General features: G+C 36.6%; 73 protein-coding genes, 1 tRNA gene and 2 pseudogenes (2 of these 76 only partly in view). 22 read left to right on the top strand and 54 right to left on the bottom strand.

All coding sequences use genetic code 11. From position 1 onward, the window contains the following. From HAV12_RS18090 to HAV12_RS18100, 3 genes are all read right to left on the bottom strand, one after another. Positions 1-1798, bottom strand: the 5' portion of a protein-coding gene (locus HAV12_RS18090; protein ID WP_171570889.1) for a thioredoxin family protein. The gene continues 296 nt to the left of window position 1, outside the view; 1798 of the gene's 2094 nt are visible here — the first part of the coding sequence; the start codon lies at positions 1796-1798; its stop codon lies beyond the left edge, outside the window. Next, entirely contained in the window at positions 1798-3108 is a 1311-nt protein-coding gene (gene tilS / locus HAV12_RS18095; protein ID WP_171570890.1) for a tRNA lysidine(34) synthetase TilS, read from the bottom strand. The genes HAV12_RS18090 and tilS overlap by 1 nt, the downstream gene beginning before the upstream one ends. Before the next feature lie 237 nt (positions 3109-3345). After that, positions 3346-4632: an anthranilate synthase component I family protein gene (locus HAV12_RS18100; RefSeq protein ID WP_171570891.1), complete on the bottom strand. Its 1287-nt coding sequence runs from the start codon at positions 4630-4632 to the stop codon at positions 3346-3348. Positions 4633-4834: 202 nt separating this feature from the next. Between HAV12_RS18100 and HAV12_RS18105 the strand changes: the two genes are divergently transcribed. Together HAV12_RS18105 and HAV12_RS18110 are read left to right on the top strand one after the other, a co-directional pair. Continuing rightward, positions 4835-5734, top strand: a complete 900-nt coding sequence (locus HAV12_RS18105; RefSeq protein WP_171570892.1) for a DUF4349 domain-containing protein — start codon at positions 4835-4837, stop codon at positions 5732-5734. A gap of 206 nt (positions 5735-5940) precedes the next feature. After that, entirely contained in the window at positions 5941-6318 is a 378-nt protein-coding gene (locus HAV12_RS18110) for a DoxX family membrane protein (protein ID WP_132036105.1), read from the top strand. Positions 6319-6356: 38 nt separating this feature from the next. Here HAV12_RS18110 and HAV12_RS18115 read toward each other — a convergent pair whose 3' ends face one another. From HAV12_RS18115 to HAV12_RS18125, 3 genes are all read right to left on the bottom strand, one after another. Then, entirely contained in the window at positions 6357-6920 is a 564-nt protein-coding gene (locus HAV12_RS18115) for a lipocalin family protein (RefSeq protein ID WP_171570893.1), read from the bottom strand. Positions 6921-7087: 167 nt separating this feature from the next. Then, on the bottom strand, positions 7088-8491 hold the full coding sequence (gene lpdA, locus HAV12_RS18120) for a dihydrolipoyl dehydrogenase (protein ID WP_132036109.1): 1404 nt from the start codon (positions 8489-8491) through the stop codon (positions 7088-7090). Positions 8492-8915: 424 nt separating this feature from the next. Continuing rightward, a complete protein-coding gene (locus tag HAV12_RS18125) occupies positions 8916-9371 on the bottom strand; it encodes an Lrp/AsnC family transcriptional regulator (protein ID WP_042566586.1) in 456 nt (151 codons plus the stop codon). Between the two features lie 403 nt (positions 9372-9774). Between HAV12_RS18125 and HAV12_RS18130 the strand changes: the two genes are divergently transcribed. Further along, entirely contained in the window at positions 9775-10977 is a 1203-nt protein-coding gene (locus HAV12_RS18130; protein ID WP_132036111.1) for an aminotransferase class I/II-fold pyridoxal phosphate-dependent enzyme, read from the top strand. Between the two features lie 286 nt (positions 10978-11263). On the opposite strand, the gene HAV12_RS18135 is transcribed toward HAV12_RS18130, so the two are convergent. Further along, positions 11264-12358, bottom strand: coding sequence for a DUF695 domain-containing protein (locus HAV12_RS18135; protein WP_171570894.1), 1095 nt, complete (start codon positions 12356-12358; stop codon positions 11264-11266). 93 nt (positions 12359-12451) lie between these two features. Between HAV12_RS18135 and HAV12_RS18140 the strand changes: the two genes are divergently transcribed. After that, complete coding sequence (locus tag HAV12_RS18140; RefSeq protein WP_205423332.1) at positions 12452-12706, top strand: hypothetical protein; 255 nt, start codon at positions 12452-12454, stop codon at positions 12704-12706. A gap of 48 nt (positions 12707-12754) precedes the next feature. On the opposite strand, the gene HAV12_RS18145 is transcribed toward HAV12_RS18140, so the two are convergent. The 13 genes and pseudogenes from HAV12_RS18145 to HAV12_RS18210 form a co-directional block, all read right to left on the bottom strand. Continuing rightward, on the bottom strand, positions 12755-14698 hold the full coding sequence (locus HAV12_RS18145; protein ID WP_171570895.1) for an amino acid permease: 1944 nt from the start codon (positions 14696-14698) through the stop codon (positions 12755-12757). Positions 14699-15263: 565 nt separating this feature from the next. Next, positions 15264-18170 carry an FAD-binding and (Fe-S)-binding domain-containing protein gene (locus HAV12_RS18150; RefSeq protein ID WP_171570896.1) on the bottom strand — a complete coding sequence of 969 codons (2907 nt, stop codon included), beginning with the start codon at positions 18168-18170 and terminating at the stop codon, positions 15264-15266. Between the two features lie 2059 nt (positions 18171-20229). Beyond that, complete coding sequence (locus tag HAV12_RS18155; protein WP_171570898.1) at positions 20230-20409, bottom strand: hypothetical protein; 180 nt, start codon at positions 20407-20409, stop codon at positions 20230-20232. A gap of 606 nt (positions 20410-21015) precedes the next feature. After that, positions 21016-21444 carry a hypothetical protein gene (locus tag HAV12_RS18160; RefSeq protein ID WP_171570900.1) on the bottom strand — a complete coding sequence of 143 codons (429 nt, stop codon included), beginning with the start codon at positions 21442-21444 and terminating at the stop codon, positions 21016-21018. Positions 21445-21532: 88 nt separating this feature from the next. Beyond that, positions 21533-22249 carry a hypothetical protein gene (locus HAV12_RS18165; protein WP_171570901.1) on the bottom strand — a complete coding sequence of 239 codons (717 nt, stop codon included), beginning with the start codon at positions 22247-22249 and terminating at the stop codon, positions 21533-21535. 159 nt (positions 22250-22408) lie between these two features. Continuing rightward, positions 22409-22852 (bottom strand): DUF4304 domain-containing protein, encoded by a 444-nt coding sequence (locus HAV12_RS18170; protein WP_171570902.1) that lies wholly within the window; start codon positions 22850-22852, stop codon positions 22409-22411. Positions 22853-22862: 10 nt separating this feature from the next. After that, positions 22863-29599 (bottom strand): annotated as a pseudogene (locus tag HAV12_RS18180) (RHS repeat-associated core domain-containing protein). After that, entirely contained in the window at positions 29562-30017 is a 456-nt protein-coding gene (locus tag HAV12_RS18185; RefSeq protein ID WP_171570904.1) for a T9SS type A sorting domain-containing protein, read from the bottom strand. The pseudogene HAV12_RS18180 and the gene HAV12_RS18185 overlap by 38 nt, the downstream one beginning before the upstream one ends. A gap of 606 nt (positions 30018-30623) precedes the next feature. Continuing rightward, a complete protein-coding gene (locus HAV12_RS18190; RefSeq protein WP_370528464.1) occupies positions 30624-30923 on the bottom strand; it encodes a hypothetical protein in 300 nt (99 codons plus the stop codon). Positions 30924-31549: 626 nt separating this feature from the next. Next, a complete protein-coding gene (locus HAV12_RS18195; protein ID WP_171570906.1) occupies positions 31550-32404 on the bottom strand; it encodes a reverse transcriptase family protein in 855 nt (284 codons plus the stop codon). Further along, the gene (locus HAV12_RS18200) at positions 32385-32675 is read right to left on the bottom strand and encodes a helix-turn-helix domain-containing protein (RefSeq protein ID WP_171570907.1); all 291 of its coding nucleotides are present in this window, start codon (positions 32673-32675) and stop codon (positions 32385-32387) included. The genes HAV12_RS18195 and HAV12_RS18200 overlap by 20 nt, the downstream gene beginning before the upstream one ends. 68 nt (positions 32676-32743) lie before the next feature. Beyond that, positions 32744-32962 carry a hypothetical protein gene (locus HAV12_RS18205; RefSeq protein WP_171570908.1) on the bottom strand — a complete coding sequence of 73 codons (219 nt, stop codon included), beginning with the start codon at positions 32960-32962 and terminating at the stop codon, positions 32744-32746. Between the two features lie 678 nt (positions 32963-33640). Next, positions 33641-34009, bottom strand: coding sequence for a hypothetical protein (locus tag HAV12_RS18210; RefSeq protein WP_171570909.1), 369 nt, complete (start codon positions 34007-34009; stop codon positions 33641-33643). Positions 34010-34268: 259 nt separating this feature from the next. Here HAV12_RS18210 and HAV12_RS18215 point away from each other — a divergent pair, with 259 nt between their 5' ends. The 17 genes from HAV12_RS18215 (at position 34269) to HAV12_RS18295 (ending at position 50645) form a co-directional block, all read left to right on the top strand. Next, the gene (locus HAV12_RS18215; protein ID WP_171570910.1) at positions 34269-35477 is read left to right on the top strand and encodes an anhydro-N-acetylmuramic acid kinase; all 1209 of its coding nucleotides are present in this window, start codon (positions 34269-34271) and stop codon (positions 35475-35477) included. Between the two features lie 380 nt (positions 35478-35857). Beyond that, a complete protein-coding gene (locus HAV12_RS18220) occupies positions 35858-37429 on the top strand; it encodes a glycoside hydrolase family 10 protein (protein ID WP_171570911.1) in 1572 nt (523 codons plus the stop codon). Continuing rightward, positions 37416-38738, top strand: coding sequence for an MFS transporter (locus HAV12_RS18225; RefSeq protein ID WP_171570912.1), 1323 nt, complete (start codon positions 37416-37418; stop codon positions 38736-38738). The genes HAV12_RS18220 and HAV12_RS18225 overlap by 14 nt, the downstream gene beginning before the upstream one ends. 22 nt (positions 38739-38760) lie before the next feature. Continuing rightward, on the top strand, positions 38761-39111 hold the full coding sequence (locus HAV12_RS18230) for a hypothetical protein (protein WP_171570913.1): 351 nt from the start codon (positions 38761-38763) through the stop codon (positions 39109-39111). Between the two features lie 23 nt (positions 39112-39134). Next, positions 39135-39587 carry a GNAT family N-acetyltransferase gene (locus HAV12_RS18235; RefSeq protein ID WP_171570914.1) on the top strand — a complete coding sequence of 151 codons (453 nt, stop codon included), beginning with the start codon at positions 39135-39137 and terminating at the stop codon, positions 39585-39587. Continuing rightward, positions 39587-41200 (top strand): glycoside hydrolase family 3 protein, encoded by a 1614-nt coding sequence (locus tag HAV12_RS18240; RefSeq protein ID WP_171570915.1) that lies wholly within the window; start codon positions 39587-39589, stop codon positions 41198-41200. Before HAV12_RS18235 ends, HAV12_RS18240 begins: the two co-directional genes overlap by 1 nt. Before the next feature lie 134 nt (positions 41201-41334). Then, positions 41335-41973 (top strand): peroxiredoxin, encoded by a 639-nt coding sequence (locus HAV12_RS18245; RefSeq protein WP_171570916.1) that lies wholly within the window; start codon positions 41335-41337, stop codon positions 41971-41973. 158 nt (positions 41974-42131) lie between these two features. Next, a complete protein-coding gene (locus tag HAV12_RS18250) occupies positions 42132-42440 on the top strand; it encodes a co-chaperone YbbN (RefSeq protein ID WP_072964537.1) in 309 nt (102 codons plus the stop codon). A gap of 83 nt (positions 42441-42523) precedes the next feature. Next, the gene (locus tag HAV12_RS18255) at positions 42524-42781 is read left to right on the top strand and encodes a hypothetical protein (protein ID WP_017495510.1); all 258 of its coding nucleotides are present in this window, start codon (positions 42524-42526) and stop codon (positions 42779-42781) included. Between the two features lie 578 nt (positions 42782-43359). Further along, complete coding sequence (gene tpx, locus HAV12_RS18260; RefSeq protein ID WP_132036157.1) at positions 43360-43857, top strand: thiol peroxidase; 498 nt, start codon at positions 43360-43362, stop codon at positions 43855-43857. An 8-nt stretch (positions 43858-43865) separates the two neighbouring features. Beyond that, entirely contained in the window at positions 43866-44240 is a 375-nt protein-coding gene (locus tag HAV12_RS18265; protein WP_171570917.1) for a diacylglycerol kinase family protein, read from the top strand. A gap of 18 nt (positions 44241-44258) precedes the next feature. Continuing rightward, positions 44259-46706, top strand: coding sequence for a DNA translocase FtsK (locus HAV12_RS18270; protein ID WP_171570918.1), 2448 nt, complete (start codon positions 44259-44261; stop codon positions 46704-46706). A 7-nt stretch (positions 46707-46713) separates the two neighbouring features. Further along, positions 46714-47406, top strand: coding sequence for an outer membrane lipoprotein carrier protein LolA (locus HAV12_RS18275; RefSeq protein WP_132036162.1), 693 nt, complete (start codon positions 46714-46716; stop codon positions 47404-47406). 7 nt (positions 47407-47413) lie between these two features. Beyond that, a complete protein-coding gene (locus tag HAV12_RS18280; RefSeq protein ID WP_171570919.1) occupies positions 47414-48871 on the top strand; it encodes an LptF/LptG family permease in 1458 nt (485 codons plus the stop codon). Positions 48872-48873: 2 nt separating this feature from the next. Continuing rightward, positions 48874-50007, top strand: coding sequence for a 3,4-dihydroxy-2-butanone-4-phosphate synthase (gene ribB, locus HAV12_RS18285; protein WP_171570920.1), 1134 nt, complete (start codon positions 48874-48876; stop codon positions 50005-50007). A 3-nt stretch (positions 50008-50010) separates the two neighbouring features. Further along, positions 50011-50400, top strand: a complete 390-nt coding sequence (locus tag HAV12_RS18290; protein ID WP_132036168.1) for an acyl-CoA thioesterase — start codon at positions 50011-50013, stop codon at positions 50398-50400. A 160-nt stretch (positions 50401-50560) separates the two neighbouring features. Next, positions 50561-50645: transfer RNA gene (locus HAV12_RS18295), tRNA-Ser, on the top strand. A 302-nt stretch (positions 50646-50947) separates the two neighbouring features. Here HAV12_RS18295 and HAV12_RS18300 read toward each other — a convergent pair. The 27 genes and pseudogenes from HAV12_RS18300 to HAV12_RS18430 form a co-directional block, all read right to left on the bottom strand. After that, entirely contained in the window at positions 50948-51619 is a 672-nt protein-coding gene (locus tag HAV12_RS18300; protein WP_171570921.1) for a hypothetical protein, read from the bottom strand. A gap of 104 nt (positions 51620-51723) precedes the next feature. Continuing rightward, positions 51724-52185, bottom strand: coding sequence for a hypothetical protein (locus tag HAV12_RS18305; RefSeq protein ID WP_171570922.1), 462 nt, complete (start codon positions 52183-52185; stop codon positions 51724-51726). Between the two features lie 831 nt (positions 52186-53016). Beyond that, complete coding sequence (locus HAV12_RS18310; RefSeq protein ID WP_171570923.1) at positions 53017-54588, bottom strand: glycoside hydrolase family 43 protein; 1572 nt, start codon at positions 54586-54588, stop codon at positions 53017-53019. A 30-nt stretch (positions 54589-54618) separates the two neighbouring features. Then, positions 54619-56823, bottom strand: a pseudogene (locus HAV12_RS18315) (beta-glucosidase). A 253-nt stretch (positions 56824-57076) separates the two neighbouring features. Beyond that, positions 57077-58984: a glycoside hydrolase family 97 protein gene (locus tag HAV12_RS18320; RefSeq protein WP_171571718.1), complete on the bottom strand. Its 1908-nt coding sequence runs from the start codon at positions 58982-58984 to the stop codon at positions 57077-57079. Between the two features lie 14 nt (positions 58985-58998). After that, a complete protein-coding gene (locus tag HAV12_RS18325; RefSeq protein WP_171570924.1) occupies positions 58999-61440 on the bottom strand; it encodes a sugar-binding domain-containing protein in 2442 nt (813 codons plus the stop codon). A gap of 108 nt (positions 61441-61548) precedes the next feature. Then, entirely contained in the window at positions 61549-63330 is a 1782-nt protein-coding gene (locus HAV12_RS18330; RefSeq protein WP_171570925.1) for an NPCBM/NEW2 domain-containing protein, read from the bottom strand. Between the two features lie 85 nt (positions 63331-63415). Then, entirely contained in the window at positions 63416-65266 is a 1851-nt protein-coding gene (locus tag HAV12_RS18335; protein WP_171570926.1) for a beta-L-arabinofuranosidase domain-containing protein, read from the bottom strand. 67 nt (positions 65267-65333) lie between these two features. After that, positions 65334-67085 (bottom strand): alpha-L-fucosidase, encoded by a 1752-nt coding sequence (locus HAV12_RS18340; RefSeq protein WP_240345186.1) that lies wholly within the window; start codon positions 67083-67085, stop codon positions 65334-65336. 171 nt (positions 67086-67256) lie between these two features. Beyond that, on the bottom strand, positions 67257-69674 hold the full coding sequence (locus HAV12_RS18345; RefSeq protein ID WP_171570927.1) for an alpha-L-arabinofuranosidase C-terminal domain-containing protein: 2418 nt from the start codon (positions 69672-69674) through the stop codon (positions 67257-67259). A gap of 112 nt (positions 69675-69786) precedes the next feature. Next, complete coding sequence (locus HAV12_RS18350; protein ID WP_197984815.1) at positions 69787-70080, bottom strand: L-rhamnose mutarotase; 294 nt, start codon at positions 70078-70080, stop codon at positions 69787-69789. A gap of 227 nt (positions 70081-70307) precedes the next feature. Then, complete coding sequence (locus HAV12_RS18355; protein WP_197984832.1) at positions 70308-71936, bottom strand: alpha-L-fucosidase; 1629 nt, start codon at positions 71934-71936, stop codon at positions 70308-70310. A 58-nt stretch (positions 71937-71994) separates the two neighbouring features. Continuing rightward, a complete protein-coding gene (locus tag HAV12_RS18360; RefSeq protein ID WP_171570929.1) occupies positions 71995-74418 on the bottom strand; it encodes a T9SS type A sorting domain-containing protein in 2424 nt (807 codons plus the stop codon). 112 nt (positions 74419-74530) lie between these two features. Beyond that, a complete protein-coding gene (locus HAV12_RS18365; RefSeq protein WP_240345187.1) occupies positions 74531-76114 on the bottom strand; it encodes a glycoside hydrolase family 43 protein in 1584 nt (527 codons plus the stop codon). Between the two features lie 161 nt (positions 76115-76275). Next, a complete protein-coding gene (locus HAV12_RS18370; protein WP_171570930.1) occupies positions 76276-77742 on the bottom strand; it encodes a cellulase family glycosylhydrolase in 1467 nt (488 codons plus the stop codon). A 118-nt stretch (positions 77743-77860) separates the two neighbouring features. Continuing rightward, positions 77861-79087: a glycan-binding surface protein gene (locus HAV12_RS18375; protein ID WP_171570931.1), complete on the bottom strand. Its 1227-nt coding sequence runs from the start codon at positions 79085-79087 to the stop codon at positions 77861-77863. 19 nt (positions 79088-79106) lie between these two features. After that, positions 79107-80687 (bottom strand): RagB/SusD family nutrient uptake outer membrane protein, encoded by a 1581-nt coding sequence (locus HAV12_RS18380; protein WP_171570932.1) that lies wholly within the window; start codon positions 80685-80687, stop codon positions 79107-79109. A gap of 26 nt (positions 80688-80713) precedes the next feature. Further along, complete coding sequence (locus HAV12_RS18385; protein ID WP_171570933.1) at positions 80714-83902, bottom strand: TonB-dependent receptor; 3189 nt, start codon at positions 83900-83902, stop codon at positions 80714-80716. Positions 83903-84667: 765 nt separating this feature from the next. Next, a complete protein-coding gene (locus tag HAV12_RS18390; RefSeq protein ID WP_171570935.1) occupies positions 84668-86044 on the bottom strand; it encodes a glycoside hydrolase family 43 protein in 1377 nt (458 codons plus the stop codon). 59 nt (positions 86045-86103) lie between these two features. Next, positions 86104-87690: a glycoside hydrolase 43 family protein gene (locus HAV12_RS18395; protein WP_171570936.1), complete on the bottom strand. Its 1587-nt coding sequence runs from the start codon at positions 87688-87690 to the stop codon at positions 86104-86106. Positions 87691-88018: 328 nt separating this feature from the next. Beyond that, on the bottom strand, positions 88019-92032 hold the full coding sequence (locus HAV12_RS18400; RefSeq protein WP_171570937.1) for a two-component regulator propeller domain-containing protein: 4014 nt from the start codon (positions 92030-92032) through the stop codon (positions 88019-88021). A gap of 1368 nt (positions 92033-93400) precedes the next feature. Then, the gene (locus HAV12_RS18405; RefSeq protein ID WP_171570938.1) at positions 93401-94774 is read right to left on the bottom strand and encodes a DUF4302 domain-containing protein; all 1374 of its coding nucleotides are present in this window, start codon (positions 94772-94774) and stop codon (positions 93401-93403) included. A 44-nt stretch (positions 94775-94818) separates the two neighbouring features. After that, the gene (locus HAV12_RS18410; RefSeq protein WP_171570939.1) at positions 94819-95676 is read right to left on the bottom strand and encodes a putative zinc-binding metallopeptidase; all 858 of its coding nucleotides are present in this window, start codon (positions 95674-95676) and stop codon (positions 94819-94821) included. A gap of 15 nt (positions 95677-95691) precedes the next feature. Beyond that, positions 95692-97167, bottom strand: coding sequence for a RagB/SusD family nutrient uptake outer membrane protein (locus tag HAV12_RS18415; protein ID WP_171570940.1), 1476 nt, complete (start codon positions 97165-97167; stop codon positions 95692-95694). Positions 97168-97179: 12 nt separating this feature from the next. Then, positions 97180-100848 (bottom strand): SusC/RagA family TonB-linked outer membrane protein, encoded by a 3669-nt coding sequence (locus HAV12_RS18420; protein ID WP_171570941.1) that lies wholly within the window; start codon positions 100846-100848, stop codon positions 97180-97182. A gap of 198 nt (positions 100849-101046) precedes the next feature. Further along, on the bottom strand, positions 101047-102165 hold the full coding sequence (locus HAV12_RS18425) for a FecR family protein (RefSeq protein WP_171570942.1): 1119 nt from the start codon (positions 102163-102165) through the stop codon (positions 101047-101049). Positions 102166-102240: 75 nt separating this feature from the next. Beyond that, positions 102241-102858 (bottom strand): RNA polymerase sigma factor, encoded by a 618-nt coding sequence (locus HAV12_RS18430; RefSeq protein WP_171570943.1) that lies wholly within the window; start codon positions 102856-102858, stop codon positions 102241-102243. A 1746-nt stretch (positions 102859-104604) separates the two neighbouring features. Between HAV12_RS18430 and HAV12_RS18435 the strand changes: the two genes are divergently transcribed. Beyond that, positions 104605-105690, top strand: coding sequence for an adenylate/guanylate cyclase domain-containing protein (locus HAV12_RS18435; protein WP_171571721.1), 1086 nt, complete (start codon positions 104605-104607; stop codon positions 105688-105690). A 192-nt stretch (positions 105691-105882) separates the two neighbouring features. Here the strand turns inward: HAV12_RS18435 and HAV12_RS18440 are convergent, their stop codons facing one another. The 7 genes from HAV12_RS18440 to HAV12_RS18470 all read right to left on the bottom strand — a co-directional run. After that, positions 105883-106053 (bottom strand): hypothetical protein, encoded by a 171-nt coding sequence (locus HAV12_RS18440; protein ID WP_205423333.1) that lies wholly within the window; start codon positions 106051-106053, stop codon positions 105883-105885. 7 nt (positions 106054-106060) lie between these two features. Next, positions 106061-107317 carry an alpha/beta fold hydrolase gene (locus tag HAV12_RS18445; RefSeq protein WP_171570944.1) on the bottom strand — a complete coding sequence of 419 codons (1257 nt, stop codon included), beginning with the start codon at positions 107315-107317 and terminating at the stop codon, positions 106061-106063. 115 nt (positions 107318-107432) lie between these two features. After that, entirely contained in the window at positions 107433-108011 is a 579-nt protein-coding gene (locus HAV12_RS18450; RefSeq protein ID WP_171570945.1) for a TetR/AcrR family transcriptional regulator, read from the bottom strand. Between the two features lie 193 nt (positions 108012-108204). Then, positions 108205-110148 (bottom strand): glycoside hydrolase family 97 protein, encoded by a 1944-nt coding sequence (locus HAV12_RS18455; RefSeq protein ID WP_171571722.1) that lies wholly within the window; start codon positions 110146-110148, stop codon positions 108205-108207. A 52-nt stretch (positions 110149-110200) separates the two neighbouring features. After that, positions 110201-112795 carry a xylan 1,4-beta-xylosidase gene (gene xyl3A / locus HAV12_RS18460; protein ID WP_171570946.1) on the bottom strand — a complete coding sequence of 865 codons (2595 nt, stop codon included), beginning with the start codon at positions 112793-112795 and terminating at the stop codon, positions 110201-110203. A gap of 62 nt (positions 112796-112857) precedes the next feature. Next, the gene (locus HAV12_RS18465) at positions 112858-114417 is read right to left on the bottom strand and encodes a glycoside hydrolase 43 family protein (protein WP_171570947.1); all 1560 of its coding nucleotides are present in this window, start codon (positions 114415-114417) and stop codon (positions 112858-112860) included. A 39-nt stretch (positions 114418-114456) separates the two neighbouring features. Beyond that, positions 114457-115343 carry the 3' portion of a glycoside hydrolase family 43 protein gene (locus tag HAV12_RS18470; RefSeq protein WP_171570948.1) on the bottom strand. It continues 244 nt past the right edge of the window, so only the last 887 of its 1131 coding nucleotides appear in the window; its start codon lies off the right edge, out of view — the gene reads right to left on this strand; its stop codon occupies positions 114457-114459.

Genomic DNA, 115343 nt, shown 5'->3' on the forward strand with positions numbered 1-115343 from the left:
CGTCCGACCAGACATTGTTTTCCATTTTACGACAGTTCACACATGCATAACCTGTAAAATCCAGCATAATGGGTTTGTTTACAGATTTTGCAAAAGCGAGTCCGTCTTCATAATCATGAAAAACCATTATGCCATGTGGTCCTAATTCTGCTCCTTTCGGTAGTCCTTCTTGTGAACCCGCATTTGAAACACCTGATCCTCCTACGCCAAACGGACTTTCACTGTATTGCGGAGGTGGCGGGAATGCACTGATCAATTTCAAAGGTGCTCCCCATAATCCTGGAATCAGATACACCGTAAAAACCAGCGTAAGCAATCCAAGATATAATCTTCCTACAGAAATATGCTGCAGCGGACTATCGTGTGGCAAGGTAATTTTGCCAAATAAATACAACGTCAGGGCGGCAAATATCGCGATCCAGATTGATATAAATACTTCTCTTTCCAGGAAATGCAATTGTAAAACCAAATCGGCATTGGATAAGAATTTGAAAGCCAGAGCCAGTTCTAAAAATCCTAAAACCACTTTTACCGTATTCAGCCAGCCACCGGATTTTGGCAATGAATTCAACCAGCCCGGAAACATGGCAAACAACATAAATGGCAATGCCAAGGCTAATGAAAATCCTAACATTCCGATTACCGGAGCAATTCCGCCATTGGAAGCTGCTTCAACTAATAAAGTTCCGACAATTGGGCCTGTACAGGAAAAAGAAACAATAGCCAGTGCTAAAGCCATAAACAATATTCCTACTAATCCGCCTCTGTCTGCCTGCTGATCTACTTTGTTCCCCCATGAATTTGGAAGCATGATTTCAAAAGCGCCCAAAAATGACGTAGCAAAGATGATGAGTATAACAAAAAATATCAGGTTAAACCAGACATCTGTAGACAACGCATTTAAGGCGTCAGCCCCGAATATTTTGGTTACAATTAAACCTAATATTACATAAATAGCAATAATGGAAAGGCCGTAAATAATAGCATTTCGGATTCCCTTTGCCCTGCTTTTACTTTGTTTGGTAAAGAAACTCACTGTCATCGGGATCATCGGAAACACGCAAGGCGTTAACAATGCCGCGAAACCGGACAAAAATGCAATGAAAAATATAGACCATAAACTCCTCTGTGGAGCCGGAGCGGGAATTTGTTCTTTGTCTAATGTCTGCGCAACTTCCGCTTTTGGTTTTTCTGCTGAGGGAGCAACAACTGTGTTCTCTATCGTATCTACAACTAAACCCGGTCTTTTTGTTTCATCCAGTTTCACTCCTGAAACGGTAGCAATAGCATCCATTTTAAATGATGACGGAACGGTAATGGAGAATTTTTTATTGGAATTGATACAAACTTCTTTACAAACCTGAAAGTCAAAATCTACATCAACTGTTTTTAAGTTTGGATTTATGATCGTAATTTCCTGTTCGATATGGGCTTTCCCTTCAAAGAAAGTTTCATTCACACCAAAAATATCATTAAAGGCCGTTTTGGTTTTTCCTTCTTTGGCTTTGCCTACTAAATTATAATTCCCTTTTTGGTTTTTAAACACAATTTCCAAAGGAAGCGGGCCTCCGTCCGGCGTAAATTGCGAGTACATATGCCACTCTTTTTCTATCGTTCCGTCAAAAATCAAAACAGCATTGCTTCCTGATTTCTTTTCGATTTTAGCAGTCCATTTTACGGGTTCAAGAATTTGGGCATTACCTTTTGCAAAAGCAAAAATGAAAAATAACAAAAATACAATGGTTTTATTCCAAACATTTTTTGATATAATCGCTTGACGGGATTGATTAAAGTTCATTATTGTAATTCTATTTTAAGTATTCTGTTTGTAGTTTTTTCTATTTTGAAACGTTCATCCTGACGAATTCCGACAACCCAGACAATCTGGTCATCAGAACACAAAATCCAGGTTTTTTCTTTGTCTAAAAGGGATAATTTTTCATCTTTAAAAAGTTTACTTACTTTTTTAGATTTGCCCTGCATGCCAAAAGGATGAAAAACATCTCCTTCATTCCATTTACGTAAAATCAAAGGAAACCGGATTTTTTCTGCGTCCACAAAGATAGCTTTATTTGAATCTATTGTAATGTCATCTACCTGACAAAGCTTCAATTTTAAGGGAAAATTAACGTCTGAATCATTTGCATTAATCTGATATTCTTCTTTTTTATCCGCTTCCAAAACCGGGCTTAAAATCAACACCTCTCTGTTTTTCAACAACCTGAATTCTTCGGCAAACACTTGTTTTCCGGACTGTCCGTCAACCAAATCATAAATATCATTCCACGCCAAAAATCCAAATTCATTCAGCCATTGGTACAAATACGATTTATAATTGGGCAATTTTTTAAGCTGATTCAAATTGAAATGAATATTCTCACCTTCTTCTTTCGCCACCTGCTGATAAATCATAATCGATGCATCTTCGACCATTTCCTGTGCTTCCTGCAAAAAAGACTGTGTTTTTTGAAACGCGTTCAAGAAATTAGGATTGATCTCTTTTAAAATCGGGACTAAATCATGGCGGATTTTATTGCGAAGATATTTATTGGAGGCATTACTGCTGTCTTCCCTCCATTCTATATTATTTTCCGAGGCATATTGGAGAATTTCATCTCTCGAAAAAGGCAAAAGCGGACGAATAATTTTATCATTCTGTTCCGGAATTCCCGTCAGGCCATCCAGCCCGGTGCCTCTGGTTAAATTGATAAGGAAAGTTTCCAGATTATCATCGGCATGATGTGCTGTTAAAACATAATCGAAATTATGGGTTTCTAAAAGCTCATAAAACCAGCTGTAGCGCAATTCACGGGCAGCAACCTGAGTCGAAAGTTTATAATCTTTCGCAAAAGCTTCCGTATCAAACTGAGTGATAAAAACGGGAATATTATTTTCATCGCAATACTGTTGAATAAAGTTCTGATCACCAAAACTTTCTACTCCGCGAAGTTGGAAATTGCAGTGCAAAACAGCAATTTCGTATGGCATTTGCTTTAATAAATGCAACAAAACCATACTGTCCAATCCTCCGCTAACAGCCAGAAATAGTTTTTTTTCTTCCAAAAACGGGAACCTTGAAGTGATATGATTTTTAAATTTTGAAAGCATTTTATAAATGTAAAATTAAATTCTAATACTTATGTTTTTTTTCTGCCACGAATTTCACGAATTATTTATTCTCGCAGATTGAGCCGATTGAGCCGATTTTTTTTTGCCACTCAACATAACTATCCGGATAAAAGATTTACACAGATTTTTAATCTTTTTAATCCTGTAATCTGTGGCACAAAAAAAAGAAAATTCGCGTAAATTCGTGAAATTAGTGGCTAACTTTTTTTTAAAAATCTACTGCAAAACTTCATGCATTGCCTTAGCTTTCAGCAAACATTCTTCGTATTCTTTTTCTGGAACAGATTGCGCTGTAATAGCACTTCCTACTGAAAACGAAACATATTGATTTTCCTGATTGTACAAAATACTGCGGATTACCACATTAAAATCAAAATCACCTTCCGGCGTAAAATAACCCACAGCACCACTGTACAAACCCCGCTTGGTTTCTTCCAGATTCTCAATGATTTTCATGACCGAAATTTTTGGTGCGCCGGTCATACTTCCCATCGGAAAAGTTGTTTTTAAAACATCAACAGGAGCATATTGCGGATCTATTTTTGAAGTTATGGTCGAAATCATCTGATGTACCTGCAAAAAAGAATAAATTTTGCAGAGTTCCTTCACTTCAACGGAACCTTTTTGAGCCGTATGCGATAAATCATTTCGTACCAGATCGGTAATCATGATATTCTCAGCGCGTTCTTTGGCATCGTTTTCCAGATTATGTTTTGATTTTGCATCTTCCGCAGGATCAGAAAAACGTTTTGAGGTTCCTTTTATGGGTTGGGAAATCAGATTGTCTCCTGATTTTTTTATGTAGCGTTCAGGTGACGCAGATAGCAAAAACTGTTTATTATTTTTAAAGAAAACCGAAAATGGTGCCTGCGAAATTGTATTCAGTTTTTGAAATTTCTCCAGTGGATTTATAATCGCATCTTCAGCGAAAAATTCCATACAAAAATTGGCTTCATACATATCACCTACATGAATGTGATCCAGCATTTTCGTCACTTTTTCTATATATGATTCTTTTGAAATTCTTTGTTGAATCAGGATTTTATTTAATGTTTCAAAAGCATCAGACTGACTTTCGATAATTTCTACAAAATCATCTTCTGCCTCATCATCACAAACAAACAAATATTGAATTTCGAGTTGGTTTCCTTTCAATAAAAATATTTTTTTAGGCTGAAAGAAAAACAAATCCGGAAAATTCAACCCGTCAAAATTAGCGGATTTTAAATGCTCTACATTGTTTTTCAGATCATAGGCCAAATAGCCCAAAAGCCAGTCTTTTGTATTGGATTGGTATTGTTTTAAATCGTCGAAAGCGTTATGAAAATCGGTTTTTAAAGAAGTAAAAGCATCGACAGCAAGCAGACAATCGAAACTTGAATATTCTTGCGGATAGGAATTACTATCCAGAAAGACAATCTCCCGAAATTGTTGTGCCCAAATTAAAAGCTGTTGTTTAAACTGCTCCGGATCCGCAATATGTTTATGGATTGTAACTCTCAAATGTAGTATGTTTTTTTGCTTCAAAATTACGATAAAAAAAATCCTTCGATAAAATAATCCTCAAAAATTATTGGCACGCTTTTTAGTACACGAGATTAATACCGGTATTAAACTTATTTCGCATTTGATAAAGAATTCTAAAACAAAAAAAGTATTTACAACGTGTAAATCACTTCCTTATTAATCAACCTTTTAACCTTTTATGAAAACAATTACAAAATTAAGCCTGGCAACATTGGTCGTGATCGCATTACTCTTTTCCTGTAAAAAATCGGATGGCTCTACCGGCGATCAAACTGCAGATTATACTACCGAGACAGCAGACAGTACAGTAGTTTCATCTTCTGCAGCAGTAGAGAAAAAAGACAGCAAACAAAAATTCATCCGAACTGCTGATCTGAAATTTAAAGTTCGAAATGTGGCAAAATCAACTTATGCCATTGAAAATGCTGTTCAGAAATTTGGAGGCTTTGTGACTTATACCAATCTGCAAAGTAACATTCAGGAACAAATTAAAACTAAAATCAGTCAGGACAGCACTTTGGAAACTACAAAATATACGGTAGAAAACAATGTTACCATTCGTGTACCCAATACTCAACTGGACACCGTGATCAAGACCATTGCCAGACAAATTGATTTTCTGGACTTCAGGGTAATCAAAGCCGATGATGTTTCGCTTAAACTGTTATCCAATCAGCTTTCCCAAAAAAGAAGTGCTGTTACCGAAAAAAGAGTAGAGAAAGTCATTGACACCAAAGGCAAAAAAATAAACGATATTATGGAAGCCGAAACTACTTTGGCGAGCCAAAAAGAAGCAAAAGATTCTGCTGTAATTGATCATTTATCGATGCAGGATCAGATTAACTTTAGTACCATCACGCTTCAGCTTTATCAGAATGAAACGATTAAACAAGAAATAACCGCAAGCGAAAAAGATAGTCGTGAATACAAGCCTAATTTAGGAATTCAGGTGATTGATTCTTTAAAGAGCGGCTGGTATATTCTTGAAGCTATTTTTGTTTTTCTGCTGAATCTATGGCCGTTTATCTTATTAGGTGTTGCAGGCTGGTTCTTATATCAAAAATATAGTAGAAAATAATCCAAAAGTGTTAATAAAGCAGTAATTTAATAAGAAAAAATTCATTATATTTGATATAGGCTTAGATTAATCCCAAAATAGGATTGTATTGATTGAAGAATTCTTAATAAACGACCTAAAAAATAATCTTTATTTTATTACAGGATTCAAATTGTGATGTTTATCAGCAAATAATTTATATTTTTTTAACCTAAAATCCTAGTATTATGAAAATTGCTACCATTATTGTCCGAGTTTTGATTGGTCTCTTATTACTTTTTGCTTCTATCAGTTACTTTTTCAACTTAATGCCTGCAGAGCCAATGACTAATGATAATTTCAAAGCTTTTAATGTTGGTTTAATTGCCTCCACTTATTTAATGCCTTTAGCTAAATCAATCGAATTAATATGTGGGTTAGCTTTTGTATCAGGCCGTTATGTAACATTAGCCAACATTTTGATCTTACCCATTACCATCAACATCCTGTTTATCAATTATTTCATGTCACCGGAACATTTACCTATTGCAGGATTACTGTTTTTAGCTAATATATTCCTGATTTACAGATATTGGCATAATTATAAAAGTGTTTTCACTGTATAAATCCTTTTCCATTACAAATAAAAAACCCGACTGATTTTTTAAATCGTCGGGTTTGTTTTTTTAGTGTCTTTGTCGTGTTTTACCCAAACCAGATCTGAAACGGTATAACCTATTTCGCGGGCTTTGATCAGGAAATCGGCTTTTACGCTTTCAGGAATCGTGGTTTCCCTGGAAAGAATCCACATGTATTTCAGGCTTTCTCCTGCAACAAGTGCATACTTGTAATTATCCTCAACTGCAATGACATTATAACCTGCATAAAAAGGACCAAAAAATGAGACCTTAAGCATACCAACATTGTCCTTTTTGACAAACTTGGCTTTCCCGATACTCTGTTCCCACTTGTCTTTTTTGACATCATAGCCCCTGTTATCCACTTTTATGGTTCCGTTATCATTCAGAGAATACTCTGCCGTAACATTGTTCAAACCTTTTTCATATTTAAAATCCAATCTCGCAATTTCATACCACTTGCCAAGATATTTTGCTTTGTCAAAATTAGTGACGGCCGCTGCTTTGTCCGGAATAGTAGAACCGCAGGAATAAAGTGCAAACGCAATTCCAGCTCCTAACAAAAGCGGAGCTATATATTTACTTTTCATGATGTTGTCTTTTATATTTTCACAAAGCTAACACCACAATCCACAAATCATTTTACAGAATTATTTTTGATTTTTATATATTATAAAGTTACGAATCAATACATTACAAAACAAAAAAAAACCGCCAGAATGTAAATTCCGGCGGCCAAATATATTTTACGTAAAAATTATACGTGTAATGCTCTGTTGTCTGTTGCGGCTAATGCTGCTTCTTTTACGGCTTCAGCAAAAGTTGGGTGTGCATGACTCATTCTTGAAATATCTTCGGCAGAAGCTTTAAACTCCATTGCAGTAACTGCTTCTGCGATTAAATCTGCTGTACGGGCTCCAATCATGTGAACACCTAAAACCTCATCTGTTTTAGCATCCGCAATAATTTTTACGAATCCGTCTAAATCTCCACTCGCTCTGGCACGGCCTAAGGCTTTAAACGGGAAGCTTCCAACTTTATATTCTGTTCCTGAAGCTTTAACCTGCTCTTCCGTTTGTCCAACGGCAGCAACTTCCGGCCAGGTGTAGACAACACCAGGGATTAAGTTATAATCAATATGTGGTTTTTGACCTGCTAAGATTTCAGCAACCATAGTTCCTTCTTCTTCTGCTTTGTGCGCCAGCATTGCTCCACGAACAACATCTCCGATTGCGTAAATGTTAGGAACATTCGTTTGTAAATGATCGTTTACTTCAACTTGCCCTCTGTCAGAAATTTTAACTCCGGCTTTGTCAGCGTTTAATCCGTCTGTATAAGGACGACGACCAACAGATACCAAAGAGTAATCTCCTTCAAGGGTAATTGTTTCTCCTTTTGCATTTTCAGCCTGAACAACAACAGCATCACCGTTTCTTTCTACTGATTTTACTTTGTGGGAAACATAGAACTTCATTCCTTGTTTTTTCAATACTTTAGTCAGTTCTTTAGACAAAGAAGCATCCATTCCCGGAATGATTCTGTCCATAAATTCTACTACGGAAACCTGTGCTCCCAAACGTAAATAGACTTGTCCTAATTCGATACCGATAACGCCTCCGCCAATAATAACTAAGTGTTTTGGAACTTCTTTTAAAGCCAAAGCTTCTGTAGAAGTAATAATTCTTTCTTTATCAATTGTAATGAATGGCAAAGAAGATGGTTTTGAACCTGTTGCAATAACAGTATATTTTGCTTCGATAGTTTCTGAAGTTCCGTCTGCTTTAGCTACTGCAATGTGAGTCGCGTCTACGAATGAACCTAAACCATTAAAAACCGTAATTTTATTTTTATCCATCAGGTAGTTGATTCCGCCCACGGTTTGATCTACAACTGCTTGTTTACGGGCAATCATTTTCTCTAAATTGATTTTTACCTCTCCGGAAACTTCAATTCCATGATCGGCAAAATGTGCAATTTCTGCATAATGGTGAGAAGAAGACAATAATGCTTTTGATGGAATACAGCCTACATTAAGGCAGGTTCCTCCTAAAGAGGTGTACTTTTCTACTATTGCTGTTTTGAAACCTAATTGTGCGCAACGAATTGCTGATACATATCCGCCCGGTCCTGAACCTATAATGACTACGTCAAATGAACTCATAGTTTGTCTGTTTTATTTTTAGCGATACAAAATTAAGGAATAAACTTTTGTTTAAAGTTTAAATCTCAATGTTTTTTGTGTGAAATTTAAGTTGTCGGTTTTACCGCAAAGAGCTTTAAGAAGTTTACGCAAGGTTCGGTAAGTTTTTCTTTTTTAATCTCGCAGATTTAGCAGATAAAGCAGATTTTTGTTATTTGTAAGGTATAGTTTTAGCGTCTCCTTTTAAATGTGACGATTCATGAAAAACCTTTGAAGCTTTGTCTCTCTGAACCTATGAACCTAAAAACTCAGTATCCCAGTTTTTTTCACGCAAAGTCGCAAAGACGCAAGTTTTAACCTGAAACTAAAAAACCTTTGAACCTTTGCAACTCTGAACCTTTGTAACTAAAAACTCAGAACCTCAGAACCTCAGCAACTCAGAACCTTAAAAAATAACCGTAGAATTCTTCACTTCACTAATCATAAACATACTTTGTGTACTGCCAATGTGTTGTAAACTTGTAAGTTTTGTTACGAGGAATTCGCGGTAGGCTTCCATGTCTTTTACCAATACTTTGAGGATGTAGTCGTAATCGCCGCTTACGTGGTGGCATTCTAAAACTTCGTTTAGTTTAATGACTTCGCTTTCAAATTTGGTCAGGAATTCTTTGGTGTGCTGAATGAGTTTTAGATGGCAGAAAACTACAAATCCTTTGTCGATTTTGGTTTTATCGACCAAAGCCACGTAGTTTTTGATAATTCCTTCGCGCTCCAATTTTTTAATTCGTTCGTAAACCGCCGTTACAGAGAGATTGAGTTTTAGGGACAATTCTTTGGTTGTCTTTTTACTGTCGGTTTGTAATAAAACGAGGAGTTTTTTATCGGTGGCGTCTAAAGTCATTTTATTGTTTTTTGGAGATGAAAGAAAATCTATTGATTTAGGTTTTACTAATCAAATTTAGATAAATAATCTTTATTTAAAACTATAAATAGTTTTAAAATCTAATTACGAATCACATCATTGATTATTTTTCTGATAAACTGTTATTTTGACCTGTATTTCTTGTGAAAACAAGAGCCCTAGCCCAGATTGAAGAGTAAAGCCCGGAATAAAAAAGGCAAAAGTTTCCTGTTCTAAAAAAGCGACCAGCGGAAGCTCTTTTTGGAACATTAGAAACTTGCATTTTTTATGAGGACTTGAAACGAAAAGCTGGAATAGGTCCTTATCCTTCGACTTCGCTCAGGATGACAATTACAAATTTCAATGGCAATTATAAAAACGATAAATAGAACTCAAAAAAACTATGAAAGACTTTAACCCAGCAGACAAGATTCAGGATTTACAATATTTTGGTGAATTTGGCGGTGTGAATCCGTCGATTTCAGATTCATCGACGTATACTTTTCTTTCTGCCAAGACTATGTTTGATACTTTTGAAGGCAATATGGAAGGCTGTTACCTGTATTCACGTCACTCCTCGCCCAGTAACTTATACCTGGACCAGGCTTTGGCCGCTATGGAAGGTACGGAGACAGCAAACGTTTCGGCTTCGGGAATGGGTGCCATTACGCCTACGTTATTACAGTTGTGCGGCGCGGGAGATCATATCGTTTCGAGCAGAACCATTTATGGCGGAACGTATGCTTTTCTGAAAAATTTTACGCCTCGTTTTGGCATTGAAACCAGTTTTGTGGACATTACAAAATTAGATGTTGTAGAAGCTGCCATTACTCCCAACACAAAAGTGCTGTATTGCGAAACCGTAAGCAACCCGTTATTGGAAGTGGCCGATATTGCCGGCCTGGCCAAAATTGCAAAAAAGCATAATCTGAAATTAGTGGTTGACAATACGTTTTCGCCTTTGTCCGTTTCTCCTGCAAAACTGGGTGCCGATATTGTAATTCATAGTTTAACGAAATATATTAACGGGAGCAGCGATACGGTGGGCGGTGTGACTTGTGCTTCTAAGGAGTTTATCAATTCTTTGAAAAATGTAAATAGTGGCGCGAGCATGCTTCTGGGACCGACTATGGACAGTTTACGTTCTGCGAGTGTCATGAAAAATCTTCGAACTCTTCATATCCGTGTGAAACAGCACAGTCATAATGCTCATTTTCTCGCCGATCAATTTGAAGCCGACGGTTTAAAAACAGTTTATCCGGGATTAAAAAGTCACCCGAGTCATGAATTGTATAAAACAATGATTAATCCGGAATATGGTTTTGGAGGGATGATGACAATTGATGTGGGCACTCTTGATAAAGCCAATGAATTAATGGAATTAATGCAGGCCAGAAATTTAGGTTACCTGGCCGTGAGTTTAGGTTTTTACAAAACGCTGTTTAGCGCACCGGGAACTTCGACTTCCAGCGAGATTCCACTGGAAGAACAGGCAGAGATGGGACTGACGGATGGTTTAATTCGTTTCTCTATTGGCTTAGACAATGATATTCAGCGTACTTACGAGATGATGAAAGCCTGTATGGTCGAGCTTGGGATTTTGTAAAATTGGAATAGTTTGTTTTTTGCCTCGAATTGCACGAATTTTCGCGAATTAAAATAGTTCATTACTCCAGGCGTAAAAAAGTTTTAGCCACAGATTGGAAGATTTAAAAATCGGCGCGAATCTTTTAATCAGTGGCAAAAAACATATAAACCGTTTTACCCTGTAAAAAACAGCGTGCCAAAAAAGTGGCAGAAAAAATAATTCGCGAAAATTCGTGCAATTCGTGGCAAAAAAACACCCAAAAAAAAAGCCGTTCTGGAAATAATCCAGAATGGCTTTTTTTTATTTAGTTTTGTTCGTAATGCCTGAACGATTGCCAATACTTGTCTTTATAAATGTCATAACTTATTTCAGGAGTCTGACTGTACTTTTTGATTATGGTATCTAAAACTTTTGGCGGTTTTCTAAACTCCTTACAGGCAAAAAAGATCTCTCTTTTACCATCTGCTGTTTCTCTTCCAATATTTAAATAACCCTCTAAATCTTTCAGCTCAGCGCTAATTTCATCTTCAATTTCATCTAACAGCTTATAAGTTTCGCGATCAGGCAAACCGCTTTCATCAACAATCTTAAATGGAATTGATATAATAAAAATCCAGGGATGGGAAGCTTTTTTATCCCATTCTAAGATTGTTGTGTTGATTAGTGCTAAAACAATTCCACCCTCATTTCTTTTTCCTTCAAAATTTGCATAACCATCATTTTCAGTATTGTGCCTGATTCCTTCATATTTTTCAACAAATTCTTTTTCCCTCCAGATTAAATAATCCTTTAATTTTTCTATCGGAATTAACTCTTCCGAAGTACCTTCGTTTCCGACTACTTTCATATTATCTATTAAAGTAACGGCATGCAATTCACCTAAATAATTATCCAGGAAAATATAAACTCCATTGGCTGCCGCAGCTTTTTTATCCTCTGTAAAATCATCATAAACAATCGTCAGATCAATTTCATCCGGATAATTTTTATGCAAATTGGGATAAAATTTTAAATTCTTTGAATTAAATTTAAAGCCCTCATAATTGATACTAACATCTTTAATATCTGATGCTGGCTTCAGAGCCGTAAATGTCCAGCCTTCAATTTTAGGGGCGGCATTAATAAACTCTTCAATCACATAAATATTTTTTATTGCTCCGTCCGGTGTCAGGATCAGTTCAGCAGTTTGATCGTCGAGCATTCCGGTCAGGTAATAAATGCCATCATGAATTTCGTCCAGTTTTGGAGATAGTAACTCAAAGAAATCCTTATGTATAGTATCGCCTTTCTGTACCACTTGAAAAAACTCTTTCTCGTGCTTTAAAAACCAATCCCAGAAATCGCCGTATGATTTTATAGCTTGCTCTTTCTTTCCAAATATATTTTTAAGAAAATTCATGTATTAAAATTAAGTTTAAAATTTACCGTCGGCAAATTAAGGGAAAAATTTGTTGCGGTAATATGCAAGAATATTTTTATATAAAATAATTTTATGTATAAAGGAAAAACCCCGTGCCAAAAAAAAGTTTTAGCCACTCCCGATAGCTATCGGGATAAAGAATTAAAGGGATTAAAAATCTGCTCGAATCTTTTAATCAGTAGCAAAAAACGTGTAAACCTGTTTAATCCCGCAAAACCTGTGGGTCAAAAAAAAGCTTTAGCCACAGATGGAAAGATTAAAAAGATTAAAAATCGGCGCGAATCTTTTAATCAGTGGCAAAAAAAAAACCAAAAAAAGCCGTTCTGATTGAGATTCAGAACGGCTTTTTACCTATAACTTTTTACTTCTATTTTTTTAGTTTCCAGTCTCTTCAATAAAATTCAATTTACTGTTTTTTCGGCTAAAGCCAAAGTAAATACAAAGCCCTATAAGCAACCAAACCGTAAAATAAATCCAGTTCCAGACACTTAATTCAGCCATCATATACAAGCAGCAGATCAAACCTAAAAGCGGAATTAATGATAATTTTTGTCTGAAAGCCCAAACGGTTAATCCAGCCAGAACAAATAAGAAAATCCACATTGGAATTTTGTGTTTGAATAAGCTAAATCCGCTTTCGTATTTTAAGGAGTCATCTATTGGCAAGCCTTTTACAACCTCAGCATATTTCGCATCATCCGACTGATATTGCCCTAACAAATGTTCTAAATCTGATGTTTCGGCAGTTTTATTCTGAACATCAATGCTTTTTAAATAATGGAATACTTTTTCAGAATCGTTTTTATCCAGTGAAGTAATAATGTCCGCTGAACTATTGATTTGAGTTTCGTTCGTAATAAAACTCATGGTGGCTTTTTTATTATATCCAAAAGCAAAAACCAATCCGATGATTAATAAAACCGGCATGATATATTGTGAATTGATATAAGGCGTCTTGAATTTTCCTCTTGGTATCTCCGGTTTATTTTGTAAAACCAAAACCCCCGCGCAAACCAAAACGAAGGCGAATAAAGTTCCGATACTGCATAAATCTGTTACCATAGTAAGATTTAAAAACAAAGCCGGAACCGCAACTACAAAACCGGTTACGATAGTCGCATAAGAAGGTGTTTTATATTTCGGATGCACTTTTGAAAAACGTTTTGGCAACAATCCGTCACGGCTCATACTCATCCAGATACGCGGCTGACCCATCTGGAAAACCAGTAAAACACTCGCCATAGCAATTACAGCACTTACGGCGATAATTCCGGACATCCATTTCAGGTCTAATTTTTCGAATACAAAGGCTAACGGATCACCCACATTTAACTGATTATAACTTACCATTCCGGTCAGCACCAAAGCAATGGCAATGTATAAAATCGTACAGATAATAATCGCCCACATCATTCCGCGTGGTAAATCACGCTGTGGATTTTTACATTCTTCTGCCGTTGTAGAAATAGCATCAAAACCTATATAAGCAAAAAATACGGCTGAAACTCCTTTTAGAACCCCACTTACACCATTTGGTGCAAACGGATCCCAATTGGCCGTGTCTACATAAAATACACCTACCGCAATTACCAAAAGTACAATACAAAGTTTTACCACAACCATGACGTTACTGGCGTTACGGGATTCTTTCATTCCGCGGTAGATCAATGCGGTAATTAAGATAATGATTAATAAAGCAGGAAGATCGGCCACAAAGTGAAACGAACCAAATAAGACCGGTGACGTCGTCCAGGCCGTGTAAGCCGATTGTAAAGCGGGTTCTAAATTTGCGAATGCTTTTCCGCTGTGCATTAAAGCTGTTGCGTTATCAAATCCGTTTGAAGCGGTTAGGTAATCCATCTGAACCCATTGCGGGAGCTGAATACCTCCGCTGGCGAGGAGTCCTGTAAAATAATCACTCCACGATATGGCGACGGTTATATTTCCGACCGAATATTCCATAATCAGCGCCCAGCCAATTACCCAGGCTATTATTTCTCCAAAAGCTACATACGAATAGGTATAGGCACTTCCTGAAACCGGCACCATCGATGCGAATTCTGCATAGGCAAATGCCGCAAAACTACAGGCAACTGCTGTAAAAAGAAACAAGAAGATTACTGCTGGTCCTCCGTCGGCACTGGCTTTACCGATTGTACTAAAAATTCCTGCACCAACGATTGCAGCAATACCAAAAGCAGTTAAATCACGTGCTGTTAAGTGTTTTCCTAAAGCATTATGACCGTCTGCCTCGTTTTTTGCAACTTGCTTCAGGATATCCTGTACGGTTTTTTTCCGAAATAAACTTGAAAATGCCATATATGGTTTTACGATTAAAAATTAATATAATTCTAACTTTATGCTTTTATTTTGCAAATAATGCAAATTTTATCCTGAAATCAAATATATAAAACGATTTTGTTTTAGCACGATTTTTTTCAACACAAATTGTTTTAATTTCCGGAACCTGTTTTTTATGGCACGCGGGTTTTACGGATTAAACAGGTTTACGCTGATTGTTTTTGCTGCAGATTAAAACTCCCGCAGATTTTGCAGATTCAGCAGATTAAAATCCGTGTTAACCCGCTTAATCTGCGTCATTCGTGGTTATTCTTTTACCTAACGATCTAACCGATAAAATAGACCAACGCGGGTATATCTTTAGACTTTGCCAAAAAAAATCTGCTAAATCTGCTAAATCTGCTAAATCTGCCAAATCTGCGGGAGTATTTTTACATTCACAGACTATAGAGAGTGCTAAAATTTTCTCCCGCAGATTTAGCAGATTTCGCGGATAAAAATCCGTGTTAATCCGTGTTAATCCGTGTTAATCCGTGTTAATCCGTGTTAATCAGTTTGATCAGTGTCATCCGTGGTTATTCTGCTACTTCAGACAGCTTTTCAGAATACTTACCGGATGTTGGGCTTCCCTGCTGGTTCCGTCAAAAATTTGGTGACGGCAGCTGGTTCCGGCCGCTGCAATCTTTACATTTTCAGCAGTGGCACGCACTTTAGGAAACAAAGTGTCCTCGCCCATTTGCATACTGACCTGATAATGCTCTTTTTCGTATCCGAAAGAACCTGCCATTCCACAACAGCCTGAATTATAAATCGTAACTACATTGTTCGTCGGTAAATTCAGCATCGCAAAAGTCGCTTCTACAGAACTCAGTGATTTCTGATGACAGTGTCCGTGAATTTTGATTTCTCTTTTTTCTTCCGAAAATGACTCCGCTGTAATCTTACCGTCAAGAATTTCTCTTTTAAAGAATTCCTCTATGGTCAAAGCACTCTGAGACAACTTCTCAGCCGCTTCCTTATCATCGGCCAGACGCAGGTATTCGTCCCTGAAAGTCAGAATTGCCGATGGTTCAATCCCAATTAATGGCGCTTTTGTGGAAATTAAATCCTTAAAAATACCAACGTTTGTATTGGCGATCTTTTTGGCTTCTTCCAGAAATCCTTTCGACAAATAGGTTCTGCCGCTTTCTTCGTGATCCACAACCAAAACTTCATACCCTAACTTTGTCAACAATTCGAAAGCGTCAATACCAATATTCACGTCGTAATAATTGGTAAATTCATCATTAAACAAATACACCTGCCCGTTCGGGAAATCATGGTTTTGCTTTTTCTGATTGTCGTACCATTTTCTAAAAGTCTTTTTCGCCAGCAACGGAACCTGTCTTTCCGGCGCAATACCCATGCTTTTCTTCACCAGCGACTGATTCGAAATGAAATTCGTGATCGACGGAAAAATACTTCCCATTTTATTCAGTTTGGCATTGTGCGCAAAAATTTTGTTTCGCGTCGAGAATCCGTTTGCTTTTTGGTATTGGTATAAAAATTCGGCTTTCAGAGTGGCAACGTCTACATTACTCGGACATTCGCTGGCACACGCTTTACAGCTTACGCACAATTCAAAAACTTCGTATAATTCTTTCTGGTCAAATTTGTTTTCTTTCTCCGAATACGTCAGGTATTCACGCAATGCGTTGGCTCTGGCACGCGTGGTTTCTTTTTCATTTTTTGTCGCACGATAACTCGGACACATCGCTCCTCCTGCCGACGGCAATTTTCGGCAATCCCCCGATCCGTTGCATTTTTCGGCCGCACGCAAAATCCCCAAACTGTCTGAGAAATCCTGAAACGTTTTAATATCCGGCTCTTCCCTTCCGGAAACTACACGATGGTTTTCGTCCATTTTTAAGGCGTTAACAATTTTGCCGATATTCAAAACCGAATTCGGGTCAAACGCTAATTTGATTCTTTTCAGCAGTTCATAATTGGTTTCCCCAATCATAAACGGAATAAATTCACCGCGAACGATTCCGTCACCGTGTTCACCGCTTAGCGAACCTCTGTATTTTTTGACCAAAATTGCCACATCGGTCGCAATGGTTCGAAACAATTTTAAGTCCGATGTTTTCTTCAGATTCAAAACCGGACGCAAGTGCAATTCTCCTGCACCGGCATGCGCATAATAAATCGCTTCCTGACCGTGGCTCAGCATCATTGCCGAAAACTCCGCAATGTATTCCGGCAGGTCGTTGACCTCAACCGCCGTATCTTCAATAGAATCGGCTGCTTTATTATCGCCTACAATACTTCCCAAAAGTCCTAATCCGGCTTTTCTGAGTTCGTTTACTTTATCTATATCGGCTCCGTAAATTTTTACAAGTGCGTAACCAAAATTATTTTTTTCTAAATCGGCCACCAGGGCATTGGCCTGATTTTCGGCATCTTCAGGATCATTCGATGCCACTTCAAACATCATAATCGCTTTGGGCTCACCCACCAAAAAGAACCTGTTTTTAATGTGTTCGCGATTCGTTTTGGTACAATCCAAAATCGTATCGTCGATCATTTCGCAGGTATACAAATGGTGTTTCATAGCGACCACAACCGATTCCAGCGATTCGTGAATGCTGTGGTAATGCGCCACTACCATAATATTATTTGCCGGTGGCAAATCATCCACCTTCAGCGTAACTTCGGTGGTAAAGGCCAGCGTCCCTTCGCTGCCGCAAAGCAGTTTCCCCAGGTTTATGGTAGGTTCCGTTCCGCCAAACAAATCCGATTTGAGCAAAATATCGACGGCATAACCGGTATTTCTGCGGTGAATTTCCGGTTTCGGAAACTCCTTTACAATTTCGTCCTGTGTTGCTTTTACAGACAATTCGTCGTAAACGCTTTTGTATATTTTATTTTCTAAAGTATCGCCTTTGGTTTTTTCAATAAACTGAGCCGAAGTCAGTTCCTTAAAAACAACTTCAGAACCATCGCTCAGAATCGCTTTAATCTCCACAATTTTATCGCGTGTCACTCCGTATCGGATCGAAGTCGTTCCCGAAGAATTATTCCCGACCATCCCGCCAATCATGCAGCGGTTGGAAGTCGAAGTATTAGGTCCGAAAAATACGCCATGCGGTTTCAGGAACAAATTCAGTTCGTCGCGAATCACACCGGGCTGCACCGTAACGGTTTTTTGAATGGGATCAAAATTCAGGATTTTGGTAAAGTTCTTAGAAACATCGACCACAATTCCGTCGCCAACCGTTTGTCCGGCCAGGGATGTTCCGGCTGTTCTGGGCGTTATCGAAACCTGGTGTCTTGCCGCAAAGCGAATCAGCTTTGTAATATCCTCATTGGTTTTAGGCAATGCAACCGCTTTGGGTTTGATCCGGTACACCGAAGCATCGGTCGAATAAAGTGTTTTATGAAGATCATCGTATAAAAGTGTTCCTTCAAACGATGCTGATAATTGTTCTAAATCCTTAAGTATTGACATTATTTATGACCTGAAAATGAATTACAAAAATAGTTTTTTTTTAGGTTCTTTTAATAGGTACAGAGAAGCAAAGGTTCAGAGGTTCAAAGGTTTTTTTACGATTGTCCCCTGAGCGAAGCCGAAGAGTTGGAATTTGGGATTTTTTTTAGTGGAATTTAACCGAATTGTCACCCTGCGATCCTGATCGCTATTGGGAGAAGGCTTATGGAACAAAAACCTCAACATACATAAAATGCTGAAATTACTTAGCCAATCCATACAAGTATAGAATTGCTATTAAGGAAACAAGGAGAGGTTTTGTTATTGATTATTACATTAGTGAGAAGCTATATAAGCACTCCGTGATAGATTTAACAAAATGCCCATAATAATAAAATCGACAATTATAATTGTACTGATAGTAACTTTTTGCGTTAGTGATATTGAATATTGATTTGCCCCAATTATAATCTCTTTTCCTGAAAAAAACATTCAAGAGTATTAAAGGTAGTATTATAAAAAGGGCATAATAATTATTCAAATAAAAAAACTGAAGTAAAACAATTTCAATATTAATCATCAAAATTGTTGACATGATTACTATTGGAAATATTTTCCAATAATTTGATTTCTCTTTATAAAAGAAAATATAAATTTTTGAAAAGAAAATAAAAATAAGCTCTATAAATTTAAACATCCATCATTATATTAATTTCAAACTCGGTTCTCCGAAGTATTGTCATATGAAGTCTCCTGACTTCGTATGACAATAAATATTCACAATAATATCTTTAAACTAAAAACATGATAGCTAATAATTTAACAAACAATAACCCCTTAAAATTCCCTATAAAAGTAATAGGTTAATACTGCCAAAGGAAAAGATCCAAAACCAAAAACATCAAGCAAAAAAGAATACTTTCCTAATGAATAAGTTTCATCTTTAATTATAATTTCACCATTACCCTTTTTAGTGAAGAAATAATAATTCAGAAAATATAATAAAATTGGTGCGACAAGAGCAATTTTTCTAACATCGTAATTAATATTAAGTCTTGTAATTAACATAATGATATTAGTAATTGTTATTAGATTACTCGTCTGAATAAAAGACAGCATAGTATATACCGGGATTTCAGGCACTGCATTCTTTTTAGAGCTTTTTATATAAAAAAAGTAATAAATATATTTGTAAATTCTCATGGCACATTTCAATAGCTATGTTCAATGTTGTTAGAATTCCTTATAAAAGAAATAAGATATAACAACAAATATAAATGACGAGTAGGTAAATAAATTGAGAAAATAAGAATATTTACCTAAACAGTAACTTCAATCCTTCATAATTATTGAACCCTTTCCTTTCTTCGTAAAATAATAGTAATTCACAGCATAAAATAGTGTAGGGCAAATAATTGCAACTAAACGTAAATCATAATTAATTTTTATTCTTGTGATAATTAATATAATATTTACAAGAGTTACTAAATTGCTCGTTTGCGTAAAAGACAGAAGACTATATGCATTAAATTCCGGCGCATTATTTTTTTTAGAACTTTGCGAAACTGAATGATAATAGATATACTTATAAATTTTCATAATATTAATCTTTAAAAATCTTACTTTCATACCAGTTGTTAAACCTGCTCTGCGCTTTATAAGTCGATGAATTTTTCAGAAAAAGAAACTATTATCTAATAATGTTAATTTTAAAATTCTACATAAAAATAATATGTCACAATAAGTAATAGTAAAGACATAATGATATATAAATATAATAGAAAGGAATATTTACCAATATTATAGGTACTATCTCTAATTATAATTTGTCCATTCCCTTTTTTAGAGAAATAGTAATAGTTAATAAAACAAAATATGATTGGTCCTATAATAGCAACTTTTCTAATATCATATATATTATTGATATTTAAAACAATGAGTATGATATTAATTATAGTTAGAAAATTATTTGTCTGTATAATTGATAGCATTAAATACACTGGAACTTCAGGATCGTTATTTTTCTTTTGACTTTTAAGAAAAAAATGATAGTAAATTAATTTATATATCTTCATAATATTTAATCTTTAAAAATTTGGCTCTCATACCAGCCGTTAGTTCTTGCTCTCTCCTGATAAACTGATGAATTTTTACCAAAAAAGAAACTGTTATATGCCTCAGTATTTGTTAGCCAAGGACCAAGATATTCCAGCCAATTGTCCAAAGCTAAGCCGACAATATTCCCTTTTTTAGTAGTCAATTTTACAGAGAGTTATACAATTTTAACGATACTTACTCCAATCTACTTCACCCATTAAATAGAATGCATAAATCAAATTACTGATTACAAGCAAAATTATCCCAAATACGATCCAGCCTCCAATTCTATTTTTTCTCTTAGAATAATTGGCAAATTCAACATTATATTTTTTCCAATTATCTTTATACTCTATTGTTAGATAATTAAAAGCTATTATTATCATTAATGGTATATTGCAATAGGCATTGAAATAGAAAGTCCTATAAATGTCTTTGTATAAATTGCATAGTAAGCACTAAGTGATATCAATATCCATATTTCTAAGGCAATCATAACAGCACCTGCTTTAAACAATGTAAGAAATTTTCCTCCTGATAATTCTGAAGTATACTCTATAGAACGGTAAATCCTGTAGAAAAAATAGTAATAACTTTTCTTTATAAATTTCATGATATTTTTAGTTTCATTGCACCCGGAAAGGCTTAGTAATTCCGATTTATAGCTTTGTTTTTCTCTATATAATCTTTCCTAATCTATTCCTAATCCCACCCAGACTGCCGGATATCGTTTTGGATATCCGGGCGATCGGGTGTGGTTTATACAATTTTAACGATATTGGTTCCAATCTACCTGACTCATTAAATAAAATGAAAAAATCAAATTAAATATTATGATTAAAATTATTCCAAATACAATCCAGCCTCCAATTCTATTTTTTCTCTTAGAATAATTGGCAAATTCGACATTATATTTTTTCCAATTATCTTTATAGTCTAATGTGAAATAATTAAACCCGACAATAATTAATAACGGTATATATATAATCGGCATTGAAAAGGTAATTTCCACAAACGTTTTTGTACAAATAGTATAATAATTACCAAATGAAAAAAATATCCATATTTCTAAAGCAATCATAACAACACCCGCCTTAAAAAATGTTAGGAACTTCCCTCCTGATAATTCTGAAGTAAATTCTATAGAACGGTAAATCCTGTAGAAAAAATAATAATAACTTTTCTTGATAAATTTCATAATATTTATAGTTTCATTGCACCCGGAAAGGCCTGATAATTTGGATTAATAGCTCTGTTATCTTGATATAAACTTTCCTGATCTATTGCTAATCCCCCCAGCCTTTCGGATAAAAAGCATCTATGCCAAAATAAAGTGTAGAAGGAATAGCACCAATAGTCCCTCCCCAGTTTCCCATAGCTCCCATAATTGTATTTAATACAGCTTTTGCCGGATGAACAGCATTGGGAGAATTTGGATTTTTCATATAAATCCTTATACCCACTAAGTCCATTGAAACACCTGCTCCAAACGAGGCATTACCTAATATACCTCCCCATGCCCCCACTTTCGATATCGGAATTGTAGCTTTCGTCATTGGAGCCTCTCTAAACAAACTAAGGTTTCTTCCTGTTAGCGGATAATTTCCAGAAAGCCCTCTTCTGATACCTTCAGCATACATTCGCTCTGAGTTTAGACTTCCTTTAACGATTCCTATCGCAGAAGCAGTCCCAAAAGCCCAATTCGCTCGACCGCCGGTCTCGTACCAATTACCTAAATTTAAGTTATTATCATTTACCAGTGCTCCTACACTACTAGTACTACCTACAAAAGAGTGAATATCATTCCCCGGCCCTACAGCACTAAATCCCAGTACCGGAGGTTTATTATAATTATCCAAATAATTATTGGTCAAGTTTGTCGCCACTGCTGAGGCTCCTGCTGATGCCCCTGCTGCGCCAATAGTAATAAAAGCCGAAGAATTCCATTTGGCAGGGTTTAATTCGCCTCCGCTGGCATAGGCACCTATTATATATCCTGACAAAAGGTAACCCGCAAATATGGTCCAAAATTCACCTGTAGGATCGGTATATTTTAAAGGATTGTTTAAAACATAGCCGTAACGGTTGTAATTTCCATTATTTTTTATGAGTCTATCAAAACCTTGTCACCGGAATTTTTAATTTTTGATATTGCATTACAATCATTCCATCAAATTTAAATGCTCTTTTACGTTCAGTGGAACATCATTTAAATGAGGCCTCTTCTTTAATTCATTTATTAAATCTTGTTCGGTATTAATAATCTGCATGCTGGAAATTATTATTTCGAGCAATATCTTTTTTAACTCAGTAGTCCGTTCATTGATTGAAATATCATTTTCAAGATTTAATAGTTCCAAAATCCAATTTCTCTCTTCAATGTTTGACGAGGTTAATCTATTGTAAATATGCATCATTCCAGTTAATGGAATTGACTTTAATACATAGCCATAATTAATGTAAAAACTATTATTAAATTGGGATTTTTGAAGATTAATAATTTTGATAATTATATCTTGATTTAAAACCCAATAATCGCTTTTCTTCTTAAAGCCAAAAGGCAGAAGTACTTCACTTAAAATATTAGATAACTCTTTTTTTTCCATTCAGTTATTATTAATAATGATCTAAAACTGTATTCCAAACTCCTCCATAATTCTTTTCAAAATGAACTTTATAGTTAAACAATTGCCTTGTACCTACTTTTATTTGATTAGGATTGTAAGGCTTAACTCATAGATAGTTCTTGTACTAAAATCTACAAAATCAGGTCGAATTCCTTTGATTCCAGTAAATTCTTTAAATTTAGTGATATTATCAGCTAAATTTGCTTTATACGCAGCATGCATCTCTCTTCCTAGCGATAGACTGGACTTAGTATAAGTTCTAGTAATAGCTATTTCCTCAATAATTCCTACATTACCAATCTTTGATACTATTCCATCAGCAGCATAAGGAACAGCAAAAGATGCTGCCATATCAGGAGCACTGTATCCAGCAGTATATGCCCAATCGTACACTGACATATTTACTGCATTATTAAACAACTCGTACTGATACGCATCACTGGCATTAAAGAACAAGCTTCTGCCATTCTTAACATCATTTCCAAAATCAGTTATCGTATTCGCCCAATAAGATGAACTCGAAACTTCATGGTCAAAAAAATCATAAACATCAACCACTCTTTGATTAAGACCGTTTTCAAAACTATCATTAATTTTAGGAAAAAAGTTAAGGACATCCACTGCACTAATCCCCAGTTCCGGTGGTTTATTATAATTATCCAGGTAATTATTCGTGAAATTTGTTGCCACTGCTGAGGCACCCGCTGATGCCCCTGCTGCGCCAATAGTAATAAAAGCCGAAGAATTCCATTTGGCAGGGTTCAACTCGCCTCCGCTGGCATAGGCCCCCATTATATATCCTGATAAAAGGTAACCCAAAAATACGTTTATAAATTCACCGCTTGGATCTGTATATTTAAGAGGATTGTTTAAAACATAGCCGTAACGATTGTAATTCTGGGTATTAAACGGATCCTGAATATTGTCGTCCGGCTGTAAAAAACGACGCAAATTAGGATCGTAGATACGTCCGTTCATGTTGATGATACCCACACTTTGCAAATGTTCATGACCGGTGTACCCTCTATCTAAAACGGTTAAACCCGATAGCGGCATACCAGCTCCGTTCTGTACGTTTTGTACACCACCCCATGCATCAAACAATCGCTTTTCTACAATTACTCCAGACTGATTGGTAATGGCCACTATAGACCCCTGATAATCGCGGTGTAAATATAAATAATTTTGACTGCTTCCTCCATCACTTCTTAATACTACAGGCGCCGTATAACCATCACCTCCTATATAGGTGGTAAATTCAACTGCTCCTGTTGTTTTATTTTCCTTAATCTCCATGGTACCGTCAGCAGAATAGTGTTTTCGGTAAGGTCGTAAGAGCTTATCCTGCACTCCGCCGTAAAACATCGTACTTCGATCATTATGATCATTGTAATTAAAACTTACTTTCTCCAGACCCACTTCTTCTATCTGATCGGGACTATTAAAAGTGTTATACGTAATAATCTGAGTGGCTTTGCCCTGATAATAAGGCAAGGCTTTTGGGGTAAGGTCAACAGACGAGTGTTGGTATACTTTTCCGCTTGTTGGATAATTGTAAGTGCCCTGCTCATTTGACGTAATTCTGCCTTTGGCATCATATTCCTGGGCAATCGTACTTTTTTCTTTCCCTATCACATTATCAATCAGAATTACATTGTGAATAGAACCACTCATTTTCTCTATTATTAAACTTAAATCTGTATATTGGTTAACCTTGTGGCTTATGTTTATCTTTGTCGATGAAGTTATTGTTGTTTTAAAAATTTTATTTTTTTTCAGCGTTACCGGATCCTGTTCCTCGATGTAAGCAATAAAAGGGTCGAAACCAACCACTTTTTGTAAATCAAAACTCAATGTTATTTCATCTCCAATAGATTTTCCGGTTGCTAACGTTTTTTTAAGCGCAACACCAGTATTGGCGATGACCGCAACAAGCCTTCCTCCGGAAATACTCAATGTACCTTTTTCTGACTGATATCCTTCTGTACTGGAAGTACTGAAGGTGTTATTTAAAAATGGTACGCCGGTACCAATAGCCGTAAGCCGGTCTAACGAATCATAGCTAAAGTCCTCAGGGAAATCAAAAAGACTGGTTTTTCTATTTTTCAAATTTCCGGTCTGAGCATCAAAAGAGGTTTCCAGTTTCAGTACGCTTGTTGTTCCTAAACTAAAATCTTTACTGTTTACATAGCCTTCATCATTATAAGAATTCGTTACTTTTATGCCATTGCCAAAGGTGCCGGAAAGTAATGATCCGTATCGGCTTGTATCGTCCGTTTGCCATAACACGGTTGCATTGTCCTTTATTTGGTAAGGGCTTCCGTTTTTATAAGTTTTTGTGATCGTTTTGGTACTTGTTTTACCGCTAACTGTTGCCGCAGTATACGTTTCCGTGCTTACTCTTCCAAAAGCATCGTACCCGAAAGTTTTAGTAAAAGTGGCATAGGGAGTCGTTTCAATCACTTTATTGACTCTTTGCCAATTGTCGTATGCATACGAATTACTTATAGTTGTACTTCCGTTTTTAAAGTCCGTAAAGGTACTGCCCGTTAACAGTTTTGTCGCAGCATTATAGACATAAGTGGTCTTGGAATCCGTTTTTGGTCCTGCAATTGTTTTCTCTTCCGGCTTTCCTGAAGCATTTAATTTATAAGTGGTAATTCCGTTTTTATTCTCCTCTTTAATAAGTTCATCAAAGTCATTGTAAGTATATTTAATGATACCGGCAGAAGGGTCGTCAAGCTGTGTTTTCCTGCCCCATTTATCCTGAAGTATTTTTGTTTTTATGCCGTCATAATCGGTTTCTTTCAGATTACCGTTTGCATAATAACTATAATTTATTGTACCGCCCGGAGTATCGGTTACAGCAACCACATTTCCGATGGCATCCTTAACTGTCGTTTTTGACTTTGTGCCGTCATTTACCGTGGTACGCAAACCGGAATAAGTAATTTTGGTGGTTTTTCCGGTGAACGAAATGTTTTCTGTAACCCTGCCGTAACTATCATATTTAGTTTCGTTCCATTGGCGCGGAACGTTTCCGAAATAGAGTTCACTTACTTTATACTGTCGATCGTAAATGTCATACAGATAATATACGAAAGAGAAATTTCCGGCAATGTTTTTACTGCCTTCTCTTACTTTTCTGCCCCAACCGTCAAAGCTTTCCATTGTGGCACTGCCATCCTCTGCGGTTGCGGTAATGATGGTGTTGTACATAAGGTTTGAATAGGCATAAGTGATGGTCTTACCCAGATAGTTTGTTGCTTTTATTTTTCGGAACCAGGCGTCATACTCATATGTTGAAGTTTGTCCGTACGGATTGGTCTCTGTTTTCAGCGTGCCATTTGGATAGTACGCAAAAGTGGTTCTTAAGGACTCCATATCTGTTTTTGCTGTCAGAAACCTGCCCGAAGCGTCATACGCCCAGCCTGCAGCTCTGGAATTGGGTCCTGCCGTTATTTTTTTAGAAATGATATTCCCATATAAATCATAGCTGTTGTCTTCTGTAATGTAACTGGTGGTGGCATCAGCCCTCTTTTTAACCTGGGAAAGTAATTGCTGCGGATTATAGCTATATACTTCTTCGCTTGTTGCCACATCGCCGTTGTAAAAAATGGTTTTCATTTTACTTTTAGGCCTGCCCACAAGGTATGGAGATCCAACAGGATTCTGATACCCGATATTCGTTTCTGTTTTTTGTACTATAGCTAATGCTCCATCTTTTACTACACTTGTTATTTTTACCGGATTATTCCAGAAATCATATTCTGTTGTGGTTTCCGTGCGGGTCCCGGCCAATCCATCAAAATCAGCTGCTGCTATATTTACAAGCTTAAAAACTTTATTAGGCTGTAAGGCTTCTTCCGGTCTGTTATATCTAAATTTCGATTGTGCTATAAAAGATGCCGGCGTTTCAGCAGAAGGCAATACCATGCCTTCCACGCTGTAATTTTCAACATTCGCCCCCCTTAAAAGAAAATTATTTTTGGAAACAGTTGAAATTATTGGAGTGTCAGCATGATCATACCTATTGGTTCTCATGGTTGCCTGAAAACCTAAAAACCCTAAACCTTCCACATTTAGCATAGCACCATAATACTTAAATTCCTTTTTTGATTGTCCATCACTGGGATAATCGATTTGAGATACGACCTTAAACTCCGGGCTGTATTGAATAGTCAGGTTGGGATAAAGCTGTGGGCTGCCTGCTTCATAAACGCCATTCCCGTTTTTTAAGGCACTGTACGTTACTTTTTCCTCTACTCCATTCCCTAAAGTAATATTTTTTAGTAAATGCTGATCTGACATATAATTCGTACAGGAAAAAACTGAAATTCTTGCAGTCCCTTTATTTTCAGCTGCACCAATCAGAACCAATTCCGTTTTTAAAGGATTTTTTTTCTTTACGTTAGCCAATACCATATAATTGAATGCATTATCATCCGATGGATTGGTATCGTTTTTATAGGTTTTAAGCATCTTGTCAAAACCAAAGGAATTCCAGGAAGCCGCATTGACTCCGGGTCTGTAATAAGAGTCGATTTTAATTCCATAATCGTAGTAGTAATTGTATGCCTGTACATAGCGTACATAAAATTTATCTCCGGATTGGTATATTTCCGGAGCGGTATATTTTTCTTTATATTCCGTTCTTTTGGGTTCTAACCGAACGATATCGGACTTGCCGTCATTATTGGAATCTACTGCCATAAAACTTACCGTATACGGATATTCCAGCGCAGGAAAATATTCAGGCAAAAATTCCTCTATAAAATATTTACCCGCTGTAGCAATTAATACTTTCTTAAGCGCCACCAATAAAATATCACTTTTACCATCGCCATTATAATCACCGATTACAACAGGAAACCTTTGAATTCCTGTTCCTATTATGGTAGTATTAATATTAGCCGTATGTTGCTGAAAAAAACCGCTGCCAAGATCTCCCGGCAAGTCCTGTTTCCAGCTAATGATTTCTGCTAATTTACCTTCTATTAGGGTATAGCCTTTAATATCATTGTACGGAGCCCCCCTAAAAAGAATTAAATCCATTTTTCCATCGCCGTTAATATCTCCTTGTTCAAGAATTGAGGAACCGGTAATGACGGCCAATCCGTTAGAAACATTAGGAACCAGATTAAACGTTTTAACTCCAATATCCAGAGAGCCGATGTTGGTTACCCAATTTGAAGTAACTCTCCTGTCAAAATTAAAAAATTCAACCTGACTGACACCATTCACTTCATTATGTACGCGAATCACGTCCGTTAAATTATCCCCATCAAAATCACCCGTAAATAATCCGCCGGTATTTTGATTCTCTCCTCTTAGTGCCACTGTTGCACCGGAGTGAAATATTCTTTCATAATCCAATACCACTTTTTTTGAATCGGGGTTATAATTAAAAATCTTATACCTGTAATCTGTTTCACTGTTACTTACATTAAGGGAATAAAATCTCTGGTTTTTAGGGATTTTTAAGTCCTTGTCCAACACATTTATAATTCCTCTTGGAAACTCTTCTGTCGGAAGTCCTAATGACAATAAACCGGTACTGGAAACCTCCTGAACGGAGTAATCATCAGCTATTTTACCCAGGGTAATGCCATTTTTTCTAAGTAACAACTCATTTTCACCGTCTCCGTCAAAATCACCTGACGGGGTTCTTGCAATACCTTCTGTGGTAAATTTATTCAAACCGGTACTGGTCAGTTCCATTGACGGTGTATAGGCCGTTTGATTTTCGGCATAGGTGAAAACGGTTGGGTTGAGGCTTTTAGCATTATCCCCTGTTTTTTCCGTAAGGGCAGTTAATCTTTCATAGCCAAGCGAGGAACGATCGTAGCTCAGGACATAATTGCGAAAACCAACTCCTGAACTTTTCGTAGTGATACTGCTTAACAACAAATCATCGCGTACTTGCAGTCCGGCAACGATCTGAATTTCCTGTTTGAATTTATTGGTATAAATAAAATTTATTTCATGTGGAGCCGTACCATCATTTCTCGCACCATATTTAACAGAGGCAATATTCAGGGCATTGTTATAATGCGGAAAATAGGAATAACTAATCCTCAGCCCCTGGGCATTCTCCCAATAGGTAATAGCATAATGAATGGCACCGCGGGAATTAGAATTGTTTCCTCTTTCGTATCCATAATACGCTTTGGAACCATCCGGATACTCTGCCACAAAAAATTCCGGACCGATATCACGGTTAGATGATACGACACCATAGGAGGTCACTTTTACATTAGAATAATTTTCCGTTTCATATACGGTGCCGTTTCGGCCGTAAAGTGATTGTTCGCCGTTTTTCACCAGTAAACGCTGACCGTCTAAGGCATAATTATCTGAAATAGAATAATTAATCGTGCCTGCATTGCCATTGTGAAATCGGGTTGACGGGATGCGCGTAATGGTTGAAATACCGCCGATATTCCAGCCGTAGCCTGCAGCTCCGTTTCCGGACTGGCTATTGTACGATAAATTTATTTGGGGTACCACACCGTTAATTCCGGGTGGTACCTTAATCGGAATTTTGTAATTAGCCGCACCGCTAAGCGAAACAGACAATTCTCCTTCCGTCACACCCACTTCTGTTGAAGAACCTGTTGGTGTTGTCTGGGCATTGACGAATAAACCCAATAAAAAAACAAGGACAAAGTAAAAATTTTTCATATCGTTATTCTTTGATAATTTTAATAGATTTCTGAGAACCATTACTGTAGTACAGCACTACGATATAAATTCCTCCGGAGTAATTTTGAAAAGGGAGACTCAGCTCATGGACACCTGAGCCAACGGAATAGGTTCCTAAAACCTGACCTAAAAAAGAAAAAACCTGAACGGAGGTCACCCCATTATTTTCCTGCTGTTTCCATTTCAGGTATAAAGCTTCTTTGACCGGATTGGGATAATAAGAAAGAACCTCTTGCGATGAAAAGGGTACTATCTTTTCCTCCACCAAAGCCCCGGCTTCTTTTGTCTGATCGCTTTTACCCGTTGCCGAGGGACATTTTAAACACAAATACCTTTTGGTCTGATTGCCGGCAGCATCATATTCAAACACAATTTTAGGGGTTTGTGCATGGGAGAATAAGCAAACGAGGAATACCAGAAGTAGTAATTCTTTTTTCATTTGTAAGATTTATTTTTATAAAAAATTATTGTATCGTACGAAATAAGCTTAAAAATAAAAATGACGCAATACCCACTTTCCGTGATTTTTTCAAGCTACCGGAAACTGGGTATTTTTGACCAAATGCTGTATTAGAAAGGGGTAGAAGCCAATTAAAGCAAATCATTGCTTTGTTTTTTCTGAAGAGATTCCAGACATGGGTGTCATTTCGACGGAGGAGAAATCGCATCCGGGTATTCGCCAACAGTGCGTGATTTGCGCATGCGATTTACTTCGTCTGTTCGCTATCGCTCGAGTCTCGTGCCTCGGAATGACAAGCTGTGTGTAAAAGGTAGAAAGTACATACCGCATCCCCACTGATTTGTCATTTCGACGGAGGAGAAATCACATCCGGGTATTCGTCAACAGTGCGTGATCAGTATATGTGAGAAAACGAAAATAAAAATTAACTTTCTCACGCTTTCTGTGAGAAAACAAAAATAAAAATTCAGCTTCTCACAACTTCTGTGAGAAATTGAAAAGCAAAATAAACTTTCTCACAGCAATAAAATACAAAAAAAAAGCCCCGTACGTGCGGGGCTTTGTGGTATTTGTAAAATTGGAATTCTACTCCTTAACTGCTACAGCCAGGAAGGCTTGCTGAATCTGCTCGTCTGTAAACGGAGACAACGTCTCTGCCAGATTCCTGCTGGTTCTGATACAGCTTAGCATTTTTTGCCGGAGCTCCTGATCATTGCCGAATTCGGTTTCGAGCATTAACTCGAAAATTTCCTGCAGGTACAAAGGCTGTTCTTTAAAATCTCCCTCAAACCAAAGGTCGGAAAGGAAACGGACTACGGACGGCACCACCTCCTGGTGTGATGCTTTTTGATTTTCTTTTTGCATAATAGAAAATGTTAGATACACAAATACCTCACTTTAGGTGTGCAAAACATTCATAGGAATGATTTAGGACAGTTTCCCGTTCCTTCACCGTGGCGAGGTATTCGCTTATGTTAACTTTAAAAAAGTTCAGGATTTCTCCTATGATTGTTTTGCGAAGTAAAGATATACTTTTTTTAATTAAAATAGGTATTTACTTACAAATAAATTAATCAATATTCAAGAAGAGAACAAAAGTATAAAAATGATAATAGAATGAAAAAATTATTAATGATTATAAGTCTAGATTCTTTCACATATCCTTGTGATAGCGAAGATTTTTGATGCCAAAGTATTCTTATAAATAAAAACTACCCATAAAAAAGCCGCTTTATTAGAGCGGCTATAAATTAAAGTTTACTACAACGACTGCAAAGAGGCTTTCCTCCAGTTCCTGGTCTAAGATTTTCTTTCTCAATGTTGTTTCCTTCCGTACAACTACTGTTGTTGTGATACACAGTTTGTTTTACACTGTGAAATGGAGATACTTTTGCCATAAAAATTTATTTTTATAATTAATATTGCGAAAGTTAGGCCTACTTTTTTGTGTCATGATACGGAAATCCATAATGAGTTATTATTTATTACAAGAACTGACTTTTTTGTATCAATTATTTAAACCTGTTTGTTTTCTTTATATTTTCCAAATAATTTGTGTAAGGTTTATGGCTAGGAGGATTATCTATTTCAAGCTTAGCTTTGTCTATTATTTTCTTTGGTGCAGCAATTTTGTTCAAAAACACTTTAATTCCAGTTATCAATTGATTCCCTTTATAATGAGTTTTTCTATAACTTAATTTAAAATCATTCGCGGTTACAATATCTAAGATTTCATTTAATAGATGTCTAAAATCTTGTTGAGAAGAGAAAGTCAAATCATCAACATATCTTGTATAAGTTATGTTATTTTGATTACAAAGCTCAATCAATTGCATATCCGTTTTTAAAAATACCAAATTAGCTATATGTGTACTAGTTGGAGTTCCTTGAGGTAATTCATATTTCCATGTTGTAAGTTTAGTAAGCCAGTGAGCAAAATGAGTCGAAAAACCTAATTCTAAAAAAGTATCATAAACACGTTTAGATGTTATATTAGGGTAAAATTCCTGTAAATCAGTAGTAAATTGGTACTTATTTCCTTGATGTGGTTTAGCATTAGTTACATTACTTTTTTTCTTTACACCACCATGTACATTCGAAGGCAAATCGATAGGCACTAAAATTTTGTCTTTTATTCTTCTTTGAATTACTTTTAATTCTCTTAATGAAGGTCTTATAATTCGCTCTTTTACAGTACCATCTTTATATTTTTTAAAATCTCCAGTTTTCTTGTCAATCTTTTTCTCAATCCATTCATCATAATATGAGTCCATATTATTAGCTATAAATTCTACTTCAGGCTGTTTGAAACCAATAATCGAATAGAATTTTTTTAATTCATATTTTTTAAATGGAGAAGAATTCATTTACTAATGATTTAACTGAAGGACTTATAATTTCAAAAGCTTTTCTCTTGTTTGGCTGAATATCTTCCTCTGTCAATGATTGAAAAAATAAAATTGGCAAAGGAATATTAAGTTTTTCACTAATAGTTTTTAAAATAGAAAGATTAGGTTCTTTATGATTACCCTCAATTTGTGAAAGATACGTCTGTGTTATACCACATAAAGAAGCGAACTCACTCTGAGTTAACTTCCTCTGCTTTCTCATATTTTTAATTACAATACCTAAATCCATGTGTTTTTGAATAAAAAAATTTAAGGAGTGTTCGGATAATTCTACATCTTGACCTCATAATCTAATTTCTAAACAAAAAAAGTAATTAGTAATTCAATAATTTTAGCAACTTCATCAAGAATTTGCTCATTTGTTTTACCTTTCTTTTGTTTTAAATTCTGAAGTCTTTTTAATGCTTCATTTAAGACAATTACGTCTTTTTCCGAAAGAGAACACTGGCTCTGTGCGACAGTATTAATACTCTGTATTAAACTATCAATGCTTTGATTTTGTTTTAATCTACTCATAATTACTTAGTTTTAAAGACAACGACATTGTTGCCTGCTTGTTTCAACTAATATCGTTAAGTAATATAGATTGTGTCTTTTCCCTAAGTGCGTATACAATGTTCTCACACACTCACTTAAAATCTCCTGCTTGAATAAATAAATAGCATTAATTAACAACAATTTTACAAATCTCATAAGAACCGAATAACAGTAGAATAAATTATCTAGAATTGAGCAATGTCATAATTTGACAAATGACCTCATCAAGAATATTTCATCTTAGGCGATAGCGATATCAGATAAAAGGTGTGCGCGCTGTTAAATACCCGTACGGGTTGTCCTTTCAGACGGTCAAGTGAACTTCACTTAGAAAGAAGACATCAAAAGCATTTTTTCAAAGAACTAACACTGCAAATATATAAATAATATTACTATGAGTTAATAAAAAGTAGATTTATTTTATTAACAAGTAATAATAAAATTGTTAATAAAATAAATCTACTTTCCAAATTCTCCTGACTTAGTATCGACACCTATAGACAAAAAATATTCGAACGTTTAAGAAGTGGGAAAACTCCGCACAGCATCAAAATTTGAAGGAATATTTATTTTGAGAAAACTTCGAAGAGTTTTAAATAATAATTATTTAGTATCAATCAAAAAATATCTTTTTAAAAATCGCATAACGATCTCCAACTACATCGGAATTCTAGAATCAAACTCATCATCGGGAGCAGCAGCTTCCAATGCTGTATTTTTAGAACTTCCCGAATTTAAAATATCATGCGTCGTTTTAGAATAGTTATCGGAGATTTTATCTAACGATTTTAGAATTCTTCTCACGGCTAAGATTAAGATTACCGCACCGATAAAGATGGCCGATACACCAACATTCTCTGAAAAGAACTTTTGTCCGAACAATTCGAATTCGGTTTTGCCGGAGCTTTTCAGGGTTATCAGCCAGATGCCAAGCCCCGCAATGAGTAAGGCGAAAAAACAAACTATTATGCCAAAAATTAAGGTCGATTTGTGAAACGAATTGTGCGCTTCTGTATTTATTTGCATAGCTTTAAGGTGTTTAAAATTAATTTATAAATAATCTATTCCTCAGTATTTTACAACTTCATATAGATTGATCTTCAAAACAATTACAGTAGATCTTAATGGTAAACAAAGCAATGGGGATTGCACAAAATTATCAATAAACACATTCAAATATTCCCGTATTTATACCCTTTTTAGCACCGTATAAAAACCCTTTTTTTCTTAGCTTTATTTGCAAAACATTCCGATTTTAGCACAACCAAATAAAAGTCTTCGTACAATGAATAAAAATATAAGTTCACTTTACACCATAGCCCAAAAAGAAACCCGAAAAATAATAGGCTTAATGTCCGGAACTTCTCTCGACGGACTGGATATTGCGCTTTGCGAAATCACCGGAGCGGGCGGAAATACGGCGGTAAAGATTCTCGAATTCGAAACCATCAGTTATTCCGAAGACATTAAAACCGAAATCCGTAAAGTGTTTGCGAAGAAAACAGTCGATTTTCAGCACTTCGCCTTACTCAACGAATGGATCGGTCTTTTGCACGCCGGCATGGTCAACGATTGCCTCCAAAAATGGAATGTTCCCGCTATTGAAGTCGACCTGATTGCTTCGCACGGACAAACGGTTTTGCACGCCCCGAAGTTTTTGCATCAGCAGGAAAAGTTTCCCAATGCGACTTTACAAATCGGCGATGGCGATCATATTGCAGTCAAAACGGGCATTATCACCCTGTCTGATTTCAGGCAGAAACAGGTGGCTGCAGGTGGTGAAGGGGCACCTTTGGCTGTTTATGGTGATTACTTATTGTTCAGGAAAAAAGGCGAAAACCGTATTATGCTCAACATGGGCGGCATTGCCAATTTCACTTATCTGCCCGCTTCGCTCGATGCCGAAGCGGTTTTTGTAACCGATACGGGTACCGCCAATACTTTGATTGATATCTACACCAAACATTATTTCCCGGAAAAAAGTTACGACAAAGATGCCGAAATTGCCCAAAGCGGAACGGTAAATCCGGAACTTTTAGCCGCATTGAAAAGCAATGCTTTCTTCCAAAAAAGCTTCCCGAAAACGATCGGTCAGGAATTGTTTAATTTTGATTTTGTACAAAACGCGCTTTCCAAAACGAACCTCACCACTATTTCGGCACCAGATTTGCTGGCTACCTTAACGCGCCTGAGTGCCGAAACGATTGCCGAAGCGATTTTGTTTGTCGTGGAAAACAGTTCGTATGCACTGGAAGATTTCAAAATTTATATGTCGGGCGGCGGTATTCATAACCCGCTACTAGTGAAATGGCTTGCTGAATTATTGCCCTGCGAGTTCTTCAAAAGCGACGATCTGGGTATCCTGAGCGATGCCAAAGAAGCTGTTTTATTTGCCATTTTAGCCAATGAAACCGTAGCCGGAGGAAATTATAATTTCGGCACCAACAAAGGAATCCCGTCGGTTACAATGGGAAAAATTTCGTTTCCGGATTAAAAAAGGAGGTTGCCACGAATTATTTTTTGCCACAGATTACACAGATTAAACGGATTATTTTACTTTTATTGGAAAAAAGATTGTCACGACCCGACCTAAGGGAATAGGCGAAGCAAATTCGCGGCAAAAAAAAATCTTTTTAATCCTTTAATCTGTGGCTAAACTTTTGCAGACCTATTAACACACAATTTTAATTAGCGAAAATTCGTGCAATTCGTGGCAAAATAAATCACGGATTAATAATTTACAACATTAATCATTTTAATCTGTGTAATCTGTGGCAACAAAAAACACACTATACCGTTAAAATTATAATTTCTGAATTGTTTACGATACTCATCTAAAAAAACTATTTTTGGTTTTTGTTAAAACAGATTACAATGCATAAAAAGACGCCACTACTATTCTCTATACTATTATTACTGTTTCTTGGACTGAATGTTCATTCGCAGGAAAAAGTAACGCATCCTAAAACTGAATTTAGAGGTGTCTGGATCGCGACCGTAGTAAACATTGACTGGCCCAAAACAAGTACGGACAATGTGGAGAAAGAAAAAGCGGATTTTATCGATATTCTGGAAACGTACAAAAAACTACATTTTAATGCTGTAATTGTTCAGATCAGAAGTGTAGGTGATGCTTTTTATCCTACAGAACTGGCACCTTGGTCGCGTTTCCTGACCGGAAAAGAGGGTCAGACTCCTGCCCCGTCTTACGATGCACTCGCCTGGATGATTGATCAGGCACATATGAGAGGTTTTGAATTTCATGCCTGGATGAACCCGTACCGTGCGACTTTCGATTTAAACAAAAACCTTTTGAGCCCGAATCACGATATCTTCAAACATCCGGAATGGATGATCGAATACGGCGGAAAATTATATTACGATCCTGCCTTGCCTGAAGTTCAGGAACATCTGACCAAAGTGGTCAAAGAAGTTGTGGACAAATACGATATTGACGCGATTCATTTTGATGATTATTTCTATCCGTACGCTGTACCGGGCAAAGTTTTTAATGATACGGCTTCTTTCAAAAAATACGGTTCCGGTTTAAGCCTTGCCGACTGGAGACGTGCGAACGTGAGCAATTTTGTACACAGCATTTCGACTACCATTAAAGCGAGCAAACCGTGGGTACAATTCGGAATCAGTCCGTTTGGGGTTTGGCGTAACAAATCGGTGGACCCGAAAGGTTCCGATACCCAATCGACTGCCAACTACGATGATCTTTACGCCGATCCTGTGTTATGGATGGACCAGAAATGGATTGATTATATTATGCCACAACTCTATTGGAGCATGAATAATCCGAGAGCTTCTTATTCGAAACTCGTAAAATGGTGGGCCGAAAACTCCAACAATACCGCTGTTTATATCGGACATGCTTCTTATAAAATAAGAGGTGATGGCGACAAAAGCTGGAATTTTTCGTCTGAGATTCCAACACAGATTGATTATGCAAGAAGCTTTAAAAAAGTAGGCGGAAGTGCTTATTTCAGTGCCAAATGGTTTATGAATAAAAACTTCGATATCGTGCGTCTGCTCGAAGAAAACCAATACAAATATCCGGCATTACCACCGGCCGTTCCGAATTTAAAACGAATTGTAATTGATATCCCGACGGTAACCGAATTTGCCAAAGACAGTTCCTTTTACACCTTTACGATCAAAGCACCACTGAATACAAAAGTGCGTTATATGGTGGTTTACGGAGCCGATCATATTTCGAAAATCAATACCAACGATGCAACGCAAATAATTGACAAAATAAGAGTTAACGAAATGAATGACTCTATTACCTTTTCGATCCTTACCCAAAAAATGAATGCCTATAAAGCTTGCGCTGTAACATTTATTGATTATTTTGCAAACGAAAGTACCCCAACTACGATCGACTTAAAAAAGACATTTAAAATATATTCACCTGCTCAGCCTAATGAAAACAGATAATAAACCCTGGTTTTGGATTCCGCTTTTAAATTTTGCATCCGGCTTGCCTTACGCCGTCATTATTTCCGTTTCTGTAATTATGTACAAAAACCTGGGAATTTCAAATGAAGATATCGGAGTTTATACCAGTTTATTATACCTTCCCTGGGTCATAAAACCTTTGTGGAGTCCCTTTATCGAATTGAACGGAACCAAAAGAAAATGGTTTCTGGCCATGCAGTTCGTTATTTCCCTTGCTTTTTTACTGGTAGGGTTTATTATTCCCCTAAATCATTTCTTTCTGCTGAGTTTATCCATTTTTTGGGTCGCCGCCTTTGCTTCGGCTTCGAATGATGTGGCCAGCGATGGTTTTTACTTATTGGTTTTACCCAAAGAACAGCAATCTTTCTTTCTGGGAATCAGAAGCACTTTTTACCGAATCTCATTATTGGCCGGAAACGGATTGATCGTATTATTTGCTGGTTATCTGGAACATAAATACGGAGACAATACCAAAGCCTGGTCGTATACCATGATCGCTGTAGGTTTATTAATGGCGGTGATCACGCTTTATAATTTTATTTTCACTCCAAAAAGCGAAGTAAATGCAATAGCAACCGATAAAGAAGCGCATGATAAGAGTTTTGGTTCTGTGTTTGCCAGCTTTTTTAAGAAAAAACAAATTGGCCTGATCCTAACTTTTATTCTGGTCTTTCGATTGGGAGAATCACAATTACTAAAAATGTTAAGTCCGTTTCTGCTCGATAAAAAAGAATTGGGCGGTATGGCCTTAGATACAGAATCTGTTGGAATTATTTATGGAACATTAGGAATTATAGCATTGACCATAGGCGGGATTTTTGGCGGAATTGCCATCTCTAAACATGGTCTTACCAAATGGATGCTTCCTATGTTTCTGGCAATGCACCTGCCGATTATCGGTTTTATCGGATTGGCTCATTTTCAGCCGGAAGCACTTTTTCACCTTCATTTAAATTTATACTTTTTCGAAATCAATTCCCCGCTTAATCTCTATACGTGCATAACGGTTATACTGGAACAATTTGGATATGGTTTCGGATTTACCGGTTTTATGATGTACCTGATTTATGTTGCCGAAGGAGAATCTAAAACGTCACATTATGCACTTGCAACCGGTTTTATGGCATTGGGAATGATGCTTCCGGGAATGATCAGCGGTTATATACAACAATATTTAGGCTATCAGAACTTTTTTATATGGGTTTTCATAGCCACTATTCCAGGTCTTATTTTATCACGTTTTTTAATTTTCCCGAAAGACTTTGGGAAAAAATCTGAAGAAGTTTAACCCCAAATCAAACATCTTACCTATGGAAATCAATGAGAATTTGCAGGCCGAACGAAATCTGAAAGGAGCTGAGTTCGAGAAAACAGGAAACCTTGAAAAAGCAGTTGAATTGTATGAAGAAAATGTAGCAGAGAACTTTAAAGGAAACCATCCTTACGACAGACTGGCTACGATCTACAAAAACCAAAACGATATCGAGAACGAAATCCGGGTTTTAGAAAAAGCAATTATTGTTTTTGAAGAAATCACCCTCGAAGACCGACTGGAAGGATTGCCAAAACTCTTTCGATTTAAAAACCGACTGGAAAAAGCGGTTCACACCCAAACCCAGCTTGCCAAACTTGCCAGACAAAAGAAAAGCAAACTCAAATAAATAAAATTTTACAGCATTCGATCATGACCAGCCTAAAACGCACTAGCTCTGACGATCCTGATTTTATAAATCTGGTGGTTTTATTAGACCGGGATTTAAAAATCAGGGACGGAGAAGATCATAGCTTTTACAATCAGTTTAATAAAACCGATACCATAAAACATGTACTCGTTTATTACGAAAATGATGTTGCGACGGGCTGTGGTGCTTTTAGGGAAAAAGAAAGCGATACGGCAGAAATCAAAAGAATGTATGTACACCCTGATTTCAGAAAAAGAGGAATCGCCTCGGCCATTTTGAAAGAATTGGAAATCTGGGCCGCCGAAGCAGATTATACCTGCACTATTCTGGAAACAGGCAAAAATCAGCCTGAAGCCATTTCTCTATACCTAAAATCAGATTATATTATAATTCCAAATTATCCGCCTTACAAGGCAATGGATAATAGTGTCTGCATGAAAAAGACTTTATACTAATGAAAATGACAGCCGAAGCATTAAAGCAAAAAGTGGGACAATTCTTTTTTCCCGCTGTTTTTATCAATGATACCGAAGAAAACATTCAGGAAACCGAACGTTTAATAAAAGAACATCATATTGGCGGACTGACCTTTTTTCACAGCCGTGCCAGTGCCGCAACGAATTACGAAAGCAGGAAAAAAGTGGTTTTTAATGATGACAGCTACGAGAAAATCAAAGCGTTAATCATCCGTTATCAAAAATCTGCTGCTACCCCGCTTTTAATTAGCATTGACGCCGAATGGGGCCTGGCGATGCGTATCGAAAAAACACCGCAGTACCCCTACGCCATCACCCTTGGTGCTTTACCTGAAAATAAAGCAGCTTTAGTGTATGAAGTGGGAAAACAAATTGGTTCTGACTTAAAAGCAGCCGGAATTCATTATAACCTTTCGCCTCTGGCAGATATCAATAACAATCCGAATAACCCCGTGATTGGCTATCGCTCTTTTGGTGAAAATAAAGAAAAAGTAGCCGATTTTGCCGTGGCGTATTTAAAAGGATTGTCTGATGCCGGAATTTTAGGCTGCCTGAAACACTTTCCCGGACACGGAAACACCAATGTAGATTCGCATTTGGGATTGCCGGTTTTAAAGGAAAGCTTAGCAGAATTATTAGACAACGAATTGTATCCTTTCATTAAAGGAATTGAAAATAAGGTCGACTCGATTATGATCGGGCATTTGGCGGTTCCAAGCTTAAATAACGGAAAAGATACTTCGGCAACATTGTCAAAACCTATTATCGAAACCCTTTTACGCGAACAATTAGGATACGACGGACTGGTTATTTCTGATGCGCTCAACATGCACAGCGTTTCAAAATTGTACACAACAAAAGGCGAACTGGAATGGGAAGCCTTCAACGCCGGAAACGATGTTTTGTGTTTTGCTGAAAATGTTCCCGAAGGAATTGAAGCTATTCTGAAAAATGCTTCTCCCGAACGTATCGAAGAGAGCTACAAAAGAATTATGAAATGCAAGGACAAGGTGGGAATCCTGACCGATAAAGCATTTACATCAGGAGATCTGGATTTTGAAAAAACGGCAGCTTTAAACTTTGAAATTGCCAAAAACACCATCACCAAAATCATCGATAATTCAAATACAGCACTGGCTTTTGAAGCGCAGCAGAGCAATCAGTTAGCCAAATTGAGTTTATATAAAGGTGTTGCCAATACGTTCTTCACAACCTTAAATTCAAAACTAACTTCTCCGGAATTTGCTTTTGAAAACTTAGAAAACTCTAGTATTCCGGAAATCAAAAAAGCGCTGGAAAACTTCGAAACCATTATCATTTCGTTATTTGTTCCGAAGGCAAAACCCATGAATAATTTCGAAATACATACTGAAGTTTTGGATTTACTTTCACAGCTGCTGCAAATCAAAAAATGTATCGTTTATGTTTTCGGAAATCCGTACGTTCTACCTGTGATCCCGAATCTTAAAAACGCTTCAGGACTCGTACAGGCCTATCAGGATTTTGAAGAATTTCAAAAAGTGGCAGGAATTCAATTTCTTGAAAATGGCAATTGCAACGGAGCTCTTCCTGTAAATATTGACATTCAGTAACTTACATACAATCTATTCTTAGTCATAATAAAAAGTTATCATTAAATAAATATTAATAATTACATCTTATTGTAAGTCCCCTTACTTATACCCTACTTTTGCACCAAATAAATTTTTAACTTAAAACGAAAAATATGTCTTTAGTAGGAAAGAAATTCCCAAGTATTGCAGTAGATGCTATCTCAGAAATGGGTGACAACTTAAAAATCAATATTTTTGAAGAAGCAGTAAACAACAACAAAAAAGTACTTTTATTTTGGTACCCAAAAGATTTTACTTTTGTATGTCCAACTGAATTACACGCCTTCCAAGCTGCATTACCAGAATTTGAAAAAAGAAATACGATCGTAATCGGAGCTTCATGTGATACAAACGAAGTGCACTTTGCATGGTTAAACACTCCAAAAAACAACGGTGGAATCGAAGGTGTTACTTACCCTATCCTTGCTGATACCAACCGTAACTTATCTAACATTTTAGGAATTTTAGATATCGAATCTACAGAATACAGCGAAGAAACTGACTCTGTAATTGTTGAAGGTTCAAACGTAACTTTCAGAGCTACTTACCTAATTGACGAAACTGGAAAAATCTTCCACGAAAGTGTTAACGATATGCCATTAGGACGTAACGTAAACGAATATTTACGTATGGTTGATGCTTATACACACATTCAGGTTAAAGGAGAAGTTTGTCCTGCAAACTGGGAAGCCGGTAAAGAAGCTATGAGTGCAGACAGAATCAGTACTGCTGAGTATTTGAGCGCTAATTAAGAAAAATAAATTCCAAATTTTTAAAAATTCCAAATTCCAATTTTGGGATTTGGAATTCTTTCTCAAAATCAATAATATTTCAAAATTTAAATTTTTAAATTCTACATCGGAAGATTTGGAATTTGGAATTTAAAATATTGGAATTTAAATTCAAAGATATGTTAATCGACTTAAACGAAGATACGTTAGCAGATTTAGTTGCTAAAAACGAAAAAGTAGTAGTACAATATTCAGCTTCATGGTGTGGAAATTGCCGTATTATGAAACCAAAATTCAAAAAATTAGCCACAGAAAATGAAGCTATCACTTTTGTTTTGGTTGACGCTGAAAATGCTCCGGAATCCAGAAAATTAGCCAATGTAAGCAACCTGCCTACTTTCGCCACTTTTGTAAACGGAAAATTAGTTGGTGAAACACAAACCAACAAACAAGAAGTTTTAATCGATTTAGTTAACGCAATTGCCTAAATAGAGTATTAGATTTTTAGACGTTTAGATTTTTTGAATCTTATCTAAAAATCCAATAATCCAGTAATCTAAAAATCTAAAAAATGAAATTACCCGTAATAAAGCAATTAACGCAGTTTATCGAAGAAAACGATCAGGATTACATCATCGAAACTATTGAAGTTTTAGAAGCTATGACTGAGATTCCTTCTCTAAAAGATGAAGAATTAGATGTAATTGGCGAATTAATTTCAAATATGTATGGTGCACTTGAGGTACATAAAATGGTCGTTCAGGGCACTGACAAAAAAGAAGCCTTAAATGCGTTCATGAAACGTGTTTTGGGTTCGATCGATAAATAATCGGCCTCTCTCCTGAGAATAAAAAAACATGACTAAAGAAACGCTTTCATTCCAAGGGAGCGTTTTTTTTGTTTTCAGGTTTCAGTGTTCAGTTTCTGTGTTCAGTCTCTCCCGATAGCTATCGGGATCAGTCTCAGTTTTCAGTCTCAGTCTCGGTTTTCAGTTTCAGTTATCAACACAATCTTGTCACCCTGAGCGAAGTCGAAGGGCGCACATTAGCTCTGCAAAGATTGAAGATTTACAGGGTCGGAATTTCTTGTATTCCTTCGACTTCGCTCAGGAGGACAAAAAAAAGCTATTTGCTTTCCTTCGACTTCGCTCAGGAAGTCACAACAGATGAAATCTAAAAACATAAAACAAAGTCTACATCGCAAAGACAAATAAAACAAGCAAAAGAAACCTGTTAATCCGCTTAATCCGTGTCATCCGCGTACCAAAAAACCCTAAACTCCTATAACATTCTCCCATTGTATACAAAGACAAATACAAGTCTTAATCTATACTTAAACCCACAACAAATACTTTTAGATTCAAATATTAATCCTTACTTTTGAACCTCATTAAATTAAACAAAAATCATGGCTTCAATAACATTAGGCGGAAATCCCGTTCATACCTCAGGTGAATTACCGGCAGTTGGATCACAACTAGCTGATTTCAAATTAGTACAAAATGATTTATCAGTGGCTTCATTAAGCAATTTCGCCGGTAAAAAATTAGTTTTAAATATTTTCCCAAGTGTAGATACAGGAACTTGTGCCACTTCTGTTAGAAAATTCAACGAAAGTGCCGGTAATTTAGAAAACACAACTGTTTTGTGTATTTCAAGAGATTTACCATTTGCCCAGAAACGTTTTTGCGGAGCGGAAGGATTAGAAAATGTAGTGAACCTATCTGACTTTCAGGAAGGAAGTTTTGGTAAAGCAAACGGACTGGAAATCCTTGACGGACCTCTGGCAGGTTTACATTCCAGAGCCATTATTGTGGTTGATGCTAACGGAAAAATCACGCATACCGAACAAGTTGCTGAAATTGCAAACGAACCCAATTATGAAGCCGCTTTAGCAGCACTATAATAACCGAAATGGAGTTTCAAAAAGACAATACTTTTGTTAAAGGCCGACTTAAAAGCGTAACCTACGCTTTTAAGGGAGCTGTAAAACTAATCAGTACCGAACATAGTGTTATGGTACAATTTTCACTGGGAATACTAATGACTATTGCCGGTTTCTATTTTCATATTTCTCATGAAGAATGGCTTTTTCAGACCCTTGCAATCGGTCTGGTATTAAGCGTAGAGGGATTAAATACAGCTGTGGAAAAAGTAGCTGATTTTATTCACCCTAATTATCATGAAAGAATCGGATTTATTAAAGATATTGCTGCCGGAGCGGTATTTTTTGCCGCAATGACCGCAATCGCAATAGGTTTGATCATTTATATTCCAAAATTTGTATAGGCAATACTAAACGCAAGAATGGCAAAAACAACCAAAAAAGAAACTTTAGACAAAAAAAATACGGCAAAGACAGAGACCTCAAGATCCTGGAGACCAAATAAACAACAACGCTTTGTTTTAGGCTGTCTTCTGGTATTATTTTCTATTGCACTATTAGTGGCATTCATTTCCTTTTACATCAACGGACAAACTGACCAAAGTGCCGTCAGCCAACTCGGCGACCGTACGGAAGTAGTACAAAACTGGCTCGGAAAATTCGGGGCTTTTTTATCCGATCTGATCGTTTATAAAGGTTTTGGATTGGCTGCTTTTATATTTGTGCGCCTCTTTTTCCTAACCGGAATGTTTTTGGCATTGGAACTATCCCTCAGAAAACTAAAAAACATTTGGTTCTGGGACCTGTTTGCTATCATTATTGTTTCTGTTTTATTTGGATTCTTTGCTACGTCTGCACCTGAACTGGGCGGAACCATTGGTTATGAACTTAATTTATTTTCACAGGATTATATCGGAAAAACCGGGACTTTACTGGTCTTGCTTTTTGGACTAATCGTGTACCTGATCTTCAAAATAAAATTATCTCCTGAAAAGATCCAGTCTTATTTTGATTCGACCAAAAACGAAATCAAGTCTGAATTAAGCGCTCTTAAAACGCAGCCACAAGTGGAAAGTGCTTACAATTTAGAAGAATTTGCCGTTGAAGAGCCGGATGAGGAATTAGACAACATTCACTTAAAGACAGAAGACACTCAATTCGAAATCAACAAAGAAGCTTTAAAACCCACTATTTCAAATTCATCAGAAATTGATTTAAATCCGATTTTAAAGCCCCTTCAGATGAATATAAATCCAGTAACACAAACTACTCCGATACATACCGAAGAATTTGTTGTTGAAAAACCGGAGGAAGAAGATATTATCGAAGAAAATCTTGCTTCCCGCCTGGTAGCTGATTTTGGCCTTTTTGATCCTACCCTGGATTTATCGAATTATAAATTCCCAACGATTGATTTATTAAAAGAATATTCAACAGGCGGAATTACCATCAATCAGGAAGAACTTGAAGAAAACAAAAACAAAATTGTAGATACCCTTCGTAACTACAAAATTGAAATTGCACAAATCAAGGCAACCGTTGGTCCATCGGTAACTTTATACGAAATCGTACCGGAAGCCGGAATTCGAATTTCTAAAATCAAAAGTTTAGAGGATGATATTGCGTTGTCATTATCGGCATTAGGAATTCGTATTATTGCGCCAATTCCAGGAAAAGGAACTATCGGTATTGAGGTTCCGAACAAAAACCCTACTATGGTTTCGATGAAAAGTGTCATTGGATCGGCTAAATTTCAGGAAGCTGAAATGGAGCTGCCTATTGCTTTAGGAAAAACCATTTCTAACGAAACTTTTGTTGTCGATTTAGCCAAAATGCCCCACTTACTGATGGCCGGAGCTACAGGACAAGGAAAATCAGTTGGACTGAACGCGGTATTAACTTCCCTTTTATACAAAAAACACCCTGCAGAAGTAAAATTCGTTTTGGTGGATCCGAAAAAAGTAGAGCTTACTTTATTCAACAAAATAGAAAGACATTATTTAGCGAAACTTCCCGATACGGAAGATGCTATTATTACCGACAATGCCAAAGTGGTCAACACGCTGAATTCCCTTTGTGTTGAAATGGATAATCGTTATTCGCTACTGAAAGATGCGATGGTTCGTAATATTAAGGAATACAACGAAAAATTCAAATCCCGAAAATTAAATCCGGAAGCAGGACACCGTTTTTTACCATACATTGTATTGGTCGTCGATGAGTTTGCCGATTTGATTATGACTGCCGGAAAAGAAGTCGAAATTCCGATTGCCCGACTGGCTCAGCTGGCGCGTGCTATTGGTATTCACTTAATTATTGCCACACAAAGACCATCTGTAAACGTAATTACAGGTTTAATCAAAGCCAACTTCCCGGCTAGGATTGCTTTTAGGGTAACTTCAAAAATTGACTCGAGAACTATCCTTGATACCCAAGGAGCCGATCAATTAATTGGACGCGGAGATTTATTATATACCAACGGAAATGATGTAGTTCGTGTTCAGTGTGCTTTTATCGATACACCGGAGGTAGAAAAAATTACGGATTTTATTGGCGGACAAAAAGCATATGCCACCGCTTATTTGCTTCCTGAGTTCGTTGGGGAAGAAACTGGCATCAATCTTGATATGGATATTTCCGAAAGAGATACTTTATTTAGAGAAGCTGCCGAGATTATTGTAAACGCACAACAAGGTTCAGCTTCATTATTGCAAAGAAAATTAAAATTAGGGTACAACAGAGCAGGTCGTTTGATTGATCAGCTGGAAGCTGCCGGGATAGTAGGACCTTTTGAAGGCAGTAAAGCCCGAAGTGTAAACATCTTAGATTTAAGTGCTCTTGATCAATTTTTTAATAATGAACAAAATTAGCCCCATCATGAAAGCAAAAATTCAGGAAATCAACAACAATTCTATCACTAACATGACTAAAAAGTTTTTTCAAATAGCAGTTCTATTGCTTTTGAGTTTCACTTCTATTCAGGCTCAGGATAAGAAAGCCAAGGATTTATTGAATCAGGTAACAGCCAAAATAAAAAGTTACGACAACATTGCAATCGATTTTAAATATTCCCTGAACAATGCCAAAGAGAATATTAATCAGGACAGTAAAGGAAATGTAATTATGAAAGGTAATCAGTTTGTCTTAAATTTCATGGGCGTTACTAAAATTTTTGACGGGCAAAAAACATACACTATCGTTCCTGAGGACGAAGAAGTTACCATTTCGAAAGTAAACGAAAAAGATGATGCTGCGATTACACCTTCAAAAATGCTTACTTTCTTTAATTCCGGATACAAATACAATATGGATATTGTTCAAAATGTCAAAGGAAGAAAAATTCAGTATATTAAATTAGCTCCTACCAATACTAAAGACCAGAGAAAAGAGATTCTTTTAGGTATTGATGTACAGACAAAACACATCTACAATTTAATTGAAACCGGAAAAAATGGAACAAAAACCACTTTAACCGTTAATTCTTTTAAAACCAACCAGCCTTTATCAAAAAATCAATTTACATTTGTAGCGAGCAAATATCCAAAATACTACATCAATAAATTAGACTAATTCAAGGTTGAAAATTTTAGACAAATACTTACTAAAAACTTTTCTGATTACATTTACTACGGTATTTGTAATCCTTTTTTTTATATTCATTCTTCAAACCGTCTGGCTTTTTATCTCAGAACTTGCAGGTAAAGACCTTGATTTGATACTGGTTGTAAAATTCCTCTTATTCTCGATGCCCCGAATCATACCTTTGGTTTTACCGCTTTCGGTGTTACTGGCTTCTATTATGACTTTTGGTAATCTGGCTGAGAATTACGAATTTGCTGCTATGAAATCTTCCGGAATATCACTGCAAAGGGCTATGCGGGTTTTAATCATCTTTATATGTGTGCTGAGTATCGTTGCCTTTTGGTTTGCCAATAATGTAATTCCTTACGCCGAATATAAATTTGTAAACTTCCGAAAAAATATAGCGCAGGCCAAACCTGCTATGGCAATTGCGGAAGGCCAGTTTAATGATGTCGGCACTTACAATATTAAAGTAAATAAAAAGTCCGGTGAAAATGGTAATATTCTGACCGGAGTTACCATCCATGAAAAAGCGAATAGTTTCGGCGAGAACAAAACCGTAATCAAAGCTAAAAATGGAGAATTGATTAGTAATGAAAAGTCCAGTATTTTAAAACTGGTTTTAAATGACGGTTATTATTATCAGGATGTAACGCCAAAAAAATACGAGGATCGTGCTAAATTGCCTTTCGTAAAAGGAAAATTCAAAAAACAGATTATCAATATAGATTTATCAGAATTAAACAAAACAGATGATGATAGTCCCGAAAGCGTCGGCAGCACCAATGGTATGCTTAACGTTAACGAATTACGCTACACCTTAGATTCCCTGAACAAAAATCTAAACAATGAAATCATCTCTTTTTCGGAAAATATCAATCAAAGGGTTGGAATTAAAACTGCTCCAAAAGCAGTAAAACCCGAAAAAAAGAAAAAAGCGATTCCTAACGACATTTTATCGTTATATACCAACAAACAAAAGTCGGATATTATAAAAATGGCGAGCAGCACCATTACCAGCAACATCTACTCTATTGACTCAACTCAGAAAGAACTAAAGGACAAACAAAGGGAAATCAACAAACACTTAACTGCACTATACGAGAAATTCGTTATTGCTTTTGCCTGTTTCTTAATGTTTTTTATTGGTGCACCACTTGGCGCTATTATACGAAAAGGCGGGCTTGGCTTACCAATTGTATTTGCTGTTTTGATTTTTATCACTTTTCACTTCATTAATACTTTTGGAAAAAGACTTTCACAAGAAGGCGGAATGAGTCCTTTTATGGGATCCTGGATGTCTTCCTTTATCTTATTGCCATTAGCCGTGTTACTTACGTATCGGGCTACAAATGATAACGGATTAATCAATTTTGATGCGATTACAACTCCGATATCACAACTATTTCAAAAAATTTCCGAACGGTTTTTCCCTGTTCAAAACAAACAATAACTATGTCAACAACAAAAATACAATTGAATACCATTGAAGAAGCTATAGAAGATATTCGTCAAGGTAAAGTAATCATTGTAGTCGATGATGAAGATCGTGAAAATGAAGGTGATTTTTTGGCTGCAGCCGAAAAAGTAACTCCGGAAATGATCAATTTTATGGCCACACACGGGCGTGGATTAATTTGCACACCGCTGACTGAAAGCCGTTGTAAAGAACTTGATTTACGTGCCATGGTAAGCAATAATACAGATCATATGGAAACTGCTTTTACGGTTTCTGTAGATTTGAAAGGAAATGGCGTTACTACGGGAATCTCTGCTGCTGACCGATCTAAAACCGTACAAGCTTTGGTTGATGCCAATACAAAACCACATGACTTAGCACGTCCCGGACATATTTTTCCCTTAGTAGCAAAACAAGGTGGTGTTTTAAGAAGAACCGGACATACGGAAGCCGCAATTGACTTTGCAAGATTAGCCGGTTTTAAATCTGCCGGTGTTATCTGTGAAATCCTGAATGAGGACGGAACAATGGCCCGTTTACCTCAATTAATAAAAGTGGCTAAAAAATTCGATTTGAAATTAGTTTCTATTGAAGACTTAGTGGCTTACAGAATGCAGCACGACAGCCTGATCGTTAAAAAAGAAGATTTTGATATTGAAACCCGTTTTGGAACTTTTAGACTAAGAGCTTACGAACAAACTACAAACAAACAAATACATATTGCCTTAACGAAAGGAACCTGGAATCTTGGAGAATCCATCTTAACGAGAATAAATTCTTCACAGGTTAATAATGATTTATTAGGTACTTTAACCAATAATGCAGAACAGCAGCTGGATGATATGTTTAAAGCGATCAATGAAAACGGAAAGGGAGCTGTTATATTCATTAATCAGGATATGCAGGCCATAAATCTGTTAAACAGAATTGCGGAGCTTAAAACATTACAGGCGGAAGGCACAATGAAAGCACCAAAAGTAATCATTGACAGCAAAGACTATGGAATCGGAGCTCAGATTCTTCATGATATTGATATCTCTAAAATCAGGTTAATATCGAATACGGAACAAACCAAACGTGTCGGAATGATTGGTTATGGTCTTGAAATTATTGAATACGTAAGCTATTAATACATGGGAACATTAGAAGAAAGAATTACAAAATCGGAAACTCGTATTTTTAAAGCTGTTTTTCCGAGTACAACAAATCATTACGATACTTTGTTTGGAGGTACTGCTCTTCATCTCATGGATGAAGTGGCTTTTATTTGTGCCACGAGATTCAGCCGAAAAAAAGTGGTAACGATATCAACCGGTCAAATTGATTTTAAAAAAGCAATTCCGGCCGGAACGCTAATCGAATTAGTGGCAAAAGTAGTTAGTGTAGGAAGAACAAGCTGTAAAATTCACGTTGATATTTTCATGGAACAAATGTATTCCGAGCTTCGTGAAACGGTAGTTTCAGGAACTTTTTCGTTCGTGGCTGTTGATGAAAACAAAAAACCGGTGCCTGTTTTAGACTAAACGCTTTATTTAACGTAAAATTGTTTTTAAAATAATTACTGATTATGAAGGACTTAAAAATTAATTTAAAATAATCCGTAAAAAAGCTCCCAAAAAGTTTTTATAATCGAAAAAGCACACTATATTTGCACTCGCAATCAGCAAATGATCGCAACATACTGGAGAAATGGCAGAGCGGTCGAATGCGGCAGTCTTGAAAACTGTTGACTGTAACAGGTCCGGGGGTTCGAATCCCTCTTTCTCCGCGAAGGCCCGAAAACAAAGGAAAATAAGATTTTTAAAGTTTTCAAAAAAGGCCAAAAAGAGCGGTAAACCCTGCAAATCCAACGATTTGCAGGGTTTTTTCTTTTATACCGCTTTTCAATATTTATAAAATCGCGCAAAATCTTTGTGGCAAAATCTTGGCACATGGTTTTTTAAGAATTAAAAAAACAGTATTGACAAGGGTTACAGAAGATGGGTTCGGATATATTATAATTGAAGTTCTTTTTATTAGTCACTCTAAATAAAACAATAACTTTTTTACCGCTCAAATTATACCACACGACTACTTAACTTGTGTTCCTGGCTTTTCTCCTGGAGCAATTTGATGTAGTAATCCATCTCCAATAAAAGGATTTCCCCAACCATTTCTGGCTGTTGGATCAACAACAGTTGCGGCCATTATATTCACCATACGTTTAGTATAGGAATTAGTGGGTATCAGATTCAATCGATAATAAGCGTGATAAACCATATTACATACTGAGCCTTGTTCTATAGGCTGACCTCTACCTGTATCAGAAATTTTAGACCATGGTCCCCATCCAGCTCTGCATCTGTAAACGGATACATCAAAAGATATGTCTTGTCCTAAATTATACCTGCACCAATATTCTACACCAGTCAACAAGCGATTTGAACCCAAAGTATATGGTTCTAATCCTTGATTATATGCAATTTCAGCAATCCCTGCCAACATTTCATAAGATGACCAACTATGCACTTGATCACGTCCCGATTCTACATTTTGTCCATTTGCTACAATATTCTTATAAAGTGAGTAATCATTTGGACATCCACTTTTTGAATTAAAAGCTTTCCATGCGTCATTGAATTTTGTTACATTATTAGTAAATACTGCCATTGCCATTGTAGCATACATACAGGATGTACTAAAATTCGCTCCATCGGCAGGATCAAAGCCATCAATAGCAGGGAGGAATATATTAGTCATCATATTCTTGGTTCGTATAATATCTGATTCTTTCCATCCGGAATTGGTATATGCAAGGATTTCACCGGCCTGTGCCCAAAGTGGAGCTTGAATTCCTACAAGAAGTTCTACATAGAAACCAGGGTATTTGACCAGGAATTAATGATGTTTATTGCATTTTGAGTATATTTAGTATCTCCAGTGATGTATCCCAATAATGCCTGTACATAACAAGCTGTAGCATCTTTTCCATGTGCAGCCCAACCAGTAAGATTACTAGTTTCTCCTGAACCGGTGCGAGAAATATTTGGGAAAGGCCCTTTCATCGTATAGTTTAAATTACCTGATGCAGATGCTTTAAGTGCTGCTAATTCTGATTTCCAAGGTTCAATGTTTTGGTTTTCCTTAACAATATTTAATTCATCAAGAGTGGTTAACAAACCAAGATGAACCATTTTTGTTATTGAAGTTCCTTCTGAGTTACCCCCATCTTTGGTGTTACCATTATCTGTTACCTCATCATTGTTTTTCTCACAATTGAGAAAAAAAACAACTAAGCCTGAAAAAAATATAGTTAAAATTCTATTCATAAATATTTGTTTTTATATGTTAAATTTATTCGTCAACAATATTGTTGAGTAAGTCAAACGATTACTAACTTGCTTAATCCACTCACGAGCCATCAGTTCATGACCAAATACAGTTGGATGCACACCATCCCAATACTTTATTCAGGCTTCCTTTTTTTAATTGAACAACATAATCTCTAATAAATGTTTTATTAGTTTCAATCAAATGGACATCGCGGGTTATACCTCCATCAGGGCAAACCATTATGCAAACGCTGATTATCCACTTTAACAATCAGGGTATTATCTTCTTCTTTTACTTTTTCGGTAATTTCGAATTGACAAGGAGTAAATTCTCCTTTGACTTCCTAATTTTTTCGCCATTCAAATATACTTCTGCCAAATAATTTACCACCCCAAAATGGAGAAATAACTTTTTCCCATCTTTAGACTTATGATGAAATACTTTTTTGTATCAAACAAAGCCTTCATAATATGTCAGCTCACATCATTGGGAGTTAAAATCACCGGGGGCTTTTAAAAATGCCCTCCATCAAAGGAACACTCGATAAAATCACTCTTCTGTTGCGGCTTTTTTTTCATCTAAACCTGTTTCCAATCCCTGCTCTGAGTGGGGCAAGAATAACCTTCCAGTCCCCATTCAAACTTGACAAATGCCGGGAATCGACATTGACCATTGCTGTTTGGGCTTGTAAATAACTACCCTAAAGAAGAAAGATCAGAGCAATCAACATCTCCTTTTAAACACTATTTTCTCCCTATTTTTGTTCATCTTACTTTTGGTTGTTTTTACTAATCACTTCGCCTGGACGAAATACCATTAAATTCACATTAATCTAAATTGCCTGGTTTATATATGAACTTATCAAAATCAGCATAAGCTTTAGTATTTTTACTTTGAGATGCGGCATATAATCCAATATAAACTCCGGTGAAACCTCCATTGGTTTCAGAACTCAGATACCATACGTTTATCTTGTTTAAGAAATTAAATTGCTTACCATCAAGGGAATAATAAAACGAGTAAAAATCTTTATCTCCTTTTACTTTTAAATAAATTTTATTATCTGGAATTTCCATCTCGTATGCAATGTGGTTCAGTGCTCCTATATGATAACGTACTAATAGTTTACGTTTACCCTTTTCTGATTTTTTTAAAAAGATGTCATAATGTGCCTGACTCGAATACAAAATTGTCATTCCAGCTTCGTCACCTTCCTTTGCATCATTTAACGACAGTACAGTGGTAGCCGAAAAATCAATATGCTCTTGTCTGCGTCCCACGAAAGTGGGTGAATCGTTATTATCCAAAGAAACCGGGCTTGCTTTCAGCCTAAATGAACCTTTTTTCTCTGTGAGAGAATAATTATTCATAAATGGGTTTCTAAGGTAGTTCCAATCAACACTTAACTTCGTTTCATCAAAATCGGTAGATAAGTCTTGCTGCTTTACTGGTTTTAAAGGTAAAGTAGGCACATTCATATTTATGTCAACTGTGCCGTTACCATTTATCACGGGCCAGGCATTTGCATCCCATCTTACCGGAGCTAAAAAAGTTTCACGTCCCAATACATGATGCAATAAGCTTTGTGGACGAAAGCCCAGAAGTACCATCCACCACGAACCGTCATGAGCCTGAATAAAATCACCATGTCCGGTACCTTGAATTGGATTGTTTTGAGAAACTTCATTCATGTGCGTAAAAATCGGATTAGAGGGATTCGACTCATACGGCCCATAAATAGCTTTGCTTCGCGCAATTGTCATTTTATGTCCATATTCAGTACCGCCTTCAGAAATAAGCAGGTAATACCATCCGTCTTTTTTATAAATATGCGGTGATTCAGGATAACGCCCTCCTGTACCGTTCCATACAATTCTGCTTTCAGTAAGCTTTTTTCCTGTCTTAATATCTATTTCAGAAATGGTGATGCCTTTGCCATTTGACACAAAGTAACATTTACCGTCTTCAAAATATAACGTAGGATCAATACCTCCCTGATCCACATAAACAGGTTCTGACCATTCACCGGCAGGATTATCTGTATACACATAAAAATTCCCACTGGATACATTTGTGGTCACCATATAAAAAAGACCTTCATGATAACGGATTGTAGGTGCATAGATCCCCGCAGAAGGCAGGCATTTGTCTAATTTGAGTTGGGAAGGACGGGTCAGGCAATGCCCTATTTTTGTCCAGTTAATTAAGTCTTTGCTATGAAAGACCGGAACACCCGGAAAATATTCGAAACTACTGGTTACTAAATAATAATCATCACCAACCCTGCACACACTGGGATCCGGATGAAAACCGGAAATGACAGGGTTTTTATATCCCTGGGCGTTTGAGTAGTGATAGAAACCAAAAACACAAACTAAAAGAATAATTATTTTTTTCATATTAATTTATTTAAAATCAATTACAATGTCCTATTTTAAAATAAAGTCGACTGTACCTCTGATATCGGTAGCCGAAGCTCCAATCATAATTTTGAATTTACCGGGTTCTGCAACCCATGCCTTTTTTTTGTCATCATAATACAAAAGAGCCTCTTTTGTTAAGGTGAAACTCACCATTTTTTCCTCTCCCGGTTCTAAAGAAATTTTCTCAAAACCTTTTAATTCTTTAACCGGACGGGGCAAACTTGACTTTTCATCGTTAACATACAATTGAACTACTTCTTTTCCCGCAACTTTGCCTGTATTTTTTATTGGAATTGTCACCACTAATGAATCGGCTGCTGTAATTGATTTTGAAGAAACTATAGGTTTCCCATATTGAAATGTAGTGTAACTCAATCCATATCCGAATGGGAAAAGAACAGGCATGTTTTTAGTATCATACCAACGGTATCCAACTAAAATATCCTCTTTGTAATACACGTTGACACCATCACCCGGATAACTGAGTTTATCAAAGGCATGAGCTCCTGCATCTTCCAGTTTTTTAGGAAATGAAATAGGGAGTTTTCCTGAAGGGTTTACTTCACCGGAAATAATATCTGCCAAAGCATTTCAGGACTCAGAGCCCAGATACCATCCCTGCACCACAGCAGGAACTTTATCTAGCCAGGGCATCAAAACCGCATTTCCACTTAGTAAAATTACAGCTACATTTTTATTGACTTTCTGTATCTCTTCAATTAATTTATCTTGCCCGAATGGTAAACTAAGAGATTTACGGTCACCACTTTCACAATCCTGAAAATAATTTTTATTCAACCCGCCGACAAAAAGAACCACATCGGCATGACGGGCAACGGCAACAGCTGCGTTTTGCAATGAGTCTATATTTAATTTAGAGGGTTCTTCCGCTCCATAAAGCGGCGGACCTGAAGCATATCCCATGCTGTAAACAATATGATTTTCACCATATTTATTCTTTAATCCCTGTAATGGTGTAATTTCATAAGCAGCTTTCAGCGACGTAGAACCTCCCCCAACAATCAGACTGCGTGTAGCATTTTCGCCTATCACAGCAATCTTTGTGTATTTGCCCTCCGGGATAGGCAAAAACTGTTTATTATTTTTAAGAAGGACAATGCCTTCATCTGCTATTTTTCGGGCCGCTAAGCTATGTTCAGGCGATACAAAACGACCAAATGGGCGATTGGCACTCATGGTAGTGCGAAAAATCATCCGCAGGATTCGGCTTGCTTTTTCATCAAGTTTCGATATTTCGTATTTCCCCGATTTAATTCCTTTCAAAAACGGATCGGCCAAATAATAGCTGGAAAAAGGGAAATGACCTTGTGTCGTTAATCCATTGGTATAGGTACCCATTTCAATATCAAGTCCACCATTGACGGCTTCATCGGTATTGTGTACACCTCCCCAGTCACTGACTACCACGCCATCAAAATTCCAATCCTTTTTCAGAATTTTATTCAACAAAAAGTCGTTATGACAGCAATGCACACCCCATATTTTGTTGTATGCACCCATGATTGACCAAACATTCCCTTCCTCAACCGCAGCCTTAAAAGCGGGAAGATAAATCTCGTGCAACGCCCGGTCACTTACATTTACATTAATTTCGCCACGGGAAATTTCCTGATTGTTCAATGCAAAGTGCTTTACGCACGCAGCAACTCCATTAGACTGTACACCCTGAATGTACGGAACCACCATGCGTGAAGCCAAAAAAGGATCTTCACCCATATATTCAAAATTCCGGCCATTGAGCGGTGTACGATAAATGTTGACTCCCGGTCCTAACAACATGGTTTTGTTTCGGTATCGGGCTTCTTCTCCAATAGATTTACCGTAAAGCTTCGATATCTCAGGATTGAATGTTGCCGCAAGACATGTTAAGGCGGGAAAAGCGGTGCAAGAGTCATTTGTCCATTGCGCCCCACTCCATTCATCCCATAATTTCTCATCGCTCACGCCATGCGATCCATCGGCAGACCATACATCCGGAATACCCAGCCGGGGAACTCCTTTTGAACTGAATTTTGACTGCGCATGACAGAGGGCTACTTTTTCTTCTAACGTCATCCTTGACAATGCATCCTTTATACGAGCTTCTACAGGTTGGCTTTCGTCTAGGTATACAGGCTCCTGTGCCCATCCGTAAACAGACAACAGCGTAAAAGATAGTAATACTAAAACGTTAATTTTTCTTTTTTTCATGATATTGTATTCTCTTCTATTATTTATCAAACTACTTTCATTTTACTTTATTTATGACGGAATTGATGGCTGAGTCGGAGCATTCAATTAGCTTTAAAACAGACTATTTTTTATTTTATTTCGTTAGTAATCACTTTATAGAGCGCAGGAGTTGGAACTTCTGTATTCCTGGCTGATCCTAATAAAAGTTTTGTTTGGTTCATTTGTATCATTAAGAATGTCTGAATCGTAAATAATACATTTTATAATAATTCTATTTTATCTCCCCAACAAACCCTCCTCTTGGAAGACAGTCTATTTTCAATGTATCCCCTTTTTTAACTTTTATTATTTCTGAAGAAAAAGATTTATCATCCTTCCCGTCTTTGATAAGCTGAAAACTATGGTTTCCTTTATCTAGAAAATCAAATTTCACCAGTAAGGTCTGAGCAACATCTTTACCGTTCAATCCGGCGATATACCATTGATTTACTTTTTTACGGGCAACAATGACTTTTTCCTCTGGGTAACCGTCAATTAGTTTTGTATCGTCCCAGGCAGCCGGAACTTTTTTCAAAAAGTCTTTTGGTTCTGCCGGCAAAGATTCATATGCTGACGGCCTGTCGGCAAAATGCTGTAACCCTGATTCAAATACAACAGACAAAGCCAGCTCGTGAGCATAAGATGTTATATGTGTATGCTGCGAATTTGAAAACGTAACAGGGGTGTAATCCATAGAACCAATTACATTTCGTGTAAACGGAAGCGTAGTATTATGACCTGCTGCTTTATTGGTCAATACCTGATCATTATTGTACCATTCTGCGCCATAAACTGCTTCTGTTGTCATCAGGTTAGGATAAGTGCGCGCCCAACCACGGGGAATTGTTGCTCCATGAAAGTTTACCATTAAATGATATTTTGCAGCTTCTTTTAAAATATCAATGTAATACTTCATCATATCCTGGTGGTCACCAGCAAAAAAATCGACCTTAATTCCATACACACCCATTTTATTCAGCCACGCAAATTCTTTGGCACGTTTTTCTACTGTAAGTAAACGATCATAAGGGGTCGGGTCGAGCCAGATTGAACCGGAATTATACCATATCAATGGTTTTATTCCTTTACTTTTTGCATAGTTTACCGCATCGATTATAGTCCCTCCATTGCTCATTACATCCCATTCCCAATCAATTAGCACATAAGGCCAATTCATTTCCACTGCTAAATCAACATATTCAACTATCTTTTTGTAATCCTTGGAACCGTGATTGTTTGCCCAATAAATCCACGAAACCGCACCTGGTTTAATCCAATCAGTATCTTTTAATTGGCTTGGTACGCTAACATCGGTAATTAAAGTTGATTCAACAATATCTGATAATTTACCAACGATAATTGTATGCCACTGAGAATTCCATGGTAATGTAGTCTTGACTCCCTCCTGTTTAAAATTATCACGAGCTGAAGGGTACGTAACCTGATATTCATTACTGTTTTTTAAATTAATTAGCTTTGCTCCGCAATTATTTTCTGTTATATCTGCTTCAGAAATTAATCCCCAAACTGGCTGATTATTCACTTTGTATAAAGCAGGAAAACCCCATTCCTGATATTTATTAATATTCAAACCCGTTTTGTTCAATGGATAAAAACCTTCATATGCAAGATTGAAAGGCTGCATCCAACGGGATGTACTGTCAGGCAAAACATACGTTGTAGCCTCACTTATAACATTAACTTTTAAGTCTGACTGATTTGGAAAAATATAACGAAATGCAATACCATCATTATAAACCCTGAAAACAATATCTAATGGCTGCTGATTGGAATTTTCAAAACTGAATGTTTTTTGGGTGCCTAAATTCTCACACAATTGGCGTTTACCACAAACCATTTTGTACGTATCGTGTATTGAGACAGGTTTTGATGTGGCAATCAAATGCAAGTTATCTGCAAACTGCTCATCGGTACGATTAATACCTAGTTTAGAATCCGGTAATACTTCTGTAAACTTGTTTTCAATTTTATACAATACTTTAAAAAAAAGATGGTGTGCAGCATTTTTATCGTGCAAATTCAAAATAACTTTTATTTTTCCGTTAGGCGAAATTATTTCCTGTGCATTTATACTAAATGAACTTAAAATAATAAATAGAAAAAGGATAATATGTTTCATTGCTATTTTATGCATTATTTATTTTGAGTTGATCTAATACTTATACTATTTCCTTCCAATTGATCGGATGTTACAGTTAATTTAATTTCACCAGCCTGATGATTGCTTTTAATTACTATTAAAGCCCTGCCATGCCATGCTTTGCGTGTATTGCCTACATATTGTTCGAAGTCTTTCAAATCAGCATTATCTACTCCGGCAATGACACCCGGTCCATCAATTTTAAAATTCAAACGGTTGGTGGCGTTAGGTTGAAATGTCCCATCCTTATCAGTCATTTCAATAGTTATGAATGATAAATCCTGTCCGTTGGCCAGTATTTCTTTTCGATCGGCTATCAATTTTATTTTTGAGGCATCACCGGCCGTTTGAAGAATTGTTGATTCAATTTCCTTATCATTTTCTACTCCGACAGCTTTAAGCAAACCTGTAGCATATGGAATCGGAAAAGCAGCTTTAAATTGCTCCTCTTTAGTGGTTTTTTGCTCACCAATAAGTTTGTCGTTCAGGTATAACCTTACTTTTGGATATTTTGAATATACTTCAACCTGAACAGTTTTCCCTTCAAAAGCAGGCCAGGTCCAGCTTTCCCATGTTGGATAAACCGACCACAGTGTTTCTTTGATTTCTAACGGTTCCGGGGCTGGTTCACGAACTGCCATGTAGAGTTTTTCGTTAGTATTACACAACATGCTTCTGTAATGCGAAATAGGTTTTCTCCAGCCAATCAGATCGATATCACCGCAATAAGCACCATGATAAGGGAAGAAATCATTTTCCCAATGCTGGCCGGGAACTTCTCCCGAATAATAATAACGCCCGATACCTGACTCACCCAAATAATCCATGGCTGTCCAAACGAAATCCCCGATTACGTAATTGTTTTCCTGTACCAATTTCCAATTATTAAAAGCATCTTTTGGATAGGATTCGGTTTGAACGATGATACGTGAGGGCACTCTTTTATGATCGTCCGGAGCAGTATGCAGGTTGTAATTATAACCTGCAACATCATGTACCGCCATCAGCGGATCAAACACTTCCCACTTTCCGTTAGCTACAATTGCGGATGTAACAGGACGGGTATTATCCATTTTCTTTACTGCTGCTGAAAGCATTTTAGCCGTTTCAACAGCCTCAGGATCTGCCCTTTCGGGTATTTCATTGCCTATACTCCACATGAAAACCGAAGGGTGGTTACGGTCACGCAATACCATTGCTTCTAAATCGCGTTGCCACCACTCCTTGAAATATTTTGCATAATCATAGGTGGTTTTTCCAATTTTCCAACAATCGAAAGATTCGTCCATTACCAGTAAACCTAATCTGTCGCAAGCGTCAAGAAATGCCTCAGAAGGGGGATTATGGGAAGTCCTCACGGCATTAAATCCACCGGCTTTAAGCAATTCAACTTTACGTTCCTCGGCACGGTCAAAGGCAGCTGCACCTAAGCAGCCATTATCGTGATGTACGCAACCGCCGTTTATCTTCACTGTTTTTCCATTAAGCTGAAACCCATTTTCGGCAGTAAATTTGATGGAACGGATACCAAAATTGGTTTTTGTGTCGTCCAGTATTTTTTTGTCTTTTACTACCTGAACCCGGCCCTGATACAAATACGGCGTTTCCGGTGTCCAGAGCATTGGATTTGATACTTCTATAGTTTGGGTGATTTCTTTCTCGCTATTGGCAGGAAGCTCAACCTTCATCTGATCATCTCCCGCACTTTTAAAGCTCCTGTTCCAAAGAAGAGTTTTTACAACAACGCTTTGGACTGATGCTGTTTCATTTTTAACCTTGGTTTTCACCAGTACAGTTGCTTTTTTTGAAGATACTTCGGGAGTTGAAATAGCAACACCCCAATTTGCAACGTGTACAGGATCGGTAACCATCATCCAGACATGGCGATAAATTCCTGATCCACTGTACCAGCGGCTGTTCATCTGTTGTGAATTGTCGACACGTACCGCAATAACATTCTCTTTTCCAAAATTCAGATAAGGTGTAAGATCGTAACTGAATGATGAATAACCATAAGGATAAACACCAAGCGATTTTCCGTTGATAAAAACTTCGGAATTCATATAAACACCTTCAAAATAGATAGCTGTTTTTTTTGCTTTCCAGCTATCAGGTACCTGAAAAGTTTTGCGATACCAGCCAATTCCTGACGGAAAATATCCTCCATTTGGACCAGTAGTATTTTTAGGATGAACTTTTCCTTCGATACTCCAATCGTGGGGCAAATCAAGTTTGCGCCAGCCTGAATCATTAAAATCATTTGCTTTGGCTTCAGCAGAAGCATCGCCTAAAAAGAACTTCCAGTCATAGTCAAATAACTGTTTTCTTTCTATCCCATTTTGTGCATAGCCTGAAAAAAAGCTTATAAATAGTATAAATACAAATACTATTTGTTTTGCAAAATATTGTCTTTTGTATGAATTTAAGCCCTTCATTTTGTTGTGTTTATATTTCTATTTTGTATTATGAATATGAATATTCATTCATCGGTATGTTATGTGTAATTATAACAAAGACTTTACAATGCCTTGCAGAGGAAACTATTATCTTAATGCAAAGATCCGGTACAGTCCTGCACCATGCTGTGGCAAATCTTGCTCAAAGCTCCCCCCAAAAGTTCCGAGATCTTTGTGATTCCACAAATCGCGGACTTTTACTTTACCTTTTATATTAATAGCTTCAAAGTTTACTTTTACATTGGCTTTGTCGGGGAAATTTAATGTTCCTTTATCAACCAAAACTCCAAAATTCACTGAGCCTATTTCCTGTGTAACGTAGCCGGTTGCTGTAAAAGAATCATATCCTTCCGGCAATTGATAAACGATCACAGACTCTCCATGAGCACCAATTCCTTCTCGTGTTTCATTATTTATAATAATTGGGTTATTGTCGCAGGTACGATTGACATTCGCTTCTCCCCAGCCTGAGGTTGCGCTAAGCCATTTGAGGCTGGTCAGTTTTAAATCGCCTTTGGAACCATGAAGAACAGGATCGACCCAAACGATATGATCCCAATCAGAACTGTTTCCACCATCTTTCACAAAGAGAACAAGTTTTTTACCCTCTTTTACCGATACTTCTATCTTTTGCGAACTTCCTTTGCCGGCAATTATTGGACTTACATAATCGGCATTGTTTAAATCAAGATTCTCTCCCTTGCTTTGCGCGTTGAAAAGCGCTACATACTTGTCTTTGCTATCAGGTACATCGGCTGTCCACACAATCAGATTCTTTTCGCGAGACACCTGACGGTTATTTATACTGTGTTGATTTACTTTGAGCATTTCGGGATTGGTGAGCATTTCCGTGGTAAAATCGTCTAGCCTGGTCATATCTCCTCCAAAAATAAGTGGCGAACGACCAATAGCCCAAAGACTCATAAGCGTATATTGTTCATCTTTGGTGAAATTGGTTGGGCGTTTGAATTCAACAATTCCAATGGGGAGCATATCAGCATCGGGGAAATGTCCGGGGCCACGAAAAGGTGTCCACACATCCATTCGCTCAAACATGCCTTGCAACAATCCCCAGCGATCCCAAAAATCATCGGTGATACGCCACATATTGGCATGATTCATAACATGATCGCCCATTTTAACCGGCGTTGCTCCCGGAGATAAACTTAACAGAATATGACGCCCGGTTTTATCTATTGCTTTGCGGAGAGCTTCAATTTCTGCTTTTTGCACATCATCGTAAGGTCGTGAAATATCGTCACACTTAATAAAATCCACTCCCCAGTCTGCATACATCTGCACAATGGAATTATAGTAAACCTGACCTTCAGGGCTATTAGCATTAACGCCATACATATCAGGATTCCAACCACAGGTAGCGCTTTTAATGGCAATATCCTGAGCTTTTACTTTTGTGCCGAGTACCGGTGTATTTTTTTCGACAGCCTGACGAGGAATTCCGCGCATAATATGAATGCCGAATTTCAGTCCTTTGGAGTGTACATAGTCTGCAAGGTGTTTGAAACCTTTTCCATCTGCAGCCGAAGGAAATTTTTTCAAACCTGGCGTTAAGCGGCCATATTCATCCATGGCAAGTATCGCCTTCGGGTCGTAAGAATGTCCTTTTGAATCAGGCTCATACCATTGAATATCCACTGTGAGATAATTGTATCCGCTTGGTAAAAGATATTTTGCCATCGCATCTGCCTGTTCTTTTATTTGCTGTTCGGTAACGGTTGTTCCAAAACAATCCCAACTGTTCCACCCAAGAGGTGGTGTAGACGCCCATTCGTGATATTTTTTTGGGGCTGTTTGTGCATTTATAACACTAAAAACAAGTGCCAAAAACAAGGTAAGTTTATATTTCATTTTTATTTTAATTTGGTAAAAAAACAAATATTATAGTTTTTTTATTTTAGTTTAATTATTCGGTATTAGGAACGTAAGCTAATCCCTAATACTCATTTAGTATAGTCGCATACACTCCGTACGACTCATTAGTTACTTTGTAAAAAGGCAGAAGCGTATATTCTTTTCCATAATTTTTCAATGCAAAGGACATAGAATTCTCCCGTTTAGATATATTTTTCAAAATATCTGTCTCATTTCCTTTTAATATTGTTTCTTCATTAACTTGAAATGCTAATAAAACCGGTCCATAAAACAGTGCAACTACATTTGGATTATCAGGCATTTTTTTAAAATTAAAATGATACTTAAAACGTATTTCTATCTTATCCCCGTTTTTCCATTTTCTGTCAATTATAAAATAAGACATCGGAGTTACATTAGTTGTAATGAGTTCTCCGTTTACCAAAACCTGAGTTTGTTCGTCAGCCCAGGACGGGATAAATAATTTCAATGCAAATGGCGTCGTTTTATTAGCCGTTATGTTAAATTTTACAATAGAATTATCCGGAAAATCGGACGATTGTGACAAATTAATTCCTTTAGATTTCCATTTCACAGTCGAAGGAACATACAAATTTACCCAAAGGTTATCATCGTTATGAAAATAAATATTAGCATTTAAGTTCGTAAACGCTTCAATAGTTGTTCCGTTACAACAAAAAAACTCACTGGGGCCGGCAAAGCCTTTCTTATTCGGAGAACCCAATGGCAAAGAATAAACATTCCATCCCGTTTCGGCATTTTGCAGTGCAAAAACAGAATTATAAAGCGTATTCATATATACATCAGCATATTCGGGTTGGGCAGTCCAACGAAACAAAGTACTTGTGATTTTTTGAGTGTTATGTGAAACGCATGATTCAGATGTTTTGTCAGTAAGAGTTGTACTTAAACAATCTGGTTTTCCCCAATGTTCTGAAGTTTGAGCAGTTGGAGTTGTAGCAATAGGCCTTGGACCACTACTAGAACCATTGACATAAGAATGATGATGTTCCAGCATATCCCAAAAATGGGAAACAACATCACGATAATAGCTGTCTCCGGTATTTTCATACCTTTTGGCAAATCCAATTATCAAAGGCAAATGAGTATTAGAATGCAATCCCGACAAAATATCTTTTCCCTCATACAATGGCTGACTGAACCATTTACGGTCAAAAAGACAAGCCAATTTGTAATGAGTTGAATCTTTGGAAATTTCAAATAAATTCTGTAATACATCATTCATTCCACCCGCTTCATTTGCGGGATTTGCCTGAGGAGTATATAGCATTTTTTCAATCGTTTCAGGCGAAAGTTTATCCGTACGCTCTTTTACATAAGCAGCCATATTAACAACTATTGCATAGGCTTTTTTATTTCCTGTATGCTGATAAACATCTAGCATTCCCTGCATAATTTTATGATAAGTATAGTAGGGGGCCCAAACGCCAATAAATTGTGTTTCCAGTACAGTAAAATCTTTTTCGGGGAATGCGCTCAGGTATTTGCCGCCCAATTTTTGCTGACAGTCTTCAAGCGCATCAACCATATATTTCACACGTTTTTGAAGCAAAGTATCGCCCGTTTTTTTAATCAAAGAAGCAGAAGCCGACAAATAATGACCTACAAAATGCCCGCGCAATCCCACTTTAGGTGACTCCCAGCCTTCAAGCGGTTTCGCTTTCGATTCAATTCCGGCATTTATTCTAAAATTGTGTAATAGCCTATCCGCATCAAACTGATAAATATACTTTGTATTGACAGTCTCCCGCTGCTTTATCCATGACTCAGACAAAATAACATCTTCATTTAAAAATGCAATGGGCCGCTTCGCCTTGTCAAGGAATGATTGTCCAAAAAAAGTCTGGCAAACCAACAAAAATAACCCAATATATTTTGCCTTATTTTTCATATTGAAAATTGAATATTAGAAAAATTGAATTATAATATTGAAACTGTCACTCTAAATTTAGAAACAATTACTTCATAGTTATTTTAAAAACAATTGCAATATTATTGGGAATAAATTTTGGTTTTATAATTACCAATGCATCTGCTACTTGTTTCCAGGAAATTTTTTCTTTACTGCCAAGAAGTTCAATTTTTTTGATTTTTCCTGTTCCTTCTTTTTTTGCTAGGGACTTCAATAAAATATTTTCTGTAGGCTTATCCATCACTGTAACATACAATACATTTCCTTTCTGATTGTATCGAATATCTTTTGCTGAGTATTGTATTTTTCCTTCATTAAATCCCTGGCTATTAATAGGGTTCGATAGATCAACGGCTGGTCCTTCACCGTACAGTTTCCAAGGGCGGGTGTCGAATATGCTTTCTTTGTTTATGTCCATCCAAGCTGCAATACCCTCAAGAACAGCAACTTCTTTGTCATCAATTGTACCATCTCCACGCACAGGGATATTAAGTAATAAATTTCCATTTTTACTGACAATATCTACTAAAGCAAGAATGACACTCGCAGCCGATTTATAACGGTTTTCATCATACACCTTTCTATTATAATGCCAATCACCAATACAAGTACAGGTTTGCCATGCTTTTTCTTGTGGTTTGTCAGGTGCTCCACGTTCTACATCCCATACCATACATTCCTTTTGTTGTTCAGTGAGTATTTTACCAAACAGAACCGCTTCAAGCTTACCTTTGTGGCTTGCCATATTATGGTTGTAGTAGTGAGCTGCTATTTTTAAACCAGCATCGCTAACCGGATACAATGGGAGTGCTGTATCATCAAAATAGAGCAGGTCAGGGTTGTACAAATTAATAAGGTCCATAGTGCGGTTATAAAAATTTTCACAGTACGCCTGGGAAGGCCATGAGCTTTTATCCTGCCATTCCCAATTCCATCCCTTCCCCTTGCTTACTTCATGATTTTGTGCATACAATTCCTGAGGATCCAATCCTTCCCACCAAGTACCTTTTCCTGCTGCTTTTGTAAGTTTTCCATCGTACGGAATACCGATAAATTCTCCAGATTTATCGGCGCCCTGTGCCGTTTCGTACCACATCCATGCATGGGCAGCATGTACACTCAATCCAAAAGGAAGCCCCTCTTTTTTAGCGGCTTTTGACCAACCATTTATAATATCCTTTTTAGGACCAACACGAACTGAATTCCATTCCTGGTACTTGCTGTCCCATAAATCCAGATTGTCGTGATGATTCGCCATCGCAAAGAAATATTGAGCACCTGCACGTTTGTATAACTTTACCAGTTTTTCAGGATCCCAATTCTGGGCTTTCCAGTCTTGAATTACATCTTTAAAGCCTACTTGGGAAGGGTGACCATAATGAGCAACATGCCACTTGTAGTAATCAGAACCTTCTTCATACATACCACGTGCATACCAGTCGCCCTGTTCAGGCTGACACTGTGGCCCCCAATGTGCCCAGATACCAAATTTGGCATTGCGAAACCAATCAGGAACTTTGTATTGGCTAAGAGATTGCCAAGTTGGCTTAAACTTTCCAGCAGCAACCTGTTCCTTAGCTTCTCCCACAGGCAATGGAAAATTTTCCTGAGCCTTCAGTAAACATGAGAATAGCATAAAAACTGCTATGGACAGACTAACTTTCATTGAAATTTTTAAATTCATAATACTATTATTTTGCTTTTTACCAACGGGTATCTGTTGATGACTTTGTCTATGTTGTTTTATCAGATTATATTTGAATTTTTTAAAACTACTTTTTCCTCCTATAAAGTACAAAGGCTTATTTTTAAACTCGAAAACCTGAATTCAATGGTCGGTTTTCTCATAGGATAAGATGGTCCATTACACACTTGCAAACGGTATATTAGACATCAAAATCAGGTTATTACATTTATTTTTACAAAAAAAGTAGCTGTATGTTTTATTTTTTTAACTGCCTGTCATCATCTAATGTTGCGTTTCCAAACGTAATATCGTTAATGAATTTCCAGGAAAAGAACGTGTAAGAGTGGTTCCTGAAAATTTCACATTTTCTGTTTTTGGAGAAACTTTAGTAGGTTGTTCCATTGTATTTTCATCCAACGGAGTGGCCGATGTAAGCACAATAGCTTTTCCTTTTCCGGTCAGCTTTTCGGCTCCTGACAAATTAATTTCTGTTTTTAGATTGCCGGGTGCTGCATTAACAACTTTTAGGATAATATCTCCCGAAAGTTCATCATTAGCCGCACTTACACAAATGCTGTTGGTTTTTAGATTTGGAGTTGATATTTCTTGTATAAGTTTACCATCAAGGTACGCTTTAATTGTGCCTCCTTTAACTTCCACTTTAATATCATACCATCGGTCTGTTTCTATACTTCCGGGAATGATTTGCTTGCTGAATCCATTGTCCAACGTAAAGCCAGTATTTTTATTACAGCCGATTTCCCATCTCATCTGATCTTCTTTATTCTGATTTCTGAAATAAATCTGGATACCATTCTCTCCGGAAATTTTACGCCCTTTGAAGGTAACTGTATAATCGGTCCATGATTTGTCACCGAAAAAAACTGAAGCATTAACAGTTGTTGCTGACTGACGAAGTACGCCGTCTTTTACCTCCCACTCTCCTGCTGTTTTTTGCCAGTCATCAATGTTTTTTGTAAAATCCGATTGAAACAAAACACGTCCATCCGATGCAAGTACTTTTAAGTCTTTAAACTCTGCCGAATTGTTTGAAGTACCAAATCCAAGCCCTCCTTTTTCATAAAATGCCAGGAGTGGTGCACCTGCTACTTTTACAGGGAGAGAGACGGTACCTTGGTTTTGGGCGAACAACTGTTGAGCATAATAGCCTGGTAGACCATACCAGTGTTGACTATCAAAATTAATCAGGTTAATAGGCCATGCTCTATGGTTCACATTACAAAACAGAGGCGCATAAGCACTCATGTTAACCACGTCTGAGTTTCGTTCCAGACCCGTCATCCAGGCAGCCTCACCAATAGCACCACGCAGATTGCCCTTACCTGTTTTACTCGTTACAGCATATTCACCAACGAATATTTTCGGGCTTTTTCTGTCGTAATTGTCATACTTGTCAGCATTCAGAATAAACCACTCAGGATTATCATAATAATGCTCATCAATCAAATCTGGCATGGGGTCTTTGGGATATGCTCCCCAACTGTTGGCAATAAGTGTAATATCAGGATATTTTGTGCGGATGGCATTAGCAATAAGCTTCCATCTCTCTGCATACTGGTCGCCTCCATTTTCGTTTCCTATCTCAATATATTTCATATTGAACGGTTTAGGATGACCATTTTTAGCACGAATGCTCCCCCACACCGAATTCTCTGCCCCATTTGCATATTCTATTGCATCAAGCGCATCCTGCACCCATTGTCCCATTTGATCCATGGGTACAAAATCTCTATGCGACATTCCGACATTGATACAAAACAAAGGCTCAGCACCAAGATCTTCTGCCAGCTGCAGATATTCGTGATAACCTAAACCCTGAGTAGCATTGTAGCCCCAGAAATTCCATGACGAGGTACGTGTATCGATGTTCCCAATTGTTTTTTTCCAATTGTGCATTTGCTTGAAACTATCTCCTTCTACCCAACAGCCGCCTGGAAACCTGAAAACCTTAGTCTGCATAGCATTAAAGGCTTCCGCCAGATCTGTCCGGAGTCCATGGTTTTTCCACGTTTGATCGGGCATGAGCGAAATCATATCCATATGTAAGCGGCCATTACCTTTCGCGCTTATCTCAATATGGGCTTTAGGGTCGCTGCCTGTCGCCGTTAAACTAACGGTATAGTATTTCCATCCCTCATCAAAGCCTTTCACTTCAGCATTAGCCAGCTCAATACCGGCAGCACTTACAATACTAACCTTGAGCGGCGTATTGAAACCTTCAACACGACGTGTTGCTAATTTGAAGGTATATGAATTCCCTTTAACAATATTCATTCCCCAGAAACCATAATTTTCAAGCTTAAATTCTCCTTTGGCCTCAATTGAAAGATATTTTCGATTGAATACGTTTAACCCTCCAACTTGTGGATACAAAGTATCTACATTAATAACTGAAGCCTTGCTGGCATCATTCTGATTTATAAATTTCCAGTTTTCAAGCGTATCAGAATCCTCAAACGAACGATTCCTTATAAGCTCGGGATAAAGACGGCCATCGGTGGAATGGTTAATATCTTCGAAAAAGCTTCCGAATAATGTTGATGGAATACGATGTCCAGGTGTGTTGACTTCAACCGTAATTTTAGCTTTACCCGCTTTGGTAGTCTGCGCATTCAGAACGGTACTCAATCCGCAAAGCAATAAGCTCGTAACAAGATGTTTATTTATGTCTTTTTTCATTAGTTTTTTATTTTTTTCATTTACAGCTAACTGTAACAAAGGCAGCAGTTATTAACGCTTCCCTATTATCGGCAGTTAATGCCTTATGTTCGTTTAGCTTTATCTGGGCTTTTTATAGCTGATCCATTTTATAAATTCGATCCATCAATTGCCATTTTTGGTCGGCGGTTGCCTCAACGGAGCTGTCCTGAAATTGCGACATATGTGCTTCCCATTCGCTTTGACGTGGTTTTAGTGCTAATTCGATCATCGCCTTATCGTGATCAAAATCAGCTACTGTATCCATAATCATGAAAAGCTTTGTTCCAAGAAGATAAATTTCCATATCAACAATCCCTACCTCTTTCATTCCTTGTGTTATCTCAGGCCAGGCAGCTTTTAGCATGCGCTTTTTTATAGGCTTCAATTAATGTAGATTTGTTAAGCAACTCCATGGTTTTGCAGTAACGTTTAAATGAATTTTGCATTTTTACAATTGTTATTCTATTGATTAGCGAATAGTATTTTTTTTGTTGTTTTCAGATTCTTGTTATTACATAGAAGCTTTAATATCCATTATAAAACATGTAATTCTTTAAAATTCTTTCCTCATTAAAACCGATTAAAACTAAGAAGTCCACATATATTCTTTATTTATTTTATCTTAAGCACTATTGCTATATCGTTCGGGATAATCTTCGGTTTTATAATTACCAATGAGTCCGCATATTGCTTCCATGAAAGTTTCTCTTTACTTCCAAGTATCTTAATACTTTTAATTTTATCCTTATTTTTATTCTTGCCAAGCGATTTTAAGCAGATATTCTTGGAAGGTACTCCTAAAAGAGTGGCGTAAAGAATTTTCCCATTTTGATTATAACGAATGTCATTGGCAGAAAACTTTACTTTTCCTTCATTAAAACTTTTGTATTCACCAGGTTTTACAGCATCTGAAACTGGTCCTTCACCATAGTATTTACAAGGACGTGTATCAAAAATGCTTTCTTTGTTCACATCCATCCAGGTCGCTATTTTTTCAAGAATTGCAACTTCCTTATCATCGATCGTGCCGTCTCCCTTAACAGGAATATTAAGCAGCAGGTTTCCATTTTTACTGACAATATCAACCAACATGTGGATTACTGTAGCCGCAGACTTGTATCCGTTATTTTCATAAATTGACTTACTGTAATGCCAGTCTCCGATACAGGTACAGGTTTGCCATGGCAAATCTTCGATTTTATCCGGCGCACCTCTTTCTACATCCCATACCATACATTTTTTTTGTTCAGCGTTCAGCATTTTTCCGAACAGGACAGCCTCCAGCTTTCCATTGTGGGTTGCCATATTATGATTATAGTAATCAGCCGCAATTTTTAATCCTGCATCGCTTACCGGATAAAGAGGCAGTACACTATCATCAAAATAAATCAAATCGGGATTGTACTTATTGATAAGGTCTATGGTACGATTATAGAATTTTTCACAGTAAGCCTGCGAAGGTATTGATGCACCATTGCCCCAATCCCACTGATTCCAAAGAGCAAATATATCTTTGTCACTTTTTTCACTCAAAGGATGATTTTGGGCATAAAGCTCCTTCGGATCGAGTCCTTCCCACCATGTTCCTTTACCATCGGCTTTAGTAAATTTTCCGTCGTACGGAACACCTGCCAGCGCTCCATTTTTATCTGATCGTTGAGATGTCTCAAACCACGTCCATGTATGTGAAGCGTGTACACTAAGTCCGAATGGAAGATTATATTTTTTGGCTGCTTTTGACCAACCACTGATAATATCTTTCTTAGGTCCCACACGTACTGAGTTCCATTCCTGGTATTTGCTGTCCCATAAATCCAGATTGTCATGATGATTTGCCATGGCAAAGAAATATTGGGCTCCAGCACGTTTGTACAGCGCTACAAGTTTTTCAGGATCCCAATTTTGGGCTTTCCAATCCTTAATGACTTCTTTAAACCCAACTTTGGATGGATGTCCGTAATGTTCAACAAACCATTTGTATTGGTCACTGCCTTCGTTATACATAAATCTCCCAAACCAGTCTCCTTGTTCCGGCTGGCATTGAGGTCCCCAATGTGCCCATATTCCAAACTTGGCATTTTGGAACCAGTCAGGAGTTTTATATTGCTGCAGTGATTGCCAGGTTGGCGCAAACTTTCCGGCAGCAACAGGTTCATTACCCTCCCTGATTGGGGATACATAATTTTTCTGAGCTGCCAAAAAATTTGAAAACAGGATTAAAACCATTATAAACCGGTTCATTTTCATATGTCTTTTATACTTTTATATTAATAATTTTTTCAAATCTCAACAAACAGAACTATTTTTTAAGAATCTTAAATGATTTTGAGAAATTTGAACTTACTCCTTCAACTTTCACCATGTATAATCCTGGTTGCAATGAAGCCCCCATTAACAATTGCGCAGATTCAGGAGAGGATTCTGCTGCTTCTACTTTTTTTCCCATCATATCAAAAATTCTAACACGAATTGGTTCATTCAATTTTTTAGCTTCAATCTTAAAACCATTAACAAATGGATTTGGATAAAAATCTATCGAAAAGTTTGACTCCCCTGAAATATCATCTATAGACAAGGTAGTATTATCCCAATAAATTAAACCTCTTCCTCCGCTAGCACTCATGTATACTCTTCCATCAACATTCATATCTCCGATCAGCATTGGCGTTCCTCCAAACTCATGGGCATCATCATTCATTCTGAGCCATGTAGCGCCCCGGTCAGTTGATCTGAAAAGACCCGTAACGCCTGACACGGTTCCCCAGATAAAAATGGTAGGATAGCTGGCTCCGGTTATTGCTTTTCCTATCCCAACCGTTGTACAGTAAGGTACATTGGAAAGAGTAGTATAAGTCGCTCCATGATCGGTAGAATATTTTAAACCATTGCCGCCAAGAGGCACCCAAATATGTCCTTCCAAGCCGGGTACTGATCGGATCAGGGTTGTTGCTACCCAGGGCTCAAATGTATTGGTACCAGGAGTACCTGCTACTGAAAAGCTGACCCCCTTATTGGAACTTGCAAGCATCTGCCCGTTCGTTGGATTATAGATATAGAAGTAATTTGAGTTTACCTGGTCGGCCACCGGAACGGCGTCTGGAGACGACACACCCGAACAACCGGACCAGCTTCCTCCATTGTTGGTCGTGTAGTAGGTAGTTGTGGAACCTCCGGGGCGGTGCAGAATCGTACCTCCATCAGCGCTGATGGCAACCCTGCCGTTTGCCCCCATATTAGTAGCGGAAGCTGTCCATGTAGCCCCCTTGTTGGTAGAATAGTACATAACGCTTCCCCCATTAGAAGCTCTTACTACTTTGTTTGTGTTGCCGGCAGCATAAGCAATGCTCTGGTTGTTCCCATCTGTAGGAGAAAGTTTTGCTGATGGAAAAGAAGTCAAAGGATCATGTACAAAGCCACATACGTCTCCGAAAGAGGAAATAAATGGCCCTCCGGGTATACTTATCCCATCGAGGAATGCGGTCTCTTCAATTCCGATCACATCACACTTCCATGAAGGGTTCGTGGCTGTAATATCGGAACAGGTATATACACCACCACCGCCTATTACCCGTACTATTGAAGGATTAGCGGGGTCAAATTCTATACAGTCCATCCAGTTAACTGCACCATCGCCTGTCCATGCCATACCGTTATTGTTATAAGTGGCGTTAGTACCATTCTTAAGAGTCCAGGTCGATCCTCCATCGGTAGAGAGGAAAACAAAGTCTCCCCAGCCACCGCCGTACTGGTTGTTAGTATAACTACCACAGGAAGAAACTATTACCCGGTTTACATTAGTTGGATCTATACTTACTCCGCCGTATGAATGGTCCTTCCAACTAACAGGGGTAACGTTTGTCCACACACCGGTAGCCGTGTTGAGCTTATATAACTTCCCATCGCCATTGGTGGCCGGACCTGCACCATCCGCATAGGTAGCATACATGGTAGTTCCCTGCAAAGCAACCCGATGCGGCATAAAACTGGTTGTTGGTGAAATGTCTGTAAAGGTAGCGCCTCCGTTGCTACTTTTATAAATGTTAGCACTGCCCGTGCGGGAAACTCCAATGTAAATTGTTTGAGTCGCCCCGCTTACTACGCTGCCTGAAGGATCAAATTGAACAAAACATATCCCGTTTCCATTCGAAGTATTCGTAACGCCGTTCCATGCCTGGTTCCAGGTAACGCCGCCATCTGTACTCTTCCATAATCCATTGGCTCTGGTTCCGCAGAATAAAATGTTACTGTTTTTGGGATCTACTGCAAGACGTTCTCCGTTCCCACGTCCGTTCCCATTTCCATGTGTCTTGAATTTAGCCGTAACATCCGTATAGGTGAAAGTATTTCCTTTGTCGGTGGATTTCAATATAGCTGTTCTTCCATTTTTCATATACTCGGTGCCACAGAGCATATACACATTATTGGCATTCTGCGGATCAATGGCCAAAGCGTCCACGCCAATAAATCCACTTTCCGACTCGTTGAGCCAGTCCAGTAATTGAATCCATTTACTGTTGGCTGCATCCCAGCGGTAGGCTCCGCCTACATCAGTTCGGCAATACTTATCGCCGGATATTTGGTGGCTAATAATTCCTGTCACAAATCCGCCTCCACCAATGGGTGCGTTCTTCCATGTATAAGTCTGGGCGTTTGTTAAAACCGGACTAAATACCAAAACAAGGTATAAAAAGAAAATTTTTAGATTATGTATATAGTTTTTCATATTTAATATTTTGATATTATTACTCTATTTTTTCTGTTTCAAATTCTGAATCATCTGAACTCAAAAAAGTGTTATTACATAAGTGCTGTTAGTTACAAGACCAGCAGCGGAATTAATAAATAAATTTCCACTCATCAAACAAAAAATCCTCTCCACTAAACACAAAATAGATATTCGCTGTTCCTTTATCTATTTTGTGTTCTATTTTCTTTGAGAGCGTAGTCCAATCCTTTCCATCACATACAAGGGAAACAATAGCTCTACCTTTAAGATTATTTACATAAACATCAATTCTGCCTTTTCCCTTCACTCTGGCTTCAAATTTGGCAGGAAGCTGTTTACTGAAATCGGCTCCCCGGACCATCAGACATTGTTTATCTGTTTTTCCTTTGGCAACCATATTGCCCACATTACCAATAGCTTCGAACTTGAGTTGTCCCGAAGTACCTCCGGTAGTTTCTGCCTGTTGAAGAACGAATGGATTTAATGGGTTAATTTGAGACGGACCTTTAAAAGTTGCTTTGCCCATAGAGATATTCACATTCTCTTCATCCACCTGCATTTCTTCGATACCTACATTACGAAAACCACCTTTAGTTCCAAAATAATCCTGTAAATACATAGCATGGTAAGCAATATAATATTTCTCCTTAAACTTGAACAGATGCGTGTGATTGTTTGTCAAAGGCCCCACATTAACATCGCCGGTATTCTTAAAGTAATTATCGCGATATTTCCAACTATCCGGATTTAACGGTGTTTTACTCGTCATATAGGACATACTGCATTGGGTTGGTTTATCAATATTCGTATATGGCCATTCTGTACGCTGTTCCCAACTCGTATTATAGGTATAAGCCCAGGTTCCATTGATAAAGTTAAGGTCGCTGGCCTCAAAAAAATAAGGAGCGGGTATCTTAGCAACATCGCACGCCAAACTGATCATATCTGCTCCTAATTTGACAATTCGGGAATTATCCGGCATATATTTCGTTTTAGGCGTTCCGCCTCCAAAAGTCAGCCAGCCTGTACCCTTGTCGTCAATCACAACTCCCGGATCGAAAGGAGCTTCGCAATCCACTCCCGGAACAGAGCGGTCGACTATATTCTTTCCTAATGGGTCACTCCATGGGCCAACTGGAGAGGTGGATGTAAGAACGGCTGAACCAACACCGCTATTGGAGTAATACAAATAGAAGTGCGTCTTACCATCTGCTTCCAATCTGGATGTAATGGAAGGTGCCCAGGAATTCTGACTCCATGGTGCGAGCTTTGCGGTATCGATTAGACCATGATACGTCCAGTTGACCATATCATCGGTAGACATCATGACCAGTGTATGGATATGCTCGTATGAATTTTTCCCATCCTTTCCTACATGCTCATACTGTTGATGATCATTCGTGCCATACACATAAATTCTTCCATTGTATTCTACAGCGGTCGGATCGGCCGTAAACATAAAATCTAATAATGGATTCGCATTATTGGTGAGAAGTTTCGGCGAAACATTTGCGAATTTTTCTTCCAGGTTTTCTTTAACCTTTTTTGGTTTACCTGCATTAGTCTGAGCTTCTGCGGATTCTCTACCTCCAAGAAAAGCCATAATAACGACTGTACTTAACAATACTTTTTTTCTAAACATGCTTTTTTTATTTTCCCCAAAAAACGGATACTCGTTAAGGGCTAATTTCAATTGATTTATTTTTCTGTAAGCTATTGTAACAAAGAGTTAATCCTTCCCGGGAAATTGGCAAATGCTTAAATTTCAGGGAAGGAAAATAACCTTATGCTATAATTGACACTATGCATGATACTGTCAAAACTGTATTTTTATTTAGTTATAGTGTCTTACTTTTACTTACCTCCTTCAATAATCGCATCTAACATAGCCTGGTCTTTTACCTTATTATTAGCTCTGTCTAACATAAAACCTATCTCCCACCAGAATGGCACAATACCATTCGCTTTAGCCTGTTTTGTCACATAATATGACCAATAATCCACAGACTTGTTGTGCATATCCATATCCTTAGGAACAGGCTTGCCAAGGCCGGGAGTTCTTCTCCAGGTTGCATACTCGCCCAGCATCACAGGGATACCTTTATCAACAAATTTTTGTTTCATCTTTTGGAATTCAGAATTAATCACATCCTCTTCTCCAAAGGTGGCGTTGCGTTCCGGCTCAATAGTAGAATGATTCCCAGCTCCCCAGTAATAAATCATCTTACCCCAACTTACATCTGCATCCGTTACTATTGTAAATAAAGCAGGCGTGTAGTTATGTACCTCAACCATCAATTTGTTAGGGATGTTGTCTGTTGGCATCGTATTCATCAGATCATAAGTTAGAGAAGCATCAGTTCTAGGTCCCTGCACAACCAGCACCCGGTAACTGTTTTTACCTCCGGTAGCACGAACTGCCTTAATGAATGTTTCGTAGTAACCATTAAGTATCGTCATCTTTTCGGCATTATCAGCCGGAGGTTCATTTGCACCGGCAAATATAAGATGCTCATCAAAATCACGCATGGTTGTAGCAATCTGTTCCCAAATCGCCTTTTGCATTGCATTAATTGACTCTTGCTTTGCCTTAGTGATATTATTATCAAGCCAGCCATTATCCGCGTGGGCATTTAGTATCACATACATATCATTATCCACACACAATTTAACAACTTCTCTCACGCGGTGAAGCCACGCAGGGTCAATTTTTGCTTTTGCCGGATCGCTTAAATGTGTCCAGACCCAGCCACATGGAATCCTTACAGAATTGAAACCTAATTCTTTTACAAATTTCACATACGATTCGGTAATTTTACTATTCACCCACTCAGCTTCGGTTGGTGCTTCCATGGTATTGCCAAAATTTATTCCCAAATGCATTTTTGCAGACAATTGCATCGCTGTACTGCTCATTCCTGTTGCATCGGGAGCTTTAGGCGATAAATTATAGGTTGGGTATAAATTGCCTCTTTGTGTAATCGTAATTCTTCTTGCCTGACCATTTTCCGCTTCAATAGTTAGCACAATAGAGCGGGTAAATCCGGTTTCATTACTTAAAGCTGTAAATTTTGTTGTAGTAGCTCCACTACTGCCGCTTGTTGTCGTTAATTGCAGCCAGGATGCTGCCGAATTGCTAACACTCCATGCACTGTTGGCTTCAATGGTGATGTCTTCTGATGTACCACCATCTGGTTCAAAAGAAACCGTTTTTGCTGAAACCGTTAATTGTGGGGCTTCGTCCTCATTTTTTGAACAGGAGACCGAAAATGCTGTAATGATCAGCAGCAGTACAATTTTATAAAAATGTTTAAGTTTCATTTTTTATTTTTTAGAATTAATAAATTTTTATTTAAGACCCGCAGAAAAGTGTAACTTTCATGAAATAGCTACAGGTCTTTATTTTACTATTAATTGTTATTGAATTAAAAGATTTTTGTTATTTGATTTTCACAATCCTGATATTATCAATTCCTGCGCGAAGACCAGTTGTGCTTGATTTGTCAGAGGTATTAACAGCAAGGAAATTTATAGTCTTCTTTTTTGAACCAAATAATTCTGAAAGGCTTGTTGCCGAATTACCCGTACCGTCTATTCCATCCTTTTTTGTACGGAATTCAGTCAATGGGATTGTTACTGTTGCCCATTTTCCTTTTGTAGTGAAATTAGCTGTTTTAGTTCCTGAAAGTTTCCATGGCTCAAAACGTGCTAAAAAATCCCAATTGAAATCTCTAACAATAAACATAGATATGCCATTCCAATCTCCGGGAACATTAAGTTCAAACTTAAGTACAAATTGATCTATATCTAAACCTAAATCAGCTGCCGAAACCCATTCTGATCCATTTTCGATGTTAATACTTCGACCGCCTTCCCACCAGGCTCCGTTACCAGCATTAAGAATACCAGTATCTAAAATAGGATACCATCCATGGTTACCCGGGAAATCGGGATCATTATTGCTAGTCGATGTACCCCATGCCATACTGCCAATAGTATCAAAATTACAAAGCATGCCTGTCGTAAGATCATTTACATTAAATGTTGTTAGAATTTCACCTGATGCTGTAATTATTTTTAAGGGTCCGCTTGTAGTATTAGATACTGGAAAGCTAATTGCCGTTCCATCATCTTTTGTTACATAATCAGTTATTGCCGTGCCTCCAAAACTGAGTTCGCTTATAAGGAATAAATTTGTTCCAAATACAGTAACAATCTCACCTTCAACCGGATTTTCGTTTGAAATACCAGCAAGCGAAGGTGGTCCGGCAACGATATTAATATTGAAAATTGTGGAACCACTTGCAGTGACCACCTCAATAGTATTTAATTGATTTTGAGGAACTGAAGGAAATGGAATTACATAAGGCAACTGTACAACAGCATAAGTATCTGAAAACAACCCCACATCGAATGGAATTGATACGCCATTGAAAGCGATCTTAACTGCATTTTTTAAATTTGATCCCTTTAAAACTATCCACTGACCAGGCACCAATTTATTTACAAGCGTATCATTAGGAGCAGCTGCATAATTCCTTACTTCTGTAACAACAGGCGCACCATTTAAATCATCATCAATATTACAAGAGGTTAACATTATAATAATCAACATCATGCTTAAAAAAAGCAAATGAGTAACACGGTTAATTAATATTTTTTTCATGTTTATATATTTTTTATCACTATTCATAATAAGATACTGCTGGTTCGTTCAATTTAGGATTAGCAATCACCTCTACTGCAGGCACCTGTAAAGTAAAAGTAGCGAAGGTAGCAGGTGAAATGGGTCCAATAGGATCATTAGGGTCAGCTACTTCTGTAGCACTATCATATTCAAAGGTTACTCTTTGTTGATTACTAAGAAGACCAACTGCTTTTTGAGGATTATAATAAGAAAGTCTTACCAGATCAAACCAATACTGTCCTTCACAAGCAAATTCAAGCCTCCTTTCATTCAGAATAACATCTGTATTTAGTACTGTTACCGGATCAACACCTGCTCTTGTTCTTATCTTATTGAAATACAATAAGGCATTGGCATCACTTGTAGATCCATTATTACCAAGGATAGCCTCAGCATATACTAAATAAACATCTGCTAATCTTAATAATGAATTATGCTCTATAGAACCTAAAAATGTCATTGCAGGAGCATTGTTATCTGCCTCATTACCAATAATATGTTTCTTCATACCTGATCCCGTGGCAGTGTAACCGCCACCAGCAGCATTTAATTCGGCATAATAGTCTCCGGGCAGCATAAAAGTCGCTTTACGTCTTATAGAATCCTGCGTATGATAAGCCAAATACAGATCGTAACTAGGGGACGGAGCTCCCCATGCTCCATCTTTTTGAGGATTAATATCTTTACTCGGCGAGTATGTTAATAATTGATTCCCTTCCATCCAGCCACTGGAAACAGACCATTGTAGTGCAAATAATGATTCCGGATTGTCATTGAATTGTGTTTTAAAAAGATCCGGATAACTTGGAAGCAAAGTTAAACCACTGTTTTCGATTACATCCTGTGCATACAGTTTTGCCTTGTTTAAATATTCCTGATTACGATTACCTCCGAGCTCTCCTAATCCGGACATAGTTAAATATACTTTACTTAACATTCCCTTTGCTGACCAGCTGGTAACCCTGCCTTTACTATCAGTTGCAGGAAGATTCTCGACAGCAAAAAGTAAATCTTCTGTAATAAATCGGTATACATCTGCTGTTTTGTTTTTATTTATCAAAGGTGATTTTATCAACTTCGTATTATCTTCAATAATAGGCACTTCTCCCCACAGCATTACAAGATGATAGTATGCCATGGCACGTATAAATCTTGCTTCAGCCAGTCCGGCATTTTTATCTGCGGCAGAAACTGTTGCCGGCGTATTTTCATTAATACCCTTAATGGTGCCATTACAGTGTGCCACTATAGTATATAGTCCTGTCCATCCGTCTGTTAAACGTTGGTTAGATCCTGAAAGGGTAAAAGTATTAAGCTGTACCAGATCTGCACCTTGCCATGGTATAACAAGGTTTCCGCTTAATATATCTCCTAATGGAATGTATGCGATATTATTCCATTGTGCCCATACTCTGCTATAAAGTGCAGCCGTACCTAACCTGATCTCTTGTTTTGTCTGATAAAAATTTTCAGTGCTTATCTCCGACTGAGCAGGGCGATCCAGAAAATCCTCCTGACAACCGGTCAAAACCATTATTCCCAAAAGGGTTGAAACCGTTATTTTATATATTGACTTCATATCTCTCTATTCTGTTAAGTTTATTTTTATTTAGTTAATCCAACATTAACTCCCAAAGTAAATGTTCGGGCCTGTGGATAGAAGCCATAATCAATTCCTGCTTCTAACGGGTTCCATGAACCTATTTCCGGATCCATTCCTTTGTAATTTGTAATAACAAAAGGATTACTGACATTAACATACACACGTAAAGAACTTATGTGTATTTTTTGTATCCAGTCGTTTGGCATCGTGTATCCCATAGTCATGTTTTTACATCTAAGAAAAGATCCGTTCTCTACGTACTTGTCAGAAAAACGATGATTTCTGTTACTATCGTTATTTTTAAGTCCTACAATCGTAGTGTTTGGATTGGTAACATATACGTTATTGACATCTGAAGATGAACCATTTGGATCAATTAAAGCCAGATTGGCATGATCATTTAATGATTTTAGGAAGCCAAATTGTGTCGAAGGATTTTCTCCGTTAATCCTCAATCCATTTATTACTTTATTACCCATATTGGCACTAAAGAAAATATTCAGGTCAAAACCTTTATAGGTAAAAGTATTACCAAGTCCTAATTGAACAACAGGAATAGGAGAGCCTAAATAGGTCCTGTCCTTTTCTGTAATTACACCATCACCATTTAAGTCTTTAAATTTCATGTCTCCATACCATACGCCTCCCGGGTTTGGTGTAATTGGCAAAACTGCACCATTTGTATCTGTAGGCAAAGCATGCGTTTCAAAATCCTTCGCAGTTGCAAATATCCCATCTACTTTATAGCCATAAAAGTCACCAATAGACCCACCTACCCGGGTTTCAGAAACTACTTCGTTACCACCATATTTTCCAAGCAATGAAGCCCCGTCTGTATTTAATTTTAATACCTTGTTTTTGTTATGTGATAAAGTAAAATCGGTAGTCCAGGTAAATTCATCTCCGTTTCCGATTATATTTCTTGAACTCAAATGAAGGTCTATTCCTCTGTTTCTAACCACCCCGACATTTACAAATGGAGGATTAATCACTCCTGACCCACCAATTGTTCCGGAATATAATGGTAAAGGAAGTTGCAGCAACAGTCCATCTGTCAGACGATTATAAACATCAACGGAAAGATTAAGTCTCCAACCGAAAAATGCTCCGTCGATTCCGGCATTACCATATTCTGTTTTTTCCCATGAAACTTCACGGTTTCCTAAATTATTAATAATTTGTGCATTACCAGCCAAAGCGGTTGAAGTAGTCCTTAATGTAGTTATATAAGCATTGTCCCTAACATTTTGATTATTAGTCGAACCATAACTTACCCTAAGCTTTAATTCATTGACAGTTTTTGAGTCTTTTAAAAATTTTTCATTATTTAATTTCCAGGCAAATGCTCCTGAATAAGTGGTTACCCAACGATTTTCTGGCGCAAATTTTGAAGAACCATCTGCACGCGCATTTACGTACAACAAATATTTATCATCATAAATAAAATTAACACGACCAAAAAAAGATTCCTGTGCATTGTCTCCTCTGGTTCCACCATTGGTTGCTGTTGCCGGATCACCACTGCCTATATTAGTAACACTGTTTGAAATGAAATTTTTTCGTGCTGCAGAAACATTTTCAAATTGGAACAACTGTGCCTCATGTCCTGCCAGTATATTAACATTATATTTGCTTTTAAACACTTTAGCATACGTTAAGAGACTTCTAAAAGTGGTAAAATACTCCTGACTATAAGAATAATAGGCATCATTTACTAATCTCTCCGCTAATCCAAACTTGTAAGTAGGGCTAAATCGATCTTCTGTTCTAAATGAAAAATTCCCTGATACTTCATTTCTAAAGGATAAATCCTTTGTAAATGCTATATCTGCATAAAAATTAGCAAAGAGCTGATTTCTTTTGGGAGTATTTACATTGGTAAGTGCAAGAGCATACGGATTTACACGTTTATTAATCCATCCTTCACTGCTTTCTTCTCCTGCAAAACTACCATCAGGATTTTTTACAGGAATATCCGGTGTCTGACTTAATGCCTCTGCAATAACATTTGAACCTGTTGAATTTACATTCTCTTCAATATGGGTTAACTGTAAACTAGTTCCTATTTTTAACCAGTCAGTAGTTTTGTTGTCTAAATTTAATCGTACCGAAGCTCTTCTAAACTCAGATCCCAATGCTATACCTTCCTGATCAAATAAAGATCCCGATAATAAATACTGCGTTTTATCATTACCGCCGCTTAAAGTTAGCATATGACTCACTACAGGGGCCTTTCTGAATAATTCTTCTTGCCAGTTTGTACCCTCTCCTAAATAATTTGGATTAACAAATTCCGGCCTTTTATCAAACCCCCAAACAGCAGCCCTGTCGTTAATAAACTTAGCATATTCTCTTAAATTCATAGTGGGATATTGCTTAATCAGCTCCTGATATCCGGTCGAAAATTCATAAGTAATTTTTGGAGCTCCTTCACTTCCTCTTTTAGTGGTAATGACAATTACCCCATTAGTTGCCTGTGAACCATAAATTGCTGTTGCTGATGCATCTTTTAATACATCTATAGATTGAATATCCGAAGGGTTAATTGTGGATAAGGGGTTTGTTCCATTAGCTCCGCCATAACTTTGACCAATTATAACGCCATCAATTACATATAAGGGAGAGCTGCCACCAAAAGAGGATAAACCTCGTATCTGTATATTAACTCCTCCTCCCGGCTGACCGGAAGTTTGCTGCACTACTACCCCGGCTACTTTACCTTGCAAAGCCTGGTCGATTGTTGTGGGACGCGTTTTCATAAGGTCTTGTCCCGATATCGAAGATATCGCCCCGGCTAGATCTTTTCTTTTTGACTTACCATAGCCAATTACGACCACCTCATCAAGTGCTTTTTGGTCTTCTTTAATACTTACCTTTAATTGGCTGCCCGTAATTTTTACTTCCTGTCTTACATAACCAAGATAACTTACAACAAGTGTTTCTCCAATTTTAGCATCAATAGAAAATGAACCGTCCAAATTGGTAGATACACCAGTTTTAGCTCCTTTGAGATTAATATTGACACCAAAAAGTGGTTTACCTTCTGTCTCCTCTATTACAGTACCCGTAATTTTTACATTAGAATTTTGAGCTGATGCCAGACTAAAAGAAAAAAACAGAACCAGTAAGGCATATTTTTTAAAGAGTTTTTTTGCTTTTACAAAGCGTTGAATTACATGCTTTTCATTCATAATTAATTGGTTTTGGTTAGTTAGTCAAGTGGTTATTTTCTAAATAAAAAATATAGTAGTCTGAAATAATCTTATCCCCTATTCATTCATAAGTTTTCGATCTATTGGGAACAAATTAACAATAATGGAACACTAAACGATGGTTCATTTTGTATCTAAAAACGGTATCAATTGTTTCATTCTTTGTATTTGTAATAAAAAAACACATTTATTTATTATATTTTAATATTTTATATCATAATAAATTATCATTTCAACAAGAAGATATTTTCTACTAGAGTACAGAGAAGACTTGTTTTTAACATTAAGTTCACACTTGATGGTTCTTTGCCGTGAACACAACTTTATCCGATTTTTGAAGAGAGAACAAATTAAAAGAACTGGAGATTTTTACAAACAGGGGATACTTTTATTTGCTACCAGATTAGTTGTAGTAGTAGAAATAATTAACGCTGTTTTCCATTCCTCAAACCAACAATGTGAAGGATGGAATTTGTTGACAATACAATTCCTGAAGGTTTTTTTTAATTTTTTTAAAAACGGAATTGATTTATGGGAAGATAGTAATACACAAAGTGCAAATGAAGCTGAAAAATCTTCGATACTTCTAAAATAGAAAAGAGAAATTTAAATTAGTAAAGCATTGAAATTTTTCTTGGACTAAAGTCTAAAACTGGTAGAATCAATTCCGGAAACCAATATCAAATACCGAATTCTATTTGACTATTTTTATGATCATGATAGGTTAATCTTTGTTTGTACAAATTATTTTAAGAATTTCCAATAGTCAAAATGCAGTATGTCGGTATTGGCTTTTCCTTTAAAAACAAAATATAAATCGTGAATTCCTGACACTTTTTTAACATCAATTGTTTGTAATGTCCATTTGCCATTGCCTCCCGTCATTGGTACATTTATGGTTCCAAGTAACGCTCCGTCTTTAGTGTTCAATCGTATTTCTATTGAAACATTTTCGTTTTGCGTTGTGCCAATTCTTGCGGTGAATTTAGAAGCGCCTTTTTTACCAAAATCCACTTCTCTTACTTTGGTAAAAGCGTCATTGTGTTTTGCTGTAATAAAATTGCCAACCCCATTATCATTCATTGACTTCACCCCTTCAGACCAGGCAATGGTTTCTGCTTCAGTTTTGACATAAGGATTTAATGGATTTAAACTCTTTTTAATTCCTTCTGTCATATTCATTTGCACGATCGAACCATCTTTATTAAACATGGCTTCTTCTACACAAACTGAACGGGTAAAACCACCACCTCCTGGCAATACACTATTGTGATATAAAAAATAACTCTTTCCCTTAAAATCAATTACACCAGGATGATTGGTAAAAGAACCTCCCTGTGTAGGCATAACAACACCCTGATATTTCCAGGGTCCTGTTATACTTTTACTGGTTGAATAGCCAATATGTTCTGGTATTGGCCCTGCGGCAAAAAACAAATAATACAGACTATTGCGTTTATACAACCATGACCCTTCCTCATAAGTAGTAGGTCTTAGGTCATTTTTTTCTCCTTCGCGTTTACCAAAAGATGCTATAGTATTGGGTATTTGTTTAATTTCATCCGAATAGGATATCATGTCCTTATTCAGTTTTACGTAATACAAGCCGGGATTTCCCCAATACAAATATGCCTGGCCATCTGCATCCATAAATAGAGTTGGGTCGATATCGTTCCAGACATGATCAGAATTGATAAGTCTCTTGCCAATAGGGTCTTTAAATGGTCCATAAGGACTATCTGAAACCAAAACTCCTATGCCTCCGCCATGCATGGGACAATATAAATAAAATTTACCATTTCGTTCAATACACTGCACTGCCCATGCACCATTATCCTGCTTTGCCCAGTTAAAATCTTTTAGAGAAGCAACTATTCCATGGTCTGTCCAATTGACCATGTCGGTTGAGGTATAAAGTGACCAATTGAGCATTTTAAAACCCTTGCCATCGGCATTGGCATCGTCTTCATCATGGCTTGTAAACAAATACACTGTGCCGTTATGCACCATTGGTGCCGAATCTGCCGTATAGTTGGTCTGCACAATAGGATTTTGTGCTTCGCCAATGGAACAATTTAATAGCGCTATTAGTGTTGCTATAAGTGTATAGGTATGTTTCATTTTATTTATTTAGTTACTACAAATAGTAAGTTCGGTTGCATAATTATTTATAATTCATTTTAGTTTTTAATTCTAAACCAGTCAAAATCAGCATAACCGCCAATTGCTTTTGTTGCATAATTAAACAAGCTAAAACGATACCCCATAAAATGCGGAATGCTATATTTCATCTTCAAAGGTCGACCTATCGGTTTCCAGACTTTTCCATCAAGACTGTAAAAGAAACTCGCTTCATCTTTCCCATTAAGAGCGTAAAGGTTATTAGCTTCATCGTTCATACCAGTAAAATCACAATCGATTCTGAAGAAAATTTGGTCTTGATCCAATAGAATTCGCTGTACTTCGACAGGCTTATCATTATCAGTAGTAATCATTACTATCGACTTTTGACCCGCGTCAATTTTAACCCCCACTGCTCCATACTCTTTTTGGAGAGCCGATAATCCGGCAAAATCGCCATCTTTCATTTTGGAAACATCCAGGGCAACAGAAGCTGAGCTGGCTGGACCAATAGTGCGCTGTGTAAGAGTGTTTCTGGCCTGAAGAAAATCAGTGTCGATTCTTCCTGTTTTGAGGCGCAGAAATCCTTTTCTTTCAGTTACAGACCACAGCGCATTATCCGGATTATGATTCCATTGCCATACTAAAGGCAGTGCCGCTTGTCCTTTTTTTCGGTTGAATTCATCAGAAGCAACCAAACCCGGAATCAAACCTTTACTGGCTGGCAAGTCTAATGTTTCCGGGACTTTTCCGTTTTCTCCTAATACAGGCCAACCGTCTTCCCACTTAACAGGAACAAGATAAGGAACGCGGCCAACAGCAGCAAAATCCCGGAAAAGATAAGAGAACCAACGTCCATCTGGAGTGTCTATCAATCCTCCCTGAGCAATTCCTCTATCCTGTAAGCCAACTTTTCCTTCCCAGGGACCGTTGATATTATCTGCCCTATGTATAATTACAGTTCGCATTTCACCGCGTGGTGCGCAAATATTAAATAGATAATATTTGCCTTTTACTTTAAATAATTGAGATCCTTCAGCTGCAAGACCTACTTCTTTTCCTGTTGGTGCGCTCGCGTTCTCAATTAGAACACGCTCGGGAACGCCTTGTTTAACTCCTGTCAGATCCTCATTTAATTCAACAATTTTAAGTTTGTCTGCGCCATGAATTAAATATACCTTGCCATCATCATCAAAAAACAAGGAATTGTCATGATACGCTGGCTTAAAAGAAATTCGTTCCCAATTTCCTTTTTCTATATCTTTTGTTTTAAAAATATAAGTTTCATCTGTGGTGTATGCAAAAGTGGTTAGATAATATATCTCCTTGTGGTAGCGCAAACTACTTGCCCAGGAACCCTTGCTGTATGCGTTTTGACCGTCTGTCAAATTTAGCGCCGGCAGATCTGCCAAAGTATCATAGGCATAGTTGATTATTTTCCAATTGACAAGATCAGTCGATTTCATAATGGGCACACCCGGGTTCATATGCATCGTGGTACTGCTCATATAATAATTTTTACCAACCCTGATCATAGACATATCAGGCACATCAGCAAAAATTAATGGATTTTGGGCTTGCGCCAAAGCAGCGGCCTGAACAAACACAATAAGAAAGGCAAAAATAGGCCTGATTTTTTTTTTCATAATTTAAAAATTGGTCAATAGTGATAAATGGTTTCTCCTAAACAAAATAACAAGAAAACAATGCCATACTACGTTTCCTTTTGTATCGAGAAAGTGTGCTAATTGTATTAAATAAGGACTTATACTATCAAATACATTTATAAATTAATCTGAAATTATGGCAATAAGATTTGGAAATAGTATAATTCACTGACCAGGTTAAAAAAAGTAGTATCAAAAAAAAAAAGTAGAAAACCTAAGCTTACTACTCTTTAAAATTGTTGTTGTATTTGTTATTTAATCCTGCATAACATTTTTAGGATTAGGTATTCACTAATCTCAGCATATATTATTGCTGTTTATATATGCGTAAATACTCAGAAGGTAAGGAACCAAACTCTTCTCTAAAATACTTGGTAAATCTTTTTGGGGAATTAAACCCTACTCCATATGCTATTTCGGCAATTTGCATTTGGCTTTTTTCTAGAAGCTGGCGTCCACGTTTTAATCGTATGGTTCGAATAAATTCGATTGGTCCTTTACCAGTAATGGCAATTAACTTTTTGTATAAATGACCGCGGCTCAGGCCTAAAGCCATGCTAAGGGCCTCAACAGAAAACTCAATGTCGCTTATATGTTCCTCTACCACCTTGATGGCTTTGGCTATCAGGGCTTCATCCAAAGAGGTTATAGTAATTTCTGCGGGAGAAACATCTAATTTCTGGCTAAACGAAACATGACTTTTCTCTGTCCATTCTACAAATTTTTGAATGCGCAGTTTTAGCAAAATAAAATTAAAAGGTTTGGTTATATAATCATCAGCGCCTAGTTCTAAACCTTCCATTACATGTTCTTCGGCGGTACGTGCCGTCAATAGGATGACCGGAATATGAGACCAGTAAATATTAGTTTTTATCTGCTTGCAAAGTTCTATTCCGTTCATAACAGGCATCATTACATCACTTACAATAATGGTTACGTTAAACTTATGCAGCAATTGCAGCGCCTCTTCTCCATTATTGGCAGTTATTACAGTATATACACCTTCAAGATTATCTTTAATAAACTCACAAAAATCATTATTGTCATCAACAAATAATAATATTTTTTTACTTGCAATCCTATTAGCTTTTTCCTCATCCTCAGCAGCAAATTCATCTAAAAGATTTTCTTCTAAATATTCTTCTTCTAAATCAGTTATTTTGATTGGAATCTGAAAGGTAAAAATACTGCCTTGTGGAACATTGTCTGTAACATTTATTGTTCCTCCGTGAAGATTAATATACTCACTTACAATATGTAAACCGATTCCTCCGCCTGTTTTTTCCTGTTCTTGCTGAGCTTGATAAAACCGTTCAAAAATATGTTTTTTATCTTTTTTACTAATCCCGGGTCCTGTGTCAGAAACACTAACACAAACGTAATCATTTGCTTGTCTTATATGAATACGGATTGTACCTCCATCTAAAGTATACTTGAATGCATTTGAAAGTATATTTGAAAGTATTTTTTGAACTTTATCCCGATCAAATGACATTGGCAAACTTTCCATATCACTGAACAACAATAAATTAATATTTCGTTCTTCTGCATAAACACAAAATGTAGTGTAAATTTCATCAATAAAAATGACAAAATCACCAGACTTTAAATTCAGTCTTTCTACTCCAACATCCAGTTTATGAAAATCAAGCAGTGAGTTTATTAATGCCATTAGCTGTTGTGCATTTTTATACATAACACTCAGCTTTTTTCTCATACTTTCATTCGTCGCATCTTTCAATAAAATTTGCAAAGGGGTAATAATGAGCGTGAGAGGTGTACGCAAATCGTGGCTAATATTGGTAAAAAATCTTAGCTTAATCTCGTTAATGTGTATTTCCTTCTCATGATCCATTTGCAGACGATGCTGTTCCAGTTTGATTTGATGTTTTTCTTTTGTCTTACGAACAAAAAATATTAGGGCGCCAATAATCAAAATGGCATATATGATAAAAGCCCAAATTGAAAAATAGAAAGGAGGCATTACATTAATAGATAATTGTGTAGGAATATTGTTCCAGACACCATCACCATTACGTGCTTTTATTAAAAGTTTGTAATTACCTGTTGGAAGTGAAGATATTAATATCTTATTTTTTTGAGTTGGCAGCCATTGTGTATTAAAACCTTCTATTTTATAAACATATTTTACCTTATCGGCATTTAATAAATTTCCTGTTGTAAACTGTAAGGAAATAAGTCTATCATCATGCCTGAAGTTTAATTCTGAAGTTAATTGCATTGAATGGTCGAGCAGCTTGCGACCATCGTAATAAGAGTCGGCCTGAATAGTGTTGTTGCCAACTGTCAATTCAGTAAATATAACTTTGGATGTAGAGGGGTCTTTTTCATACATTTTATTGGGGTTCAAAACTGTATATCCTTCTACATTACCAAGGACAATATCATTATTTTGCAATTTGTAAAAAGCGCGATCATTAAAAAAATTATTCATAAGACCGTCTTTGACCGAGTAATTTTTACTTGAAAAAGTAAATTCTCCATTTGATGCCGGCGTAACAGTAAGTATTGAAAGTCCATTACTTGTTGTTACCCAAATATTATTGAAATTATCTTCTGTTATCCCTTTAATTGAATTATCGCATAATCCGTTTTCTTTATTAAAATAATAAATAGTGTCCTTTTTTTGATTCCAGATAATCAGCCCTTCATTATTACCTAACCATATAATGCCACGTTTGTCTTTATAGACATTTGAAATCTGAGGTTGGGAAAAAGTTTGATTTCGTTTTTTATTGCCAAGATATAAAGTCTTTTTGTAATTCGTAATATCAATTACCAAAAGGCCGAATACAGTACCAACATACATTTTATCACCACCATCATAAAACATATCCAACGCATAAACAGTATCGTCAAATGGGGTAATCACAGCATTAAAATTATCCGAGTCTGATTGTAATACCTGAATTTTTCCACCTAATGATCCTATCCATACATTTCCATACCTGTCTTGCTTTAAATTCCAAATACTATTACTGGTCAGTTTACTGTTTTTTGTCGTATAATGGATCATTTTGCCATTTTCATAACAAAAAAGGCCTTTTTGATAGGTTCCAATCCAAATGCGATTTTTCCTGTCTTCCAGTATAGATATTATCGCAATGTTTGGAATTGCGAGTTTTCTGATGGTCTCTGACTTTTTTTCTTTTATATATAATCCGTTACCATCTGTTCCCAACCAAATATTTCCATGATGATCTTCCATTATAGACATAATATCGGAACATTCAGGGTGTCGGAAATTGATAAAATTCCGGAAACTTTCATGATAAAACGAAAGTCCCTTTTTATTGTATCCAATCCAGACAGTCTCCTTGTTGTCTTTGTACAGACACTTTACACTATTCGACATTGGACCTGTCTCAACCCATGGATCAGATGCTACATTTTTAAACAAATCTTTTCCCTTGTCATAGATAAACAATCCTTTGTGGTCTGTTCCTATCCAGATTTGTCCTGGTTGATTTTCGATAATACTTGTTATATGATTGGCTTCAGTTTTTAATTTTGAAAGCAATTCTAATCTTTTCCACTCTTCAATTGAACTCTTTTTGTAAAAAACCTGTTCACTTTTGTCCGAACAAAGCCAAAGCCCATTATTACTGTCTATATAAATTATATTAATGGCATTAATAGTATTCTGTACTATAAAATCAGGTAATTCTATGGAGGTTAAAACCCCGGAATTTTTATTCAGTTTCCAAAAAAGTCCTGAATCGTATTGAATTGCGTACAGAAATTCACCATTATCAGCAACAGAAATTTCCTCTGTTAAAGGAGTCTTTAATTGGAATACAGAAGTTTTCTTTTTCCTGAAATCATAAAAAAAAATTTTCTTTTTGTTTAGCACCCAGAGATTACGATTTTTATCGATAAAAACCTTAGCATTAAAATCCGGCTTTATGCCCAGATTAAGCAACAACAATTTTGGGTCTGAAAAAGAATCTTTATCTCTCTTATAAACCATATAAGAGTATCCTAAATCTATCCAGATATTACCTAAGCCATCTTCCTGCAATTCAAATATATCATTTGAAGACAGCGTATTAGGTACACCTGAATGCGTTTTATAAACCTTAAATCCGTATCCGTCATATCTATTTAGACCAGACTCTGTACCTATCCAAAGAAATCCATAACTATCTCTTAGAAAAGCTTTTACATTATTATTTGAAAGACCTTGAGTAGTTTCTAAATGATGAAAAATATAGGACGACTGCCCTATAATATTTTGAAAAGAAACAATCCAAAATATTACGAGTATGTGTATGCAGATTTGTCTTGTATTTTTTTTCATACTAGAATGGTCAATAGAAAATTAAAGTAGATTGGTAAATATGTAAGCTGAATTTTTTCTGTATTTATTTAAAAAGATTTTATTTTTCTAAATTAAATCATGATAAAAATTTTATTTGTCTTATCAGGAATGCTTTTATATCCTGCTTTATTTCAACAAACTAAGATTCATTAAGGAGCGATTATAAAACTGTCTTCATAATTTTTATCAAAAAGGCATTTTGGATTTTCCTTTCATTTTTATCTTTGACCCGCCGACAACATTCAAATATAACAAATGTTTTTTAGCTATCTGCCATGCCATTACTTTCAAAAAGTACATCATACCCTTTTTGTATTCCTATTACAATCGAATTAACTCCGGCCGCTGTCTATTAAAAGCCAAAAATAACAACAAAAAACTAGGGAGACTATAAAAACTCCCTAGTTTAAAAAGTAAACTAACTTAAATTTAACCATTCAACTTAAAAATTGCTATGCTTAATGCGTATTGGAGGAGGCTCAATTCAGCTCCTTTTTACATTAATTCTACAGCAAAGAAGTGGATGTTTCTATAATTTCAAAATCCTTACTCATTCTCTGGCGGAGAGTGAAGAACTTATTAATCCAAATAAAACTTCAATTAAAATGATAATGAATACGCTTCTTAACGAATTCAGTTAAAGTCAATATTTAAAAACACCATTCCTGTTCAGCCGGGCATGCAATAAAAAAGTTGTATCTGCAAACCTCATTAAAAATTCGTTATTGTATGGTACTGTTTTGTATCAGAAAGCTACCTCATTTGTTGCAATTAGGAAGTGAAAACAGAAAATAAGTCCCATTAAAAAATTTCCAATATCAAATAGACTTTGGAAGCTTTTTTATAACTGATAATAGATTCAAACCCAAATAATGGCTAAATATTTGTTTGTTTTATTTGCAATATTTTGTTCACCTATGTACCTTAAAATCTGTAAACTCTTTATAAAACAAAGCTTCAGAGAAATCTGGAACTTTGTTATTATAATAATTTCTTCTTTTGCCATCCTTAAAAAGTCGAAAGACTTTTATTAGATTTACCCTTCACAAAACAAAAAAATTACGCAAAGTCTATTCTCGATAGTTTTTATATGAAAAAACCGCCTCAAATTTTAGGTTGAGACGGCTTTTAAAAATAGTAGGTACCCCTACCCAGAATTGGGATTGTTTGATCTCGCGTTTACGGGACAAATAATGGTATAACGCGGATCGTTTTATATCAGATCATAATTTTCTTCATCAGGAATGTGACCGATTTTGTTTTGGAAGTTCTTGTCCAATCAAATTAGCCTGTCCTGACAACAAAATTTATGGTGTCTTTTTTTTTAATCATGTTTAAATTAAATTTTTAAAGGGAGCTAGCAACCATTCTAAAATGAGTTGTTGTACTTGTAAAAGTATAACCCCTATAACCAGTAGTCGGTATCTCTGCAAAATAAAGACCATTAGGATTCATAAATTCATCATCAAGCGCTTTCAGGAAAGATGGGCGTGAGATTGCTGGCCCTTCCGGAGCAGTCCCTGATTCCCCCGCAATAGCGGTACTTGATTTCCAAACACCTGGAATAAATGTAACGGTTTTGTTTACATCATCTGCTTTTATGGTAAAGAAGTGATAATATCTTACTTCTGTTTGGTCGTCACCGGATCTGTATTCTATATAATTAGTCCCATCGATATTATTAAACCAAAACTGCGCTCTTATAAGTGGTACTCCACTGGCTTTCTCTATGTCTCCTAATAACGATAAAAATAATTCCGAGTTTGGCCCTTCAGATTCTGTAAAACCGTGCATATAAGCATAGACATTATTTCCGCCTCCGGGTAATAGTAATTTATAATCATCTGTTAAAATCAAAGGTTTTTTACTATATTTAATTGTAGCACTCACTCCATTTGTACCGGTTGCAGTAAAATCCCCAGTACCGTCATCATAAATAAATTCGGTTAATTGCTGGTTATTGACTTCTACAGCCGGACTTACACTAATACCTGTTTTTGTGAAAGCAATGCCCATATTATAACTTATACCATAGCCCTGTTCTACAGAATTTGCAGTTGCAAATCGAGCTTTTGAAGCATAATTAAAATCCAATTTATGAATATCGGTACCATCATTAATTTCCAGTAATCTAAAAAGAGGGCGCTTATCTGAACCTATTACATTTTGAGCCATTTTTGTATTTAGTTCGAGATCTGTCCAATCTTCAGCTGTTGCTTTTATGAAGCGTAATTCTTGAAAACTACGATTGGTTTTAAAAATTATTTCACCATTTTCCTGTCCGTAATATAAAAATTGGAAATCTCCTTTATATCCTCTCCCTTTTAGTCCTACCGTAGGCGAATTATTTGAATCAGACAACAGGTGTATTCTGTTTTTGGTAGAGAACAATAAACTAACCGTACTTCCGATTTCAATACTGTAATCACTATTATAAATACTGGTATCGCTATCAAAATCAGATGCCATCGCTACTTTTCCGTCAGCAGAAAATTTAAACAGATGTGTAAATCCACCAAGTTGCGTATTATCGGTGTAATAAACTGCCTTCCATCCAAATTCAGACGAAAGCAAAACATCATTAAGCTCTTTTTTTTGGGCATTTATTCTTTCTGTTGGCGTCTTTTCAAATTTTTGTTCTGCTTCATTCTTGTCGCAGGCTCCTAATTGTGTTGCCAAAAAAGCAATAATCAGAAACTTAAATATATTTTTTATTTTCATAATGTTTTCTTTTTTACGTTAACCTAATCTCAATTAGTTTAATTTCAATTTAGTACAGCAGTAGTATTTTTTTCTGCTTCATCTCTTAAAGCATAAAAATCCAAATTGAACTCTTTTTTGAAATATCCGACAATAATAGCTTCTTTGGTTCTTATCGCAGCAACAGCTGTCTCACTAGTAATACCTGCCAAAATAGCGTCATATTCATCTTTAGAATTAGTTAGCATCATAGATGCCATTTCAGCAAAATCCTCATTAATATTTGATTTCGCATAAGCTGTAATAAACCCTTCTTCATTAGCTTCCTTATCTGAGGAAGCATACCAGTTTGCTGTGTACCCAAATGGTGTTATTTTTGCCATGGCATTTTCATCATATGGCTTATGCTGATTCAAAATATGAATGTATTCATGCTGGATCGTATGTATAAATTGTTTTACGTTTTCCTTATCTTTACCATCTACATTATCAGTTTCAAAAAGTGTGACTCTTTGCCCGCCTTCTGCCAAACCCAAAGTAATAGTTCCGGTTAAATCCAAATTCATTCCCCCAACCATTACAATTTCCCGTGGAGCAATTTTCTTTACGAAATCAGGACCGGCAATTGTTGTATAACTATCCAACCAAATTTTTTGTATAATTTCTAAAACAGGCTGTACTTTATCTTCCTGAGGCGGATACAGGTAACGATTATTGTCAACAGCATTCTGATTCCATTTATATTGAATATTTATATTATAAGGATTCAGGTAATTAACCGTAATCCAATTATCTAACGCTGATTGAGGAGGATTTATAAGATCTAATTGACTACCTTCAAGCTGATCCTCATGTGTACATCCCGAAAAAGCAATTGCAGCTATTGCCAAAAAAGTTATTGTATATTGTTTTACTATTTTCATGTGTTTGATATTAAATTATCTTGGATTTTTTTCGATACCATTTGTTGATGCCTGAAGTGGTATTTGTAATGCCCTGCGATTGTCATCTTTAGTTAAAATATCTGTGGGCTCATTGTACGTTTCATGTTTAACCTCTAAATTAAATCGTTTAATATCAAACCATCTGGTGCCCTCCTGGACAAAGTCTTTCCTACGTAATTCTCCTATAGCATTTATGTATGATTTTTGCAAATCAGTCAGAGCATAAAAGGGAGTATATTTATTCTGGATTGCAGGATATTTATTAACTATTAGTTTATCAGTTAAAATATCGGTTTCCGGATCATAATCCGTCGTTCTTGTTCCAATGAAATATTGCAATGCTGTTCTTGCCTCATCTGTTCTGTTTGCCATCACAAGTGATTCTATCCTGTTCAAATAGAATTCATCGTTACTCAATAATACTATTGCAATATATCCGTAACCAATACCTGCATTGGCATTTGTATATTTGAACTGTTCATTAAACTTGGGTATAAATGATGTATTATTATTGTAACTTAAGGATGAGTAAAGCCATTCTTTATTGAAAATATTTGTTACGGAACCTAAAATTTCATCTTGTCTGGCTAATGTAAGCTGAAACCTGTTTAGATAAAAAGATCTTGCATAATAAGACGTTGCTGAAGCAATCAATAAATTTGTTTCCTGAGTTGGCTCTGCATAAATTCTTGATCGAGTATCATAATCAAGACTCAGATAAGATTTAAAATCTCTTAGTTTTCCATCCGGATTAGCTGCTAATTGATCTGTAAGTTCAATAATCCTGTTCCAATTTCCTTTTATTAAATAAAAACGTGATGCGAAAGCTTTAGCAGCCTCTTTATTAAAATGGAATTTTGGCTGAATGTATTCGTTTGTAATGTATTTTAAACCTTCTTCTATATCACTTTCCAGAAAGTCAAAAACTTCCTTCATAGAATTTCTTTTGTATTTTTTGATCAATTCATCTTCCGGTTTTCTTACATAGGGTATTCCCAAATCTGTATCAGCAGTAGCCGGATCATAACGTTTAGACCAAAAAGAAACCAACATAAAATGTGCATAAGCCCTAGCCATCAGGGCTTCTCCTTTCTGCGGATTGAGGCTTGCCGGGCTGCCTAGCTGCTCAATAGCATCAAGTGCTTTATTAGCATGGGCAATTGCATTATAACAAGCATTCCAATAATTGGCCTGAGTGTCCGTACCATTACTATTGTTCATTTCCCAGTTATAGTTTTCTGAATTTATAGTTGTAAATAATCCAGCATCACCACTATCAAAAACATTGTCAGTCATAGTTTCGGCAAACTCTGCATAACATGCATTTGGGTAAGCATTAACCAGCAATTCAGAAATTTTTTCAGGTGTATCTATTTGTGTCCTGCTATCAGGGGTTTCAGAAAGAAATTCATCACAACTACTAATACTTATAAGTGGTAACAATGTCAGTAGAATTTTTAATTTTTTCATACTATTTATAGATTATAATGAAACGTTTAGAGTAAATGTATATTGAGTTGTAATTGGTAAAGCCACACCTCCCGCATTGCGAAATTCCGGATCCTGGCCGTTTAATCTTTTATCGGAATAAATTAATAATGGATTAACTGCTGATCCTTTTAATGTAAAATTCGATACTCCTAATTTTTGTTTGAAAGCTTTCGGGAATTCCCAACTTAGAGATACATTTTTTAATCTGACAAAATCTCCGTCTGCGATACGCACATCCGAAAAATTGTATGTGTTATAAGCAATTCCCAATGTTTTAGACTGGGCATTATAATTATTAATCAAAGCTTTATCTGCTATTACGGGTACATTAGTATTATTTTCATCTCCCGGATTAATCCAACGATTCGTAAAATCTTTTGTAAAAACAGTTAAGTCATTGTATTCGCTGGAATAAACAGGATTCAATCGAACTTTATTTCCTCCGGAGGCAACGACAAAGATGTATAATGACCAATTTTTATAAGTAAAAGTATTCGAAAGTCCAAAAGATTTATTAGGTTCTATTGACCCCTCATATTTTAAATAATTTGTTATATTTTCATTATCATAAAAATTTGCTCCGGCAATGTTATCCGATTGTCCATCTTTCATTACAAAAGTTGGCAAACCCTGATTATTTAATCCTGTAAAATGATAAGAATACAGGGAGTTTCTTGGATGACCAATAGTATTTCCTCCTGTTCCTTCAATTAAATCAAAAGCTGATGCCTGGCTCGCTAACTTTGTAATTTTCTGATTATATACAGAAAAATTAAAATTAGTTGACCATTTAAAATTTTCGGTAGTTATATTTTTAGAAGACAAACTAATTTCAAAACCTTTAGTTTCCATATCTGCATTATTGCCTTGTTTCATTGTTTGTCCACCAATTCCTGATGTTATTACATAATCAACTAAATCAAAAGCTTTACGGCTGTATATATCAGTTGTTAATTGTAGTCTGTTATTAAACACCCCAAGATCAAAACCTAAATTGGTTTCATATTGTTTTTCCCATGTTAAATTTTTGTTTTGTAATTGGTCTATACTAATCGCGGATTCTCTGTCGCTAAGATTTAAACGATCAGTGATAGAACTTTTATAAATTGCCAATGAATTAGTAGCCGGACCAGCCGTTGCGGTAAGTCCGTAGGAAGCTCTTAATGCTAAATTATTTATAGTTTCAATATCTTTCATGAAATTTTCTTCCTTAACATTCCATTTTCCACTAAGGGTATAGGTCGGCAGCCAACGGGATGAATTATTACTACCCTGCCTGTTTGAACCGTCATAACGTCCGGTAACTGATGCGGTATAACGTCGATCATAGGTGTACCCTGCTTTTCCGAAAAAACCTACCGTTCTTTCTCTCTCTTCATTAAATCCAAAATACGAAGCTCCTTCGTTCATAGTTTTCTCCAATATTCTTGGATCTGTAAAACTAGTAAGACCTTTATCGTACTGTATTCCATAAGCGGTAAAATTGTCGCTGTTTCTATTTAACGACCTTAGCTCTGTACCAAACAACCCCTCAAATTCATGTTTAAAATTTAGAGTACGTCTATAGTTCACGCTATTTCTTACATAATAGGAAGTCATATCGTCTGTATATTTTCTTAATATTCCACCATTAGAAAGAACCGCAACTTTTGGAGCTGTTAAATCATTTGGATTCTGATACAGAAAAATATTAGCATCTCTGACAGCAGTTGTTTCCTGGGCATTATAAGCTCCTACTATATTTGAATTTTCAAGAATTTTATGTTCCCTGCTAGTGTTTGCATAACGTGCGGAACCCGCAAGATTATAAGTCAGGTAAGGATTAACTTTATATTCTAAATCCATTTGGAAACGAATATCTTTTACCTCAATTTCCATAAAATTATTTTCAAGTTCATTTAAAATATTAAGAGGCGCCCAATTACTCCTGTAATATTCCAAATTCCCATTATCATCGTAAGGTCTTAGAGTTCTGTTTGTATTTAAGGCATATTTAAAAGGATTAATATCAAAATTTCGGGTCGTCGTTCCAAAATAACCATCTATTTCACTATCATAACTTCCGGGAGCACCCTGGTCCCTTATAGAATTTTGTGTAGTCAGCGTAATATTTAAGTCATCATTAATATAAAACGTTCCTTTTAAATTCGATGAAAATTGTTTTACATGATCGGCAATACTCCAGCCCGGATCACTATAATAAGCTAATGAAGCGTACATTGTACTTTTTTCTCCTCCTCCCGAAAAACTCAGGGAATGATTTTGGGCAATCGAAGGTCTAAAAAGTACCTTAAACCAATCTGTATTGGCTAATTCATATTTTCTTAAAAAAGCATTACGTCCAGCAGGGTCATTACTTACTAAATAGCTGTCTGTTTCGGGAATATAAGTATTAATTCCTCTTGCTAAAATATTATAAACACCCCCGTACCGCCCTTGTGCAGTTGAAGGCAGATCTAAAAATCCTTTAGCCTCCACTTCTTTCAAAATACTCATTGTTTCTTTTGAATTCAAAATATCATACTGGCTATAATTAGGGGTTGTTCTAACTGTTTGTTCTGATGAATATGTTATCTTTAATGGAGAATCTTTTCGTCCTTGTTTTGTAGTTACAACCACGACTCCATTTAAAGATCTTGATCCATAAATCGAAGTTGCAGACGCATCTTTCAGGATTTCAATGCTCTGTATATCATTAGGATTAATTCCGGCAACAGAAGAACTTAATACCGTTGAAGAATTACCGGAAGCCAAATCAGATACAGACACGTTAACAATATCTTCCTGCACAACACCGTCAATAACCCATAATGGTTTTGTATCTCCAAAAATTGAAGAAGATCCACGAATTGTAATTTTTGGTGTAGTACCAAAAGTTCCTGAAATATTCTGTACAGTAACCCCAGCTGCTTTTCCTTCTATCGCCCTGCTCATATCTGCTAATCCATTAACTTTAAGTTCGTCAATAGGAATTTTACTATACGCACCTGTAAAAGTTCTCTTCGAGGTTTTCTCATAACCTGTTACAACTATAATTTCTTTTAAAGTTTGCCCCTCTTCATTTAAAACAATTGTTGGGGAATTATTTTCTATTCCAATTTCTTTGGTTTCCATTCCAACATAAGAAACAACCAGTTGGTGACAATTAGCTGGTACGTTGATCGAAAAAGTACCATCAAAATCAGTTAATACAACACTTTTAGTTCCTTTGGCAGTTACTGTAACGCCCGGTAGAGGTACTCCGTTTTGGTCAGTAACTTTTCCCTTAATAACAGGGTCTGTAAAACTATTTGATTTTATATTATTCTGCAGAATAATCTGATTGCTTACTTCTATGTAATTAATATTGAGCGGTTTCAGAATTCGATTAAGAACACTTGACAATGGTTCCTGATTGGCCACGATAGTGACTTTTTGATTTAGTTGCGGTAATCTTGAATTATAAGAAAATTTAACGCTTGCAGACTTTTCGAGTTTAGACAATACATTATCCAGACTTAAATTTTCAACTGCAATAGTGACTTTTGTATCTAATTTCCTTTGCCCATTCAGATTGTTTGCCAGAGTAACACTTGAAAATACAAGCGCCAAGACGAACTGAAATAGCGTTATTTTCAAGATTCGATAAAGTAATCGTTGTTTACCAACTGATTTTTTCATAATTTTGATTTGTTTTGATTAATACTGTTCAAGCGTATTTTGTAGAAACACAATAAAATGACTCTTTCCAGAGAGTTATTCTATTTTATCAAGTGTCGGATATGCTACAACATTTCGACACTTTTTTTTTGTATTTTTTTCACATAGGCAATAATTGGGTTTTATTAAAAATTATTATATAGTTTGATTTATTATTACTTAATAACAGCCTTGTGATGTTATTACAATTTGATTGCCATTCATTTCAAAACTGGTATCGTTGCCAATACTCTTACAAATAATTCTAAGTTTTTCTGATAATGGCTGGTCACTTAAGGAAGTTGTTAAGTGACATTTTTTTAATTTATCCTTAGGGAAATCAATATCAACCAGATATGCCTGTTCTATTGTTTTAAAAATCTGATCTACAGGGATATCTGTAAATTCAAAACTTAATTGCTCAATATTCCCAACACTCGCGGCCAACATTTTGTCTTCTGTAATATTGGTTATCTTATTAAAACTTAAATCACTTCTTAAAAAGCGCAGAGCTTCATTAGGAAGTAAGACCACTTCGATCATTCGTTTTGAATTTGCAGCCAATTCGTTTGAACTTACCCTGACTTTACCGGTGCGAACAAGCACTTCAATATTTGGCTGATCTGAATAAGCTTTTACCCGAAAACTTGTACCAACTACTTTTGTAATAATTTCGTTTGCGTAAACAAAAAAAGGCTTTTGGGAATCTTTAGTAATTTCAAAGAAACCTTCACCGGATAAATAAACTTTCCTTTTGTTTCCTATAAAGATTTTAGGATAACTTAATTTACTTTTGGGTTCTAATAAGACAGAACTGCCATCAGACAGAGTAATTACTTGCGGTTTATCAGAATTGTTTGTTTGCTCAACAAGTCCTTCGTTATTATCATTAACAAGTTCTTTATATGTAACAGCAGTATTATTGGTTTGAAATTGATTTTTGAAAAACCAAACCGATAAAAAAGCAAAAAATAAAGTAGCTGCAACTCCTGTTAGCCAATACTTTTTTAAGTATCTGCCAGCATTGCTTTTAGTTGATTTATTGCGATTTTCTATCTCTTCAATCTTAATCCATGTTGATTGTAATGCAGTATTTAATGCTGAAGAAGAAATAATAGTATAAGGTACTTTCATCGCCAGCAATAAAAGCCGGGCATCTTCAACTAATTTAGCACGTTGTTGATTTTCTAAAGTCCATTCTTCCCAGCCTTGTTCATCAACTTTGGACAAAATCCATGTTCGGAATGATTCATCAGATAAGAAATCTTCAATTTCGATATAATAATTACGCTTTTGCATCTATAAATAAGGTTACAAAAACACAGAGGACAACTTGGTTATTAAGTACTCAGTAATTTATATATTTATTTTATTTTAAATAAATTTAAAAACACTGGAAGACAGCAATGCAATAATCGAAAAACTTCCCTTCCATTCCTTTCGAAGAGTCAGTAATCCGCGATGCAAAATATTCTTTGCCGATTGATAATTAACATCTAACATTTCTGCAATCTCTTCTACACCCAACCCTTGGCTATACCTTAAAAATAAAGCCTCTTTTTGACGTGGAGGTAAATCGTTTAATAATTTATTGAGGTAGAAAACACTTTCCGCAATTTCTTCATCCTCAATAAGTTCTTTCTCAACCGAAAAATCAAAAAGAAATTCAATTGAATCTGTAGTTGTAGTTTTTCTAAAAATACGATCCCGTTCATACAGACGTGCAATTCTCTTTCGTACACTTGACAATAAATAAGCCTTAACCACATTTGGTTCCTGCAGGGATTCGCGATATAACCAAACATCTGCAAACACGTCCTGGACACAATCCTCAACTCTTTCAGGAAAACGATAAAATGAGTTTCCATAACTAATTAAATCACCATAGTACTTTTCAAAAAGCAGAGAAAATGACTTTTCTTCACCTGCTTTAAGTTTATTCCAAAGTTCGTGATCATCATAGGTTCTCATTGTCAGAGCTCGGGTCTTCATAAGGAAATATTTTTTAGTAACAATGTCATTCTATTTTTTAATCATCAGACAAAATGAACATTATTCAAAGAATTTTATATCTTTAATAATTACTATTCCAAAATGTGAATTCTAAAAAAAACCACTATCAATTGGTGTAATAAAATATGATTAACGTATTTATAAGAATAAGAAGGGAGACTATAAAACTCCCACGTTTAAAAAGCAAACTAGCTTAACCATTCCTATTCAGCTTGTCATTCAAAAAAAAAAATCATCTGCAAACCTCATTAAAACTTCGTTATGCTATGGTACTCTTTTGTATCAAAAAGCTGCCTCGTTTGTAATAATATTGACTAAATCATCGGATTTATAGTTAAAAAACCTTTTGGCGATGGTATTCAAGAGAATTTTAGTCGGGATAAAGGACATCCGCACTTACTACTATTTATCATACTTATTGCTAAAGCAGTAAACAAAGCATTTATAACCAATGAAGTATGTAAAAACGGAGATAAAACGTTTTTTTTTATCGCCAAAGCAGTAATGTGTAAGAAATATCGAAACAACATTATACCAATAAAAACCAACAAGAAGAACAAGAAGAAAAATATAAACAACATAAAAAATTGCTTTCCTATTTGATGAAGGATTCTAATTTGTAAAATTGTTAAAACCTTCTTTTAATCATTTCATTCAAATTTAATGGTTGCGTATTTCCTTTTTTCATAATTACAGTTATCTCCTTCATAAATTCTAATTTCAAAATAATCCCAATATCACTGAGTTTTATGCTGAGAGGAAAGATCTTTCATAAATGGAATATAAACCCCTTAAAAGAAAATAATATAATCATTTAGAATATTTTACGCCTGTTAAGATTAGTACAAAAAGAAAAATATAGCCAAATTTGTAACTGCAATCGCAGCAATTCTATTTAAGATATTGATAAACTTTTTTGGGGGAAGTTTTTGATTATTCATATAAAATTTTCATTTTTTGAAGGTTTAATTGAATAATATCAATAATCCAAAATTCAATTTTAATGATTAACCTTGATTTATTGGAATAGATATTCAATTGCTGGTCTTTAAAGCCAGCAATTGAATTATAAACTAAAATAGCACAGATGCTTAAAGAAATAATTATAAATATTTTTTCTCAGATTGCTGATAGTGATATTTTATTTATCTGCCTTGCAATTGTTTATGGGTATTTTATTACTATGAAGAAAAAGAAGAAGAACTAAGATAAAGATTTACGTAATGGAATATTATATTAATAAGTCTCTGAAAATTGGAATCGTTTCAAGATATGGGAAATTTCAAATGAACATAACAAATTTGGACTTTACCTTTTACTGTTAAATTAAACTTTAATACAGCATATTACCTATATAGAAACGTAAATTTGGAAGATTATGTTTTTATGGACGGCCGTCTTATAATTTTATAAGACGGTTTTTTTTAGATTTTAGTCCTGCCAAAAAAAAACAACTAATTCAAAATATTTGTAAAGACCATTAAAAATTTATTTTTAAGATTGCCTTCCATTTTATTCTGTTATTTTATTGAAGATTGATTGTTTTTGCCTGCATTATGATTTCAACTTTATTGGCTTGCAGAAGTACCTCATTTGCATATTCTTTGCTGTCTTTTACCGTAATACTTTAAATCCATATTATTTTGTTACGATAATTTATTTCAACAACAGGGTCATTATCAGCACACCAAAAATGAATATCTTTGATATTTACCAACTTAGATGATGATAACACCAAAATACAAAAGAAACATTAATCGGATTTTTCCATTTGGTTTAATATGGCTGGTATTTAGTTTAATTTATACTATACTTGAACGAGGGCTGTTAGGCGACCTGAACTTCTACCCTTCATCAGGTCTTAAGTATATTTTTGGCCGAAATATTATAATAATTCCAGTACTGGCTACTCTATTTGGAACAATAATAGGTATACTGGAAATCCTTTACTTTAATAAATGGTTCATCCAAATTAGCTTCACAAAAAAGATTATATATAAATCTTTTGTTTACCTTCTTATCATTTCGTTCCTTCTCATCATAATATTTCTTACAGCCACGAGTGAAGCCACTAATGCAATTTCCAGCAAGGAATTTTGGATTGTTATGTTTTCCTATTTCACTGATTACTCCTTTCTTGGAATCCTAACATATATTGCCAGTATTATTCTTATGACTCAGTTCTATACTGAGGTTAGTGAAAGTATGGGGACAGGCCTTCTCAGTAATTTTTTCCTCGGAAAATACAATAAACCTGTAGAAGAAGAGAGGATATTTATGTTCCTGGATATGAAATCATCTACACGAATTGCAGAAAAGCTAGGACATGTGGTTTATTTTCAGATGCTCCAACAGTATTTTTCAGATCTGAGCGGTCCTGTAATTGATTATTCTGGCGAAATATATCAGTATGCCGGAGATGAAATGATTATATCCTGGAGATTAGAAAAAGGGCTAAGAAACAATACTTGTATACGATGCTTTTTTGCTATGAAAGAATCTTTAATGGACAAATCATTTTCCTATAAAGAAAAATATGGCTTAGTGCCACAATTTAAAGCAGGACTGCATTGTGGAAAAGTTACAACCGGAGAAATAGGTGTGTTAAAAAAAGAAATCATATTTACCGGCGATGTACTTAACACAACAGCACGAATTGAAGGGCTATGCAATCAATATGATGTTGACATTTTGGTATCTGATTCACTTGCTCAGAAGCTAGACCTTAGTCCTTACTACGAGGTAGAATCAGTAGGAAAAAATACCCTGAGGGGTAAGGATGGGCAATTCGAATTATTTACCGTGAATTAAATGTAATCAAGAGAAAATAATTATCCTTAATACTTAAGTGTTACTAATTACAGGCAAACTGCTTTTGGTCTTACCAAAATTGATACGTAAAAAGCAAATTATCAAAAATTTACTTATGGATAGACCTTTTTTTAAACTGTTTTGGAAACCTAACCAGCAATAGGATTAAAAATGGGTTCGGAATGCTATTGCTTAAAAAAAAACGAAAAATAGTATTGCTTCAAGATTTGCTTCTTCGATTACCTGCGAATGCTGCAAAGGAATACTATATACATCTTCGGCTAATACGATAGTTCTCAAAATCAGGGATGATTTAATGCTTAAGCCCTCTTCTGTCAAAATTATTTTAGATACTATTATCAAATGTTGTCTATTTTAAGTGCTTCAAAAAATCAACAATCAATTCGGTTACCTGTTCAGGTTGTTCCTGCTGTACCCAGTGACCAGCACCCTCAATAATATGAAAGCTTTGCATTTTTGTGCAGGCTTTTTGCTGCATCTGCTCTAAAGCGCCTGCAGGACGGAACCTTGCCCAATCGGCAATCCCTGAAATAAAGCAGGAAGGCACATCTATTGTGCGGCCTGAAAAAAGTTCGAGATCAGACCGGTTCAAGCCGCCCGTGGTGCAGCGGTACCAGTTTAAGCCGCCCTGGAAACCGGTACGTTTAAATTCCTGCGTATATACATCAAGATCGCTATCCGGAAGCCATTTACAGGCGTCTATCTCTTTCTGTGAGGGCATATCAGGAGCAACAGATTCCGGCATTGTTTTATCGAGATCCATAACATAATAAGTTGGCAGTTTGGCAAATTCTTCCGCCTTGCCCGAGGTAAGCGGAAATGGTTTATTCTGGCTCCAGTCCGCACTCTTTACATGAAAATAAGCCCGCTGAAAATCGTGTAGTCCCTGCTTGCAGTTCAGCATCTCATCATTGGCATTGCGTGATGAAAAGTAGCTGGTGCTGTCCTTACGGGGCCTTGATAAGGATACAAGTGGATCCTGTAAAGCAGTTTTCTGTTGCGCAATCGGTGCAGTTTGCAATCCAACGCCAAAAGGTAACGGCGGTACCCCACCGAAGGGACAGCTTAGCAAAACGACTGACCGAAAAAAGTCTGGCCTGACAAGCGCGCAGTAGGACGCTATGATGGCACCCACGTCGTGTCCGACGATAGTGTGGACAGATTCGTGCCCTAAAGCCATGATTAAACCGAGGGCATCTCGGGAAAGTTCATGTGTCCTAAAAGAAGCAAAATTTCCATCATATGTATTGTCCGATCCTGTTGTGCGTCCATAGCCACGCAGATCAGGGGCAATCACATGGTAACCGGCAGCTGCGAGGGGCAGCATTACTTTCCGCCAGCTGTAGGCAAGTTCCGGAAATCCGTGCAGCAGTAGTACAGCAGGGCGTTCTGGTGTTTCAAAACCTGCTTCCAGGACATGAACCGTCAGGCCATTGACTCCGGGAACATACCGTTCCCGAATGCCTGCCGGTAGTTCGATGTCCTTTAATTGTTCTTTTGTTGCAACTGAACTTGTTGTTTCTTCTGCCAGTACCTCCAAAGGGCGAAGCAGAACCGCTCCCAAAGCAGTAAGCGCTGTCGTTTTTACAAAGTTTCTGCGTTCCATATTTGCTGTTTATTAAAAGACTTTTTAGTCTTATTTTGATTATAAAAAAATGGTTTACCTGACCCAATCATTTAAACCCTGTAGCTTGACTATACTTGCTTGATCTCAAAACATTTCAATTCCATTTAAGTATTTTTATGACTGTCTGCATCGGCTTAACACTATCGGTTACTCTCGAAACCAAAGTTGCTCCCTCGAGCATCACCAGTACTTTTAAACAATACTCTTCAGGATTCAGTTTCTCTGATAATTCTCCTTCTGCTATACCCTGTTTTAAAATATCAATAAAAAGGATAATCGAGCCTTCGATCATTGCCTTTACCTTCTTTTTGACCGCTGGATTTGTGTTATCCGAGTCTACCCCGAAATTCAAAATTGGGCATCCGCCTTCAATAAACGGTACGAGAGGATTTTTACGAAGATCGATAAACGCAAAAAGTTTTTTAACCGCCGTTTTTTCTTTGGATATAACAGAATAAGTTCTGGCGGACATTTTACCGAAAATAAAATCTACACTGGCGATCGAAATCGCCTCTTTGTTTTCAAAATTTCCGTATATGCCTCCTTTAGCCATCTTTGTAGCTGCGAGTATATCATCTATAGTGGTTCCGGCTATTCCTTTCGAATTGAATATTGGCGCCGCCTGTTCAATGATAAACTGTTTGGTTCTTTCCGCTTTTCCCTTTACATTCATAAGCTGTAAAATAAGACCAAAAAGTCTAATTTTGAACATAAAAAAGAAAAAAAATTAACAAATTTTTAACATTGTGAAAATAAAAAATAATTCGTAAAATAGGCTCAAAATCAAATCAGTATCTCTATTTTAGTTTCAAACCTAGTTTACACACAATTTATTCTTCAATTGACTTTACAAGCTCAATCTGCAATTAATTCGACAGAAGTATTCCTCCATTACAGGGAATTTTAATTTCAGCTTCCTGATTTTTTTTAACTTTTAATATTTCTTTTTTTCCATTTAATTGCGCATCATCTGAATAATATTGTAAAGCTGTTCCCGAAACAATCATGGGCAGTTTTAATTTAATTTTCAGGGTTTCTTTCTGAGCATTTATACCGGCAATCCACCATTTTGTTCCTTTTCGGCGGGCAAGAATGACATATTTACCGGGATATCCTTCCAGAAAACGAACCTCATCCCATGTGGTTGGAACTTCTTTCATAAAATTAATAGCCCAAACCGGAGCATCGGTTAAATTGTTTGGTGCCAATGCAAAATGCTGCACGCCACTTTGAAAAAGCACGGCTGTAGCCAAAGCAAACACGTCAGAAGTAATTCGTTTTGAACCTTTATTGGGAATATTATCACTGTTGTAAAATTCATTCAGTGCGCTGCCGCCAAAATCCATGCTTCCTACCGTATTTCGAATAAAAGTATGTGTCGCCGCACTCTTAGCTTCATTGTCACAACTTGCCTGCCCAAAATGCAGGTTTTCACTCGCCAAAACCGCCTCGCTTGCTGCATAATTTGGATACATACGCTCCCAGCCTCTTGGCAATGTGCAGCCATGAAAAATAACCATGATACCAAAATCATTTGCATCCGTCAGAATATCTTCGTATAATTTCATTGTGACTTGTTTGTCTCCTCCAAAAAAATCTACTTTAATTCCTTTTACGCCAATACTTTTCATCCACGCCATTTCCTGACGGCGAATTGCGGCATTATCCATTATTCCTCTTGGTCCTTGAGGCGCATCGTTCCAATACCCATTTGAGTTGTACCACAAGTACAAACCAACATTTTTAGACTTTCCATATTCGGCAAGTTCAACGATTTTCTCTTTCCCAATTTGCGTATCCCAAAGGGCATCAACCAAAATGGTTTCATATCCCAAAGCTGCACTAAAATCGATGTATTGTTTTTGTATCGAAAAAGTGGTGTTGTTGTCCATTTTCATAATCCAGCTCCATGTACCTTTTGTATATTGGTATTCTTTTGAGGCTTTATATTTGGGCTGGACCAAATCAAACGGAATCGTAGTGGCTACAATTGGCGCAAGCGTTTCGCCAATCGTAATCGTTCTCCAAGGCGTTTCGCCCGGAAGCGCTATTCCAGGCGAAGTTGTTCCGTTTCCGTTGTTTTCTCCCGGCATTGGAAATCCAATCGTGTACAATCCTTTTTCACGACCGATTAATCTGCTGCCACAATAATTTCCGTCAACGCCTGTTTCAGATATTAAAACCCAGCCGTTATTATTTACTTTAAAAAGACACGGAAATGTATAGCCTTCACCAATGCCGTTTTTGCCCATTGCATCATCTAACGCATACGATGTTTCATAACTCGGCGCACTTCTGGCAAATCCTGTCATGGGTTTACTTTGTGGACAAAGAAATGTTGTGGTTCCCTGAGGCAGCATAAAACCCGAAGCTTCTTCCTCAACCACACAAGACATAATTTCCTTTTGTGGATGTATTTTATATTTGAAAGCGACGTTGTTATTGCTGACTCTGAAAATTACATCAATCGCAGGTTTGTTTTCTTTAGTGAAAGAAAAGACAGCTTCATTAGCTTCATAATACACATTACTTTGCTTGATATTAGGCAATTGATATGTTTCATCAATTTTGTTTTGATCCGGATTTTGCTTTAAAACCAATCCTGTTGAAAAATCGCCCACATTTGTTTTTAAGCCAAGTGGAGAATTTTCTAAGAATGTTTTTGCATTGTATGAAATACTATACAAAGGCATTCCGCTTGAAATCGAAACAGAAACATATAGTTTTCCATCGGGACTTTTTACGATTGTTTGTGCGTTTAATTTTAAAAAACTAAACAGACATAAACATAAAACATACTTAAAATTCATAACGCACATTTGATTCATTACTTTATTTTTATTGGTAACAGAATAGATAGTTTTATTGAATTGACACTTTCGTCATTTTTAAATCTTTAGCGTCTGAACTCGTTCCGTAAAACACTTCATATTCGCCTGTTGTTACCTTCATTCCTTTGCTTTTTACCTCATAAAATTCAAATGACGAAGGCGGTAAATCGATTGTTACATTTTGACTTTCGCCTGCTTTTAATTGAATTCGCTTAAAAGCTTTCAGTGTTTTCAAAGGACCATCGATATCGTTTATTTTTCGAACATAAATCTGAACAATTTCTGTTCCTTCACGTTTACTTATGTTTTTTATCGAAAAGTTTAATTGCGTATTTTCATTCGCTTTTATTTTTGTCTTTCCCAGATTTGCTTTTCCAATTTGGAATTTAGAGTAGCTTAAGCCAAAACCAAACGGAAATAAAACATTGGTCGTGTATCTGTAAGTACGTCCTTTCATCGAATAATCTTCAAAATCGCCTAAGATGTCTGAATTTTTATAAAATGAAACCGGCAGTTTTCCCGCGGGATTATAATCTCCAAAAAGAACATCGGCCACAGCCTGACCTCCTGATTCTCCCGGATACCAGGCTTGTAAAATGGCATCGCAGCTTGCCGTTTCAGGAGCCAGAGCAATTGCAGAACCGGAGCAGTTTACAAAAATAACTTTTTTGCCAGCTGCTTTCAATTCCTGAAGACATTTTCTTTGTACCGAAGGAAGTTCGATATTGGTTCGATCACCGCCTTTAAAACCCGGATAAGACACCGGCATTTCTTCCCCTTCCAGCAATGTCGAAAGTCCGCCGACAAAAATTACCGTATCAATGCCTTTTAATTTTTGAAGTAAAGCTGTAAAATTTATATCATGTTCTTTTCCAAAATCAAATTCAAGATTCGCCTGCCAGTTGTTAGATTGCGCATACAAAATTTCGATTTTATATTTTTTTCCTGCTTCAACTGCAAATTTAATTTTGCCTGGAAGCGTGCGCCAATTGGTATATTTTGCCAAAGATTTGCCATCGACCAATAATTCAAAAGCTCCGGTCGCACCGGTTTTAAAAACAAGTGTATCCGTTGTTTTAGCCACAAATTCTGTTTCATATTTTGCCGAAAATCCTTCTAATTTAACGCCCGAAGCAAATTCATGCTGTCCCGCCGTTGTCATTTTTATCGGATTTACAATTTGCTGTGCTGTAATACTGTTTCCTTCTCTGTTTGGATTGTTCCAATACGTGGCTTTCATTCCTTTTTTACTTTCAAACGAAAGCTGGTCAAAATAACTTTCGTTGACTTTGTCCTCGACTAAATCGCAGGCTTTGTCATACACCATTTTATTTGCCGTAACTTTTGATTCTATACCGCTTTTAATGGTGATAGTTTTAACGGGAGTTCCGTTGTAATTCCCCCATAACATCGGTTCATTATCCGCATTCGGGCCAATTACTGCTACTTTGTTTATCGCTTTATTTAAAGGCAAAATACTGTTTTTATTTTGCAAAAGCGTCATCGATTTTTGCGCCATTTCGAGCGCTAACTGTTGATGTTCCTTGCTATTCAGTACAGAAGCCGGAATTTGAGCCCACGGCACGATGGCATCATCATCCATTTCGCCCAAATCAAAACGGCCTGTTAAAACACGAAGCAGACTTTTATCAATATCAGCTTCTTTTATTAAGCCTTTCTCTACCGCTTCCGGAAGGTTTTTAAACGGATATTTCTCCCATACACATTCAACATCAGTTCCTGCCAGAACGGCTTTTGAGGCCGCATGCGTTGCATCTGACGAAACTTTATGTGTGGTGTAAAAATCAGTAACGGCACCGCAATCGGAAACTACAAGGTATTTATAACCCCATTCATCGCGCAAGATACGCTGCAATAAACGAGTATTGCTACAGCAAGGTTCATCATCCAGACGCTGATACGCACACATAACCTGACGCACATCGGCATCTTGCACCAATGCTTTGAAGGCCGGCAAATAGGTTTCGTATAATTCACGTGGATTTACATTATTTAAATTGAGTTCATGTCGGCTCCATTCGGGTCCGGAATGCACGGCATAATGTTTGGCACAGGCCAAAAGCTTGCGGTATTTGGCATCGGCCGGACCTTGAAGCCCTTTCACAACTGAAATTCCCATTCGGGAAGTTAAATACGGATCTTCTCCATACGTTTCCTGACCGCGTCCCCAACGCGGATCCCTGAAAATATTGACGTTTGGTGTCCAGACCGAAAGACTCAAAAATCGTTTGTTTTCGTTACCGCCCTGAATCCATTGATTGTATTTTGCACGGGCTTCATCAGAAACTGCATTAAAAACAGTATAGAGTAACTGATCGTCAAATGAAGCTGCCATGCCTATAGGTTCTGGAAAAACAGTAACATTGTCGTTATTCGCATACCCATGAAGAGCTTCACTCCACCAATTGAATTTTTTAATGCCGAGTCTCGGTATCGGATCGCTTTGATCACACATTAACGCCGCTTTTTCTTCAAGGGTTAATCTTGAAATTAAATCCTCTCCTCGCTCTTTTGAGCTCAAAGACGCATCCTTAAAACGGTATTGCTGAGCGTTTACACTAAAAACAGCAACTAAACTTATGATAAACAGATAACTAATTTTCATGATTTTCTGAATTATATGATGAATATTTTGCGACGTCAAACCAACTAAATATTTTTTAAAATCTAATCTGCAATATGGAAATAATCAAAGTCAACAAAACCTCCCGCATTTTTAGTGGCATAATTGAACAGGCCAAATCGATAACCCATAAAATGCGGAAGGGTATACGGGAGTTTTATTGTTTTTCCAATACTGATCCATTTTTTACCGTCTAAACTGTAAAAAAATTGGCCTTCATCTGCCTTATCTTTAAAGTTGCATTTTGCTTTGAAATAAATTTTATCCTGAGTTAACGGAATACTTTCTATTTGTGTTGGAATATCGTTCAGTGCTTCAATCATTACGATTTTCTTAGAATCTTTTTCTGCTTTTACGCCAATTAATCCGTACTCTTTTTGTAATAAAGAAAGTCCTGCAACGTCACCTTCTTTCATTTTAGAAACCTCAACCACGATAGTCCCCGTACTTTCTGGTCCAAAAGTTCTTTGTGTTAACGTATTTTTCGCCTGAATAAAACTGCTGTCGATTCTGCCAGTTTTCAATCTTAAAAAACCTTTTCTTTCTTTTACCGACCAAAGCGAATTATCCGGATTGTGGTTCCATTGCCAGACCAAAGGTAAATCGGGGTCATTCTTTTTTCGATTAAAATCATCTGAGTTTACAATTCCGGGAATCAAACTTTTGTTTGCCGGTAAATCAAGATTTTGCGGCACTTTATTATTTTCGCCTAAAATTGGCCAATCATTTTCCCATTTAACCGGAACGAAATAAGGAATGCGCCCCACACCGCCGAAATCCCTGAACAGGCAGGAAAACCATTTTCCCTCAGGTGTATCGATAAGTCCGCCCTGCGCCACACCTAAATCCTGCAACCCTACTTTTCCTTCCCACGGACCTGAAATTTGATCTGCTCTGTGTATAAGTACCGTTCGCATTCCGTCTTTTGGCCAGACAATATTAAACAGATAATATTTTCCTTTAACTTTAAAAAGCTGTGAACCTTCAGATTGCAGCATAATATTGTTTCCGCCAGGAGCGCTCGCATTTTCTATTAAGACTTTTTTTGTTTCTTCTTTTACAGCTGATAAATCTGAATTTAACTCGACAATCTGCAATTTTCCTGCGCCCCAAACCATGTAAATTTTTCCATCATCATCAAAAAAAACAGAATGATCATGATAAGAAGTATTCAAAACTGTTTGTTTCCAAGGGCCTTTTTCTATATCATTTGTCGAGAAAATATACGTTTTACCGGTTGTTCCGGAGAAAGTGCTCACATAATAAATACCGTTGTGATAATTGAGACTGCTCGCCCAGGAGCCTCTTCCGTAATCATTTCTTCCATTATCCAGATTTAGTTTATCGTTATCATTTTCTAATGTCTGATAGGCATAATTGACAATTTTCCAATTGACTAAGTCGTTAGATTTCATAATGGGAACACCGGGATTCATGTGCATTGTCGTGCTGCTCATGTAATAAATATCGTTTACCCTAATAATCGACATATCGGGAACATCGGCAAATATCACCGGATTTTGGGCTTTATTTTGTTGCGCATAATTGGTCTGGACTAATACAGCCAGCAACATCACAAATAAAAAGGCTTTACTTATTTTCATCTTTTATTGTATAATTGAATTAGAAGAAACACCTCATCACTATCTGTTTTTTAGAGATACAACTTGTTCTGTCCAGGTCGGGGGATTTATGTAAAAGGTACCGTTGGCATAATGGACAGGTTCAATTCCCATTTGCGGAAATTTTTCCCATGATTCGAATGTCTGACTGTAGGGATAGGGTCTTTTTTCATCCATAAAATAATGACATGAAGTCCATAAAGTACCGTCAGGACCTTCAAATAAAGCATTGTGTCCTGTTTCCTGATACGGATCCTGCGTATCGGTAAACTGCAGGTGATCGTAGCCTCCGCTAACCGCCAATTCCGGACGGTACCCTTTTTTTCGTGTACCGAATATAGGTTCCTGAGAAACTAATTCCCAGGGGCCGAGCGGTGACTTTGATTTCAAAAGTCCGTCCTCATAGCCACGGGTCCAGGTAGAGAAAAACATAAAATAGGTACCTTCTTTTTTAATCACATAAGGGCCTTCAATTCCGCCAATCATCCACTCCGGATAACTGGGTTGTTTTTTGCCTAAAAATTTCTCAATCGGACTGGTTAATTTTCCCGATTTTAAATCAATTTTTGCCTGAAAAAGTCCATTACCGCTGCAATACAAATAAGTGTCACCATTATCATCTTCAAATAAAGTAGAATCATTATTATACTGGTTAGTCAAAGGGCCATTAACCAGTTTGTAAGGGCCTATGATTTTATCTGCTGAAAACAGCCAGATACTATGTGTGCTCATTCCTTTCGGATCTTCTCTGGTAACTTTACCGCTATTTACCGTAAGCCAGTATTTATTTTGAATAAAATGAATTTCAGGTGCCCAGAAACGGCCATTATACGGGCAGTCCTCCGGCAATTTAGCGGCATCAATTAAATAGGAATGAAATTTCCAGTTTATTAAATCATCCGAAACTA

This window comes from Flavobacterium sp. CLA17, assembly GCF_013112255.2.
In the GTDB taxonomy this organism is placed as follows: Bacteria; Bacteroidota; Bacteroidia; order Flavobacteriales; family Flavobacteriaceae; genus Flavobacterium; species Flavobacterium circumlabens.

Coding starts and splice junctions, on each gene's coding strand:
- HAV12_RS18325 (WP_171570924.1), bottom strand. CDS start 61,440: ATGAAGGGCTTAAATTCATACAAAAGACAATATTTTGCAAAACAAATA.
- HAV12_RS18400 (WP_171570937.1), bottom strand. CDS start 92,032: ATGAAAAAAAATACAAGACAAATCTGCATACACATACTCGTAATATTT.
- HAV12_RS18420 (WP_171570941.1), bottom strand. CDS start 100,848: ATGAAAAAATCAGTTGGTAAACAACGATTACTTTATCGAATCTTGAAA.
- HAV12_RS18320 (WP_171571718.1), bottom strand. CDS start 58,984: ATGAAACATATTATCCTTTTTCTATTTATTATTTTAAGTTCATTTAGT.
- HAV12_RS18430 (WP_171570943.1), bottom strand. CDS start 102,858: ATGAAGACCCGAGCTCTGACAATGAGAACCTATGATGATCACGAACTT.
- ribB (WP_171570920.1), top strand. CDS start 48,874: ATGTCAACAACAAAAATACAATTGAATACCATTGAAGAAGCTATAGAA.
- HAV12_RS18240 (WP_171570915.1), top strand. CDS start 39,587: ATGAAAATGACAGCCGAAGCATTAAAGCAAAAAGTGGGACAATTCTTT.
- HAV12_RS18170 (WP_171570902.1), bottom strand. CDS start 22,852: ATGGAAAAAAAAGAGTTATCTAATATTTTAAGTGAAGTACTTCTGCCT.
- HAV12_RS18335 (WP_171570926.1), bottom strand. CDS start 65,266: ATGAAAAATAAGGCAAAATATATTGGGTTATTTTTGTTGGTTTGCCAG.
- HAV12_RS18370 (WP_171570930.1), bottom strand. CDS start 77,742: ATGAAACTTAAACATTTTTATAAAATTGTACTGCTGCTGATCATTACA.
- HAV12_RS18330 (WP_171570925.1), bottom strand. CDS start 63,330: ATGAAATATAAACTTACCTTGTTTTTGGCACTTGTTTTTAGTGTTATA.
- HAV12_RS18395 (WP_171570936.1), bottom strand. CDS start 87,690: ATGAAAAAAAAAATCAGGCCTATTTTTGCCTTTCTTATTGTGTTTGTT.
- HAV12_RS18405 (WP_171570938.1), bottom strand. CDS start 94,774: ATGAAAATAAAAAATATATTTAAGTTTCTGATTATTGCTTTTTTGGCA.
- HAV12_RS18410 (WP_171570939.1), bottom strand. CDS start 95,676: ATGAAAATAGTAAAACAATATACAATAACTTTTTTGGCAATAGCTGCA.
- HAV12_RS18300 (WP_171570921.1), bottom strand. CDS start 51,619: ATGATGACTAATATATTCCTCCCTGCTATTGATGGCTTTGATCCTGCC.
- HAV12_RS18160 (WP_171570900.1), bottom strand. CDS start 21,444: ATGAAATTTATCAAGAAAAGTTATTATTATTTTTTCTACAGGATTTAC.
- HAV12_RS18290 (WP_132036168.1), top strand. CDS start 50,011: ATGGGAACATTAGAAGAAAGAATTACAAAATCGGAAACTCGTATTTTT.
- HAV12_RS18390 (WP_171570935.1), bottom strand. CDS start 86,044: ATGAAACATACCTATACACTTATAGCAACACTAATAGCGCTATTAAAT.
- HAV12_RS18115 (WP_171570893.1), bottom strand. CDS start 6,920: ATGAAAAGTAAATATATAGCTCCGCTTTTGTTAGGAGCTGGAATTGCG.
- HAV12_RS18355 (WP_197984832.1), bottom strand. CDS start 71,936: ATGAACCGGTTTATAATGGTTTTAATCCTGTTTTCAAATTTTTTGGCA.
- HAV12_RS18235 (WP_171570914.1), top strand. CDS start 39,135: ATGACCAGCCTAAAACGCACTAGCTCTGACGATCCTGATTTTATAAAT.
- HAV12_RS18185 (WP_171570904.1), bottom strand. CDS start 30,017: ATGAAAAAAGAATTACTACTTCTGGTATTCCTCGTTTGCTTATTCTCC.
- HAV12_RS18415 (WP_171570940.1), bottom strand. CDS start 97,167: ATGAAAAAATTAAAAATTCTACTGACATTGTTACCACTTATAAGTATT.
- xyl3A (WP_171570946.1), bottom strand. CDS start 112,795: ATGAAAATTAGTTATCTGTTTATCATAAGTTTAGTTGCTGTTTTTAGT.
- HAV12_RS18125 (WP_042566586.1), bottom strand. CDS start 9,371: ATGACTTTAGACGCCACCGATAAAAAACTCCTCGTTTTATTACAAACC.
- HAV12_RS18195 (WP_171570906.1), bottom strand. CDS start 32,404: ATGAATTCTTCTCCATTTAAAAAATATGAATTAAAAAAATTCTATTCG.
- HAV12_RS18455 (WP_171571722.1), bottom strand. CDS start 110,148: ATGAATTTTAAGTATGTTTTATGTTTATGTCTGTTTAGTTTTTTAAAA.
- HAV12_RS18110 (WP_132036105.1), top strand. CDS start 5,941: ATGAAAATTGCTACCATTATTGTCCGAGTTTTGATTGGTCTCTTATTA.
- HAV12_RS18310 (WP_171570923.1), bottom strand. CDS start 54,588: ATGAAAAAAATAATTATTCTTTTAGTTTGTGTTTTTGGTTTCTATCAC.
- HAV12_RS18445 (WP_171570944.1), bottom strand. CDS start 107,317: ATGGAACGCAGAAACTTTGTAAAAACGACAGCGCTTACTGCTTTGGGA.
- HAV12_RS18135 (WP_171570894.1), bottom strand. CDS start 12,358: ATGAATTTTCTTAAAAATATATTTGGAAAGAAAGAGCAAGCTATAAAA.
- HAV12_RS18275 (WP_132036162.1), top strand. CDS start 46,714: ATGAAAGCAAAAATTCAGGAAATCAACAACAATTCTATCACTAACATG.
- HAV12_RS18450 (WP_171570945.1), bottom strand. CDS start 108,011: ATGAATGTAAAGGGAAAAGCGGAAAGAACCAAACAGTTTATCATTGAA.
- HAV12_RS18255 (WP_017495510.1), top strand. CDS start 42,524: ATGAAATTACCCGTAATAAAGCAATTAACGCAGTTTATCGAAGAAAAC.
- HAV12_RS18375 (WP_171570931.1), bottom strand. CDS start 79,087: ATGAAAAAAATATTAATTAACCGTGTTACTCATTTGCTTTTTTTAAGC.
- HAV12_RS18215 (WP_171570910.1), top strand. CDS start 34,269: ATGAATAAAAATATAAGTTCACTTTACACCATAGCCCAAAAAGAAACC.
- HAV12_RS18270 (WP_171570918.1), top strand. CDS start 44,259: ATGGCAAAAACAACCAAAAAAGAAACTTTAGACAAAAAAAATACGGCA.
- HAV12_RS18250 (WP_072964537.1), top strand. CDS start 42,132: ATGTTAATCGACTTAAACGAAGATACGTTAGCAGATTTAGTTGCTAAA.
- HAV12_RS18200 (WP_171570907.1), bottom strand. CDS start 32,675: ATGGATTTAGGTATTGTAATTAAAAATATGAGAAAGCAGAGGAAGTTA.
- HAV12_RS18225 (WP_171570912.1), top strand. CDS start 37,416: ATGAAAACAGATAATAAACCCTGGTTTTGGATTCCGCTTTTAAATTTT.
- HAV12_RS18220 (WP_171570911.1), top strand. CDS start 35,858: ATGCATAAAAAGACGCCACTACTATTCTCTATACTATTATTACTGTTT.
- HAV12_RS18205 (WP_171570908.1), bottom strand. CDS start 32,962: ATGAGTAGATTAAAACAAAATCAAAGCATTGATAGTTTAATACAGAGT.
- HAV12_RS18145 (WP_171570895.1), bottom strand. CDS start 14,698: ATGGCATTTTCAAGTTTATTTCGGAAAAAAACCGTACAGGATATCCTG.
- HAV12_RS18380 (WP_171570932.1), bottom strand. CDS start 80,687: ATGAAGTCAATATATAAAATAACGGTTTCAACCCTTTTGGGAATAATG.
- HAV12_RS18385 (WP_171570933.1), bottom strand. CDS start 83,902: ATGAATGAAAAGCATGTAATTCAACGCTTTGTAAAAGCAAAAAAACTC.
- HAV12_RS18425 (WP_171570942.1), bottom strand. CDS start 102,165: ATGCAAAAGCGTAATTATTATATCGAAATTGAAGATTTCTTATCTGAT.
- HAV12_RS18130 (WP_132036111.1), top strand. CDS start 9,775: ATGAAAGACTTTAACCCAGCAGACAAGATTCAGGATTTACAATATTTT.
- HAV12_RS18210 (WP_171570909.1), bottom strand. CDS start 34,009: ATGCAAATAAATACAGAAGCGCACAATTCGTTTCACAAATCGACCTTA.
- HAV12_RS18305 (WP_171570922.1), bottom strand. CDS start 52,185: ATGAATAGAATTTTAACTATATTTTTTTCAGGCTTAGTTGTTTTTTTT.
- HAV12_RS18465 (WP_171570947.1), bottom strand. CDS start 114,417: ATGAAAATAAGTAAAGCCTTTTTATTTGTGATGTTGCTGGCTGTATTA.
- tpx (WP_132036157.1), top strand. CDS start 43,360: ATGGCTTCAATAACATTAGGCGGAAATCCCGTTCATACCTCAGGTGAA.
- HAV12_RS18345 (WP_171570927.1), bottom strand. CDS start 69,674: ATGAAAAAAGACATAAATAAACATCTTGTTACGAGCTTATTGCTTTGC.
- HAV12_RS18245 (WP_171570916.1), top strand. CDS start 41,335: ATGTCTTTAGTAGGAAAGAAATTCCCAAGTATTGCAGTAGATGCTATC.
- HAV12_RS18360 (WP_171570929.1), bottom strand. CDS start 74,418: ATGAAAAACTATATACATAATCTAAAAATTTTCTTTTTATACCTTGTT.
- HAV12_RS18230 (WP_171570913.1), top strand. CDS start 38,761: ATGGAAATCAATGAGAATTTGCAGGCCGAACGAAATCTGAAAGGAGCT.
- HAV12_RS18435 (WP_171571721.1), top strand. CDS start 104,605: ATGATAACACCAAAATACAAAAGAAACATTAATCGGATTTTTCCATTT.
- HAV12_RS18105 (WP_171570892.1), top strand. CDS start 4,835: ATGAAAACAATTACAAAATTAAGCCTGGCAACATTGGTCGTGATCGCA.
- HAV12_RS18140 (WP_205423332.1), top strand. CDS start 12,452: ATGTATAAAGGAAAAACCCCGTGCCAAAAAAAAGTTTTAGCCACTCCC.
- HAV12_RS18265 (WP_171570917.1), top strand. CDS start 43,866: ATGGAGTTTCAAAAAGACAATACTTTTGTTAAAGGCCGACTTAAAAGC.
- tilS (WP_171570890.1), bottom strand. CDS start 3,108: ATGCTTTCAAAATTTAAAAATCATATCACTTCAAGGTTCCCGTTTTTG.
- lpdA (WP_132036109.1), bottom strand. CDS start 8,491: ATGAGTTCATTTGACGTAGTCATTATAGGTTCAGGACCGGGCGGATAT.
- HAV12_RS18150 (WP_171570896.1), bottom strand. CDS start 18,170: ATGTCAATACTTAAGGATTTAGAACAATTATCAGCATCGTTTGAAGGA.